This is a genomic window from Streptomyces sp. NPDC002795 (genome assembly GCF_042888725.1).
In the GTDB taxonomy this organism is placed as follows: Bacteria; Actinomycetota; Actinomycetes; order Streptomycetales; family Streptomycetaceae; genus Streptomyces.
Genome location: NZ_JBIAQB010000007.1, coordinates 342,719 through 456,518, shown reverse-complemented (window position 1 = coordinate 456,518; position 113,800 = coordinate 342,719). Strand labels below are relative to the sequence as shown.

Sequence of the window (113,800 nt, the reverse complement as noted above, 5' to 3'; positions counted from 1 at the left end):
CAGGAGATTCCGGTGCTGACGGACGACTTCCTCGCACGTGCTGCCGAGGCTCCGAAGCAGGCCGCGGCCGATATCGGCGTGGACACGGAGACTCTCGCCCGGCTGGTCTCCGGTGAGCAGGACACCGTGCTGGTGGGCTGCACGGCCCCGGAGGACAGCCCGCTCACGGGGTCCGGAAAGCCATGCGGCGCCTCATTCCTCGACGACTGCCTGCGGTGCGAGAACGCGCGTGCACTGCCCCGCCACCTGTCGGTCCAAGTCGAGGCGCACGGTCGCCTCAAGCATCTGCAGCGCGACCTTGATCCACGCCTGTGGGCCCACCTCCACGCCGAGACATTCGCCCGTCTGTCCAACCTGCTGGGGCACTACACCCCGGCCGAGCGCTCCGACGCCCGCGACCGCGTCACGGCCGCCGAGCGAGCGCTCGTGGACGACCTCATCAACGGAAGGATGAACCTGCGGTGACAACCGTGTCGTCACCCGGCCCCTCGGCCGGGGCAGCCCTTCTGCCGGGACCGGATACCGTGGTCCTGGCTCACCGCCCGCTCCGTGACTCGACGGACAAGGCCACACTGTCCCGGTTCGGGGACCCGGTCTGGCGTCTGGGTCCAGGGCTGCTTGACGATCAGCTGTGCCCGGTCAGTGAGAACTGGCCGCGTCTGGTGCCCGACTCTTTGCGGGAAGGCTTCACGACGTGCGCATGGGTCGCGCTCAACACCAACTGGCCCGCTCAACTGCGGCCGGGACTGATCGATGAGCAGCCCGAGGTCCTGACGATCCACAAATGGGTCATGTCCATGTCGCCTTTTGCCGCATGGCTGGATTCCCGCGGTTTCACGCGCTTGTGTGATGTCAGCAGTCGGGACCTGGGCCTGTACAAGAGCCACGTCCTTGCCCTGCCCAACTCCACGGAGGACAAGAGACGCCTGCTGCACGCGGTTCGGGTCGTCTGGGGTTACCGGGACGCGCTGCCCGACGAGCACCGTCTCCCGCCCCGCAGACCATGGGGTGCCGCCTCGACGGATGACCTGGTCGGCGTCAAGCGCGTGCAGAGCCGGTACAACAAGACGCCGCGCATCGATCCCCTCACCATGGATGCCTTGCTGGCATGGGCCCTTCGGATGGTCGAGGGCTTCGGGCCCGACATCCGCGACGCGGCCCGTGAAGCACGACTGCTCTTGGACGGGCGGCATCCGGCGACCCTGGCAGCACGTGACCGGTTCGGTTCCGGTTCCTTGAAGGGTCGTCTCGCGGTCTACCTGGCCGAACTTCACCGCGCGGGCCGCGGCCTGCCCGGCACGAAACGCCGCGAGCGCCACGGCGGCCAGCTCGGAGTGGATCACCAGCACATCGCCCGCATGGTGGCGTCCACCGGACCTCATGTGAAGCCGTACGACGGCCTGTTGCTGTCCATGGCTGAGGGCTACGGCCTTGAACTGGAATCCGACGCCTACTTTCTCGGCCCGATCGCGGGCAGCTTCCAGGGTGCTCCGTGGCGCGACCGCCCGATCGGTGTGCGCGAGGTCAACCAGCTGGTGCGCTACTTGACGGCCGCATGCTTCATCGTCATCTGCTACCTCTCCGGCATGCGCAGCGGCGAGGTTCTGCAGCTCCGCCGCGGATGCCTGCGCGAGGACGAGTACGGCGGACTGGTGCTCGTTGGGCGGCGCAGCAAAGGTTCCGACCATGATCCCGATCCCGACCCGGAGGGGACGGAGGAACGGGCGTGGGCCGTGGTCGGAGCGGTCGCTCCCGTCGTGCAGATGCTGGAGTCGCTCTCCGGTGCCGAGCTGCTGTTCCCGCCGAGCCGGCAACGCACCACCACGGTCCGCTCGCGCCGGAAGCAGTCGAAGCCGACGGGCACGATGAACGACGACATCCGGGAGTTCATGGGCTGGGTGAACGCCCAGTTCTCCGGCCGGGACGATCCGGCCATCCCGCCCGACCCGACGAAGGACATTCACGCGGCACGTTTCCGCCGCACGCTCGCCCACTTCGTGGTACGACGCCCGGGCGGACTCGCGGCGGCGCAAGGGCAGTACGGGCATATTCGAGCCAAGGTGACACTCGGCTACGCCGGAGACGCCGACACCAGCTGGATGGAGGACCTCGCCCTCGAGGAGCTGGAGATGGTCAGCGAGCAGGTGGACGAGGACCTGCGAGCGCTCGACGACGGCGAACACGTCAGCGGGCCGTCCGCACGGGAGTACCGGCACCGGGTCCGGAAGTCCGCGGCCGTGTTCACAGGGCGCGTCGTCATCCAGGCCGACAACGCCCGACGCCTACTGTCCAGCAAGCATCCCGACATTCACCACGGACAGGGCATGACCTGCGTGTGGCGATACGAGACCGCGGGCTGCCGGGAGGAACGAGAAGTGGCCGGAGTGGATGTGCACGGACCGGACGAGCCGCTCTGCCGCACCGAATGCGTCAACCTCGCCTACACCGACCGCAACATCGAGGACAAGAAGAGAGAACTCGCCCGGCACGAGGCCGCCGCAGTCGATCCGCTGTCGCCAAGGCCCCTGAGGGACCGGGAGGCGGCGAAAGCCACCCAGGCGCGCGCGGTGATCACCGCACATGAACTGGGGCGGCACGGAAACAGCCAGCAGAAACCAGTGGGTAAGGAGCGGCTTGATGGGACGCAGACCTCGTGACCGGGACAGAGATGCCACCGCGATCAAAGCGGCGGCCGAGCGGCTACTGGCCGGAACCCCCCTGCGCTCGGCCTCGGGCAGGCTGACCGCCACCGAACTTATTGTCGAGGCGGGACTGCGCCGCGACGTTGTATATCCCCACCACCAGGACCTGGTCGATGAGTTCCGGCTTTGCGCCCAGGCGCAGGACCGCGTGCCGACTGCGGCCCAGGAACTCGCCGAGCGGTACGCGGCCGTGACCGAGGAGCTGAAGGAGACCACGCAACAGCTCGCAAAGGAAAGGAAGTTGACCGCCTACCTGCGCCGAACCACCGTGGAGCTGGCCATCGAGGCGGAGAACCTGCGCCGCGACCAGGAGGACGCTGCCGACGCCACGGTGGTGTCGATGCAGCGACGGCGCGGGCCGGGCCGCAGGTTCCCGCCGTCGGGGCCGGGGAGCTGAAGAGTCACGGCCCCTGATCTGCGCGAACGGTTCTTCCAGAGGGCGGCCATTGACCGCATCCGGCGTGGAATAATTTGAGGTGCTATTCTGAGGAGTGAACTGAGGCCGGAGGAGGTGGAGGAATGGTCGGCACGCAAGCCCACCCCGGGATGCTTGTCCTGCTGCGTGAGTCTCGCGGGCTCACGCAGGCGGAGGTCTGTGCGGCCATGTCCAAGGCATCTCCCATGGGTGCGACGGCGGTGTCGCAGGGATACGTGAGCCGAGCGGAGTCAGGGCGACTCGCCGTCTGTGACGACCGGCTGGAGTGGTACGCGGCCGCGCTCGGCTACCCGCAGGACCTGCTCTGTCTGGATCCGCAGGTGGGAGGGGTGGGCGTCGGGCTGATCCATCACCGCAAGAAGGCCGCCCTGTCCGCCTCCGCGCTACGCCAGGTGCACGCCCAACTGACCCTCACCCGAATGCAGTTGCAAGGAATCACGTCGGCGGCACGGACTCCTGGCGAGGCTTCCGGGTTTGCGCGCGTGCCGTTGTCTACGCTCACGACCCCGAAGGACGCCGCCCGACAAGTACGCAAGGCGTGGGGGCTGTCCCCGGGGCCGGTTCCGGACGTGATCGAGGCGGTCGAGAACGCCGGAGGGCTGGTAGCCGTACGAGATCTCGGCAGCGATCTGCTGGACGCCGTCAGCCAGTGGGGCGAGGCCGGGCCCCCGCTGCTCCTGGTCAACGACCGGGCGCCCGGCGACCGTTGCCGGTTCAGCGTCGCTCATGAACTCGGCCACCTGATCATGCACGTGGAGCCCGGCGCCGGGTCCCAGCAGGAGAAGCAGGCCGACGCCTTCGCGGCGGAACTCCTCATGCCGGCCGCCGACATCCGGAACGCCTTCAAGGGCGGCGTCGATCTGCAACGGCTCATGGAACTCAAGCGAACCTGGCGGGTATCCATGAGCGCCCTGCTGCGCCGCGCCCTTGACTTGAACGCCCTGACCGAGTGGCAGCACCGTACCCTCGTCATCGAGATGTCCGCACTCGGCTACCGCACGGCCGAACCCGTGAAGATCCCCCGCGAGCAACCCCGGACCGTGCCTGCACTCGTACGAACATTGCTCAACGAGCGCGGGCTTACCCTCGAAGCGGCAGCTGCCTGCGCCCGGTTGCTGCCCGAGGACTTCCAGCACTTGTACGTCGAAGGTCACCGCACGTCACCGTTGCCGTCGCATTGAAGGACCGTCCATGACCGACGCTTCCGCTGTCCCGCCCCGTCCTCGCACCTCCGATTCTGTACCGGACGGCATGGCCCTCCTGCGCGGCCGCATGCTGATCCAGTCCCGCCCCACCCTCGTCAAGAAGGTGGCGGGGCAGATCGCCCCCAGTCTCAGCGGCCTGATCCTGTGCGGCGAGAGCGCTGCACGGACGGCGCAGCGGATGCGGCGGGACGAGGGGTACAGCGGGGTCCTGCTCGCTGATCCGGCCCGCTACGAATCGGAGCCCGCCACCGAGGAGGCCCCGTTCCCCGAGAACGAACCGGCCGGGTTCTTCATGAATGACCCGCTGGAGGTCTCCCTCTCCCGGCAGCGAGCGGCCGGCGTCACCGCGCCGATCACCCCGACCGGCTACATCCAGGCCGAGGACTCTGACGCTCTCCGGGCCGCGGTCCGCCGCATGGTCGAACTGGGCGACCCTTCGGTGATCTTCGCGGTGCCGGTCGACGTGGCATGGCTCCGGAACGAGGAGTCGACGCGACAGTTGATCGGTTTCTTGCAGATGGTCCGAGGACCCAAGGCGATCATGCTGGGCGGGCAGATGGATCCGCTCGCGCGGTACGCGAAGGCGGTCGCCCACCTGCGCATGCTGATCGCCGAGGTGCCGGACGCCGCACTGGTCCGTGCCGATCTCGCCGCATTCGGTGCCCTGTCGTCCGGCGCCCTCTTCACCGCCTTCGGCGGGAGCAGCGGCCTCCGGCACATTGTCGCTCCCGGAGAGAAGGCGCAGACCAGCAGGAAGGGCGGCGGTGGGCCCACGGCGCCGCATGTGCTTCACCCCGAGCTGATGGACTTCTACCTGGGGGACAACCTGGCGGACAAGTACGGTGGCGCTCCCGCACCCATCTGCGAGTGCTACGCCTGCGAAGGCCGGTCCTTGGACATCTTCACCAGCAACCACGCGCCCCTGCCTGCGCAGGCCGCCGCCCACAACATCGCCGTGCTCATGGGCTGGCTCCGCGACCTCTGCGCGATTCCCGCAGGGACCGAGCGGGAGCGGTGGTGGCACAACCGATGCCGTAGCGCCGTTGACCAGTACCCGTTGGTGAACGCCACCCTCCGGCAGCCCGGTGCTTTCAAGGTGCCCGAGCAGCTCAACCGGTGGGCGCTGGCCGCGCCGGATTCCGCCCGTGCCGCACTCGAAGCCCCGCGTGCTCAGCACACCCGCTGATACAGCTCCTCCACGAACCGCCATGCCGCCGCGGTATGCCGCTGCGGCCGGTAGGGCTCGGGTTCCAGAGCCATCTCGATCTCGTCCCCCATGTCGATGAGGACTCCGATGCCGTAGAAGTCCGCCTCCGCCAGCACCTCGTCCAGACGTGCGGGGCGGCGGCTGAGCAGCATGGCCCGACGGCAGAATGGGGCGAACCGGCCTGCTCTCTCAAGCCCCTGGCGCCACCCGGACGCCGGTACCACGGCGAGATCCACCTGCAAGGGGCGCACCGCACGCCGCGTCACCGTCCGGCGGTCCCGGTCCGCCGCTCCGGCCGGCAGGGAACGCAGCGCCCGCCTCTCGTGCTGGTCCAGTGAGGCCAGCGGAACCGGCATGCCGACCGGCAGCGACAGCAGCGTCTCCAGTGGGTGCCGCCGGTCCAGGCGTTCCGCGCCGACCTCTCGGCGGCGCTCGTCCTCGGCAGGGGCGAGGCGGTAGAAGAACAACGCCTTTTCGCCGATGACCTGGGTAAACGCGGTCTTCCCGCCCTGCCCCACAAGCTGGGCGGACACCGTCTTCACCGAGCCGTCAAGCACGGAACCCACCGAGGTCATCATGGTCTCCACCCTGCCTCACCCGGCCGTGACCGCAAACACCGGCCCCGTCGGCTATCCAACCTGTTCCGTTCCTGTCACCGCTGCCAAACGACGCAAGAGGCCCTCCAGGTACTGCCAGAGCTCGTTGTCGTCGCTACGTCGGTAGTGCTTGCGCCGCTCCCCGGGATCCTGCGGAAGCCGCACGGCGAGCTCAGCCCTCACCAGCGCCCGGATCGGCGCCTGATAGAGGCTGGCGGAGATCCCGTAGGAAGCTGCCAGGTCTCCCATGCAGACACCCCGGTCATCGGCCTGGGCGAGCGCGAGTAGTACTTCCGCCCGATAGCGGTTCCCGAAGAGGCTCACCGAGAGCTCCCGCATTCCCTCGGATGGGCTTTGAGGCATGATTCATGATTCATTTATCACGTCTCATATGTCAACCCACCGGTCCGAGCCCTTCGGTTCTGTTTTGCCGGAGCGCCGTTCTTCGTTCTGCGCTGATCCAGGCGTTCACCGCAGGCCCGCGGTGCTGGCGGGCCGTACCGCGCCCGGTCCGAAGCGGGCGCGGGCGCGGTCGGCCGCGGCCTCGATGCGGCGGGTCTTGTCGTCGTCGGGGCCGAAGGTCAGCTGCCGGGACGCCGAGGCGGCGTCGCCGAGCTCGCCCGCGCGCAAGGTGAGGGAGCAGACACGGGCCCGCTGCAGGCCCAGAGACCAGTGCAACATGTGGGCGGACGTGCGGAGTTGGGGGCTGTGCGCGGTGGACTCGGACAGGGTGCGGCTGCGGGTGGTCGTGGAGCGGTCGGCGTACTGGACGGTCAGGGTCAGCGAGCGGCAAGCCTGCCGCTCTCCGCGGAGCCGGGCGCCGAGTTGTTCGGCGAGGTGGGTCAGCGCGGCGCGCTGTCGGGTGGCGTCGAGCTCGTCGCGCTCGAAGCGGTGCTCGGCGCTGAACGTACGGGGCGGGGCGCCCGCGACGACTCGCGCGGGGTCGATGCCGGCCGCGCGTTCGCGGAGCGTGCGCCCGGTCGCTGTGCCCAGGATGCGCTGGAGGGTGAGCAGCGGGGTGGCGGCGATCTGGTCGGCGGTGTGCAGTCCGTACGAGGTCAGGGTGCGGGCGGTGGCCGGGCCGACGCCGGGCAGCGCGGCGGCGGGGAGTCCATGAAGGAACCGGGTGATGGCCTCGGGGTCGTCGGGAACGGTACGGATGGCGCCGGGCTCCCCGCGGTGGGCGGCGAGCTGGGCGAGCAGCGGGTTGGGGCCGATGCCGACCGTCACGTCGAGGCCGTGGAGCGCGGCCGCGCGCATCCGGATCAGGGCGGCGAGCCCGGCGGCGTCGCGGTCGAAGTAGCGGGTGCTCCCGGACACGTCGGCGAGGGCCGCGTCCGGCGGCAGGGCCTGGGCAACGGGGGTGAACTCGCCGACCATGTCGAGAAGTCGCCGGTAGACGGGGTCCGGCTGCGGGTCGCCGAAGTGGAGGTAGAGGATCATCCCCGGTCACCCCGCGCTTCCGGGGCTCGCATGGTGGAAGGACCGTCCGTCGAGCGCGTCGAGGGCGGGCAGGCCGGCGGAGGCGGGAGTGCCGGGCGGCTGGAGGTCGGCCCAGGGGTGCAGGGTGTAACCGGTCGGCTGGGTGATGGTGCGGCGCGGACCTGCCCGGCGTGCGGCAGTCTCGGGCCGGGTGAGGCGGTTGGCGACGGCGGCGGGGCCGCCCTCGCGGTACAGGTCGATCAGCTCGGCCAGGTTCCAGGCGGCCGTGCCGGTGATGCTGAAGGCGCGCGGCGGGCGACGGGCCAGGGTGCCGCGGACGAGAAGCAGACTGCTGTGGAAGACGGTGTGGGCGCAGCGTGCGTGGCTGTCCTCGAAGAACGCCAGGTCGGACAGGCCGGTGGGGTCGTCCAGGGTGGCGAAGATGACGCGCTTGCCGGAGCGGATCGGCGGGGTCTGGGTGGCGACCTTGACGCCGGCGACGAGCACGGTGGCGCCGTGCCGAAGGCCCGGCAGATCGGCGGCGGGGGTCGCGCCGATCTCGGCGAGCAGGGACCTGTGCTCGTCGAGGAGGTGGTGGGAGATGTCTATGCCGAGCACGTCCAGCTCGGCGGCGAGCTGCTCGGAGCTGCTCATGGCCGGCAGGCCCGTGGTGGTGACGGCGGCGTTCGGCTCCGTGTCGGCGCCCTCCGTGTTCTCTGTGTTCTCCATGGGGAGTTGACCCGCGGTTGAGCCGCGCTTGCTGCGGCCCGAGCGGTGCAGCTCGGTGACCTTCAACAGCAGCTCACGGCGGGGACCGAACGCGTCCAACGCACCGACCTGCGCCAGCCGTTCGGCCAGCGGGCGGCTGGGCCGGGCGCGCTGCCAGAAGTCCTCGAGCGAGGTGTACGGCTGCCCGGCGGTGATGCGCCCACTCTCGGCCTCCGTGATGCCGCGTACCTGCGACAGACCGATCCGCACCCCCCACTTGCCAGACACCAGTTCGATTATGTGTGCGGCCTGGGAGTGGTTGATGTCGGGCAGCAGCAGCGGTACCCCGTGACGCCGGGCGTCCGCGGCCAGCACACGCTTGTGGTACATCCCCGGATCGTGCGTGAGCAGCCCCGCGAGCAGGGCCGCCATCCGGTGGGCCTTGAGCCAGCTCGACTGGTAGGCGGGCTGCGCGAAGGCCGCGGCGTGCGCCTTGGCGAAGCCGAAGCTGCCGAAGCCCTCCAGGATCTTCCACACGTCGCGTACGGCTTGGACCGGATAGCCGCGTCCCCGCGCCTGGTCGGCGAACCAGGCCCGGACCCGGCCCTGCCGCTCGGGGTTCGACAGGGCACGGCGGGCCTCGTCCGCCATGCCCCGGTCGCAGCCGGTCATCGTCACCATGATCGCGATGACCTGCTCGTGAAAGACGACCTGTCCTTCGGTCTCCTTGAGGATCGGCTTCAGGTCCGGATGCGCGTAGCGGGGCCGGTTCTGGCCGTCGCGGGCCTTGATCAGTGGCTCCACCATGTTCGCCGCGACCGGTCCTGGCCGGAACAGGCTGATGTCGAGTGCCAGGTCGTCGAACGACCGAGGCTGCAGATTTTGCACCAGCTCTCTCTGCCCCGGACTCTCCAATTGGAAGGTCCCCAGGGTGTCCCCGGAGCTGATCAGGTCGTACGTGGCCGGGTCGTCCGGCGGCATCTGTGCGGGGTCGTCCAGGTCGAGCCGTTCGCCGGTGACGCGTTCGATCTCGGCGGCCGCGTGCGCGAGCGCCGACTGCATGCGTACGCCGATGACGTCGATCTTCGGGTGACCGGTGTCCTCGATGTCCTCCTTGTCGAACTGGGACATGGCGATGTTCTCCACCGTGGTCGGCGCCACCGGGGTGCGCTGCAGCAGCCCGGCGTTGGAGACGAGGAGGCCGCACGGGTGCATCGCTGCCTCGTGCGGCAGCCCATCGAGCGCCTCCACCAGTTCCCAGAGCCGGCCGTGGTCCTCGGCGGCGACCTCGCGCAGCTCCGGCAGCTCGACGAGCGCGGCCCGCACGTCCTTCGCCCGGATATGGGGGAACGCCTTGCCGAGCCGGGCCGCCTCGTCCGGGTCCATACCGCGGGCGCGGGCCACGTCCTCGATCGCCCCGCGCGCCCGATACGTCTTGTAGACCGCGAGCGTCGCCACCCGGTCGGCCCCGAACCGCTCCCGTACCGCCTGATACACCTCCAGGCGGCGTGCCGACTCCACATCCAGATCGATGTCGGGCAGCGCGGACCGCCGCGCGGACAGAAACCGCTCCATGAGCAGGCCGTGCGCCACCGGGTCGACCGGGCTGATCCCGAGCAGGTGCGTGACAAGCGAGCCCACGCCCGAGCCGCGGGCTGCAACGCGGATGTCAAGGCGCTGGGCCTGCGCCGCCACCTCGGCCACGGTCAGGAAGTACCCGGCGAAACCGTGCCCGGCGACGATCCGCAGCTCGTCCTCGAGCCGGTCCCAGCGCCCCGCCTCCCGGTGGTAGCCGCGGTTCATCATGCCCGCCGCGCACTTCTCGGCCAGCACGCGGTCGGCGGTGTCCGCCCGCGCGCCCACCAGCTCGGCCTCGGGAAGATTCAGCCGGCCCAGACCGAAGGCCTCGCCCGGGTCGACCACGCAGGCTGCCGCCGTCTCCTCGGTCGCCGCGAGCAGCCGCCGAGCTTCCAAGCCTCGGCCGCCCACCGCCTCGGCGATCCGCCCGGCGATCCGCTCCATCTCCCCGGTGTCCTTCAGCCACCGCTGCCCGCTGTCGAGCCGGGACGTGTCCCGGCCGTCGATCGGCACCAGCGAGCGTGCGGAATCCAGAATGTCGGCGACCTCGCCCTGATGCGGGTCGGCGTAGCGCACCGAATTGCTCAGCACGGTCTCCACCTGCTGCTCGGCGGCAAAGCCCGCCATCCGTGCGGCAAGGCGCAACGACCCAGGACCCGTACCGGTCCGCCCGTGCCACGACACCTCCATACGCAACGACTGGCCGAACCGCTCACGCCACGGATCCACCAGGGCCGCGGCCCGGTCCGGGCGTCCCGATGCCAGCGCTTGCCCCACCTCGGAATCGGCCCCGAGCAGCACGAACACCTCATCGTTCGCACAGGCCAGGTCCTCCCAGGTGACGCCCTGACCGGATGCCGCCGATACGAGACGGCACAGCTCGGCCCAGCCGTGCGCGGTCCGAGCCAGGAACACCGCGCGCAGCGGCGCCTCCGTCACGAACGCGCCGCCCCTGGCGGGGGTCCGCTGCCGTGTCGTCGGCGACGGACCGGATGTCGGCACGCCGGGCACGGACAGGTCGGCGCCGAACAACGGGCGGATCCCGGCCCGCGCGCACGCCTTGGCGAAGCGCACCGCGCCCGCGAGGGAGTCCCGGTCGGTCAGCGCCAGGGCGTCTAGCCCCCGTTCTGCGGCCCGCTCCGCCAGTGCCTGCGGGTGGCTGGCCCCGTAACGCAGCGAATAGCCGCTCGCTGCACGGAGGTGCGTAAACGACATACACACCTCCTGTTGCTCATAACCCCCCCTTTGGTTCATCTGCGTCATCTCGACCGTGGAAGCACTCTAACTCAATGTTCGCACATTCGTTCGATAGTCGAAGGGCTGGAAGCCTCAAGGCGTGGCTCACCGGGTGGCTACTCGACGGGGGCAGGGTGGTCGTTGATCCAGGACAGGCCGCCGAGGTCGAGGCGTCGACGTGTGCAGGTGGCGGCAACGTAGGCGAGCTGGGCTTCGCTGTCGTTGATCGGTGGGGTGCGACGGGCTGTGTGCCATTGGGTTCACAGGAGAACGGTGGTTCGAAGTTCGCGGCGAATTTCCCTGACGCCCATTCCCGGCCCCTGGCCCGGTGGGCGGTGGACACGGTCACCTCGGCAGCGTCCTCGGGTGCCAGGGGGCGACGGCGGCCAGGATGGCGTTGGGGCCGTGGGTGTCGACGAGGTCGACGAAAGGCTGCAGGTCGCGACCGCTGGGTCGCACGGGGCGTACTCCTGGAGGTCGCCACAGGTGGTGAAGAGCAGGAGTTCGGGGGGGTCGCGCCGCGCCGCTGGTAGATCGCCTGGGCGGAATCTCCGACCATGACGAACTGGGCGCGTTCGCTTGGGCGAGGAAGACCTGCTCGACTGTGGGGTTGGTGTCCTGGGTCTTATCCAGGAGGAGGTGGGAAGCAGGGTGGCAAGCCAGCGAGTAAGGGGATTACCGGATGAAAAGGAAGGTTCCGTCATACGCTTGGGTGGCCAGATAGTCTTCGACAGTGGGGAACTCGCCGGTGACGGGTAGAAGCGGAGCGTACGCATGCCGATAGCCGTTCCCGCTTCTCGAGGCCGGGTTCCGGCAGCGGCAGCGGAGCAGTTCGCGGCAGCCCGGGGTGGGCAGGTGTCGGCGTTCGTGACTCGGACCAGCCGGGGAGTCGGCCAGCGATGCCCCTGGGAGCTGGTGTCTATGGGTGGGCATTCGGACTCCGAGCGCGGGGCGGTGGCATGGATCATCGCGGAGGCCTTGATGCGACAGCGGTGCGGCAAGGTGACACACGCATTCGACTCTTGGAGGGCGGCCGCGCTAGGCGGCACTCCGCTGACTGGGCAACGGCGGCAGTTGGTCACGGCGTTTGCGGAACCGGTATTTAAGCCGCAGAACGATCCGGCGGCCAAACCGCATCACGGAGTGCCGGGCCATGTAGGCGAATGGCTCTGGTACTTGCTGGCGTTGGAAAGCCCGGATACGCCCGCACGAGCACGGGAGTACCTGACCCCACCCAAGGACAACGTCAACGACTCCGGTGGAGACGGTCTGGTGATCTATCGCTCACGTTCAGGCACCGGACCAGAACTTCTCTTCCGTCTATGGGAGATGAAGAAATACACCGGTAAGGATGATTCGGTCACCGACACGGTTCGCGGTGCCTGGGATCAGCTATCGGAACATGGCATCAACTACGTGATCTCCCAGATAGCCTGGGCCGACCGGGAAGTCTCTGGCGACGTCGGCACGTTTGTCAGCGAACTGGCCGATCTGTGGCTGGAAGGGCATCCCAGCAGCGGTGCCGGGGTGAGCGTGGCCACCAACACGTCTGCGGCTCCGAAACAGCGAGCCTTCACCACGTCTCACGAGCGCATTCCGCACCTACGGCACGATGGTCAACTTGAAGGCGTGATCGTGGCCATCGATGACTTCCCCGATTTCGCCCGGCACGTTCAGGAACTGGTGTGGACCGCACTGTAAACCCCGAAATCCTCGCGATCGCGCTCGGCGTCCACGAGGCTGGCCTGCTGCCGTCCCCAGATGAACTCGCTGCATTGATCGCCGAGGTTGAAGTCGGCGCTATCAGGTCCGAGGCTGGCGTTTCGGACCAACTGCTAGGGACAGCCTGGTACCTGCACGGCATCGCTGCGGCTCTTGAAGGCACCGAACTGTATGATCCGGTTCGGCGCCGACACGCCTTCGCCGTCAGCGCCCACATTCTTGAACTGGCTCTGGACGACCGCCGCAATCGTCTCGACACCGCCAATGGGCCCGAGGACGACAGGACCGGCGAAGACGACGACCTGGCGGAGACCGCAGACGCGGAGGATCCCGATGAGGTTCGAGCCCGCCGTCTGGCACTGGCGTTCGGCGCCCAGGTTGGCTACCGGCGATGTGAGCAAGACCCGAACGCTGCCGCAGTTTTCCGTCAGGTCGACCCACTCCTGGTCACCGAGGAGTCGCTGGCCTCTCACCTGGATACCCTCGCGGTTGAGGCCGGGGTGGCTTTTTTGGGCTTGCAGCGACGCAGGCTGACCCGGGTAGTACGCGTATGGCGAAGGCAGTTGGGCGATCTGCAGCGACTGGCCGGCGTCACCGATCTACGAGAGAGCATGTATGGCCCGGCGCAGGCCGTCATTGAGGCGGTTCACAACCTGACGCTGTTTCTCACTCGTGCCGACCCCGCAGCATTGGAGACCGCCCGGGCCCACCTGCAAGGCGTGGTCACCGGCAGCGCTGGCCTGGCGGACCGCTCCGCTCGATGGGTCGCTGCCCATCTGCTGGAACTCCTGGATGACCTGGCAGACGGCAGTCTCCAGCGGCTACTGCCTCCCGATACCCCGCCAGCACTCGCCCAGGCCTTTGCCCTGTCCGACCCCCCAGTGATGACGCTGTGGCCGCCGCAGCGCGAGCTGCTGCAGCAGTCTCGCCCGCTGGACCCGGCCACCTCCCGGCTGCTGATCAGCGTGCCGACCAGTGCTGGCAAGACACTCATGGCACAGCTAGTCATCTGCGCCCATCTGGCTGCTGACGCCGGTCGGGTGCTGTATGTCTCGCCACTGCGCAGCCTGGGCCGGGAGATGCGCCAGGCCCTTCGCTCCCGGCTACGGGTGCTGGGCCGCAAACTCGGCGACGACCAGCCCGACTTCCCCGCGCCCGGCGCCCAGGCCACAGTCGGCGACGCAGACGTGGAGGTCCTCACTCCCGAGCGGCTGATGCACGCCCTGCGGCAGGACGCGAATGCGGCCCTGGAGGGGGTGGGCCTGATCGTGGTCGATGAAGCTCATCACATGCAGCACACCGAGCGCGGCTTCCTCCTCGAAGGACTGCTGGCGTTCTGCCAGGCCCATCCAAGCCCACCGCGGCTGGTCCTGCTGTCTGCCGCGGTCGGCAACCACGCTGAGCTCGCAGCCTGGCTCGATCCCAGCCAGCCCGCCAAGGACGTCGTGTTCACCTCACAGTGGCGCGGGCCCCGTCGGTTGCACGGCCTGCTGAGCCCGATAAAGTTCACTGACCAGCTCACTCGCACCAAGCTCCCGCCGCGCGCGAACCGGACCCGCAACACCGAGGCAGTCCTGCCGATGGGCCTGCGCATCAGCGTCCGCCCGACCTCGACCGGCAAGACTTTTCACATGGCCACTCAGCGTGACCAGCCGCTCGGCCAGCGGATCTACCGTGAGAAGTTCCCCGGCGACACCACCGGTAAGCAGACCTCATCAGTAACGAACTACGCCCTGTTCGCATTCGGGGCTGCACATCTATCGCGCGCCGGCAGTGTCTTGGTGGTCTGTACCTCCCGCGTCGCCACGCGCAACACCGCCCGGGCTATCGCCGCCCTCCTGCCCGAATTTCCGCCCGCGGCCCCACTGGCCGGTTTCCTCGCCGACACTCTCGGCGCCGACCACCCGATCGTGGACTGCGCCCGACACGGGGTCGCCTACCACCACGCCCAACTGCCCGCCGAGGTCCTGCACGCGGTCGAGGACGCCCTACGCAGTGACCAACTCAAAGCACTGTGCTGTACCAGCACCCTCACCGACGGGGTCAACCTGCCGGTGCGCTCCGTCATCATCAACAGTGAGATCGACGACGGTCTGCCACGCACATGGTCCGGCCAGCCGCAAATGGGACCAGCGCAACTGCTCAACGCCGTTGGCCGTGCCGGCCGGGCCGGACGCGAAAGCGAAGGCTGGATCCTGCTCACCCGCCACCGCGACCCGCGCTCCCCGGACTTTGCCTTGCTCGAACCTAGTGCGGAGCGCCTGCAAGTGTTGTCCGCGCTCGGCACCGATGACGCCCTGACCGACCTCGCCGCCGCCGAACAGCTGATTGCCGACACCGCCGATGCCATCTTCAAGCTCGCCGAGAACCACGCTGCCAACTTCGCCTCCTACGTGTGGTTCACCCTAGACGCGCTCTCCCGCGTTCCCACCCTCACAACCATCGAGCCGATGGCTGCCGTCGGGCGGCTGCTGGCCATGCGACAGCTGCCGCCCGATCTCAAGGACCGCTGGCTGCATCTGGCCGCAAAGGTCGCCGAACAGTACGAGGCCACCGAACCGGCCGCCCGGCGGCGCTGGACCACCCCGGGCACCAGCATCGGCACCGCCCGCACTCTGGACTCGATCGCCGAAGCCCTCACCCAGGCCCTCCTGCGAGACCCCGCCGCCACCGCGCCGGCCTACGAGGGCATCTGGGCGGAGGTCCTGGCTGGCGTGTTCCCCGACGAATGGCCACTCCAGCGCACCCTGGACTTCTTCACCCAATACGGCGTGTACGGCGTTCTGCTAACTTTCCCGGAAGCCAAGGAAGCGTGGACTTTCACCGAGAAGCGGACCGGCACCAGGGCTCGCCTCCACGTAGACATCGCTGCGGCGATCACCGGATGGACCGGTGGCACGACCATCCCCGACCTCGCCGACGCCTGGCTGCCGGGCCTGCCTCGCGAATGGGCTTTGGAACAGACCGTCAGCAACATCAGCGTCACCTTCGAGCACTATCTTGCCTGGACCCTCGGCGCGCTGACCAACCTCATCAATACCCGTCTGGAACAAGCACGGGCCGAGATCAGGCTGCCCGCGACCGTCGGCTGGCACCTGCGTCATGGCGTCGACACTGCTCAGGCCCTCGCCCTGCTAAACGCTGGAGTCACCTCCCGCCGCCTCGCCCACCAGATCGGCCGGTCGGCCAACGACCGGAACATCGGCGCCGATGAACTGCGCGCCTGGCTGACCGACCTCCACATTGACGGATGGCGCCGCGAATTTTCCGCCACCTCCTATGAGATCAACGACCTGCTGGAATACGTCCGCACCCGCCGCCCCAGCATGATCGGCAGCCTGCTCGACGCCAGACGTACCTCCTTGCATGTCACCACCACCGGAGTGACAGTCGATGACGGCCTCCCCGTTCAGTTGAGGTTCGCTCCCGGTCCTCAGCCATCGCCCCTGACCGCCGAAGCAAACCAAGGCACTGTGGCTATCATCCCGGCCGACGCGTATCTCGACGTCCTCACGATCATCGACAGCGGAATCGATTTCGACGCGACCCTCACTGACGACCGGCTCACTTTGAGCCTGCGGGCCGCCTGGTGACATCCACACCATTCAGCAACCCGGACTTTAGGATGAGGCGTTGGGTAGGGGCGCCCGTTGCACCATTGCTAATGGTGTGGTCTATTCGGGACGGCTCCGCCTAAGGTCGACTTGCAGCCGGGCCCTGTGCTGGTCGCCGTAGATGGCACTACATTTCTGGAACCCGGCACGTTCCGGGCGCGCTGAGCCTCTGGGAACCTTCGCTAAGCAGTGCGCGTCCTCGCTCGTATAGTGCTGGGATCACGAGCGGATGGAGGCGGGGCGTGACGGCAGGGAGTAACCCAGAGGCAGCCAGGCCTCTGCAGGTCCGGCAGGTCCGGCAGGCCCTCGCGCGCGAGTTCGACGGGCTGATTGACGTGAGGGACGGCGGCTTCTCCCGACACCGCGAGATCTTGTTCTTCTCCCGTGCCCTCGCGGCGAAGGCAGTGCGGATCGCGACAGACTGCACCTCGCAGGAGGCGGCCGCGGCTGTCACCGACGGAGCGGATGACTTTGGCATCGATGCCGTGGCCGTGTCCTCGGCCACTGGTGAGTTGTGGTTGATCCAGGCCAAGTGGAGTGACCAGGGCACGGCCCAGTTCACGTCCGCCGACGCCTCCAAGCTCCTCAATGCCTTTCGGATGCTGGACAACCTGGACTTCGACCGCTTCAACGCCCGGTTCCAGGGCTTCGCGGACCGGATCCACAGTGTGCTTGCCCAGCCCATGTCCCAGGTCCACCTCGTCGCCGCCGTCATGGGGCCGGCGGCACCAGCGACGAGTGCCCTGCAACTAATCCACCGGGAGTCCCCCGACCTAGGCGCCCGCACCGACCTGAGGGTGCTCGCAAGCAGCGACCTGCATGCGGCGATCCGTCAGGACCTGGCGCCACAATCAGTGACCGTGACGGCCACCTTCGCCGACGGCTGGTACGGGCAGGACCTGCCGTATCCCGCCCACGTCGGCACAGTCACCGCGGACGAGATCGCCCTCTGGTACGAGCGGCACGGCGGAGAACTACTCAACATCAACGTACGCCGCTCGCTGGGGCACACACCGGTCAACGCCACGCTAGACGACAGCCTGGCCAAGAACCCCGAGAACTTCTGGTACTTCAACAACGGGATCACCGTGCTGTGCGAGTCAGCCACCGCCGAATACTTCGGCCGCCGCGCCCAGGGCGCGCCGGTGCGCCTCACACTGGCTGACGCGCAGATCGTCAATGGCGCACAGACCGTGGCATCGCTGTACCGCGCCTTCGCGGACGATCCGCAGGCGCTCGCCGATGTGAAGGTCATGGTGCGGATCATCACCGTCGGACAAACCCCGCCCGGGTTCGCCAGCTCGGTCACGGTGGCCACCAACACCCAAAACCATGTGGAGCAGCGTGACTTCATTGCGCTGGACCCGGTGCAGGCCTACATCCGCGACGACTTCCGGCTCACTCTAGAGAAGGACTACATCGTCAAGCGCGGTGAGCTTGAGCCCGCGCCCGACGCGGGCTGCACCGTGCTGGAAGCGGCCACCGCGCTGGCCTGCGCCCACCCCGACGCACGGATGGTCGCAGGAACGCGTGCCTCCACCGACTTCCTGTGGCAGTCCGCCCCGGAGGGCGGCTATACGCAACTGTTTGCCGAGCCGCCCACCGCCGTGCAGATCTGGCGCTCGGTGCAATTGCTGCGCATCGTGCAGCAGACCGTCCACGGCCTGGCCGCGACCTTGCCAGGCCGGGCTGCCGCGATCGCGGAGAGCGGCGCCCTCCTGGTGGCTCATCTGGTGTTCCAGCGCACGAACATTGAGGCGATCGACGACCTTGACGCGGACTGGCAGCCCACGTTGGACGCTGCTGTAAAACTCACCGCGCAGGCACTGGCGCACCTCATCGCCGAAGTCGACCGGCTTTACGGGCCGCATAGCTTCGTCTCGCGCACCTTCTCACAGGCGACCGCGTGCCGGGACCTGGCTGCAGCAGTTCTGGCCTCGTTCGAACGACAGGGGCACCACCCCGAGCTCGCCGTCTATCAGCGTCCCCCTGAGACGCGCCGCGGGCGGCGTCCCAACCCTGTGCGGCTCTTGGTTGATCAGCACCGGCTGCCGGAGGGCACCCAGCTCATGTACCACCCCGGGACCCGTGAGGACGAGGCGATCGGAGAGTGGTTGAACGCCGACCCGAACCGGTTCATTGCGACATGGACCAACGACACGGCCAAGCCCCTGCTGTGGGCGGCGGACGGAGGCCGCTACTCCCTCGCCGGTCTGATTCTGCACATGTGGCGACAGGCAGGTTGGGACGACGCCCCGATCGCGGTGCAGGGCAGTAGGCGCTGGGCTCTGCCCGGTGGCCCCGCATTGAGCGACCTTGCGCAGGAGCTGTGGCACGAGACCCACACCACCGAGCCGTACCCGGGCGAGAGTGGCGGGGACGTGAGGCGGGAGGACGGCACGAACGGTGCCTGAGCCACGGATCATCGCCAAGCGCTACGCGCTGCGCGAATCGCTCGACGAAGGCGGCATGGGGCAGGTCTGGCGCGCCTACGATCTGCTCTTGGGCCGCGATGTCGCCGTCAAACTCATCCTGGACGACCTCGCCGCCCACCATGACGCCGCCGCCTTCGTGGAACGCTTCCAACGAGAGGTGCGTGTGACCGCGCAGCTGCACCACTCGGGCATCCCCCAGGTGTACGACGCCTTCCTCGACGGCACCGCAGACCGCATGTTTATGGTCATGGAACTAGTACAGGGCGTTTCCCTGAAGCGCGTGATCGACGTTTCCGGGAGCGTGCCTTCGGTGTGGGCCGTGTGTCTGGCCCTGCACGTATGCGCCGCCCTGCACCACGCTCACGAAGTCCACGTGATCCACCGCGACATCAAGCCAGCCAACATCATGATCACGGTCGACGGCGCCGTGAAGGTTCTGGACTTTGGCATCGCCATGGCCCTGGGAGCGGATGCGCCCACCCGCCTGACGAAACCCCAACAGATCATCGGCAGCCCGCACTACATGGCCCCCGAACAGTTCGACGCGGGGCACATCACGCCGCAGACCGACCTCTACGCCTTGGGCGTGGTCCTGCACGAGCTCCTGGCAGGTGAGCGGCTGTTCGACGGGGGCAACATCGTCAACCTGATGTGCGCGCACGTGCTCCAGCCGCCCGCACCAGTGCGCAGAACCCGCGGGGATGTTGACCCGCGACTGGAACGGCTCATCCTCGATCTGCTGGCCAAGCGAGCCTACGAACGCCCCAACAGCGCCCGCCACGTGATCGACGAGCTCCTGGGACACCTGCCACACCAGCATCCCGGCTACCTGTCCTTCCCTGACCTGCCGACTTTGACAGTGCCCCCGGTGCCGATACCCGGTGGCCCACTGCGCTTGCCAGCCGTCACGTCGACGGCCGATCCCCAGCAGCGCCACATGCCGGTCGGCGCGGTGGGACGCGCCGACCGCCTGGCGGTCGCCCAGGCCCTGTTCGAAGCGGGCAAACTGAGCTCGGCACTGTCGGCCTATGAGGCCCTGGTCGCCGAACTCGGCCTCCCCGGCACACAGGCGGCGGACGACGCCCAAACCTGCCGTATCCAGGCCGCCCGCTGCCGTATCGGACTCGGCCAGCACCAACGTGCGCTGGACGATCTCCAGCGTGAACTGGCCCTGTTGAGCAGGCACCGGGCACCCACGGACACCGTGGTCCTGGAGGTACGTCTGTACGTTGGCCTGTTGCTCCGCGACGTGCACCGCTTCGCGGAGGCAGCCCGGGAGTTGGGCAGCCTGTACAAGGACCTGGTGGGTAGGAACGGTCCGGATCCTGCCCTGGTGGGCCAAGTGCGCGAGGCTCTCATCGGTATTCGTCGGAGGCCGCCGGGCGGCCACTCCCTTTGACGAGGCATGGGACGGTTCCTGGGAAGACCCCGGGGCCACGCGGGGAAGCCGACACATAGAAACCCGACACATGACTTGACTAATGAACGGGGCAGCGTGATCTGCTCGCGCGGCTGCTGCCCGAGACCTTCCACGACCTGGTCGTGGACATCTCGCTGTTCCGCCCCGGACCGGTCGCGGCCAACATGGTCGACCCGTTCATCAAGGCACGGCACGGCAAGCAGGCGCCCGCGTACCCGCATCCGGATCTGAAGGAGGCGCTGGAGGAGACGTGCGGCGTGGTCGTCTTCCACGAGCAGATCATCCGGATCCTGAACGTGATGACCGGGTGCAGCCTCGCCTTCGGCGACTACACGCGGCGGGCGCTCTCGAAGGCGGACCAGCTCGGGCGGGTGCGCGCCTGGTTCGAGCAGCGGGCCCGCGAGCGCGGCTACGAGGAGGAGGTCGTGGCGCGGACCTGGGAGATCATCGAGGCGTTCGGCGCGTACGGGTTCTGCAAGGCGCACGCCGTCGCGTTCGCCGTGCCCTCGTACCAGTCGGCGTGGCTGAAGGCGCACCATCCGGCCGCGTTCTACGCCGGGTTGCTCACGCACGACCCCGGCATGTACCCGAAGCGGCTGCTGCTCGCGGACGCGCGGCGGTGGGGGGTGCCGGTGCTGCCGCTCGATGTGAACGCGTCGGATCCGGCCTATCGAATCGAACTGGTGTCTGATGATGGGGGTGGTTCCGGCCGTTTCGGCGGTTTCGTCCATGGGATCCGGCTCGCGCTCGGCGATGTCCGCGGCATGAGCGAGGCCGAGGCGGAGCGGGTCGTCGAGGGACGCCCCTACGTCTCGCTCCAGGACTTCCTCTCCCGCGCCCGCCCGTCCCGCCCGGTCGCCGAACGCCTCGCGCAGGTCGGCGCGTTGGACGCCTTCGGGCGCAACCGGCGGGACCTGATGCTGCACATCGCCGAGTCGCAGCGCAGCGGACGGGGCGGCGCGCAGGGCCAGTTGGCTCTCGGCGAGACGGGGGAGGCCCCCGCCGAGGTCGCCCCCGCCCAGCTGCCCGACCTCGACGACGCCGAACGGCTCGGCGCCGAACTCGGCGTGCTCGGCATGGACACCTCGCGCCATCTCCTGGGCGACCACCGGGAGTTGCTCGACGAACTGGGAGTGGCCTCCGCGCACCGCCTGAAGGACCTGCCGCACGGACAGGTGGTCCTGGTCGCCGGCGCGAAGGGCGCCGTACAGACACCGCCGGTCCGCTCCGGCAAACGCGTCATCTTCACGACGCTCGACGACACCTCGGGCCTCGTCGACTGCGCGTTCTTCGAGGACAGCCACGACGCGGCCGCGCACACCGTCTTCCACTCCTGGCTGCTCCTCGTACGCGGCGTGGTGCAGCGCAGGGGCGGCGGCAGCGGCAAGGCCCTCTCGGTCACCGGATCCGCCGCCTGGGACCTGGCCGAACTCGCCGAACTGCGCCGCACGGGCGGCCTGTCCGCGGTCACGGACCGGCTCACCGCGGAGCGTCCCGCGACGGCCGAAGCGACGGACGGCCGCGGCATCCACCTGGAGACCGGCTACACCCTGCACCCCTGGGCGGACCTGCAACCACCCGGCGAATCCGTCAAGCAGAGCCGCAAGCTGTGGCACCAGAGCCCGGGGAGCGCGGGATGACGCAGACCACGCAGGTCCTGTACGTCCACTTCCACGACCTGGCGGACGAGCGGCTCTACCTCCGACTGCTCGCCCTCCTCGCCGAGTTCACACCCCTCGTACAGGCACTGCCGCCGGACGCCGCGCTCGCCGACGTCACGGGCGGCCTGCGCTACTTCGGCACGGACGCGGTGGCTCTGGCCGAGCGGATCCGGGCCCGGACCGGAGGTCTTTACGGGCTGCGTTCGACCATCGGCGTCGCCGCGAATCCGATGCTGGCCCGGATGGTCGCCGTCGACGGGCCGCCGTCGGCGGTGCGGGAGCTGCCTGACGACCTGGACGCGGTCGCCGCCTTTCTCGCCCACAAGTCCGCCGCCGCGCTGCACGGCGTGGGGCCCGCGACCGCCCGCACCCTGTCCTCGTACGGACTCGACAGCGTCGGCCGGATCGCCGCCGCGCCGCTCGGCACCCTGCAACGGATCCTCGGCGCCGCCGCGGGACGCCGGCTGTACGACGCGGCCCGCGGCCTCGACCCGACACCGGTGGTCCCGGCGGCCCCCGCCCGCTCGATCCGCGTCGAACACGACTTCCCGCAGGACGAGTTGGACCGCGACCGGCAGCGGTCCGCGCTGCTCGCGCTCACCGACCGGCTCGGCCTGCGGCTGCGCGCCGAGGAACAGGCGGCCCGCGCCCTCACGCTCAGCGTGCGCTACGTGGACCGCAGCACGACCACGCGTACCCGCACCCTGCGGGAGGCGTCCGCCCATACCCCGACGCTGACCTCGCTCGCGTACGAGCTCCACGACCGGCTCGGGTTGCAGCGGGCCCGTGTGCGGTCCTTCGCGTTGCGGGCCGACAACTTGGTCCCGGCGGAACGGGCTTCGCGCCAGCTTCTGTTCGACCCGGCGGACGAGCGGGCCCGGTGTATCGAGGCGGTCGTCGACCGCGCCCGGACCAAATTCGGCCCGGACGCGGTCCGCCCTGCGGCGGCCTGACCCCCGGGGCTCCGCCCCGGACCCCGCTGCTCAATCGCCGCAGGGGCTTAAGAGGCTCAATCGCCGCAAGGGAATTGGGCTAGCGGCCGTGCCGGCCACCCGCGGCGCGACGCCGCATCGAGGTGAACAGGCCTCCCGCGCCGATCGCCAGCGCGGCCGCGCCACCCATCGCGATGTACGGCGTGGTGGAGTCGCCACCCGTCTCCGCGAGGTTCTCCGAACCACCCTGTGCCGCGGGCGCGTTGGCGTCGTCGCCCATGTCCATGCCGCTGTGGTCGACCGTCGACTTGTCGGCGTCCGCGGCGATCTGCTGCTCCGAGGGCTCGGCCGCGGCGGCGGCCGTGGACGCACCGCCGTACGTCACGTCCGAGCAGGAGTAGAACGCCTCAGGGCTGTCCGAACGCTGCCAGATGCCGTAGATCAGCTGGCGGCCCGTGCGGTCCGGGAGCTTCCCGGAGAACGTGTAGTAGCCGCCCGAGGCCACCGGGTCCGTCTTCGTCGCGACCGGGTTCGACAGGTCCAGGTCGGACCACTTCAGCGGCTTCGACGCGTCGTAGCCCTGCTTCGTCATGTAGAGGTTGAAGGTGCCCTTGTGCTGGGCGGTCACCTTGTACTTGAAGGTGTACGAGCCCGCCGCGACCTTCGTCGCGGGCCAGTCGTCCCGGGCCAGGTCCATGCCCTTGAACTCGTCCGAGTTCGCCGAACACAGCTTGCCGTCCGGGATGTTCTCCTGGTGCTTGCCGCCCGCCGCACCGTCCCGGATGCCGTTCCAGTCGTACAGGGCCTGCGGGCCACCCTCGGCGACCGCCGCCTTGCACGCCGCCGACGTGGGGCTCTCGGCGCCCTCCGCGTAACAGGCGGCGACCCGGCTGGCCGGATCGCCGAGCGTGCCGTGCGCTGCCGCGGGCGCCGCGGACAGGGCGGTGAGGGCGAGGGGGATCGCCCCGACCGTGGTGAACGCGGCGAGCTTGCGACGGCTTACGGACATGGAGGTACTCCTTGATCGGGTGCATCGGGTGCATCGGGTGCATCGGGTGCATCGAGTGCATCGAGTGCATCGAGTGCATTGGGGGGTGCGGCAAGGAAGTTAGCCCGAAAAAGCGCCCCGTTCGGCCCCTGGGAGCGCTCCGAGTGGATCTTTATGGCCCCCTTAAGGCGCCCCTCAGACTCCGCTCAGGACACCCACCGATACCGCCGCTCAGGACGCCCCGTCCCGCCGTACCGGAGCGACACCCGCGCCCGCCCCGTCCCCACGAAGAACTCCAGATACCGGCGCGCGCTCACCCGCGACAGCGTGCCCGCCTCCTGGGCGCACTCCGTCGCCGAGAGCCCCGCCGGATGGGCGCGCAGCGTCCGCTCCACCAGATCCGCGGTGTGCGCGGCCAGCCCCTTCGGCAGCTCCCTCGAACCCGGCGGGCGGGCGCCGAAGATCTGGTCGACGTCCTCCTGACGGGCCTCGTCCAGATCGTCGAGGCGGGTCCGCAGCGCCGCCACATGCCTCAACTGCTCCTGCAACGCGGCCTGGTTGAACGGCTTGATCAGATAGTGCAGCGCCCCCGCCCGCAGCGCCGCCCGCACCACCTCCGCGTCCCGCGCCGCCGTGATGAACAGCGCGTCCACCGCGGTACGGGCCGGATCCCGCTCCTCCGCACCGCGCAACGTCCGCAGCACCTCGATGCCGTCCATGTCCGGCAAATACACGTCCAGAAGCACCAGATCGGGCCGCAACGACTCCGCGGCGCGCAACGCGTCCGCGCCGCTGTGCGCCACCCCGGCCACCACGAACCCGTCCATCGCGGACACATACCGGCTGTGCAGCTTCGCGACCATGAAGTCGTCGTCCACGATCAAGACCTTGATCAAGACCTTTGTCACTGGCGCAGAGTAGGTGCGCGACCACAAGGACCACAACGTCCGTTGCTTGCGGAAGGGAGACAGTCCGTTAACGCGTGGGCAACATGTGGGCCACCTCACAACCCAGAACTAGGTGGTGGCACACGTGCGCCTGCGCACACCTCTCGCCCTGCTCGGGGCCGCGGCTCTCGTCCTGGTGGCGCCACCGCTGCTCACCACGGGCAGTGGCGCCGACACCGGCACCCAGATCCCCGGCCTGCGCCTCATGGTCCCCAACACTCCCGGCGGCGGCTACGACATCACGGCACGCACCGCCGCCAAGAACGCCGAGGACGCCGGACTGACCCACAACATCGAGGTGTTCAACCTGCCCGGCGCAGGCGGCACCGTCGGCCTCACCCGCCTCGTCGGCGAACACGGCAACGGAAAACTCGCGATGTCCATGGGCCTCGGCGTCGTCGGCGCCGCCCGCTCCAACCACTCCCCGAAGACCCTCGCCGACACCACACCCATCGCCCGGCTCACCGAGGAGCCCGATGTCGTCGTGGTCGCGAAGGACTCCCCGTACAAGAACATCAAGCAGCTCATCGACGCCTGGAAGAAGAACCCCGGCAAGCTGCCCGTCGGCGGCGGCTCCTCGCCCGGCGGCCCCGACCACCTGGCACCCATGCTGATGGCGCGCGCCGCCGGCATCCAGCCGAAGCAGGTCAACTACGTCCCGTTCGACGGCGGCGGCGAGCTCCTCGCCTCCATCCTCGGCAACAAGGTCGCCTTCGGCGTCTCCGGCGTCGGCGAGTACCTCGACCAGATCAAGAGCGGCGAACTGCGCCTCCTCGCCGTCACAGGCCCCGAACGCGCCGCGGGCCTCGACGGACCCACCCTCAAGGAGTCCGGCTACGACGTGGACTTCACCAACTGGCGCGGCATCGTCGCCCCGCCCGGCCTCTCCGGCACCCAACGCGACAAACTCACCAACCTCGTACGGAAGTTGCACGCCTCCAAGGAATGGAAGAAGTCGCTGAAGACCAACGGCTGGGACGACGCGTTCCTCGTCGGCGACGACTTCGGGACGTTCCTCGACGCCGAGGACAAGCGCGTCGTGTCCGTACTGAAGGAGCTGGGGCTGTGACCCTCACCGAGACCAAGGAAGCACCGCGGACCCCCAGGACCTGGCTGCGCGAACACTCCGAACTCGGCGTCTGCGTCCTGCTGCTGGCGCTCGGCGTCCTCGTCCTCACCGACGCGCTCACCATGAACGTCGACATCGCCCAGCGCGGACCCGTCGGCCCGAAGACCGTGCCGATCGCCGTCGGCATCGGACTCCTCGCCGTCGCCGTCCTCCTCGCCGTCGACGTACTGCGCGGCGGCAGGGGAGAGGCCGAGGCCGGCGAGGACATCGACCTGTCCGAACCCGCCGACTGGCGCACCGTACTGCTGCTCGCCGGCGTCTTCCTCGCCACCGCCGTACTCATCGAACCGCTCGGCTTCCCCCTCGCGGGCGCACTGCTGTTCTGGGGCGCCGCGTACGCGCTCGGCAGCCGCCACACGACCCGCGACCCCCTGATCGCCGCGGGCCTCTCCCTGATCACCTTCGTCCTCTTCAACAACCTGCTCGGCGTCCCCCTGCCGGGCGGCCCCCTGATGGAAGTGCTGTGAGATGAACGCCCTCAACTCCCTCCTCGACGGCTTCGGCACGGCCCTCACCCCCATCAACCTCCTCTGGGCCGCCATCGGCGTCCTGCTCGGCACGGCCATCGGCGTCCTGCCCGGCATCGGCCCCGCCATGGCCGTCGCCCTGCTCCTCCCGGTGACGTACGGACTCGAACCCACCGGCGCGTTCATCATGTTCGCGGGCATCTACTACGGCGCCATGTTCGGCGGCTCGACCACCTCGATCCTCCTCAACACCCCAGGCGAGAGCGCCGCCGTCGTCGCCGCCATGGAGGGCAACCCCATGGCGAAGGCCGGACGCGGCGCGCAGGCCCTCGCGGCCGCCGCCATCGGCCACTTCGCCGGCGGCATGATCGGCACGATCCTGCTGGTCGCCCTCGCCCCGAAGGTCGCCTCGCTCGCCGTCGACATCGGCGCGCCCGACTACTTCGCCATCATGGTCCTCGCGTTCATCGCGGTGACCTCGGTGCTCGGCTCGTCGCGCGTACGAGGACTGGCGTCCTTGCTGATCGGCCTCACGATCGGGCTCGTCGGCCTCGACCAGATGACCGGCCAACAACGGCTCACCTTCGGCTCGTTGCAGCTCGCCGACGGCGTCGACGTCGTCATCGTCGCGGTCGGCCTCTTCGCCATCGGCGAGGCCCTCTGGGTCGCCGCCCACCTGCGCCGCACGAGCGGCGAGGCGATCCCGGTCGGCCGCCCCTGGCTCGGCGGCCAGGACGTGAAACGCACCTGGAAGTCCTGGCTGCGCGGCCCGCTCATCGGCTTCCCGTTCGGCGCGATCCCCGCGGGCGGCGCCGAGATTCCCACGTTCCTCTCCTACGTCACCGAGAAGCGCCTGTCCAAGCACAAGGACGAGTGGGGCAAGGGCGCGATCGAAGGCGTCGCGGGCCCCGAGTCGGCCGCCTCGGCATCAGCCGCGGGCACGCTGGTCTCGATGCTCACTCTCGGCCTGCCCACGACCGCGGTCGCCGCGGTCATGCTCGCGGCCTTCCAGCAGTACGGAATCCAGCCGGGCCCGCTGCTCTTCGAACGCGAACCGGACCTGGTCTGGGGCCTGATCGCATCCCTCTTCGTCGGCATGGTGCTGCTGCTGGCCCTGAACCTCCCCCTGGCCCCGGTCTGGGCGAAGCTGCTGCGCATCCCCCGCCCGTACCTCTACGCCGGCATCCTCTTCTTCGCCGCGGTCGGCGCGTACGCGGTCGGCGGCGAGGCCATCGACCTCGTCATCCTGCTGATCATCGGCCTCATCGGCTTCGGCATGCGCCGCTACGGACTGCCCGTGCTGCCCGCCGTCATCGGCGTCATCCTCGGCCCGAACGCCGAGCAACAACTGCGCCGCGCCCTCCAGATCAGCGACGGCAGCGTCAGCGGACTGGTCAACACCCCGTTCTCCGTGACGGTCTACGCCGTCGTCCTGCTCATCGTGGCGTGGCCGCTGCTGAAGAAGCTGGTGGTGCGCGGGAGGCGAAGTGACGTAGACAAGACCACATGACCAACGAGAACCGTGAACCCGGGATCCGCCGGGCGACCGCCGCCGACGTGCCCGCCGTCAAGGCGGTCACGGACGCGGCGTACCACCACTACATCGCCCGCATCGGCGTCGTGCCGGCACCCATGGAGGCGGACCACGCGGCGAACGTGGCGGCGGGCCTGGTGCACGTCACGGGGGACCCGGACGTCACCGGCCTGGTCGTGGTGGAGGCCCGCCCCGACCATCTCTTCCTCGACAGCATCGCGGTCCACCCAGACGCCCACGGGCAGGGGGTGGGCCGCCGCCTGCTCACCTTCGTGGAGGAGCATGCGCGAGCGCTCGGGTTGCCCGAAGTGAAGCTCTACACGAACGCACTCATGTGGGAGAACCAGGAGCTGTACCCGCGTTACGGATACGAGCTCGTGGAGCGCCGCACGGACGGCCCCTACGACCGCGTCCACTACCGCAAGCGGCTGGGTCTGGGCGACATCTGACCGGCCCCGCTCACTCGTCGGGCCACCAGGTCTTGCGGACGTCCTTGCGCACTTCCGGACGTTCGCGCTTGAGGTCGGCCGCGTCCTCGCGCAGCCGACGCCTGATGCTGCTCGATCCGGTCGGCTTGTGCATGGTCACTCGGCGCATGATGCCTCCTGTACCCACACGGGTTCCAACGTGGTGCCGTTGTAGACCTGTTCCCGGAGCGTCCCCCTTCGAAGCGCAATTGTCAGTGGTGCTTGTCACGATGGGGGCATGACGTCATGTGGGGGAACGGCCGAGGGACCGATCGACTGGGACGCGGCGGCGGACGGCTTCGACGAGGAGCCGGATCACGGGCTGCGGGACCCGGAAGTGCGTGCTGCCTGGGCGGGACGGCTTGCGGGATGGCTGCCGGAGGAGGCATGTGCCGTGCTCGACCTCGGGTGCGGGACGGGCAGTCTGTCACTCCTCGCGGCCGAGCGGGGGCATCGGGTGACCGGGGTCGACGGCGCGCAGAAGATGCTGGAGCGCGCCCGGCGCAAGCTCGCGGGGCGTGACGCGGAGTTCCTGCTCGGGGACGCTGCGGAGCCGCCGGTGGAGCAGGGAGCGTACGACGTGGTGCTCGCCCGGCACGTGCTGTGGGCGCTGCCCGACGCCGAGGCCGTGCTGAGGCGGTGGGTGTCGCTGCTGCGGCCCGGTGGACGGCTCGTCCTGGTGGAGGGGGTCTGGGGGGAGGTGAGCCCGGCCGGGATACCCGCGGCCCGCCTGTTGGACGCGCTCGCGCCGCTCGTCGCGGACGTCCGGCGGGAGCCTCTGTCGGGGGACGCGCGGCTGTGGGGGCGGGAGGTCGCCGACGAGCGGTACGCGGTGGTCGCTGTTACGTGAGGGGTGGGAATGCGCCCCGCTTCGCCAGGAGTTCCAGCTCGTCGAGGGCCCGCGTCGCCGCCTTCGCGGCCTCCGGGTCCCGGTCGGCGAGGCCGCTCTCGGCGAACTCGTCCTCGTCCAGGCGGATCACCTGGGAGCCGTCGGCCGACACCCACAGGTCGAGGTCGAGATCCTCGGAGAGGAGGGTGGCGCCGTCGCGGACCACGGGCCGTGTGATGTCGCAGTACCAGCCCTTCAGGGTGCCGTCGCCCGCCCGGACCTCCTTGACCGCGTACCACCGGTCGCGCCAGTAGTGCTCCGTGAAGACGTCGCCCGGCTCGAAGCGGACGAAGCCGAAGTCGCGCACGCCCTCGCCGGCCCAGTCGGCGCGCACGGTGACGTGCGTGCCGTCGTCGGACAGCAGCCGCGCCGGGTAACCGATCTTTGTGCGGCCCGCCTTGACGAGCGTGACCAGAAGTTCCTCGGATTCAGATGTCGAGTGTGCGGACATGGCGGACCTCCGTCGCGTCGGTCTCGTAGCCGAACCACTTGTTGATCGCGAGCATCGGCTCGTTGCCGGTGTCGTTTCCCGTGTACGCCACCGTGATGCCGGCGACGCGGGCCCGGTGCAGGGAGTCGTTCTTGGCGAGCTTGGCGAGGCCGCGGCCGCGGAAGGCACGGGCCGTGCCGGTCATGCCCGTCTGATAGCGGCCCTCGCCGTCCGTGCGGGCCCGTGTGAACGCGGCCGGGCGGCCGTCCACCACCGCTACCGTCGTCAGTTCATGGTTGAAGAGAGGGTGGCGCCAGTTGTGCGTCAACCAGTGCGCGTAGTCGGTGAGTTCGGCGCCGACGTCGCCCGGTTCGTCGGCCACCGTCTCCGCGTCCAGCGTGAACATCGGGCGTGGGTCCGCCGCGTAGTCCGCCGCCGTACGCAATTCGACGCCGGGCGGCGGAAGCTGGAGTGGCGGCAGGGCGTCGGCGGTCAGGTCCAGGCGCAGGAAGTGCGCGGAGCGGCTCCGGGTGTAGCCGTGGGCCGCCGCCCACGCCAGGTTTCGCGGGCCATCGAGGGACCAGCAGAACACCTGCACCGCGCCGTGCCGCGCGAGGTGCTCCTCGGCGGTGCGCAGGAGCAGGGCGCCCGCGCCGCGGCCCTCGTGCGCGGGATGCACATACACGTTGGCGTAGCCCTGGCCGGGCTCCGGGCTGTCGTGTGCGATGCCGACCTGTGCCGTGCCGACCAGCTCGCCGTCGTCGGCCACCGCGACCAACTGGCGGTAGTGCGCGTCGGGATGGGTGTGCGTGGCGTCGTGCGCCACGGAGTCGGCGGTGGCGAGCATGGCGGGCAGACAGACCCGGCGGATCCGGGCGAAGCCCTCGGTGTCGGCCGGGTCGTCGAGGCGCAGCGTGCGCACGATCACGGTCATGGCGGCGTACGCTACGCGCCGCGCGCGACCGGGTGCCTTCTATTTTTCGGTGCTGCGGGAGAATCGACCGCGTGACCTTGAAGATCCGCATTGACGACAGTGGCGCGCCGTACGAGCAGGTGCGGGCCCAGATCTCCGAGCTTGCCCGGTCGGGGGCGCTGCCCGTCGGGTACAAGCTGCCCACGGTGCGCGGCCTCGCCGAGGAGCTCGGCCTCGCCGCGAACACGGTGGCCAAGGCGTACCGGGCCCTGGAGACGGACGGGGTGATCGAGACGCGGGGCCGCAATGGGACGTTCGTCGCGGCGGCCGGGGACGCGGCGGAGCGGGAGGCCGTGACGGCGGCGCAGGCGTACGCGGAGCGGGTGCGGCGGCTCGGGTTGTCGGAGGACGCGGCGCTGTCCGCCGCGCGGGACGCGGTGCGCGCGACGTACGCGTAGGCACATCAGGCCCCGCCGGCGTTCGAGGCGCGGGGTCCGGGGCGGAGCCCCGTGGCGTAGGGGGACGGGGGCCTACAGGTACAGCCCCGCCTCCCGGTCTCCCCGCTGGTCCGGGACCGACGTCGGGGAGATGCCGCGCCGCAGCGCATACAACTCCGCCAAGGTCGCGCCCTCGCGGCTCACGCCCTCGTCCGTGCCGAGCCACTCCGTGGCCTCGCGGCGGGTCAAGGGTGAGACCTCGATGCGGGCCAGGCACCGGCCGGGGCGGACCACCGCGGGGTGGAGGCGTTCCAGGTCCTCGTTCGTCGTGACGCCCACCAGGACGTTGCGGCCCTGGCCCAGCAGGCCGTCCGTCAGGTTCAGCAGACGGGAGAGGGCCTGGCCCGCCGTGTGCTTCGCCTCGCCGCGGATCAGTTCGTCGCAGTCCTCCAGGAGGAGAAGGCGCCAGCGCCCGTTCGCCGAGCCGTCGTCCTCGCCGATCGCGATGTCCATCAGGTAGCCGACGTCGGAGAAGAGCCGCTCCGGGTCGAGGACGCAGTCGACCTGGCACCAGTCCCGCCACGAGCGCGCCAGCGTACGCAGGGCGGACGTCTTGCCCGTGCCCGGAGGGCCGTGCAGGAGGAGCAGGCGGCCCGCGATGTCCTCGGGGCGGATCTTCATCAGTTCGTCCATCGCCTCGGCGACCGGCGCCGTGTAGTTGGGGCGCACCTCCTCCCATGTACCGGCCGAGATCTGTCGCGTCGTACGGTGCGGGCCGCGGCGCGGGGACACGTACCAGAAGCCCATCGCCACGTGCTCCGGCTGCGGCTCCGGCTCGTCGGCCGCGCCGTCCGTGGCCTGCCCCAGGACCTTCTCCGCCAGCTCCGCCGTCGTCGCCGTCACCGTGACGTCCGCGCCCCTGCTCCACCGGGAGATGAGCAGCGTCCATCCGTCGCCCTCGGCGAGCGTCGCGCTGCGGTCGTCGTCGCGGGCCGAGCGCAGCACCCGCGCGTTCGGCGGCAGCAGGGTCGCCGCGGAGCGCACCCGGTCGATGTTCATCGCGTGCGAGTAGGGCTGCTCGCCCGTGGCGAAGCGGCCGAGGAACAGCGCGTCGACGACGTCGGAGGGCGAATCGCTGTCGTCGACGCCCAGCCGGACCGGCAGCGCGTCGAATGGGTTCGCAGACATGCCGCCATGATCCGGCACGAACGGGTCTCCCGCACGCAATTTCCGCAGCGTGCCCCTGCCTCGTACCGGCCTCGTACCGGCCGACACGCGGGCCCCGGCTATCGAACCTCGTTACGAGTCCGTGGCAACGGAGCTGGTCCTTCCGCCAACTCCCCTCGTTATTCTTGTCCATGATGGGACGTCATGGGTGGGAATCGGGGGCGCGGCGATGGCGGCTCATCGCTCTGCTCGGTGTGGGTATGGCCGTACTGGCCCTGGTGCTGACCGTGATCAGCACGCTTCCGGACGGGAAGAACAGCACCGCGGGCACCACCCCCGACGGTGACAGGGTGCACGGCACGCCCGGTGAGCCGCCCAAAGAGCTGGGGCCGCAGGTCGGTTGGGGGTTCACGCACACGCAGTTCTCCGCCGACGAAGGCGCGTCCGCCGCGACCGAGCGCGCGGAGAAGCTGCTCGGCGCGCGGCCGATGCCGCAGAACCAGCACATCATGGGCTGGGGTGCGAGCAACCCCGAGCCGGTGAAGGGGCGTTACCAGTTCGAGGAGATGGACCGGCGGATCGACTTCGTCCGTAAGTCCGGCGGCACGCCCGTGGTCACGCTGTGCTGCGCGCCCGACTGGATGAAGGGCGGCAAGGCGGGCGTCGGCAACACGGACTGGAGCCAGGCGTCCCTCGAAACCGCGCCGTCGCCCGAGCACTACAAGGACTACGCGAACCTCGCGGCGACGGTCGCCAAGCGGTACCCGTACGTACGGCACTTCATCGTCTGGAACGAGTTCAAGGGCTTCTGGAACGACGGCGAGGGCCGCTGGGACTACGAGGGGTACACGAAGCTCTACAACCTCGTTTACAAGGCGCTGAAGAACGTCCGCAAGGACATCATGGTCGGCGGGCCCTACCTCGTCATGGACAGCCTCCATCCGAAGCAGAGCGACGGCGGGTCCGATGTCGTCAAGGGTGCCTGGGGGCGGATGGACCAGCGGATCGTCGACGCCTTCGAGTACTGGAACAAGAACAAGGCGGGAGCCGATTTCGTCGTCGTCGACGGGTCCAGCTACACGAACGACGACGAGCTGTTGCCCGACGAGTTCGCCGCCACCGACAAGTTCACCGACGTCAGCGAGTGGATCGAGCGGCAGACGAACGGGCTGCCGCTGTGGTGGGCCGAGTACTACGTGGAACCCGCCGACAGCAGGGACGAGCGGCAGGGCTGGAGTGAGCCGCACCGCGTCGCCGTGCAGGCCTCCGGGATAATCGCTATGGCCATGGGCGGGGCGACGTCGGGGTTCTACTGGAACCCCGAGGACGAGAAGGGCGCGGGCTGCGCCGGCTGCCTGTGGCGGCCCACCGACCGGGCCTCCGGCGGGGGCGCGCTGCCGATGTACGGGCTGGTGTCGCGGTTCAACGAGGAGTTCGGGCCAGGCACGAGGTTCGAGAAGGTGTCGGTGGCCAAGGACGACGTGCCGAACGTGCGGGTGCTCGCCGACGACAAGGCGGTGCTCGTCGTGAACACGCTGAAGCGGTCGATCAGCGCGAAGATCGACGGGAAGCGGTTCCCCATGCGGGGGTACGAGGTGAAGTGGCTGCGGCGGTAGGGCCCCCGCGGTCGACGGCGTTGCGGTCGCGGGGCTCTGCCCCGGACCCCGCTGCTCAATCGCCGCAGGGGCTTGAGATGGTCGATCGGCGCCGGGGCTTGAATGGGTCGATGGGCGCCAGGGCTTGAGATGGGTCGGTCGGTGCTGGGCGCTGAAGTGATGGGGCGATGAATGCCGCTTGAGGGGGCTCAGTTGAGGCCCATCGTGATGAATCGTTGGATCAGTGAGGCCAGTACCACCGCGAGCAGGGGCAGTGAGAACCAGAACGTGCTTTGCAGCCAGCGGAGTTGGCGCACGCTCGGTCGGATCGCCACTCGTACCACCTCGCGTGCCGTGAGCAGCACGATCAGGGCGAGGGCCGCGAGCGCGCCTACCAGTGACCACGGCGTCCAGGTGATCTGCGGCCCGATCGGCCCGGGTTCGGCCTTCGCGGTCTTGCCCGTCGGCTCCTTGCGGAGCTGGTACATGGTCACGTCCGCGTTGACGTAGACCTTCTTCAGCTCCTCGCGCCGGTCCAGGTTCTCGACGAGGCGCGTGGGCCAGGCCTTGGAGTAGCCGACGTCCATCTGGAGGTAGACGATCTGACTCTTGTTGAGCATGAGGTACGAGTTGGGTCCCGCGTCCTTGAGTGCCTTGACGAGGCCGCCGACCAGCACCGGGTCTGCGGGCGCGAGCGTGGGGACGTAGTTGACCTTCTCCATGTCGCGGGCGCCCCACGGCAGCGAGGGCGTGACGTTGTCGACCGTGTCGTTGCTCATCCACAGCAGTCGTACGGTCGGATCGTCGTGGGCGTAGACGTAGTCCATCGCGGCGACCTCGCCCGGGCGGATCCGCTCGAACGGCTCGTTGCCCCAGCGGGCCACCAGGAACCCGCCCATGAGCACCAGGCCCGCCATGAGCGCGGCCAGCGGGGCGAGGCTGATGCGGTCCTTGTCGCGCTCCTTCGCCGTGACGCCGGTGCGCGGGAAGAGCGCGAGCCCGGCGAGGAGCGCGACGCCGGGGAGGGCGAACATGAAGACCCTGAGCGCCATCTCACCGCCGTACGACTGCATGCCGAAGCCCAGGAACGGTACGAAGGCCAGGACGAGCAGCGAGCGCTCGCGGTACTTCCACTCGCGGCGCCGCCACCAGCCCCAGCAGGCGAACGCCAGGACGGATCCGGCGAGCAGCACGCGCGTGTAGAGGACGAGCTTGTGGCTCGAACTGCCGTCCTGGATACGGCCGGAGACCGAGGACGTCACGTTGCCGCCGACGCCGCCGAGCCCGCCGAACAGCTCGTTGAAGTGTCCCGACCAGTACGGCTCCGCGAGGAAGCCCAGCCAGACGACGACGATGACGCCGAACAGCAGCGGCAGGCCCCGCAGTTCCGACCTGCCGACCAGGACCAGGACCGCGAGGACGCCCAGCATCACGAACGGCGTCAGCTGGTGCGCCGGGACCGTCGCCGCGAACAGGGCGATCAGGACGACGAGCAGCACCGCGCGCTGCCGTCTGTCGGTCGGCGTGACCTCGGTCTCGCCGGGGCGCCGGTTCGCCCACAGCATGCGGGGCGCCCGGAAGTAGACCAGCAGGATCGCCACGAAGACCAGATAGAGGAGATACGTGAAGCCCTGCGGCGAGAAGTAGTCCTGGCCCACCCAGCCGCTCAGGACGAAGATCCAGACACCGGACCACTTGGCCCGCCAGCTCGCCCGTACCGAGCGCAGCAGCAGGAACATCGGTGCCAGATAGAGGAGTTGGATGGCCGTGGGCCACCAGCGGATGACCTCGGTGAGATCGCTGACGCCGCAGGCCTTCGCGAGGAACGCGGCCGCGGCGAAGAAGCCGGGCCAGCTCCAGCGGGCGTCCAGGTCGGGGACCGCGGAGCCGGTGCGGTCGATGTAGTCCATGAAGCCCAGGTGCTGCCAGGCCGTCGCGAACCGCGGCTCCGCCTCGATGACGGCGGGCAGCGCGTGCAGCGACACGACGGTGGCGAGCAGCGTGAGCAGCAGCAGGCGTTTGTGCGGGCGTTCGAGCCACAGGAGCGAGGCGAAGACGCCGATGAGCAGGGCCGCGCCGAGCAGTGTGACGGGGGACAGGACGGAGATCAGGCCGAGCCCGCCCATCCGGTCCAGATCGGCCTCGCCCATCCCGAGGACGGGCCCCCAGTAGAGGCCGACGGCCGCCACGAGCAGCAGCGCGAGGACGACGACGGTGGGGGTGAGCGGCCGCCTTTCCGCCGGCCGGGCGGAGCGTGCCGGGGCGGCCGCGTCCTGCTCCGCGGCCGGGCCGGGGCCAGGTCCGGGTTCGTTTTCGAGGTCCGATTCGTGGTCGGGGCCGAGCGCGGACTCGGGTTCGGGGTCGAAGGCCAGGTCGACGGCCTCCGGGTACGGGTCGGGACGGAGAGCCGAGTCGTCCTCCCCGGGAATGTCGCTCGACGCCTGGGAGGCGGAGCCGGAGCCGGAGGCGGGCGGGGGAGGCGACTTCGTCACCCACGTGGGCATGCGGGTGCCCGTCGGTGGTGTCACGGGCCCCGGACGGACGTCCGGGCGGCGCTCCTGGTGGTCCAGGTTCAGCTGCACCGCGAGCTTCAGCGTGTCCGAGTCCATCGCGTCGCGCAGCGCCCACTTGGGGCGCTCCTGCGTGGCGGTCCGCGTCTTCGGCGTGCCCAGATCGGCCAGGTCGCCGTCGGGCGGCGCGTCCTCGGTCGTCGGCTCGGCGGGCGCGGCGCGCACCACACGCCACAGCTTCGGCGCGGCGATCGCCACGATCACGGCGAGCGAGGAGATCTCGGCGACGCCCGCGCCGGTGAGCCCCATCCGGGGCAGGAGCAGCAGCGTGAGACCGAGCACCAGCACGCACAACAGGCCTTGCAGCCAAGCGAGTCCGGAGGTGCGGCTCTGCGCGCGCAGCACCGCGAAGTACGTCTCCATGACCACCCGCAGCGCCGCCCCGACCGCGAACCAGCGCAGCAGCGGGGTCGCCGCGTCCGAGTACTCCGCCCCGAACACATGCAGTACGTACGGGGCGAGAAGGAAGAGCAGGGCGCAGATCGGGAGCATGATGCGGGCCATGCGGCGCAGCGCGGCCCGGGTGTTGGCGGCGAGCTGCGCCGGGTCGTGCGAGCCCTCCACCGTCAGCGAGGCGCCCATGTTGATGGCCAGCAGGTTGACCGTGCCGCCGATCGTGGTCGCGATGTAGAAGTACGCGTTGTCCGCCGAGCTGACCTGCGAGGCGATGATCACCGGTATCAGGTAGACGACGGCGAGCGAGAACAGCGAGCCCGTGTAGTCGCCCGCGAGGAACCGGCCCATCTCGCGCAGCGACGGTGGCTCCGCCTTGCCGTCCGTCGCTGCGATGTGCCGCGGCACCAGCCGCCGGAACACGAGCAGGCCCAGCGGAATCACGGAGAACGCGATCGCGACGACCCACGACACGAACACCCCGGTCGCAGCGAACGACGCCGCGAACGCGACGAGCAGCCCCAGCTTCACCAGCGAGAACACCGTGTTGCCCACCGGCACCCACAGCGCGCTGCGCAGCCCCGTGAGCACCCCGTCCTGCAGCGTGAGCAGCGACCAGGCGACGACGGCGGCGATGAAGCCGAGCCCGTTCAGCGTCCCGTGCAGGAACCGGTACGAGGGCCCCCACACGTCGAGCGTGAGCAGGAAGATCAGCGCGGCGAACGCGACGGCCGCCGAACTCCCCGCGTACGTACGGAAGATGAACCGGCCGGTGGCACGCCCGGCGACCGGGATGAAGCGGGCGAGGGCCCCGGTCAGCGTCACGGCGGTGAGGCCCGCGAGGAACTTCATCGCCGCGATCGCCGCCGAGCCCTGACCGACCGAGTCCGCCGTGTAGTAGTGCGCGGCGGCCAGCCAGAAGCCGACGCCGAGCACGCCGGAGATGCCCGTGTTCAGCATCAGCGCATAGGCGTTCCGGAACAGCTGGCTCCCGCCCCCCGACCCGCCCATGCCGTCTTCTGTGCCCTTCTTGCCGCGCCGTATGCCGGGCAGCCTGAGCCGGCGGGCCGCGGGGGCCGGGGATCCGGCGTCGGTCGTGGTGGCCGGGCCGGTCTTGGCGCGGGTGGTCGTCGTGTCAGACACGGGTACGTGGGCCCTTCTGGCGGAGCGGGCCGGGTATCAGGGCGGCCGCCTTCCGGCGGCCCTGCCGGGCTCTGCGGACCACGGCGTAGCCCTTGGTGAGGGCGCGGTCCCGGGCGAAGGCGCGGCCGATGGCGTGGCCTTCGACGAGCCGCTCGAACTCGGTGACGTCGGTCGAGCGGCGCACGGTGACCCGCCGCAGGGCGTAGGGCCCCTGCGGGCGGCGGGCGAGCGCGTTGCCGACGGCGAGCGACTGGGCGAACCCGGCCGCGCGCACCGCCTGCCGCACCCGCCGGTCGGAGTGACCGTACGGATACGCGAAGGAGACCGGCGCCCGCCCCAGCTCGCCGGTGACGATCTCCCGGCAGCGCAGCAGCTCGAACTCCAGGTCGGTGTCGTCGAGTTGGTCGAGCTGCGGATGTGTGTGGCTGTGCCCGCCGATCTCCACGCCCTGCCCGGCCAGCGCCCGCACCTGGTTCCAGTCGAGCATCGTGTCGAGCCCGCCCCCGGTGTCGTACGCGCCGCGCAGCCACCCCGTCGAGACGAACAGGGTGGCCGCGAAGCCGTGCTTGGCGAGGCTGGGCAGGGCGTGCGTGTGGACGCCCTCGTAGCCGTCGTCGAAGGTGATCAGGACGGGCCGGTCGGGGAGCGCCCGGCCGCCGCCGCGCCAGATCCCGGCGAGCTCGCCGGTGGTCAGCGGGGTGCGGCCGTGGTCGGCGAGCAGCTCCATCTGCTCGGCGAACTGGGCAGGTGAGACCGACAGTTGACGGGTCTCGGGGTTCGGGTCGGGGGAGACGGCGTGGTACATGAGGATCGGTACGGACCCGCCGTCGGACCTCCGCTGCTGCACGCTCACGCCGCCGCCTCCGTTCTCCCGACTTCCTTGGCGGGCGCGTCGATCTCCGCCACGGTGAATGTCGCGCCGCCGCCGCGTGCCCGCCAGCTGCCGAGCGCGTAGCCCCCGGCCGCCGTCAGCACCCCGGCCACGATCGCCCCGGCGCGGCCCGCGCCCCCGGCCCGGCCGAGCGCGAAGTCCCGTACTCCGCGCGCCGCTCCCACCGGCAGTACCCGCGTCGAGTAGGCGCGTTCGGTCTCAAGTCCCTTGTCGGCGCCGACACTTCGGGCGACGAGCGCCTTGGAGAGGCCCTCGGCGTAGGTGCGTGTACGGAAATAGGCGAAGCGCTCGCGCCCGGCCGGCACCCGGTGGTGGATGACCGCCCGGTCGTCGATCAGGAGCACCGCGTCCGGTCTCGCCCGCGTGATCCGGATGCACAGCTCCGTCTCCTCGCAGCCCAGCGGGCGCTTGTCGCCGTCCCGGCCGATGCCGGTCGCGAAGCCGCCCGCGATGTCGAAGGCGCCGCGCCGGAACGAGGCGTTGCCGCCGAGCACATTGCGCACCTCGACCTTGCCGCGCGGCAGACCCTTGTACGAGCAGCCCACCACCCAGTCGAACTCAGCAGGGAACCAGAGGGGCCTGCGCCCCGAGGCCCAGATCGGTTCGGTGTGCCCGCCGACGGCGAGGACGCGCGGATCCGCGTATCCGTCGGCGAACCAGTGCAGCCACTCCCGCTCGGCGACGGCGTCGTCGTCGAGGAACGCGATGATGTCGCCGCGCGCGGCGGCGATCCCGGTGTTGCGCCCGGCGGAGAGCCCGCGCGGCCCCGCGTTCGCGAGCACCTTGATGTCGGGCTCGCCGTCGAACTTCTCGGCGAGACGCTCCAGCAGGGCCGGGTTGTGGTCGACGACGAGGAGCGTCTCCAGGGCGGCGTACGACTGTGCGCGCACGGAGTCGACGGCAGCGAGGATGTCGCTCCAGCGGTCTTCGGTGTACACGCAGATGACGACGGACGCCGTCATCCGCGTGCCGTTTCGCTCCGTCAAGACCCGTCCCCCCGCACGAGGTTGAGCTTCGCGGGGGTCTGCCTGCCGCGCAGAGCACGGCGGGTCGAGCGCTCCTTCACGATGACCTTGAGTACGCGCAGGCCGTCGCGGACGGCGCGCAGATTGCTGGCGCCGTGGATGCGCAGGTACTCGTGGCTCGGTATCTCCTGGACCTTCAGGCCGGCCTTGACGACCCGGATGTTCATCAGGGTCTCCACCTCGAACCCCGTGCAGTCGAGGTCGATCTCGTCGAGGCAGTGCCGCCAGAACGCGTTGTACCCGTAGCAGAGGTCGGTGTAGCGGGCTCCGAACTTGGCGTTGACGGCCGAGCACAGCGCCCAGTTGCCGAGCTTGCGGATGGGCGTCATGTCGTCCGTGCCGCCGCCGTTGGCGAACCGCGAGCCCTTCGCGAAGTCGGCGCCGGAGACCAGCGCGGAGACGTAGGAGACGATCTCCTGGCCGTCGGCGGAGCCGTCCGCGTCGACCATGACGATGATGTCGCCGGAGCAGGCCTTGAAGCCGGTGATCAGGGCATCCCCCTTGCCCTTTCCGCGCTGCGGTACGACCACGACTTCCGGCCACAATTCTCTGGCCACTTCCACGGTGTTGTCGGTGGAATTGCCGTCCACCAGAACGACTTCGTGGATCCAGTCGGGAAGGGTCTTGAAGACGTACGGAAGATTCTCCGCCTCGTTCATGGCCGGAATGACCACGCTGACCCGCGGCGCGATCGCAAGGTGTGTCGAGATGGCCCGGTAACGGGCGGGAATTCTGCCTTCCGGCGGTGTCCCCTCAGGTATCACCGGAGGCACAACGGAACTGCTCATGAGTCTGGTCCCTCTCGTCCGGTGGACCGCCCGCCCCCGGGCGGTCCGGCTTCGTGTCCGGTTCGAAAGGGGGGTTCTCACATACGGCCATGCCGGAAGAGCTCTCCGTAAAGGCCGGGTGAGCTGGCTGTACACACCGGTTTGTCGGACCGGTCGCGCGGCACGCGACCCGGCTGCCGTGGACGCCGAAGCGAACGGCTCACCGGAACGCGGCACCCCCCTGCCGCGCCCCGCCCCGGACCCTCGCGACCTCGGTCCCTCCCCTAGATCGCATTTCGTACAGGTCCGATGCGGGTGGATGTACGACGGTATTGATGATTGAGACTGTATGGCAAGACCTGGAACGAGGCCTCACGTTTTTATAGTTTTGGCCATTCCCTTAACTTGCGTCCCCTCTTAGTGGATTTTCCCGATCCGTTTACGAATCTCCTGGGCCGCGCCCCCACGCAGCCGCCGGACGATCCATTGCAGAAGAAAAGCGGAAGCGCTGAGTGTCGCCACGGTGAGCACCCCGCCGTTCACCGACCAGCGGTGCACGGCGAGCATCCCCTGGGCGACCAGCATGACGACCGCGACCGCGCCGGCCACCGAGGTGAGCGCCCGGGCCCACGGGTCCAGACCGCGCAACGCGGCCGAGAACGCGGCGCCGGGCGCGGCGAGCAGGAAGAAGAGCGCGAGTGGTCCGCGCAGCGGGGATCCGGCGTGCGAGAGCGCCAGGACGAGACCCGCGCCTCCCGCGACGATGCCCGCCCCCGCGAGCAGGTAAGGACCGTCCGATGAAGACGGCTTGATGCCGATGGTCTGCATTGGCGACTTTGCCCCCCGACGCGCCGGATGCCGGGCTTCAATGTGGCGCAGTCCCGGGCCGGCGTCAAGGACGCCACCGGTCCAACTCCGGAGCCCTGCGGTCCAGTTGAGTGGCCCTCTACGGGCGTAGCGCCGGTGAGCTGAGGGTATGTCATATCCCTGGCATGAACCTGCAACGCGAGCGGGCGACAGAGACCCTGTCGATCCTGCTAAAGGGAGGTTCCATGAGATCTTTCCGGATTGCGGCCCACGTCTCCTCTTTCGTCCTTGCCGCGGTGGCAGCCCTGACCGGGGCGACGGCCGCGCAAGCATCCGACTCCGCAGCGCCCACGGGCTATGTGGCCCTCGGCGACTCCTACTCCTCCGGCGTCGGCGCCGGCAGCTACGACGCCGGCAGCGGTGCCTGCAAGCGCTCCACGAAGGCGTACCCCGCCTTGTGGGCGGCTGCCCACTCACCCTCAAGCTTTAACTTCACCGCGTGCTCGGGCGCTCGTACGGGTGATGTCATGGCCAACCAGCTCGGCCCGCTCGGCGCGGGGACCGGCCTCGTGTCGATCTCCATCGGCGGCAATGACGCGGGCTTCGCCGACGTCATGACGACCTGCGTCCTGTACTCCGAGTCCACCTGCGTCAAGCGCGTCAACGAGGCCCGTGCGTACGTCACTTCGACCCTGCCGAGCAGGCTCTCCGACGTCTACTCGGCGATCAGCACCAAGGCGCCCGCCGCCCGCGTGGTGGTGCTCGGCTACCCCCGCTTCTACAAGCTCAGCGGCACCTGCGCGGCGGGCCTCTCCGAGAACGAGCGCTCGGCCATCAACGGCGCCGCGGACCTCCTCAACTCGACCATCAAGCAGAACGCCGCGACCCGCGGCTTCGCCTTCGGCGACGTGACCACCACGTTTGCCGGGCACGAGATCTGCTCCGGCGCCTCGTGGCTGCACAGCGTCAACTGGGCGGACATCGGCGAGTCGTACCACCCCACGGCCGCCGGACAGTCGGGCGGCTACCTGCCCGTGTTCGCCTCCGCCGCGTAGGCGGCTCAGTACGTGGGTGAACCGGTGGTGGCCCCGCTCGTCGGGGTCACCACCTCGCACGTGATCGCGTACGAGACGTAGTTGGACGTCGCCGCCACCGGACCGCGCACCTCGACACCGATCTGGTCGCGCAGCGTCCCGCCCTCCTCGTGGCGGGTCTGCGTCGTGGTGACCGTACGGGCCTTGTTCGCAGCGCCCTTGGGGACGTTCAGCGTCTTCCAGCCGGGGTCCGAGGCCTCGCCGCCCTTCACCACCCAGCGGTACTGCACGGAGGCCGGGGCGCGGCCCACCGTGATCGCCGCGGCGAACGCAGGGGCGGCGGCGGCCGGCGGCGGGCACGGGCCCGAGTAACTGCCGCGCACCGCCCGGACGTCGACCCGGACGGACTGGGCCGGGGTGGTGGTGTGTCCGCCGCTTCCGGAACCGCCGTCGCCGCCGTTCCCTCCGCCGGTGGAACCGCCGCCGTTACCGCCGTTGTTGTCCCCGCCGTTGCCGCCCCCGCTGCCTCCCTTGTCGCCACTTGTACTGCCCCCGCTGTTCCCGCCCCCGGACGTGCCGCCACCGTTGTTCGAGTTGGGGTTCGTATCGCGGTTGAGCAGGGCGTACGTGAGTCCTCCGATGGCGAGGAGGAGGACCACGATGCCCGCGATCATGGCCAGCGAGGCGCGGCGCGGGTACCGGGGGTCCGGCCCGGTGGTCACCGGAGTCGTGGCGGCCGTCCGGGCTGAGCCCATCGGTGCGGGAGCCGGGGGAGGGGTGGGCACGGGTGCCTGCCGCGACGTCACCGTCGGCTGCGCGGCGAGCGGGGAGGCCTGCACCGGGCCCGCGCGCAGAGTGCCGCCCGAACCGACGATGCGCAGGTCCCGCTCGGCCTCGGACACCGGGGTCCGCTCGGCCGGATCCTTGCGCAGCAGGCCCTCGATCACCGGCCCCAGCGGCCCCGCGCGGCGCGGCGGCGGCAACTCCTCGTCCACGATGGCCCGCAGCGTGCTGAGCGGGGTGTCCTGGCGGAACGGCGAGTGCCCCTCCACGGACGCGTACAACAGCACACCGAGCGACCACAGATCAGACTCGGGCCCCGGTGTACGCCCCAACGCCCGCTCCGGCGCCAGGAATTCGGGCGAGCCGATGACCTCGCCCGTCATGGTGAGTGCCTGCGTCCCCTCGACCATGGCGATGCCGAAGTCGGTGAGCACCACCCTGCCGTCGTTCGACAGCAGTACGTTGCCGGGCTTCACGTCGCGGTGCAGCACGCCCACGCCGTGGGCGGCGCGCAGCGCGGCGAGCACCTCGGCGCCGATGTGCGCGGCCCGCGCCGGGGCCATCGGCCCCTCCGCGTCCAGCTGCTCGGCGAGGGAGACGCCACGGATCAACTCCATGACGACCCAGGGCCGTTCCTCCTCGGTCGCCACGTCGTACACCGTCACGACGTTGCGGTGTGTGATCCGCGCCGACGCCCACGCCTCCCGCTCCAGGCGCGCGTACATCCGCTGCACCTCGGCGTCCGGGAGCCCGGCGGGCGCGCGCACCTCCTTCACGGCGACCTCGCGCCCGAGCACCTCGTCGCGGGCCCGCCACACGGTGCCCATGCCGCCCTCGCCGAGGGGGTCGAGCAGCCGGTACCTTCCGGCGACCACACGCTCAACCACGGGCGCCCCCATTCGTGGGAAGACAAGCAAGCGCGGCACGACAAGTCTGAACAAAAGTAGCTCAACCGAGCGCTGTTGCGGCCCCCCTGAACACCAATCCACAGCCGAGGGCCACCACGACGAAGGCCGAACCGAACGGCACCGCGCGGCTCAGCCCACGGCGCACGAATGTGGCGAGCGGACCGCGTCCGGGCCGCGGCAGATCGGTGAGGGACTGCGCGATCCTGCCGCCGATCCGCACCACCGTGAAGCCGACCGCGGTGAGCGTGAGCGCGAGCCCGGCACCGTAGCCGAACACGAGCAGCAGGCCGAACCACGCCTTGCCGAGCGCGGAGGCGCCGACGAGCACGACGACGGCCGAAGGGCTGGGGACGAGGCCTCCGGCGAAGCCGAGGAACAGGGTTCCACGGAGCGTGGGTTGAGGCGTCGGGTGCGGGTGCGGGTGCGGGTGCGGGTGTACGTGGTCGTGGTGGTGGTCGTGTGCTTGTGACGCCTTGCGGTATCGCCACGCCCTGCGGAGCAGGGCCACTCCCGCCGCCGTGACCAGCGCGCCGCTCGCGAGGCCCAGCCAAGCGATCACCGAGGGCGTGGCCGCGGAGCCGGCCGTGACGAGGATGCCCAGGGCGATCACACCGAGCGTGTGCGTGACCGTCACCGACGCGGCGAGCGGCAGCACGTCCCGCGGCCTGGCCCTGCTGCGCGCCGCCGCGGCCGCCGCCATCAGGGTCTTTCCGTGGCCGGGTGCGAGCGCGTGCAGTGCGCCGAGGAACAAGGCGATCCCGAGGGCCAACGCCGCGAAACCCGGACCGAGTTCGCGTCGTGACACCAGACCGGTGAGGGCCTCGGTCCAGCGGTCGGCGCCGCGGGGGAGCACCCCGGAGTCGGCGTGGGCCGCGCCGTCCGCCTTCGGGCCGCCGGGCACGGCCGTGACCGAGGCCGCGACACGGTCGGGCGGGGAGGACAGCAGGTCCTTCGGGTAGCGCGTCAGCCGGTCCGATGTCGACGTGGCGGGCACGTTCGACGACGTCAGCGTCATCCGGTCGCCGCGCGCCGTGATCTCACGCCAGCCCGGGCCCTTGGCGGCGCCGGTGCGCAGCTCGACGCGCACCTTCTCGCCGTGCTTCCCGCGTGGCAGCGGCGCGGTGAACGCGCACTCCACACGCAGCGTCTTGAGGCCCGCCTGGCCGGGGCGCAGCACGGCGTCGGCCGTACGCACATCAAGGGCGGCCCGACGCCCGTCGACGTCCGCCTCGGCGTGCCGAGCGGCGCTCGCGCAGCGCTCCTCCGCCCACGCCGCCCGCCCGCGTGCGTCGAGTTCGGGCCGCACCTGCTGCGTCGGGATCTCCGCCAGGTCCTCCACGTGGTCGACGCGGAGCGTGCCGGGCCGCACGAGCAGTCCGTCGTAGTGATTGACGGTGAAGTTCCCGAGCGGGTGGGCGGCGGCCTGTGGGGACGAGGCGAGGAGGAGTCCGACCGTGGCGGCGCCCAGCACCGTGGGCAGGGCGACGTACCGCTTCCAGCGCCTCATCGTCCCGCCCCCTTCCCCGTGGCCCCGGCCAGCGCCGCCCGTGCCGCCTTCGCGCCCAGCGGTGAGAAGCCGGGGTTGCGGTCCAATGCCTCGCGCAGCAGCTCGCGGCCCTCGGAGCGGTCGCCCGCGGCCAGTTCGATCACGCCCCGGTGGTAGAGGAACGCGGCCTCGCCGAAGCCGGTCGCCGTGGCCCGCCGCGCGTACGGCAGCGCCTCCTCGTCGCGCCCGCCCGCGTGCAGCGCCCAGGCGAGCGCGTCCGCCGTGTGGACGGTGTGCCGGCGCTGCCACTCGGCGCGCGCCGCCTTGAGGCCTGCGGCCCGGTCGCCGTGCTCCGTCGAGGCGAGCGCCGTGTCCAGATCGACATCGACGCCGCCCGCGCGAGCGAGCCGCAGCCAGGTGTCGACCAGGCCGTACTGGCGCTTCGCCGCCTGGCGTTCGCCGCGCGCCTCGTACAACTCGCCGAGCTCCACCAGCGCGGTCGGCAGCGGGGCGCGCGCGACGACGGCCTTCAGGTCACGGATCGCGCCCGTCGTGTCCCCGCTCGCGGCCCGCGCCTTGCCGCGCCCCTCCAGGGCGGCGACGGCGACCGGGTCCGCGCGCAGCGCCGTGGCGTAGTGGCGCAGCGCGTCCTTGTACTCGCCCTGACGCCAGGCGAGTTGGCCGAGGTTCGTGGCCACGTACGAGACGTCGCCGGGCGAGGCGGCGCCGGCGAGGGCCCGCTCCAGTACCTTGCGCGCCGTCGTGACGTCGCCGCGCAGCTCATGTACGTATGCGAAGCGGGTGAAGCTCGGGATGCCGGGGCGGCGGGAGTCCGCCTCGTTCGCGGCCTTCAACGCCCTTTTGTAGTAGCCGAGTTCGACGAGCGCGTCGACCCGTAGCGCCAGTGCGGCTTCGCTGTAGGGATTGATCTTCAGGGCCTCGCGTGCGAGGCGCAGTGCTCCGTCGAAGTCGTGCCGGGCCGCGGCGAGTGCGGCCTGCCCGGCGAGCGCCGGGTCGTTGCCGGGGCGCAGCTTCAGGGAGCGGGCCAGGGCGCGCTCGGCCTGCGGATAGCGGGACGGGTCGGCGCTCACCCGCGCCTGCTCGACGTACGCCGTGCCGAGCGACGCCCACGACGCGTGGTCCCTGGGCTGGGCCTTCAGGTGCTTCTGCAGCTCAAGGACGCCCCGGTCGAGGTCGCCGGAGGCGAGCCGGGCCGGTGCCGGGTTCGGGACGGCCCCCGTGGTCACGGCCCGTGGCGGGGAGCCGTCGTCGGCGACCAGGGCGCCCGCGGTGATGGCGAGGGCGAGCGCGGCGCCCAGGGCGAGCAGCCGCCCGAGCCCCGACGCCCCGATCCCCTTGCCGGACAAGGCCTGCATGCGAGCTCCTTGGGACGAGTTCCGAGAGACGAGTGGGAGGCGCGGCCCGCGGTGTGGAGGACCGGGCACGCGGGCCGCGCCGTTCTGGGGGGACGGCTCACCTGGAGAACGGCGGGTTGAACCCGGCACGCCGCCTGCTCCGGCCGCGCCACCACACGAGCCCGGTGCCGATCAGCAGGAAGCCGGCGCCGGCCGCGGCGAGGGAGGCCGTCACGAGCGTGTCGTCGTCGCCGGAGTCCGGGGACACCGAGCTGCCGGTGAGCTGGTCGCGGACCTCGGTGTCGCTCTGTGTCCCGCTCTTGGCGAGCGGCCCGCGCGAACCCTCCGTGGGCAGCGCCACGTACGGGAAGGACGACTCGAACTTCTTGTCGTTGGCGTCGACGGCGTCGCCCAGGTCGTTCTTCTTGCCGAGGAGTTCGCCCTCGACGACCTGGAGCTCGGCGTCCACGACGTCATCGGCGAGCCGGCGCCCGTTCGGGAAGCCCGCCTTGTCGCCCTCCAGGACTCCGAGACGCTTCGGTGAACTCGTCGGCGGGATCGACGTGTTGAGGCGCAGCATCTCCGAGGGGCGCACGCCCGGCGGCTGGTTGAGGCCCTTCACGCCCTTGAGGAAGACGTCCACCAGGTCGTTGCGCGGCGTCTTCGGGGCCTTGATCTTGTAGATCGACTCGATCAGCTTCGGCAGTTCGGGCTCGGTGACGAAGGGCAGGAACTGGCTGTCGTTCCACGGCGAGGACGCGTTGAAGCGGTCCTTGACCTTCTGCGGGTTGACCACCTCGTTGACCAGCGGGCTGCCGAGCCGGGACACCTGCGTCCAGTCGCCCTTCGCGTCCTTGCGGGAGGTCGTCGACCACACGCCGATGACCGGCTGGTCCTTCGACTCCGTCAGGAACGCGGTGGGCACCTGGAGGGCGACCGTGTTCACGTTGTAGCCCTTGAGGGTGTCCCGGCCGACCTCGGAGAGGTTCCCGCCGTACAGCAGGTCGAAGACGCGCAGGTCGAGGAAGAAGGGGTCGTCGGCCTGGCCCACGTACGAGGTGACGCCGCCGCCGACCTTCTTGACGGCCTGGTCGCGCAGCTTCTTGTAGTCGGGCATCGACGCCTTGCCGACGTTCGACGGTGCCACCGGGGCGTCGTCGGCGATCTTCGACTTCGAGACGATCTTCTGGTCCTTGAGGCGCAGCAGATCGATGTCGTAGGTCTGCGTGACGTTGAGGTCCGGGTCGTCGAGGCTGTTCACCGGGCCGGTGTTGTAGAGGAACGTGTTCCCGTTCTTGGTCTGTGTCTTGAACGTCCACCGGTAGAGCAGGTCGCCCTGGGCGTCGCCGTCACTGTCGATGTGCAGGTCGTAATGGGCGTCTTCGGGGAACGGGTAGAAGTTCGGGCCGCCCGCGGGCTCCTCGAAGGGGGTCCAGTTGGCCACCAGGGTCGTGGTGTCCGGCTTGTCGGGGCTCACGAACGCGTACACGTCGGTGTTGTCGTACTGGGGCTGCCCCGAGATCAGTGGGGCCTCGCGGTGGCTGGAGGCCTCGGCGCGCTGCGGGCCGACACCCGTCGCGCCGGCGGCCGCGAGGCCGCCCGCGGCGAGGCCGCCGCAGACCAGGAGCGCGAGCCCCCGGCGCCGTATCCGCACGCGGGGTGCGCCGCGTGCGGTGTCGGGGCTTTCCGAAGCCGAAGCCGAAGCCGAAGCCGATGTCGAAGTCGATGTCTTCGATGGCTTCGCTGACTGAGAGGTCATGGGTCCGTCCTCACGCGGTCCGTGCACGAAGTGCGGTTGACGCCAAGCCATTCGGCGCGCTTCGCCCGGTGGATTGGTCGACCGCCGATTGGGTGCCGGACCCCCGTCCGCGCGTACTCCCTTCACGAAACTTCGCGGCGCCCCCGATCCGGACCGGGCCCGGCCGCGAACCACGGAGTGGGGGCGGCGCGGCACCGGGCCGCGCCGCCGGGCGGGAGGGGTACCGATGCGGGCGGACAAGTTGCTGCCGATGGTCGGGCAGGGCGACGTACGGGCGTACGAGGAGCTGTACGAGCTGGTGTCGGGCGCGGTGTACGGGCTCGTGCTCCGGGTGCTGCGCGACCCCGCCCAGTCCGAGGAGGTCACCCAGGAGGTGTTCCTCGAACTGTGGCGGGACGCCGCCCGCTTCGACCCGCGCCGGGGCACCGCCATGGCCTGGGTGCTCACCCACGCCCACCGCAGAGCGGTGGACCGGGTGCGGCAGGCCCGTGCGGCCAGGGAGCGCGAGGAGCGGGCCGCGAGCCGCTGGCACCGCACCGCCTTCGACGAGGTGGCCGAGCAGGTCGAGACGAACCTGGACCGCGAGTGGGTGCGCCGCTGCCTCGAAGGGCTCACCGAACTCCAGCGCCGCTCGGTGACCCTCGCCTACTACGAGGGGTACACCTACCGGGAGGTCGCGCAGCACCTCTCCGTTCCCCTGGGCACCGTCAAGACGCGGATGCGCGACGGCCTCAGCCGGCTGCGCGCCTGCCTGGGGGACGCCGCATGAACGCCCGCGTCCACTCCCTCGCCGCGCCCTACGCCCTGGACGCCCTCGGACGCCGTGAACGGGCACGGTTCGAGCGGCACTTGACGCGCTGCGACGCCTGCGCCGACGAGGTGCGCGCGCTCACGGAGAGCTCCGTGCGGCTCGCCTGCTCGGCCGCCGTGGCCCCGCCCACCGAAATGCGGGAGCGGGTGCTGACCGCCGTACGACTCACCGAGCAGGTCGCGGCCGAACCGCGGCCCCGCGTCGCATCACGCGCGCGTGGGCTTCTGATCCCGCTCGGCGTGGCCACAGGGGCGGGCGCGCTCACCGTGGCCGCGCTCTTCGCCGTGCAGCTGGAGCGCACCTCGGACCGGCTCGACGCGCAGCGGGCATCCGCGCGGGAGGTGGCGCGGGTGCTCGCGGCGCCGGACGCCGGTGCCGTGCGCGCCAACGGGCTGAACGTGATCGCGTCGCCGGAGCGGGGCAGCGCAGTGATCACTGTCACAGGTCTCCGGGCGCCACCCGGCGGCCGGGTCCACCAGGTGTGGCTGATGGCCCCGTCGGCGCCGCCGCGCTCCCTCGGCGTGCTGCCCGAGGGCGGCTCCGACACGCCCATGGTGGCCACCGGCTTGACTCCGGAGGCCTCCTCACTCGCTGTCACAACGGAGCCGGACGGCGGTTCTGTGCGGCCCACAGGAGCCCCACTTGTCCAACTCGCCCTGAAATCACTCGGATTCGGAGAGTGATCGCTTTCGAACCGTCAACCCCCTTACGGGGTAGGTGAATACTGCGACCGGGATACACGGGTGTCCGGCAGGGGCGATAGGGTTAACCTGCCCGGGCCGGGTGCCCTCGTATGGGTGGGGAGTGACATGGAACAGATAACAGTGCGCAGCAGGCCGCGAGTGCCTGCGATCACCTGCGGGAACAGTGCGACCAGTTCGCGTCTTGACCGCCATCTCTCGGTGCTCGGCGGTCCTGCCGTCCCGCAGCGCGAGACGATGGAGGCGACGTCACTGATGCGCGAGTTGACCACGCGTGACACGGCGCACGAGCGCAGCGGCAGGCTCGCACGCGTGCGGAGGGTCTCCCTCTTCGCGCCGCTGCGTCGGCTCACCCGCTCGCTTTTCGGCGGCCACTAGACAGCGGCCGCCCCAGCAAGAGACAAGGCCCGTAACGCACCTCCGCGCCGTCCGGTGTATCGCCGCGCATCACAGCGACCGTCATCCCCACGGCACGCGGCGGACACTCCGGCAAGGAGGGCGATGCGGGCCTTTGTCGTACCCGCTCGCCCGTACATCGCGTAACGCCCTTGTCACGCACGGATGTTGACGGGGCAATCTCCAGGGTCCAATGTGGCGCGTGATCGTCGTTGGCAGTTACAGCTACACCCACCTCACCCCCGGGAGGTACGCGTGTGTGACCTGCACGACCACCACGAGCACGAGATACCCGAGTCCACGTCAGGGCCGCAGATCAGCAGACGCCGCATCATGCAGATGCTCGGCGCCGCCGGAGTGACCACCGCCGCGATGACCGCCCAGGCGGACCCGGCGATGGCCGCCGCGGCGGACGGCGCGGACGCGGCGGCCCCCCTCGAATACAAGGCGCCCGAAGGCCTCGCGGAGGACAGCCCCGCCAAGTCCGCGGCCCTCGGCTGGATCGGCGCCAACAGCTCCCGCATCACGGGCCTGAACGAGGAGATCTGGGAGCACGCCGAACTGTCGCTGCGCGAGTGGAACTCCTCGATCGCCGAGGCCGGCTTCCTCGAACAGGCCGGATTCGACGTGAAGTTCGGCACAGCCGGCTTCCCGACCGCGTTCACCGCGACCTACTCGTACGGCAGCGGCGGCCCGGTGCTCGGGTTCAGCGGCGAGTACGACGCGCTGCCCGGCCTCTCGCAGAACAAGGGCGTCGGACACCACGACCCGCGCGAGTACATCCACGACCCCTTCGCCCCGAGCTACGGCCCGGGGCACGGCTGCGGGCACAGCGCGCTCGGCACGGCGGCCGCAGCCGCGGCGGCGGCGGTCGCGCAGGCCGCCAAGCAGCACAAGCTCCCCGTCACCGTGAAGTTCTTCGGTTCCACCGCCGAGGAGACCCTGATCGGCAAGACGTACGCGGTCAGCAAGGGCGTGTACGAGGGCCTCGACGCCTTCCTCGACTGGCACCCCTCCACCGCCAACGCCACCGGCTGGGGCACCAGCAACGCCATGACCGCCGTGACCTTCACGTTCCTCGGCGTCGCGGGACACGGCGGCACCCCGCTCGGGAACAAGTCCGCGCTCGACGCCGCCGTGATGATGGCGACCATGTCGGAGTTCCTGCGCGAGGAGAACATGGCGCCCTCCGCGCGGCTGCACTGGGTGATCAACAACGGCGGCGACATCCCGAACGTGACTCCTGAGATCGCCGAGATCAGTTACTACGTGCGCGAGGGCAGCACCGCCCGCGTCCAGGTGCTGCTCGACAAGGTGATCGCGATCTCCGAGGCCGCCGCCAAGGCCTCGCAGACGAAGGTGCGGCACCGCATCACCTCCGCCTGCTGGAACCAGCTGCCCTCCAAGTCCTTCGCGGAGCTGCTGCACGACAACATGCGGCAGATCGGCCCGCCGAAATTCAGCGCGGAGGCCCACCGGCTGGCGAAGGACCTGCAGAAGTCCCTGGGGCTCCCCGAGGCCGGGATGCACGACAAGGTCGGGGAACTCAAGCCGCCGGACCCGGTGTTCCTCGGTGGCGGCTCGACCGACGTCGCGGACATCAGCTGGAACGTGCCGACCGTGTCGATGGGCTCCGCGCTCGCGCCGATCGGCACGAAGATGCACACCTGGTCCACGGCCGCCTGCGCCGCCGCAGCTCCCGGCAGGGCCGCGGTGCTCGCCGCCGCGAAGTATCTGGCGGCGACGGCGGTCGACCTGATCACCCAGCCCGAGCGGCTCAAGGCGATCAAGGACGAGTTCAAGGACCGTACGAAGGACGTCGAGTGGAAGACGGCGATTCCGGACGGCTATGAGCCGCCCATGTACGAGCCGCCGGAGTGGTTCCTGAAGAAGACCGGTCAGAAGTGGCCGCCGGACAACATCACCTGGCCGCCGAAGCGGGTCGTGTCCCAGGAGAAGTTCTCCTCGCTGGGGCCGGCGCTGGAGCCGCAGAAGTAGCTACGGGAGTTACGTTCACCGTCCGCCGCGCGCGTAGCGGCGGACGGCGAGCGGCACGCACACCGCGAGCAGCACCGCGCACCACGCCAGCGAGCCCGCCACCGGATGCGCCACGGGCCAGGCCGCGCCGTGCGGCACCGGCGCGTTGCCGAACAGTTCGCGCACGGCCGTGGCGACCGCGCTGATCGGGTTCCACTCGGCGAGGGTGCGCACCCACCCCGGCATCCCGTCGGTCGGGATGTACGCGTTCGACAGCAGCGGCAGCATGAACGTGGCGCCGCCCAACTGCCCCGCGGCCTCCTCGCTCCGCGAGGCGAGCCCGAGCAGGATCCCGACCCACGTCGCGGCGAACCGGAAGAGCAGGAGCAGCCCGAACGCGCCGATCGCGCCCGGCGGGCCGCCCTCGATCCGCCACCCCATCGCGAGCCCCACGAGCATCAGCGGGACGAGCCCGACCGCCGTCGTCAGCAGGTCGGCGGCGGCCTGCCCGAGCGGCACCGCGGCCCGGCTCATCGGCAGCGTACGGAAGCGGTCCATCACGCCCCGGTGCGAGTCCTGGGCGGCGCCGAACATCCCGGTCATGATCCCGTTGGCCGCGGTCGCCACGAGCATGCCCGGCACCAGGAACGCCCGGTAGTCCGATCCCGGCATGGCGAGCGCGGAGCCGAAGACGTACCCGAAGAACAGCAGGAACACGATCGGCATGGTCTGCGTCATGAGCAGGATCGCCGGGGCGTGCCGGACGCGCTGGAGGTGACGGCCGAGCATGGCCGTGCCGTCGTAAAGGATGGCGGTACTCATGCGGCGACCTCCTGGGCCTCGTGACCGGTCGTGGTGAGGCGCAGGAACACCTCGTCGAGCGTGGGCGGGCGCAGCGTCGCGTCGAGCAACGGGACGCCGGACGCGTCGAGTTCACGGACGACGCGGGGGAGGGTGACGGCCGGGTCGAGGACGACGGCGCCCACGGCGCGGCGCTCCGGGTCCAACCGGGGCCGGGAGCCGGTGAGTTGGTCGAGGACGACGGCGGCCGCGTGCAGCGCCTGCTCGCCCGCCTCCTCCGCGACGACGACCTCCGCGTAGTGGCCGATCTGCGCCTTGAGTTCGGCGGGCGTGCCCGAGTGGGCGGTGCGGCCGCCGTCGATCAGCACGATGTCGTCGGCGAGCTGGTCGGCCTCCTCCAGGTACTGGGTGGTGAGGACGACGGTCGTGCCCTCGCGGGACAGCTCGCGCACGGCCTGCCAGATGCCGTTCCTGCTGTGCGGGTCGAGGCCGGTGGTCGGCTCGTCGAGGAAGAGCACGGCGGGGCGGGTGATCAGGCTCGCCGCCAGGTCGAGGCGGCGGCGCATGCCTCCGGAGTACGTGCGGGCGGTGCGGTCGGCGGCGTCGGTCAGCTCGAAGCGTTCGATCAGCTCGTCGGCGCGGGACCGGGCGCCCGGCGCGCGCAGCAGGCGGGCGAACAGGCGCAGGTTCTCGCGTCCTGTGAGGTCGCCGTCGACCGAGGCGTACTGGCCGGTGACGCCGATGCGGCGGCGGACGGCCTGCGGCTCCCCGGTGATGTCGTGCCCGGCGACACGCGCGGTACCGGCGTCGGGGCGGAGCAGGGTCGTGAGTAGCCGGACCGCGGTCGTCTTGCCCGCCCCGTTCGGCCCGAGCAGACCGCACACCGTGCCCGCGCGGACCGCCAGATCCAGGCCGCGTACGGCGTGCACGGCCTTCGCTCCCTTGCCGAAGCGCTTCTCCAGACCTTCACTAAGTACGGCGTACGTAGAAGTCATGGCCCGACCATAGCGCACTACGTACGGTGTACGTAACTAGGATGGTGCGCGAGGTGATGATCAATGGCGGGCCGAGCGGCCGAACCCGAAGTGATCTGGGCGCGCCCCGAGCGAGCCGGGCGGGGGCCGAGGCCCGCGCACAGCAGGGCCGACATCGCGGCGACGGCGGTCCGCGTCGCCGACGCCGAGGGCATCGACGCGGTGTCCATGCGGAAGATCGCCGGTGAGCTGGGCATGGGCACGATGTCGCTGTACAACTACGTGCCGCGCAAGGAGGACCTGTACGAGCTGATGGTCGACGCCGTCAGCGCCGAGTACGTGTTCCCGGAGCCGAGCGGCGACTGGCGGGCGGACGTGCTCGGGCTCGCCCGGCAGTCGCGGGCGCTGATGCACCGGCACCCCTGGCTGCCGAGCCTGATGTCACCGGTCTACGGCTTCAGCCCGAACGCGCTCGCGTACCTGGAGTACTGCCTGACCTGCCTCGACCCGCTCGACCTGCCGTACGGCACGAAGATGGAGCTGGTCGCGGCGGTGACCAGCGTGGTCACGACGTATGTGGCCAACGAGATCGCCACGGCCGAACGGACCCGCTCCCTGCCGTGGAGCGCCGAGCGGGAACAGGCGGTGCGCATCGCGTACTTGGGCGGGCAGGTGGCCTCGGGACGGTATCCGCGGCTCGCGGCGTCGTTCGCCGAGGACGCGGGCCCGATCGACCTGGAGGCCGTGTTCGAGCGGGCGCTGCGGCGGACGCTGGAGGGCTTCGCGGCGGAGTGAGCATGCCCGCCGGGCGGTTCGGGGGGCGCGCGGACAGGTGGCCGCGCCCGATGCCCTCGGGTTTCAAAGGATCGCGAACTGGCCGCCCGGGCCCTCTTCCTGGTGGTCGAGGACCGAGGCGGGGCGGCGGGCCGCGTCCGGCACCGGGAGCACGCGTGCCCGTTCGAGGTCCTTCGACGTCATCGGGTCCGCGAGGGCGGCCTCCCGCAACTCGTCCTGCGGCGGGCCGAGTTCCGCGAGCAGCGTCAGGACCGTGATGAGTTCCAGGAGCTGTGACGTCCACGGCTGCGGCCAGGTGGCCGGGCGCAGGGCCGCGAGGGTGCCGGGCTCGGCCGGTTCGGTGCGGCGCGCGAACCACTGCTCCAGGACCCGGACCCCGCTGACCTGGAAGTCCCAGGCAGCCGCGGGGACCGGGGAGACCCGTCCTTCGCCGACGAGCAGGGCCTCCTCCTCGCGGTCGTAGAGGACCTCCGCCGGCCGGGCCGGCAGCGGGGCACGCACGTACGGGCGGCTTCCGCCCGGCAGCCTGGGGCGCTCGGCGTCCGTGCCGCGCCGCTCCAACCACAGGACACGGCGGCCGAGTTCCACGCCGCGGGCCCATACGTCGGCGTCGTCCGGCAGCGGCACGCGGATGTCGCGGGAGCCGTCGCGGGCGCCCGCCGCCAGGATCCACGCGAACAGCTCGGTCGCCGTCACCTCCTGCCCGTACGTGCCGGAGAGGTGGGTGAGCAGGCCGGGCGCCACGTTCGGCTCCGCGCCGCCGGGTCGGCGGTACAGCGGTCGGATGCGGCCGGGCCGGCCGGCGGGGGAGCGGCCCTCCGGGAGGACCGCGGACGCGAGCAGCGCGGGGCCTCCGGCGTCGGGCACGTACCCCTGCTCGACGAGGAACAGCTGCGGCTCGTCCGCGACCCGCCACAGCTCGGGGCGCGCGGCGTCGATCAGGCGCTGGTCCGGGATGAGCCACTGCTCGTCGAACGGGGCGTGCAGCAGCGGCACGGGGGCCGGGCAGGGGCCCTCCGCGTGCGCGAGCGGCTCGGTGCCGGTGCGCCGGCCGGGGAGCTGGGCGGTGGCGGTGTGCAGGGTGCGGGCGCGGGAGGGCTGGAGGAGCGCCGCGCGTTCGTCGGGCCCGGCCGCCACGAAGGCGTTCCAACGGGCCTTCAGGGAGGCGGCGTCCGGGGCGACGGGCCAGCCGCGGCCCATGCGCATCGGCGCGACGGACCAGGGCATGAGCTCCGCGAGGAGCGGGTCGTTCGTCACGACCGGCATGGTACGTCTCCCTTCCACGGCACCGTGGTTGCGCTCTCGGGGCTCTGCCCCGGACCCCGCTGCTCAATCGCCGCAGGGGCTTGGTTAGTCCGCGTCCAGCGTCACCGTGAACGAGAAGCGGTCCCCCCGGTAGTGGATGACCGCCACGTCCAGCACCCTGCCCTCCTCGTCGTACGTGACACCCGTGTAGTGCAGGATCGGACTGAGCAGGGGTACTTCGAGCAGCCGGGCCGTCTCGGGGTCCGCGAGGCGCGCCTGCACCGAGTCCGTGATCCGGCTGATGCGCACGCCGACCACGTCCCGCAGCACCTTCGTCATCGGCCACCGCTCCAGGTCCGCGAGGTCGACGCGGGCGCCGAGGTCCGGACGGAGGTAGTTGCGGGCGTGGTTCGTCGGCTCGCCGGTCTTCTCGTCGCTGCGCAGCCGGTGGTACGTGGGGACGGCCCCGGCCCCCGGGAAGTGCTCCGCGAAGGCCACGGGGACCGGCACCGTGTCGTGGTCGAGCAGCCGCGTCGTCATGCCGGACTGCTGCGCGACGATCGCGTCGACGGAGCCCAACAGGCGCACCGGCGCGCCCTGCTGGGCATCCGGCTCGATGAACGTGCCGCGGCGCCGGTGGCGCGTGATGAGCCCCTCGTCCTCCAGCTCCTTGAGCGCCTGCCGCATGGTGAGCACGGAGACCCCGTAGTGCCCCGCGAGTTGCTCCTCGGTGGGCAGGCGCAGCGGGTCCTGCGGCGATCTTCCGAGTATCGAGGCGCGCAGGGACTGCGACACCTGATACCAGAGCGGCAATTTGCGGTTCAGGACGATCGAGTCCGGGGCGAATGACGTCACGGGTTATCCGTACCGGTCGTGGGGGGAGTGGTGCAATGCGGCGACCACGGGGTCTATCCGCGGAAGTGGCGCTCCAAGCCCTGCCACACGTCGTCGTATCCGCGCTGCAGATGCCCGGCGTTCGAGGCCTGCGGGGCGAGGGTGAGGGGCCAGCGCGTCTCGAACATGAAGGCCAGCCCGTCGTCGACCTTCTGCGGCTTGAGCTCGGCGGCGCTCGCCTTGTCGAACGTGTCCCGGTCAGGACCGTGCGCCGACATCATGTTGTGCAACGAGCCACCGCCCGGCACGAAGCCCTCTGCCTTCGCGTCGTAAGCGCCCTCGATGAGCCCCATGTACTCGCTCATCACGTTCCGGTGGAAGTACGGCGGCCGGAACGTGTCCTCGCCCACCAGCCAGCGCGGCGCGAAGACGACGAAGTCGACGCCCGCGAGGCCCGGGGTGTCGGAGGGCGAGGTGAGCACCGTGAAGATCGACGGGTCGGGGTGGTCGTACGAGATGGTCCCGATGACGTTGAAACGGCGCAGGTCGTACACGTACGGGACGTGGTTGCCGTGCCAGGCGACGACGTCCAGCGGGGAGTGGTCGTAGGTCGCGGCCCAGAGATTTCCGCAGAACTTGTTGACGACCTCGACGGGGCGGTCGGCATCGTCCTCGTACGCGGCGACCGGCGCCCTGAAGTCCCGTGCGTTCGCGAGGCCGTTGGCGCCGATCGGGCCGAGGTCGGGCAGCTGGAACGGGGCGCCGTAGTTCTCGCACACGTAGCCGCGCGCGGACTCTTCGAGCAGCTCGACGCGGAAGCGGACGCCGCGCGGGATCAGCGCGACCTCACCCGGCCCGACGGCGAGCGCCCCGAACTCCGTGCGCAGCAGCAGCCCGCCGCGCTCCGGGACGATCAGCAGCTCGCCGTCCGCGTCGCTGAACACCCGGTCAGTCATGGGGGAGTTGGCGTGGTAGAGGTGCACGGCCATGCCGGTGCGCTGCGTCGCGTCGCCGTTGCCGCCAAGGGTCCACAGGCCTGCCAGCCAGTCCGTGCCGGGCGCGGGCTCGGGCAGCGGGTTCCAGCGGCGGCGGTTGGGATCGGGAACGGTCTCGGTGAACGGGGCCGTGCGCACCGCCCCGTTGTCGACACGGCTGAACTCCGGGTGCGCCGCCGACGGGCGGATCCGGTACAGCCACGAGCGGCGATTGCGCGCCCGCGGCTCGGTGAAGGCGGAGCCGCTGAGCTGCTCCGCGTACAGGCCGAGCGGCGCGCGCTGCGGCGAGTTGCGCCCCTCGGGCAGGGCCCCCGGCACGGCTTCGGAACCGTGCTCGTTCCCGAAGCCGGTGAGGTAGGTCAGCCCCTCGGCGGTCTTGCGTACGTCCCCGCTCATCATCGCTCCCTGATCAATGATTCCTATGCGACACCGTAGGATTCGCGCGTGGGTGGCGCAAGACATCACCGTCCGCCGTATGGCTGACGCGCAGCGGTACCAGCGGCCGAGCGGCGGCCCGCGAGCGTCCTCCCCGCGAGGGATCCGCCGATGTCAACGGTCCTCTACCGTCCCGAACATGCCCACCTTTCCGTCCCTCCGCGCGGCCGCCACGGCGCTGCTGACCTGCGCCCTGCTGGCGGGCGTCGCGGGCTGCGGGGGTGACGGCGGGGAAGCCGGCGGACCGCGGAACGCCGGGGAGGTCCTCTCCCGCACCGACTCCGCCGGCCACCACTACCGCCGGATCCCCACGGAGGGCGCACCCGGGATCGGCTTGATCGTGAAGCCGCAGACGGGCCCCGCCGGCGGCTGGGAGGTCCGCATCTGGGTACGCCGCTTCCGCCTCAGCCCGCACGGCACCCCGGCCCGAGCGGTCGAGGGCCGCGGGTACGCGCGGCTCTACCTCGACGGCCGCCGCCTCGCCCGGCTGCGCGCCGTCGACTACCGCCTCCCCGGTACCCGCCTGCACCGCGGCACCCACCGCCTCACCGCCCGCCTCTACGCCGACGACCACACGGTGTGGGCCGTGGCGGACAAGCCCGTCGAGGCCACCGCGGACGTGACGGCGTCGCCGTAGTCTGGACCGCATGCCCCATCCAACGCCCCTGCGCCGCATGCCCGTTCAGCGGCGCAGCGCCGAGCGCCTGGCCCGGATTCTCGACGCGTGCGCCGAACTCCTCGACGAGACGGGCTACGACGAGCTGAGCACCCGCGCCGTCGCGCACCGCGCCGAGGTCCCCATCGGCTCGGTCTACCGCTTCTTCGGCAACAAGCGGGCCCTGGTCGACGCGCTGGCCGAACGCAACCTCGACCGCTACGTGCGGCGGGTCACCGCGCGCCTCAGGGACGTCCCCGCCGGTGACTGGCGGGCCGCGATGGACGCGGTGCTCGACGAGTACCTCGCGATGAAGCGCACGGCGCCGGGCTTCTCCCTGGTCGACTTCGGCACCCAGCTCCCGGTGGGCGCCCCGGACGCCGGCCCCAACCACCGCGTCGCCGACACCCTCACCGACCTCCTCGCCCCACGCCTCGACCGCACCCCGGACGCCGCCCTGCGCCGCGCGTTCCTGGTCGCCGTCGAATCCGCCGACGCCCTGGTCCGCCTCGCGTTCCGTATCGACCCGGAGCGCGGCGACGCGGCGGTCATCGCGGAGGTGCGGGAGCTGCTGCGGGCGTATCTGGCGCGGGTGCTCGACTGACGCAGCCGGGTGAACCGCTCGTGACCTGGAGTTTTGCGCTTATTGCTCGCGTGTCAACGTCTTGTTAACGCTTGTTCGGCCCACCTAGCGTCGCGCTGGCTGCCTCCCCCACGGCGGCTGTTCGAAGGCGAACGTAGACGTGAGAGGGCCCTTCCCCATGCTGACCATCCTCGGATTCGGCATGATCGCCACCTTCCTGGTGCTGATCATGATGAAGAAGGTGTCGCCGATCGCGGCGCTCGTGCTCATCCCGGCGCTGTTCTGCGTCCTGGTGGGCAAGGGGGCGCACCTCGGTGACTACGTGATCGCCGGCATCGGTGACCTGGCGCCCACCGCGGCCATGCTGATGTTCGCGATCGTCTACTTCGGCGTGATGATCGACGTCGGCCTCTTCGACCCGATCGTGCGCGGCATCCTGAAGTTCGCGAAGGCCGACCCCGTCCGCATCGTCGTCGGCACCGCGCTGCTCGCCGCGATCGTCTCGCTCGACGGCGACGGCTCCACCACCTTCATGATCACCGTCTCGGCGATGTACCCGCTGTACAAGCGCCTGAAGATGAGCCTCATCGTGATGACCGGTGTCGCGGCGACCGCCAACGGCGTGATGAACACGCTGCCCTGGGGAGGCCCGACGGCCCGCGCCGCCACCGCGCTGAAGGTGGACGCCAGCGACATCTTCGTGCCGATGATCCCGGCGCTCGCCGTCGGCCTGCTCTTCGTGTTCGCCCTCTCGTACGTGCTCGGCCACCGGGAGCGCAAGCGGCTCGGCTATCTCTCCCTCGACGAGGACGTCACGGTCACGGAGACCGTCGAGGAGAAGGTGCTCGTCGGCGCTGGGAGCGGCACCAAGGGAACTGGTGGCGGTGGCGGTTCCGTTTCCGGGTCCACCCCCTCGTACGAGAACGACGAGGGCGAGACGTTCTCCGGGCTCGACCCGAACCGGGCCACCCTGCGCCCCAGGCTCTACTGGTTCAACGCCCTGCTCACGGTGGTGCTCCTGACCTCCATGATCATGGAAGTGCTGCCGATCCCGGTCCTGTTCATGCTCGGCGCCGCGCTCGCCCTCTCGGTCAACTACCCGAACATGACCGAGCAGAAGGCCCGGATCGGCGCGCACGCCGAGAACGTGCTCAACGTCGCGGGCATGGTCTTCGCCGCCGCCGTCTTCACGGGCGTACTGCAGGGCACCGGCATGGTCGACCACATGGCGAAGTGGGTCGTGGGCGGCATCCCCGACTGGATGGGCCCGCACATGGCGCTCGTGACGGGCGTGCTGTCCATCCCCTTCACGTACTTCATGTCCAACGACGGCTTCTACTTCGGCATCCTGCCGGTGCTCGCCGAGGCCGGCAACGCGCACGGTGTCTCCACCCTGGAGATCGCCCGCGCCTCGCTCGCCGGACAGCCGCTGCACATGTCGAGCCCGCTGGTCCCGGCGGTCTACGTGCTCGTGGGCATGGCTAAGGTCGAGTTCGGCGACCACACCAAGTTCACCGTGAAATGGGCGGCGTTGACCGCGCTCGTCGTCCTCGGCGCCGGTCTGCTGTTCGGAATCGTGTGACCCGATGAACCCCGAAACCCGATGAATCCCGTGACCTCATGAGCCGTGCCTGGCTGCTCCGCCTCGTCATCGCCTTCAGCTTCGCGCAGGGGGCGGTGTCGATGGCGCGGCCCGCGGTCTCCTACCGGGCCCTCGCGCTCGGCGCCGACGAACGTGCCGTCGGTGTCATCGCGGGGGTCTACGCGCTGCTCCCGCTGTTCGCCGCCGTGCCGCTCGGCCGGCGCACGGACCACGGCCGGTGCGCGCCGCTGCTCCCGGTCGGCGTCGTCCTCATCGCGGGTGGGTGCGCGATGAGCGGACTCGCCGACACCCTCGTGGCGATGGCCGCCTGGAGCGGTGTCATGGGGCTCGGGCACCTGTGCTTCGTGATCGGCGCCCAGTCGATCGTGGCCCGGCAGTCCGCGCCCGAGGACCAGGACCGCAACTTCGGCCACTTCACCATCGGCGCCTCCCTCGGCCAGCTCGTCGGGCCGATCGCCGCGGGCGCGCTGATCGACGGCCAGGACATGGCGGGCACGAGCGCGCTCGCGCTCCTCGTGTCGGCGGGCGTCTGCGCGCTGGCCGTGACGTCCCTGTGGCGCATCGAGTCCCGTCGTACGCGGACGGGTTCGCGTACGAAGGAGGCCTCCAGGGTCCCCGTGCACCGCATCCTGCGCACCCGCGGCGTGCCCGGCGGCATCTTCATCAGCCTCGCCGTCCTGTCGGCCACCGACATCCTCACGGCGTATCTGCCGGTGGTGGGCGAGCACCGGGGGATCGCACCCGCCGTGGTCGGCGTGCTGCTCAGCCTGCGCGCGGCCGCGACGGTCGCCTGCCGCCTGGTCATGACCCCGCTCATCAACTGGCTCGGCAGGACCGCCCTGATCACCACCACGTGTCTGCTCGCGGCGCTGCTGTGCGCGGGCATCGCGCTGCCCGTGCCGGTGTGGGGGCTGGGCGTGATGCTGGTCGTCCTCGGCTTCTGCCTCGGCGTGGGCCAGCCGCTCTCCATGACCACGGTCGTCCAGGCCGCCCCCGCCGGGGCCCGCTCCACCGCCCTGGCGCTCCGGCTGACCGGCAACCGCCTCGGTCAGGTCGCGGCCCCGGCGTCCGCGGGCCTGATCGCGGGCGTGGCGGGGACGGCGGCACCGTTCGTGATGCTGGGCGGGCTGCTGTTCGTGGCGGCGGGTCTCGGGGTCAGGGACGGCGCCAAGCGCGGTTCCGAAGACGCTTCCGAAGGCGGTGCCGGGCAAGGGAGATCATGGGCGCCCCGGCTCCGTCGACGCGAGAAGGATCACCAGCGGCACTGACCCGACACCCGGCACCCCCTGGACCCTGGAAACTAGCGACGCTAGTTTGGCTGGGCACGTACGTGACACCCGCACTCGCTCAGGGAGTTGTGCTCATCATGGTCCGCGCCGCTGTACTGCCCGCCGTCGGTTCCCCGCTGGAGATCGCCGACATCGACCTGCCCGAACCGGGGCCGGGACAGGTCCGGGTGCGGCTCGCCGCCGCCGGGGTCTGCCACTCCGACCTCTCCCTGACCAACGGCACGATGCGGGTCCCGGTCCCCGCGGTCCTCGGTCACGAGGGCGCGGGCACCGTCGTCTCCGTCGGCGACGGCGTCACGCACGTGGCCCCCGGCGACGGTGTCGTCCTCAACTGGGCGCCTTCCTGCGGCAGTTGCCACGCCTGCACGCTCGGCGAGGTCTGGCTGTGCGCCAACGCCCTCGCGGGATCGGCGGGCATCCACGCGAAGCGTGCGTCCGACGGCAGCGACCTCCATCCCGGCCTGAACGTCGCCGCGTTCGCCGAGGAGACGGTCGTCGCCGCGAACTGCGTCCTGCCGGTGCCGGACGGCATCCCGCTCACCGACGCGGCGCTGCTCGGCTGCGCCGTGCTCACCGGGTACGGCGCCGTGCACCACTCCGCGCGCGTACGGGAGGGGGAGACCGTCGCGGTGTACGGGGTCGGCGGCGTCGGTCTCGCCACGCTCCAGGCCGCGCGCATCGCGGGCGCCTCGAAGATCATCGCGGTCGACGTCTCCCCGGAGAAGGAGGCGCTGGCGCGCGCGGCGGGCGCCACGGACTACGTGGTCGCGTCGGAGAACGCGGCCCGCGAGATCCGCGGCCTGACCGACAAGCAGGGTGTCGACGTGGCGGTGGAGTGCGTGGGCCGCGCGGTCACCATCCGTACGGCCTGGGAGTCCACCCGGCGCGGCGGCCGCACCACCGTCGTCGGCATCGGCGGCAAGGACCAGCAGGTCACCTTCAACGCCCTGGAGATCTTCCACTGGGGCCGCACGCTGTCCGGCTGCGTCTACGGCAACTGCGACCCGGCACAGGACCTCCCCGTGCTCGCGGAGCACATCCGCGCGGGCCGCCTCGACCTGAGCGCGCTCGTGACCGAGCGGATCGCTCTGGACGGGATCCCGGCGGCGTTCGACAACATGGTGGCGGGCAAGGGCGGCCGGGCGCTGGTGGTGTTTTAGACAGGCCCCGCCCCTGCCGATGAGTTCCCGGCCTGCGGCCGGTCTGTATGAGGAGAAGCCTGATACAGGCCGACGCGACCGGCGCCGGCACGGGAACCAGGAGGCACACCATGCCCGCCAGCACCCAGAAGATCCGCCCTTGCCTGTGGTTCGACGGCAAGTCGGAGGAGGCCGTCGACTTCTACATCTCGCTCTTCCCCGGCTCCGACTCCAAGGTCCTGGACGTCCAGCGCTTCGGCGACGAGGGGTCCCAGGAGCCCGGCTCGGGCGTCGTCGTGGAGTTCCGCCTCGCGGGCAACGAGTACCAGGCGCTGGACGGCGGCCCCGAGTTCAAGTTCAACGAGGCGGTCTCGCTCTCCGTCGACTGCGCGGACCAGGCCGAGGTCGACCGGCTGTGGGACGGCCTCACGGCGAACGGCGGGGAGCCGGGGCCGTGCGGCTGGTGCAAGGACAAGTACGGCCTGTCCTGGCAGATCGTCCCGCGCCGCCTGCCCGAACTCCTCGCCGACCCCGACAAGGACCGGGCCGGTCGGGTTCTGGCCGCGATGATGAAGATGGGCAAACTGGACGTCGCCGCTCTCGAATCCGCCTGACCCGTTCAAGCCCCTGCGGCGATTGAGCAGCGGGGTCCGGGGCGGAGCCCCGCGGCGTCAGCCACGGCGCCGCGGGGCTCCGCCCCGCTCAATCGCCGCAGGGGCCGGAGGGGCTTGAGATGCTCGGGAACGACCTCGCCGCCACCAAAAACACCAACGTGGTCAACGCGAACGGCCAAGTGAACATGTGGCCACCGACCGGCGCCGCCAACGCCCCGAACGCCGGCGCGCACACCGTCGCGGCAACCGCCCCCGCCACCGCATACGGCACCGTACGACGCGTGGCCTCAAGGAACACCCCGCCGAGCGCGAGCGCGACAAGCACCGCGTTGTACGCGGACGTGCCGTCGGCAAGCTGCGCGGCAGGCTCGCCGAGGGCCCACGCGGTCGCCATGCCCGCGACGTTCCCGAGGCAGGCCACCCCCGCGACCCGCGGCCCGGCCACCAGCAGCCCGGCGAGCACCAGCGCCCCCGCGTACCACTGCGGCATCAGGAAGATCTGGCCGAATCCGGCGAAGAACCCCCGCACGGCGTCGTCGAGTTGCAGCCCGGTCCTGGCCCCGGACACCGCCTGGGGGAACGCGGCGATGCCGCCCCCGCCGGCCCACACCCGCGCGAACCCGGGCGCGGCCAGCGTGATGACACTCGCCACGAGGCAGAACGGCAGCGTCAGAGCGGGCAGCCCCCACGCCCCGAGTGCCCGCCCCGCGGCGGCGGTCGCCACGGTCGCGGCGGCGCAGCCGAGCAGGGCCACGAGTACCGAGGACAGCCGGTCGGGGTTGAGGAAGACGGCGCAACTCACGCCCACGAGGCAGGCGTTGAAGCCCTCCATGCCCAGCGTGAGCCGCTCCTTCTCCACGCCGAGCAGCGCCGCGACCAGCGTGCCGACGGCCGCGCCCCCGACCCCGTAGAGCCCGTACTCCCACCCGGAGGCGAACAGGGCGGCGGCGAACAGCGTGCCCGTGAGCGCGCGCGGCAGGAACGTCACCTGGCCGATCCCGCGCAGTACGCGCAGCGCGAACTGTCTACAGCCGGTCGCCCAACTCTGCCCGATTTCCTGGTGAATCGCGGCATCTGCCGTCTGCGTCATGCGCCGCTCCCGTGTGACGAAGATGTTTCCCGGCCCGGCGAATGTACGTTACAGCTACTTCTGGGGAAGGCCCGGGCCGGGGGCGGAAACGCGCCTGGGCTCCCGCTCACCACACCTCCGCCACCCCCAGCTCGGCCCGCAGTGCCCGCTCCCCGGCCCCGGTCACCCGTACCGCCCGCTCGGAGCCGATCCGCTCGACCCAGCCGGCCCCGAAGGCGTGGGCGCACAGCGCGGCGCCCGCGCGTCCGGCGAGGTGGAGGCGGCGCTCGGTCCAGTCGAGGCAGCCGCGCGTCAGCGGCCGCCGCGGGCCGGGTTCGAGCGGCGATCCGAGCGCGCGGAACCAGCCGTGCCCCGCGTCGGTGAGCGCGAGGGCCGAGGGGGCCGACGGGTCGGAATCGGCGCTCAGCAGCCCCCGCTCCACCATCGCGTCGGTGACCGTGATCCCGAGCCGGCCAGCGAGGTGGTCGTAGCAGGTCCGCCCGCGGGCCATCGCGGTCCGCGCGGAGGCGGCCCGCAACGTGGGAGGCCGCTCTCCGCCGTCCGGCACCGCGTACCCGGCGAGGCCCTCCAGGAGCTGCGCGACCTGCGCGTCGGCGAGCCGCAGATACCGGTGACGGCCCTGCCGTTCCTCGGCGAGCAGCCCGCCCGCGACGAGCTTGCCGAGGTGCTCGCTCGCGGTCGACGCCGCGACGCCCGCGTGCCGTGCCAGTTCGCCCGCCGTCCACGCCCGGCCGTCGAGCAGCGCGAGCAGGCAGGCGGCGCGTGTCTCGTCGGCGATCAGTGAGGCGAGGGCGGCGAGGCGCGGAGCGCCGGGTTCCTTGGGGGCGGCCATGCGTCAAGGATGACCCGGGCACGCTTCGGTGGCCGCCGAAACGTCAGCCCGAAACGTCAGTGCGTCTCCGCCGACACCTGCTCGTACTGCACGGAAAGCCCGTCGAGCAGCGCCGTGAGCCCCGTCTCGAAGGCCCGGTCGTCGACGATCTCCTGCCGCTCGGCGAGCAGATGCGCCTGGCCGAGGTGCGGATAGTCGGCGGGGTCGTACGCCGCCTCGTCGTCCGGGAAGCCGCCCGCGAACGAGCCGAGCGCCGAGCCCGTCACGAAGTACCGCATGAGCGCGCCGATGGACGTGGCCTGCGGCGGCGGCCACCCGGCGTCGACCATCGCGCCGAACACCGCGTCGGCGAGCCGCAGTCCGGCCGGACGGTGGCCAGGGCCCCGCGCGAGCACCGGGACGATGTTCGGGTGGGCGCGCAGCGCCGCCCGGTAGGAGACGGCCCAGTCGTGCAGCGCGGCGCGCCAGTCCCGGTCGGCTCCGTCCTCGGGGGCCTCGAACATCGACAGGTCGACCTGCGCGCTCACCGAGTCGGCGACCGCCTCCAGGATCTCGTCCTTCGTACGGAAGTGGTTGTACAGGGAGGGCCCGCTCACCCCGAGCTCGGCGGCGAGCCGCCGCGTCGAGACGGCGGCGAGGCCCTCGGTGTCGACGAGGGCGCGGGCCGCGTCGACGATGCGATCTCTGCTCAGGAGGGGCTTGCGCGGTCGGGCCATGCGGCACATAGTAGGGCTGCAAGCCAAAAACTAGCAGTGCTAATTAACTGCTTTACGATTCGATGCGCGCGGGAGTGGCCATGAACCTGGAGCTGAGCGAGGAGCAGACGGCGGTGCGCCGGCTCGCCAAGGACTTCGTGGACCGGGAGATCGCGCCGAACGTGGTGGCGTGGGACCGGGCCGAGGAGGTCGACCGGGGCATCGTCAAGAAGCTCGGCGAGGTCGGCTTCCTGGGCCTGACCATCGACGAGGAGTACGGCGGCTCGGGCGGCGACCACTTCTCGTACACGCTGGTCACGGAGGAGCTGGGGCGCGGGGACTCGTCCGTGCGCGGCATCGTCTCCGTCTCCCTCGGCCTGGTCACCAAGCCGATCCAGCAGTGGGCGAACGAGGAGCAGAAGCGGCACTGGATCCCGAGGCTGACGGCCGGCGAGGCGCTCGGCTGCTTCGGCCTCACCGAGCCGGGCCACGGCTCGAACCCGGCCGACCTCCAGACCCGCGCGGTCCGCGACGGCGACGAGTACGTGATCAACGGCACGAAGATCTTCATCACCAACGGCACCTGGGCCGATGTCGTCCTCCTCTTCGCCCGCACCAACGACACCCCCGGCCACAAGGGCATCTCCGCCTTCCTGGTCCCCACGGACACCCCCGGCCTGACCCGCAACACCATTCACGGCAAGCTCGGCCTGCGCGGCCAGACCACCGCCGAGCTGGTCCTTGAGGACGTCCGCGTGCCGGCCTCCGCGATGATGGGCCCGGAGGGCAAGGGCTTCTCGATCGCCATGTCCGCGCTCGCCAAGGGCCGGATGTCGGTGGCGGCGGGATGCGTGGGCATAGCCCAGGCCGCCCTCGACGCGGCCGTCGGATACGCGGGCGAGCGCGAGCAGTTCGGCAAGTCCATCGCCTCGTACCAGCTGGTGCAGGAGCTGATCTCGGACATCGCCGTCGACGTGGACGCGGCCCGCCTGCTGACCTGGCGCGTCGCCGACCTCGTCGACCGCGGCGAGGACTTCGCGACCGCGGCGTCCAAGGCGAAGCTGTTCGCGTCCGAGGCTGCGGTCCGCGCGGCGAACAACGCGCTCCAGGTCTTCGGTGGCTACGGCTACATCGACGAGTACCCCGTCGGCAAGCTGCTGCGCGACGCCCGCGTCATGACCCTCTACGAGGGCACGAGCCAGATCCAGAAGCTGATCATCGGCCGCGCGCTGACGGGTGTTTCGGCGTTCTGAGTACGCAATTGAGTACGTGAGCGGATGGGGCCTTTGCCCCATCCGCTCGAAGCTGTACGGCATGAGCAGTGACACACCGGTCAAGCAGCAGAACACCGTGGCCTTCTACGGACAGGCCGTCGCCTCCTTCGTCGTCGCTCTCACCGCGACGGCCATCGGCATCTACAGCCTCGACGTCAGCGGCTGGATCCGCGCGTTCCTGGCGATCGCCGTCCTCTACCTCACGACCTCGGCCTTCACGCTGGCCAAGGTGATCAGGGACCGCCAGGAGGCGGGCCAGATCGTGAGCAGGGTCGACCAGGCCCGCCTGGAGAAGATCCTGGCGGACCACGACCCGTTCAAGCCAGTGGTCTGAACAGCAGCTTCGGGACGTCCAGCGCGCCGCCCGCCTCCGTGAACTCCCGTTCCACCGCTGCCCGCAGGTCGCCGTCCGACAGATGGTCCGCGGCCGTGCGGGCGAGGGCGGCCGCGCCGTCGAGGACCGCCCGGTCGGCCTCCGCGCCCTGCGCGCAGGCCGCGAACTCGGCGGTGTGCAGGGCCGTCCCGGCCGGGGCTATGGACAGCATGGGATGGAGGGCCGGGATGCGGACGCTGACGTTGCCCAGGTCCGTGGAGCCGACGGCGGAGTCCGGCGCGGCGCTGCCGGGCAGCATGGTGCGGCCACGGCCCGTGAGGTGCTGGGCGAAACGTGCCGCGAGGACGCCGTTGTGCCGGACGGGGACGCAGGGCGGGCAGTCGTCCCAGCGGGTGGTGACGGTCGTGCCGGTCATCGCGGCGGCGCCCTCGAAGATCCGCTGGACCCGGTCGGAGAGCTCCGCCAGCGACTCCACGGTGGCGGCCCGCAGGTAGAAGTGGGCCGCCGCACGCTCGGGCACGACGTTGGGGCGCGAGCCGCCCTCGGTGATCACGCCGTGCACCCGGTCGTCCGGGAGGATGTGCTGCCGCAGCGCGGCGACCCCCTGGTAGGCGGCGACCACCGCGTCCAGGGCGTTGCGGCCCATGAACGGTGCGGCGGAGGCGTGGGCGGCGCGGCCCGTGTACTCGACGACCACTTCGCGCAGCCCCAGAAAGGGCGCGTCGGAGAGATCGGGCCCCGACGAAGGATGGATCATCACGGCGGCGTCGACCCCGTCGAACGCCCCCGCGCGGGCCAGGAGTTCCTTGCCTGTGCCGTTCTCCTCGGCCGGGGTGCCGAGCAGCACCGCCGTGCCACCGGTCCGCTCCAGTACGGGCACCAGCGCGAGGAAGGCGCCGACGGCCGCGGCGCAGATGATGTGGTGACCGCAGCCGTGACCGATGCCGGGCAGTGCGTCGTACTCGGCCAGCACCGCCACGGTCGGCCCTTCGCCCGAACCGGCCGTCGCCCGCAGCGCCGTGGGCAGTCCGTGCGCCCCGGTATGTGCCGTGACGCCGTGGGCCCGCAGCAGGTCGGCGACGCGGGCGACGGCGCGGTGCTCCTCGAAGCCCGGCTCGGGGTCCGCGTGCAGGGCGCGGCCGAGGCCGAGCAGATCCGCCTCGAGGGCTTCGACCGCCGCGTCGATTTGGGCGTGCACCTCCGGGCCCGCCCCCTCGTACGGGGAGGACCATACGGGCGCCGAGGCAGCGGCGTCGGCCGCTCGCCGGGCAAGCCGCTCCAGATGGACGCGCCCGGCGTCACTCGCGGCCGGTGAGGCGGTGGTGTCGGTCATCGTGTCTCCTCCGGCACGGTGTCGGCGATGGACGGGGTGGACTGGGTGGACGGCGTGGACTGGGTGGACGGGGCGGAATCCGGTGCGGTCAAACGCCGGTGGAGGGCCACGCAGCCCATGCTGATCAGCGCCATCACGATGAACAGGACCGCCACGGGCGTCCAGGAGGCGCCCGAGGAACCGGCCAGCCACTGCGCCAGGGGCGGGATGACGCCGCCGCCGATCAGGCCGGCGATCTGGTAGCCGAGCGAGAGCCCCGTGTAGCGCACGCGCGGCGGGAACCACTCGGTGATCATCGTGCCGACGGTGGCGTACGCGATGGTGCTGGCGAGCATGCCGAGCCCCATGCCCGCCCACAGGCCCACGACGCTGTGCGATCCGACGAGCCAGAACATCGGGAACGCCACGACCAGATGAGCCGCCATCCCGACGAGCGTGACGCGCCGGACGCCGAACCGGTCCCCCAGCAGCGCGGTGAGCGGGGTGAAGACGATCACCACCACCGAGGCGAACATGCCCGCGGCCGATGTCTGCGCCTCCGTGAAGCCCAGATGGGACACGGCGTAGGCCGATACGAACGTGACGATCACGTAGAAGCCGCCGACGGTGACGAGGAAGGCTCCCGTGGCGAGCAGCCAGGTGCGCCATGAACCGCGCGCGACGGCGAGGACAGGAAGCTTGGCGGCGGCCCCGCCCGCCTCCCGCTCCTCGCGCAGCGCCTCCTTGATCTCCGGCGCCTCCTCCAGGCGGCTGCGGATGATCAGGCCGGTGACCACGAGCACGCTCGACAGCAGGAAGGGGATGCGCCAGGTCCAGGCGAGCAGCGCGTCGTGGCCCGGCAACGCGGCGAGGGTGAAGACCCCGGTGGCGAGGAAGAAGCCGATGCCGTCGCCGACTTGGGGGAAGGACCCGTACAGCGCCTTGCGGTGCGGGGGCGCGTTCTCCACCGCGTAGAGGACCGCCCCTCCCCACTCCCCGCCGACCGCGAGCGACTGGAGGACGCGGATGATCAGCAGCAGTACGGGGGCGAGCGCGCCGGCCACCGCGTAGCCGGGCAGCAGTCCGATCAGGAACGTGGACACGCCCATCAGGAGCAGGGAGCCGATGAGGGCGTGCTTGCGTCCGTAGCGGTCGCCTATGTGCCCGAAGAGGATCGCGCCGAGCGGTCGGCCGAGGGAGCCCACGGCGAGGGTGGCGAAGGAGCTGAGCACGCCGAGCGCGGGGCTCATCTCGGGGAAGAACAGCTTGGGGAAGACCAGGGCGGCGGCGGTGCCGTAGATGGCGAAGTCGTACCACTCGACACTGGTGCCGATCAGTGTGGCGGTGGCGATGCGCAGCGGGCTGCGCCCGCCTGGGGGAGACGTCATGGACCGGGGCTCCTTCTGAGGGCAGGACGGCGGGCCCGCGGAGGGAGCGCGGGGGAACGCGGGGCGGGGACGGCCGACCGGGGAACGAGGGCCAAGGACTATGGATTCGAATGGACCCATAAAGTGGTACCGGGACGCTACGAGCGGGGGAGAAGCCCTGTCAATAGGGTCTGCACCGAATCCAATAAGGCTTCTGGGTGGGCGAGTTCGCGTCCGGAGGTCATCCGATGGCGACGAGACGACCGGGAGGACGCGTGGTGAAGGCGAGAGCCGCGAGCGGGGCCGACGGCACGGGCGCGGCGGCGCGCCACCCCGATCCGCTGGAGCGGCCGGGGCAGCGCAGGCCCTCGCGCGACATGGTCACCGAGATCCTGCGCAAGCGCATCGCCCTGGGCGGCTTCGCGCCGGGCAGCAGGCTGCCGGCCGAGCGCGAACTCGCCGCGTCCCTGGGCGTCGGGCGCAACACCGTCCGCGAGGCGGTGCGCAAGCTCGCCGATGAGGGCCTCGTGGTCACCACGCTCGGCCGCTCCGGCGGGACACGGGTGCGCCCCGCCCCGGCGGTGGCGGGTGAACGGGCCGCCGTGGCCGCCGACTTCAGGGCCACCATCCGCGACTACATGGAGTACCGGACGGCGGTCGAACCGTTCGCGGCCGGGCTCGCGGCGCGGCGTGGCTCCACCGCCGACCGGCGGGCCCTGGTGCGGATGCTCGACGAGGAGGTCGCCGACCTCGCCGCCTATCACCGGGTCGATTCGCGCTTCCACCTGGCGGTCGCCGCCGCGGCCGGCAACGAGGTCCTCGGTGAGGCGGTGGAACGGGCCCGCGCCGAGATGTTCGTCCGCGGCAACGCGCTCTGGCTGGACTGCGACTGGACCCTCGTCTACCCGCCGGACCGGGACCTCTCGCGGGTGTTCTGCGAGGAGCACCGGGCCATCGCGCTCGCCGTCCTGGCCGGTGACGCGGAGACCGCCGAGGCCCGGATGCGCGAGCACCTGGAGGACTCCGGCCGGCAGTTCCTCGCGCTGCTCGACCACTTCGAGGCGGGCGGCGGAGGCTGACGGGGTTCTCGGGGTGAACTCGTTGACCAGTGACCCGGGTTGTGGTTAGCCTCCGAAATGGGTCCGGACGAATCCAAATAGCGCACCGTGCCCACCGGGAACCCCCGGCACCCCCGTCCCTGGAGGTACGGCACCTTGCACAGCCATGACGAAGCCCTCGCCCGCACGGTCCTCGACCACGTCGAGAACCGGCTGCGCCTCGACCCGGCGCCGCTCGGCAGGCTCGGTGACGCCGCCGAGCTCGACGCCGCCCTCAAGGGCGCCCTGGACTGCGGCCCGTCCGCCCCGGACGACGTGCTGCGGCTGTTCACGGAGCACATAGAACCGACCGTCGTCTCCTGCGACAGCCCGAGCTTCCTCTCGTTCATCCCCGGCGCCCCGACCAAGGCCGCCGCCCTCTTCGACATGGTGCTGTCCGCCTCCTCGCTGCACGGCGTCTCCTGGCTGGAGGCGTCCGGCGCCGTCGCCGCGGAGAACCAGGTGCTGCGGCTGCTCGCCGATCTCGCGGGCCTGCCGGGCGGGGCGGGGGGCTGCTTCGTCAGTGGCGGGTCCGCGGGCAACCTGTCCGGACTCCTGGTGGCCAGGGACACCGCCCGTACCTCTGACGGCCGCCCCGTGGACCGGCCCCGGGTCGCGGTCAGCGACCAGGCTCATTCGTCGATCGGCAGCACGTTGCGGATCATGGGCGTGGAGGCGCTCGTGGTGCCCGCCGACGACCACCGGCTGACCGGGGACGCGGTGCGCGCCGCGCTGGCCGCCGACGGTGACCCCGAGAGCGTGGTCGCGGTCGTCGCCACCGCGGGCACCACCAACGCCGGAATCGTCGACGACCTCGCGGGCATCGCCGACGCCGCCCGCGCCCACGGACTGTGGTTCCACGTCGACGCGGCCTACGGCGGCGGCGCCCTGTTCTCGCCGCGGCTGCGCGAGCGGTTCGCCGGCATCGAGCACGCCGACTCCCTCGTCATCGACCCGCACAAGTGGCTGTTCACGCCGTTCGACTGCGGCGCCCTCCTGTACCGGAACCCCGCCCTGGCCCGGGCCGTCCACACCCAGGACGCCTCCTACCTGGACTGCATCCACACCGACGCTCCGCAGGAGTGGAACCCGAGCGACTACGCGTACCACCTCACGCGCCGCCCCCGGGGTCTTCCGCTCTGGTTCTCGCTCGCGGTGCACGGGACGGAGGCCTACCGGGAGGCCGTCGAGGCCGGGCGGCGGCTCGCCGAGGAGTGCGCCGCGCTGATCCGCGCCACCGACGGCCTGGAACTGCTGCGCGAGCCCGAACTCTCGGTCGTGCTGCTGCGCCGCACGGGCTGGGGGCCCGAGGACTACGACGCATGGTCGCGGCGGCTCCTTGAGCGGCAGATCGCCTTCGTGGTGCCGACGGTGTGGGAGGGCGAGACGGTGGCCCGCTTCGCCTTCCTCCACCCGGACCTCGGCCTGGACACGGTGCGCACGATCCTGGCCGACATGGTGGCGGACGCCGGATGAAGCGCGTCCTGTTCCCGGAAACCGGGTTCTAAGCGCCCGCTCACCCCGGAGGGTAGGGTGTGCCCTCAGCCCCACGGGAGGATGTGAGCGCAGCGATGACGCAGGACGAGCGCGTCGATGGCGAGGTCGGCGAGGCCGGCGACGCCACGGACGAGATGCCGTGGGCCGATGTCACGCCCGACGCGGCCCGGCGGCTGCTCGTCGCGGCGGTGCAGGCGTTCGCCGAGCGCGGCTACCACGCGACCACGACCCGCGACATCGCGAGCCGCGCCGGTATGAGCCCGGCCGCGCTCTACATCCACTACAAGACCAAGGAAGAGCTGCTCCTCAAGATCAGCCGGATCGGTCACGACAAGGCGCTGGCGATCCTGCGCCGGGCGGTCGAGAGCGACGGCACGGCCGCCGAGCGGCTCGCGGAGGCCGTCCGGTCCTTCGTCCGCTGGCACGCGGGGCACCACATGACCGCGCGCGTCGTCCAGTACGAGCTGGACTCGCTGGGCGAGGAGAACCGGCCCGAGATCGTCGCGCTGCGCCGGCGGAGCGACGCCTCGGTGCGGGAGATCATCAACGATGGTGTGAAGGCCGGGGAGTTCGACGTCCCCGACGTGCCCGGCACCACGGTCGCCGTGCTCTCGCTCTGCATCGACGTGGCCCGCTGGTTCAACGCCGAGGGCAAGCGGACGCCCGACGAGGTCGGCGCGCTCTACGCCGACCTCGTGCTGCGCATGGTGACCGCTCCGCGGCGGTAGCGCGTCCTACAGGTAGTACCGCGACACCGACTCCGCGACGCACACCGGCTTGTCGCCGCCCTCGCGCTCCACGCTGAACGCCACGGTCACCTGTACGCCGCCGGCCACGTCCGCCACGTCCGTGACCTTCGCGGTGGCGCGAAGGCGCGAGCCCACGGGGACCGGAGCGGGGAAACGGACCTTGTTCGTTCCGTAGTTGACGCCCATCTTCATGCCCTCGACCGTCATCAGCTGCGGGCCGAAGAGGGGCAGCAGCGACAGGGTGAGGTAGCCGTGCGCGATGGTCGTCTTGAACGGGCCCTCCTTCGCGCGCTCCGGGTCGACGTGGATCCACTGGTGGTCGCCCGTGGCCTCGGCGAACCGGTCGATGCGGCTCTGCTCGATCTCGACCCAGTCGCTGTACCCGAGCTGCTCGCCGACGGCGCCCTTCAGGTCGTCGACGTCCTTGAAAACGCGCGGCTCCGCCATGATCCGTGACCTCCCACGTAGCTTGTCTAAGCGCTTGCTCAGACCGCTTGGCATGCTAACAACGAAGCCGCGCCCGCACTAGGTTCGTCTAGTCTCGACCGGGTGCCACAGATTCCGGAGAAGATCCACGAGCTCACCGTCGGCCAGGTGTCGGCGCGCAGCGGCGCCGCCGTCTCCGCGCTGCACTTCTACGAGTCCAAGGGCCTGATCACCAGCCGTCGCACCTCCGGCAACCAGCGCCGGTACTCCCGCGACACCCTGCGCCGCGTCGCCTTCGTCCGGGCCGCGCAGCGCGTCGGCATCCCGCTCGCCACGATCCGCGACGCCCTCGCCGAACTCCCCGAGGAGCGCACCCCGAACCGGGACGACTGGGCGCGCCTCTCGGAGGTCTGGCGGTCCGAACTGGACGAGCGGATCAAGCAGTTGGGCCGGCTGCGGGATCATCTGACCGACTGCATCGGGTGCGGCTGTCTGTCCCTGGAGACCTGTGTGCTGTCCAATCCGGACGACGTCTTCGGCGAGCGCCTCACGGGCTCCCGTCTGATGGGGGAGCGCCGGGAGCGTCCGGCTCAGGCGTGAGCCTCGGACCGAGGGCCCGGAACACCGCGCTGAGCACGACCGCCGCGATCGCCCCGGCCGCGACCCCGCTGCCGAACAGGGTGCGGGCCCACGTCGGCAGCCCGGCGTACATCTCCGGCGACACGATCGGCAGCATGCCGAGCACGAGGGCGAGCGCGATGACGATGCTGTCGGTGCCGTGCGAGAGGTCCGTACGGGAGAGCATGCCGAAGCCCATGACCGCGATCACCGCGTAGATGACGAGGCCCGCGGCGCCGACCACCGGCTCCGGGATCGCCGCGAGGACGCGGGTCAGTGGCGTGATCAGGCCGCACACGATCAGCAGCACACCGGCCGCCGCCGTCACGAACCGGCTGCGTACGCGCGTGAGTTGGACGATGCCGATGTTCTCGGCGCTGGTCACCATCAGCGACGTACCGAAGACGCCGGAGAACAGCGAGACGAGCGCGTCGGCGCGGGCGATGCGCGGCACGTCGCGGCCCGCGTCGGGGGTGCGGCCCACGGCCTCGCTGTTGAGGACCGTCTGGCCGGTGGCCTCGGCGAGCGAGGCGAGGGCGAAGACCAGGAGCGGGATGGCGGCCAGCAGGTCGAAGTGCGGGGCGCCGTACGGGAAGGGGTCGGGCAGCGCGAAGGTGCCGCCGTGCGCCACCTGGAGGTCCGTGCCCATGAGCGCGGCGATCACGGTGCCGCAGACCAGGCCGAGCAGCACCGCCATCTGCCGCCACACGCCCCGCAGGACGAGGAAGAACACCGCGATCACGCCGAGCGTCGCGAAGCCGAGGCCCGGACCCGAGGCGACCATGGGCGCGGTCACCTTGATCATGTTGATGCCGATGAGGACGACCGTCGTGCCCATCACCAGGGGCGGGAACAGCCGGACCAGGCGTCCGTAGAAGGGGAGTACGCAGAGCAGGAAGGCGGCCGCCACCAGGACGGAACCGGAGGCCGTCGCCGGGCCGTACTCCTGCGCGATCTGGAGGAAGATCGCCACCGCGGCGCCGCCCGGCAGCATCAGGAACGGCAGCCGGGCGCCCACCCGCAGCGCCGCCACCCCGAGCGACTGGAGCAGCGCGCCCACGCCGCACAGCACGAGCGTCGCGCTGAGCAGCGAGGCCGTCTGCGTCGTCGACAGCTTCAGCGTCGTCGCGATGAGGATGACGGAGGAGACGGGCGCGGCCACGCCCGCCAGCACGTGCTGGCAGGCGAGGGGGAGCAGGCGCTTGACGGGTAGCCGCTCGTCGACCGGCGCCGTGCTCGTGTCGGGGTGTGCGGCCTTCGCGGTCACCGGTTCAGCCACGGCAGCTCGGACGCGGCGTAGCGGTAGGCACGGAACACGGCGTTGGGCTCGGACGGGAAGAGCTTGCGGACCTCTTCCTCGGAGTAGCCGCCGAAGAACGGGACGATGTACTCCCAGCAGAGATAGCCGTCCTCGGTCACCTCGAAGAGGCGGCCCGCGGGGGAGTCGGTGATCAGGGTGTTGCCGTTCGGGAGGCGCTGGGCGCTGCCCATGAACGGCGCGAAGAAGGACTCGCGCGCCGGGTCGTGGTACTCCCACGCGATCTTGCCGCTGGAGCGCTCGATCTCGATGACGCGGCTGAACGGCACGTCCCAGTGCGGCCGGAAGACGCCGTTGTCGAAGACGAGGAAGTTGCCGTTGGCCAGCTCGGTCGGGCAGTGCTGCTGCGAGACGACGCCGGGCTCGGAGCGCCAGATGATGTCCCCGGTGGCCCGCTCGATGACGACGACGGCCGACACGGAGCGGAAGCTCGCGAGGATGTTGCCGTCGGCGAGCGGCAGCACGCTGTTGATCAGCGGGTAGTGCTCGCGGGCGTAGTCCGGGTGGAGCGGGAAGTCCGCGCGGCCGAGGCGCTCGGAGACCTTCCACTCCCAGGTGGTGTTCCCCTCGGCGTCGACCTCGACGATCGTGTCCGCCCAGATCGTGTCGCCGTCGGGGCCGCTCGCCTCCGACCCCGGGACGCCGCCGCGCACGGCCGCCGCCGCGTCCCCGGTCAGCGCTTCGAGCGCCGTGTAGAGGATCCGGCCGTCGCCGTAGTGGTGGGCGTCGTGGTGCTGGAGCGGGTCGCGGTGCTCGCGCAGCACCGTGCCGTCCGGGGTGATCTCCTGCATGAGGCCGCCGCGGTACTTGTGCCACATGGGGAAGAGGGCGGGCTCGTCGGGCAGTACGCCGTTGTAGGCGAGGTTCCCGTTCGCGAGGATCCGGGCGTGCCGGCCGGGGCGGTTCGGGAGGTTCCACTGGTGGACGACCTCGCCGTGGAGGTCGATCAGGTACACCTCGCCGGCGCCGGTCAGCGGGGCGAACAGCGTGTAGCCGCTGTACGCCGCGTCCTCGTCGAGGGCGAGGAGTCCGGTGCCGCGGCGGCGGCGCTGGTTCTGGTCGACACGAGCCATGAGGCCCTCCATCCAGTGGTGAGTCAGTGATGAAGTCGGTGGTTAACTTTTTTAAGTACTGGTTAATGAGTTAACCACGACGGTAGGCTTCCGGGGAACAGGGGCCGAAGCGAAAGGGCGTTACGAGTTCATGAACGTGGGACCCGGCATCCGGCGCAGGCGCCGCGCCCTGGAGCTGACCCTCGCCGAGGTGGCGCGCAAGGCCGAGGTCTCGGTCCCGTTCCTCAGCCAGGTGGAGAACGACAGGTCCCGCCCGAGCATGAACTCGTTGCAGCGCATCGCGGACGCCCTCGACACCACCGCCGTCGAACTCCTCGCGGCAGCGGAGCCGCCCCGCCCGGTCGACGTGGTGCGCGCCGCGGAGAAGCCCGCGATGGCCGACGGCGCGCGCCCGCTCGTCCGGGGCGAACAGCGGCTGCACGCCCTGGAGTTCACCGGCGACCACGACTGGGATCGCGTCTTCCGGCACGCGGGGGACGAGATCATGTACGTCGCTGACGGGTCGATCGAGGCCGAGGTGGACGACACCCACTACGTCCTGGAGCGCGGCGACACGCTGTACTGCGCCGCCGGACTCCCGCACCGCTGGCGGCCGTTGGAGTCGGGGACGCGGGTTCTCGTCATGGGCGTCGCCGCACAGTAGTCCGTCGCGCCCCTTGTCGACCGCCGCACTTGGCGCGACCATGCGTCGCACCAGTCACGACGGGGGAGGCCGAACGGCATGGCAGTGGCGATCACTTCACTCAAGTACGAGTCCGCCCGCACGGGCCCGCAATCACTGGTCTACGACGACGACGGCTACCACCTGGTGCGTTTCCCGTACGAGGACGCCGAGGAGTCGTACGACCCGTGGGCCATGCACGATCCGGCGGGCGGCGGCCCGGCGGCCCCCTCCGCGTATCCCGACGCCCGCTCGGGGCTGATCTGGCCCAGCCACGACGGCTGGGGCACGCTGTCCGCGCTGGTCTTCTGGGGCGCGGACGCCCGCGCGAGCGAGTACCGCGCCCGCTTCGTGCGCGACCCGCTGGGCCTCGGCACGGGCTACGACTCCACCGCCACCACCGACATATCGCCCACGGGTGGCGGGCAGTTCCGCTCGTACACCTGGCAGATGTTCGTGCACCCCGGCACCCCGGTCGGCTTCAAGGTCTCGGCCCGCTCCGGGGACACCCCGCTGCGGGTGCCGATCACGCTGGCCGAGTTCAAGCTGGCGATCCAGACGGATGTCCTCACTCCCTGACGAGGGGGCCACCACCCCGGTTCGGGTCCGTCTTCCGGATTGGTCCGCTCCGGGCGCCCCACGCCTCGTAGAGTCGCCACCGTGACTGAGAACGAGGCTCCGGATTCGCAACTGCCCATGCTCGCGACGCCGCAGGCCGAGCGGCTCCGGGCGCTCGTGGCCGCGTGCGTACGGGCGCGATACGGGGCGGAAGAAGGCCTCGTCCTCCACGGCGACGCGGTCGAGCGCGACGGTCACCTCTTCCCGCTGGCGAACCTGGCGCGACGGTGTGCGCAGGCGCCCGAGGAGGACTGGCCCGCGCTCGTCGACGCCCACTTCGCGGCCCTCGCGGACGCCTCACGGGGCGGCGAGGGCGCCGAGGAACTGCTGGCGGGGACGTGTCTGCGGCTCGTGCCCGCGGACGCCGTCGGCGGCGCGGTGGCGCCGGTGCACGCGCGCGAGGTCGCCGAAGGGCTGCGCCTCGTGCTCGCGCTCGAAGGGCCCGACTCCGTACGCCTGTTGACCGACGAGGACGTGGCGCGGGCCGGGGCGGACGAGCTGTGGGCCGCCGCGCGGCGTGCCCTGACCCGGTCGCCGATGCGGCACGAGGAGGTCCGGCTCGACGGGCACCCCGTTCTCTACTCCGTGTACGGCGAGGCGCACTCCGTGGCGACCAAGGCCGTCGTGCTCCCCGAGGTCGTCGCGGAGGTCACCGGGCGCCGGATGCCGGACGCGGGCGCCCTCGTCGCCGTGCCCACCCGGCACCTGCTCGCCTTCCACCCGATCGTCGACGGCAGTGCGGCCGACGCCCTCAACGACCTTGCCACGTACGCCGTCCGGGCCCACGACGAAGGCCCGGGTCCGCTCTCGCCCCGCGTCTACTGGTGGCACGACGGGCGGCTCACCTCGCTCGGGACCGGGGAGGGGGCGCCGCGTGAACTCCGCGACGTGATCCGGGCGTTGAGCGCGCTCGACCGTGCGGGCCGACTCGCCCCGGGCACGGCGGACGTGGGCCCGGAGGCCCCCTTCGCCGCCGCGCTCGCCGGCGCCCTCGCGCACGCGCGCAGCGACCCCGACGCCGCCCGTGCCGAGACGTGGGACGCCTGGCTCGCGGCGCAGCAGCGCGGCACCACGCTGTTCGCGCACGCCAAGGACGGTGAACCTGCCGAGGAGGACGCGGAGTTGGGGGCGGAGGGTGACGCCGCCCGCGCCTGGCTCGACGCCTTCTACCTCACGCTCGTCACCCGCGACCGCGAGCGCACCACACGCCTGTGCCAGGTGCCGCTCGACACACTGCGCGGCGGCGCCCCGGTGGACGACTACGTGCCGCACTGGATCGACGTCCTGCAGAGCCACTGGCTGCGCCGCCCCGTCGACGACGTCGTGGACCTGCTCGTCACCACCATCAAGGCCTCGCACCCCGATACCGCGACCCTCGCGCCGAAGGACTTCCTCAACCTCGTCGACTACCAGCCCGTCGCGCTGTTCCACCGGCTGCTCACGCACGACCACGAGGCCTTCGGCGAGGCGCTCGCGGAATCCCTTGTGCAGCACGCCGGTTACTGGGGCGATTCGCAGGCACCGCGCGCCCGCGTGGCACTCGGGCCGCTCGCACTCGCCTGCCTCGCGTACGACATGGACTTCCCGGTCCGCACCGATCTGCCGTACCTGCCGCGGTACTTGCTCAACCGGCAGCGCCTGGAGGTCGCGCCAGGATAGGGATCCGGACGCGGATCCGGGCGTTCGTATCAGGGGGTGCGCCGGACTCGGGGCCGCACCCCCGTCGCGCTGTACGTCGCCTGCTTGCGGTGGGCCGGCCTACGCGGAGACAAGCAGCCGCGCCAGCCTGGCCTCCGCCAGTGCCATGGGGGTCAGGACGGGCCGCGGCACGACGATGCCGCAGCGGGTGCACACGGGGCCCGAGGAGGGTTCGTGCGCGAGATCGTGCTGCCAGACCAGGCTGCTGCCCGTGCACACCGGGCAGCACGCGCCGGGGTCGCGCTCAAGTGCCGTGATGAGCCTGCGCAGCACTTCGGCCAGCGGCCCTGTGGGATGCACGGAGGGGTCGTCGCACCAGGCGACTCCGAAGCCGCCCCAGGTCAGCCGGTGCCAGTCGTCCACCGTGCCCGGGCGGCGCAGCCCGTCGTGCTTCTCCTTGCGCCTGCGCTCGGCGAAGGCGACTTCGTACGCGAGCCAGACGGCCCGCGCCTCCTCAAGTTCCTCCAGCGCCGCGACGAGGCGGGCCGGGTCGGGGGAGCGGTCCTCGGGGTCGAACCCCGCCCGGGAGCAGAGGTGGTCCCAGGTCGCTCGGTGCCCGTAAGGGGCAAATCTCTCAAGGCACTTGCGCAGTGAATAACGCCGCAGTGCCAGATCGCTCAGCGGATCGCGCACCTGTCTCGCCAGACTTCGGAATCCGGCCATCGCCCTGCACCTCCGTCATGTACGTCGGCGTCGCCGCAGCCATGAAGCAACGTCGCCGAGTAGACGTATCGACACGCGATTCGGATCCCTTCGAAGGCCACCGAGTCCCATCCGATTTCCGATGGGGCCCATCACCGTCACCTTCTGAGGCCGGGGAGTACCTGAGTGGTCCCTGTTGCTTTCCGAAAACGTGACGCATGTTCATCTTCTGTCTTGGGCTAACCGTCGGTAACCTCCGGCTCACCATCGTCGGGAGGACCAGGCATGCGACGTCGCATTCCACGCACCACCCTGTACAGAACCCTCACGAAGAGAGTTACGGCCGTGGCGGCGCTCGTGCTCACCGCCGGGCTGCTCTCTCCCGTTTCGACGGCGGGCGCCTCGACCGCCGCCGACGAACCGATTCCGGCCACCGACTACTGCAAGGGCCAGTGCGCGGACATCCTGCCGCCCGGAGCGAACGGCAGCGCCACCCTCGCCCAGATCCTCGGCAACAAATTGCTGGGTACCCAGCCTCCGCACGCCGACGATCAACTCGGTCCTTATGACGCGCTGTCGTCCGGGTATCCGTCTCTCACCGATGACACACTCACAAACTTCTTCAACGATTCCTCCTTCGGCGTCAAGGATGATCAGGTCGCTTCCGTCACCCGCCCCCGCGAGGATGTGACGATCACCCGTGACAAGAAGAACGGCGTACCCCACATCAAAGGTTCCTCGCGCTACGGAACAGAATTCGGGGCCGGCTTCGCCGCAGGTCAGGACCGCCTCTGGTTGATCGACCTGTTCCGCCACATAGGCCGTGGCGAATTGACGTCGTTCGCGGGCGGCGCCCTCGCGAACCAGGGCCTGGAGCAGGAGTTCTGGCCGCAGGCCCCGTACACCGAAAAAGATCTCGAACAGCAGGTCGACTCCATCAAGAACACCGGCGGCGCACGCGGCAAGCAGGCCATGGAGGACGCGCAGGCCTATATCGACGGCCTCAACGCCTATCGGGAGAAGTCGAAGAACGGCCGCTACTTCCCCGGCGAGTACGTGCTCACGGGCAAGGTCGACGCGATCACGAACGTGGGCGAGATCCAGCCGTTCAAGGTGACCGACATGATCGCGCTGGCCTCCGTGGTCGGCGGACTCTTCGGCAACGGCGGCGGCGGAGAGGTCGACGCCGCGCTCTCGCTGCTCAAGACGCAGGAGAAGTACGGCGTCCAGAAGGGCACCGACGTCTGGGAGTCCTTCCGCGGCCGCGAGGACCCGGAGGCCGTCACCACGATCCACGACGGCACCCGCTTCCCGTACGGCGAGAAGCCCGAGCACGCGCGCGGGGAGGCGCTCCCCGACAAGGGCTCGGTGGAGAAGGAGCCCCTCGTGTACGACAAGGAGGGCTCGGCCGCGACGGAGTCTTCGGAGGTGAAGAAGGACCCGGTCCGGGCACCCTCCAAGCTCAAGCCGCTCCAGGGCATGAACGACGACGGCGTGCTGCCCTCCGACCTGTTCACGCGGTCGGCGTCCAAGAAGGGCATGTCGAACGCCCTCCTCGTCTCCGGCAAGCACTCCGCATCCGGCAACCCGGTCGCCGTGTTCGGCCCGCAGACCGGCTACTTCGCGCCGCAGCTGCTGATGATGCAGGAGCTCCAGGGCCCCGGCATCAGCGCGCGCGGCGTCTCCTTCGCCGGCGTCGGCATGTACGTCCAGCTCGGCCGCGGCCAGGACTACGCGTGGTCCGCGACCTCGGCGACCCAGGACATCACCGACACGTACGCGGTCCCGCTGTGCGAGCCCGACGGCTCCGCGCCCACCAGGCGGTCGACCTCGTACATGTACCGCGGCACCTGCACGCCCATGGAGAAGCTGGAGAAGAAGAACGCCTGGAAGCCGACGATCGCCGACTCCACGGCCGCGGGCTCCTACCGGATGCAGATCTTCCGTACGAAGTACGGGATCGTCAGCCACCGCGCCGAAGTGAGCGGAAAACCCGTCGCCTACACGGCACTTCGCTCCACGTACCGCCACGAGGCCGACTCGATCCTCGGCTTCCAGATGCTGAACGACCCGACCTACGTCAAGGACGCCGCGACGTTCCAGAAAGCGGCGCAGCACATCAACTACGCGTTCAACTGGTTCTACGCCGACTCCCGCGACATCGCGTACTACAACAGCGGCACTAACCCGGTGCGCGCCAAGGACGTCGACATGTCGCTGCCGGTGCGGGGCGAACGGGCCTATGAGTGGAAGGACTTCGACCCGGCGAACAACACGTCCGCCGAGACGCCCCCTTCCCAGCACCCGAACTCGGTCGACCAGGACTACTACGTCTCCTGGAACAACAAGCAGGCCAAGGGCTTCTCGTCACCCAACTTCAGCATGGGCGCGGTCCACCGCGGCGATCTGCTGAACGACCGGGTGAAGAAGCTCACCGAGCGGGGCGGCGTCACCAGGGCCTCGCTCACCCGGGCCATGGAGGAGGCCGCCGTCACGGACCTGCGCGGCGAGCAGGTGCTCCCCGAGATGCTCAAGGTCATCCGCAGCAAACCGCTCGGCGACCTCGACAACCCGCGACTGACCAAGGCCGTCCAGCAGTTGGAGGCATGGGAGAAGGCGGGCTCCCAGCGCAACCAGACATCCGCCGGGTCCAAGACGTACACCCACCCCGACGCCGTACGGATCATGGACGCCTGGTGGCCGCTCATGGTCGAGGCCGAGTTCAAGCCCGGCCTCGGCGACGAGCTCTACACGTCACTGACCTCACAACTGGCCGTCGACGAAGCGCCGTCCGCCGGCCACGGACCCACCGGCGCGCACGCCGGATCCGCCTTCCAGTACGGCTGGTGGGGCTACGCCGACAAGGACCTCAGGTCCGTGCTCGGCGAGCCGGTGAAGGGGAAGCTCGGCGCCACGTACTGCGGCTCCGGCGACCTCTCGGCCTGCCGCGACGTCCTCCTCGCCACCCTGGCCGAGGCCGCCGCCAAGCCGGCCACCGAGGTGTACCCCGGCGACGACACCTGCAAGGCGGGCGACCAGTGGTGCGCCGACAGCATCGGCCACCGCGCCGTCGGCGGCATCACGCACCGCAACATCCAGTGGCAGAACCGGCCCACGTACCAGCAGGTCGTGGAGTTCCCCGCGCATCGTTAGAGCGCGAAGCGGGGCGGCCGCCTACTTGGTGACCCGCCCCGCACCGAGCACCACCCGCGCCAACTCCGCGTGGCAGATGTCGCTGTGGGCCCCCGAAGGCGGGGGCCCATGGCGCACCACCTGCGCCGCGTCCACGCTCACACAGCCCGCGCCCGGCACCCCGGCCCGCAGCACGTCCGCCAGCGTGAAGCGCACCGCGCCGTCGACGTCCTGGAAGCCGTCGTGCCCGAGCGCGCCCCAGCGCTCGCCGAGATCGACCAGCGTCCTGTCGTCGCCCGCGAGCCTCGACGCCAGCGGGTACATCACGCTCAGCGCCGTGTCGTGCCGAGAGAAACACGCCACCAGCGGCCCGTCCACCCTCGCCTGCCGCCCCTTCAGTGCACCCCTGCCAGCGAACGCGTAGTGGGAGAAAGCGCCCTGAAGGAGTGTCACGGACTTCACGTTGCGGGCGGGCTTCGGCATCCCGGCGAGCGCGAAGGAGACGAGCCGCGCGCCGAAACTGTGCCCCACCAGATGCACCCGCACCTTCGGCGCCTCCTCGGCGAGCCGCCCGATCGCCGGGCCGAGCCCGGCCTTGCCGACCTTTCCCGCCCGCCGCTTCATCGCGAAATACGTGGCCTGGCGCAGCAGTTCGTGCGCGCCCTTCCACGCCTTCGCGAGCCCTCCGGGCAGCCGGAAGGTCGCGGCAGCGGCAGGTCCCGCCGCCGTCTCCAGGGCCGCCGCGAACTCCAGGCACACGGCCCTGGTGTCCTCGTGGAGCATCGCGGGCGTGCTGTGCGGCCCGCCGTCCTCCGAGGTGTCGGCGCCGGACACCGAGGGCCCGACCCCGACCAACTGTCGTACGAGACCGCCGAACTCGTCGAACGCGGACGCCGATTCCGGCTGCTCCTCCAAGCGCCGCGCCAGCAGGTCCACGACGGGCTCACCGCGCGGGAACGCCTCGACGAGCCCCTGCCGGGTGCCCTTGTCGAGCGTGGTCCGAGGGACGGCGGCGGTCGTGGTGGCGGCGGCCGACGGGTCGAAGTCCGGGATCCGCTCGTCCGTGAAGCGCATCGACGGCCACAGCACGCCTACGTAGCCGAGCGACGCCGAGGGCGCCAGGGCGGGGAACGGGGCGAAGAAGCGGTCGTACAGGCGGGTCGCGATGGAGCGGTCGTTGTTCCAGCCGTGTGCGAAGACCACCAGATCGCGCACCTGGCGCGCTTCGCGCAGGAGCGTGGCGAGCTGCCGGGGATCCGGATCGCCGTCGGCGTCGAACCTCAGCTCCCAGTAGGGCTGTACGTGGACTTCAGGTGCGGACATGGCGAAACCCCCGTGGTTCGGCGACGCGTGCCGCGCATCGTCCCGCCGCACCAGGGAGTTGGCCAGATGTCCTGCCGTCAATTGACGGACGTATCAACCGAGTTGACGCTCCCGCGTCTCCGGAAGGGCCAGCACGCACAGCAGCGACACGACCGCCATGGCGCTCACGTACCAGCCCACCGACGAAGAGCCGAGCGCGCTCTGCAGTCGCGTCGCGATGAGCGGGGAGACGGCGCCGCCGAGCACGCCGCCCAGGTTGTACGCGAAGGAGGCGCCGGAGTAGCGCACCTTCGCCCCGAACAGCTCCGGCAGATACGCGCCCATCGGCCCGTACACCACGCCCATGCAGAACAGGGCGCCGCCGAGCGCGAGGGCGATGAGCACCGGCTTCTCGGTGTCCATCAGCGGGAACAGGACCAGGCCCCACACGATCGCGAGGACCGATCCGGCGAGCACCGTCTTGCGGCGGCCGCGCGCGTCGGAGCGGGTCGCCGCGAGCCAGGTGCCGGCCGCGAGGAACAGGCACGCCACCAGCGACACGGCGAGCATCGTGGAGCGCGGGACGCCGAGCGTCGTCGTGCCGTAGGCGAGGCAGTACGTCGTGGCCGTGTAGAAGAGCCCGTACGCGATGATCATGCCGCCGGCGCCGAGCACGATCTCCTTGGGGTGACGCTTGAAGACCTCCAACGCCGGTGCCTTGCTTGCCTCCTGTTCGTCCATCACCTTCTGGAAGACCGGCGTCTCGCTGATCTTCAGACGGACGAACAGGCCGACCGCCACGAGAAGGAACGACAGGAGGAACGGGATGCGCCAGCCCCAGGACTTGAAGGCGTCGTCCGAGAGGGACTCGGAGAGCAGCCAGAAGATGCCGGTGGCGGCGAAGAAGCCCACGGACGGGCCGAGTTGGGGGAACGCCGCGAACAACCCGCGTTTGCCGCGCGGCGCGTGCTCCACCGCGAGCAGCGCGGCCCCGCCCCATTCGCCGCCGAGGCCCACGCCCTGAAGGAAGCGCAGCAGGACGAGGAGGATCGGCGCCCACAGGCCAAGGGTGCTGTAGCCGGGCAGCAGGCCCACGAAGGCCGTCGACAGGCCCATCAGGAGCAGCGAGGCCACCAGCACCGACTTGCGGCCGATCCGGTCGCCGAAGTGGCCGAAGATCAGCGAGCCGATCGGGCGGGCCGCGAACGCGACGGCGTACGTCGAGAACGAGGCGAGAGTGGCGTTGATCGGGGTGAGGTTCGGGAAGAACGCGGCGTTGAGGACGAGCGCGGCGGCCGTTCCGTAGACGTAGAAGTCGTAGAACTCGATGGCCGTGCCGATGAAGCTGGCCACGGCCACGCGGCGCAGGCTCTCCGGTTCGGAGGCCTGCGCCGGTTCCGCCTCGTCGAGGTCTTCCCTGGTCGATTCGTCTTTGAGCACGAGCAGACTGTCGTTGTCCGTGTACGGTCCAGTCAATATCCTGGAATGCCCGTCCCGGATTCCGAGATGGCGGCTACTTGTACATGAGGTACTTGCGCCGTACGCCCCGGAACGCGGCCAGTTCCTCCTGCCACGCCCCGACGATCTCGTCCGTGGACGCGCCGGCGTCGACCATCGTGCGCACGCGCGTGGAGCCGGTGAGCCGGTCGATCGCGTTGTCGGGCCGCCAGCCGAAGCCCTTCCAGGCCTTCTTGGCCGTCACCAGCAGGCCGATGCCGGTGCGCACGGGCTCGAACGCCTCGCGGTCGTCGACATGGATCTGGACGCCGCCGATCGTCTTGCCCTGGAACTTGGAGAACGTCGGCGCGAAGTACGCCTCCCTGAAGTGCACGCCGGGCAGGGCGAGTTCATTGGCGGCCGCCGCCCAGCTCGCGTCGATGCCCTCCGCGCCGAGCAGTTCGAAGGGGCGGGTGGTACCGCGGCCCTCGGAGAGCAGCGTGCCCTCGAACATGCAGGTGCCGGAGTAGACGAGGGCCGTCTCGGGCGTCGGCATGTTGGGGCTCGGCGGCACCCAGGGCAGGCCGGAGGCGTCGTAGAAGTCGCGGCGCTTCCAGCCGCTCATCAGCACCGTCTCCAGCTCGACGGGGCGCTCCAGGTACTCGGCGTTGAAGAGGCGGGCCAGCTCGGTGACCGTCATGCCGTGCGCCTGCGCGATCTCGCGGCGGCCGACGAAGCTCGCGAACTTCCGGTCCAGGATGGGCCCGTAGGCGTTCCGCCCGGTCACCGGGTTCGGGCGGTCGAGCACCACGAACCGCTTGCCGGCGAGCTGGGCCGCCTCCATGCAGTCGTAGAGCGTCCAGATGTACGTGTAGAAGCGCGCGCCCACGTCCTGGATGTCGAAGACGATCGTGTCGACACCGGACTCCGTGAAGATGTCGGCGAGCGGCTGACCACTCTTCAAGTACGTGTCGTAGACGGGCAGTTTGGTCGCCGGGTCCTCGGTCTTCCCCTCGGAGCCGCCCGCCTGCGCCGTGCCGCGGAAGCCGTGCTCGGGCCCGAACACCGCCCTCAGGTCGACCTGCTCGTCGGCGTGCATCACGTCGACGATGTGCCGTACGTCGCGGGTGACACCGGTCGGATTGGTGACCATGCCGACCTTCTGGCCCGAGAGCAGCGCGTAGCCGCTGTCCACCAGGCGCTCGAAGCCGGTGCGCAGCCGGGGACCTCCGATGCCGGGTCCGCCGCCGGGTGCGGCGCTCGCCGCCCCGCCGCCGATGCCCAAGCCACCCGCGACACCCGCACTCGCCGCGAGCAGCCCTCGTCTCGACACGTTCATGGTGAACCTCCGTGATCTTCGGGACTGGCGTGGTCACGCACGCTAGTCGCGGAATCCGCCGCACGGAACGAACCGACACCACGAAGCTCTTTCCCAGCGACATACCGACTGGTTAGTCTGCCTGGCAGACCGGAGCTTTCGGGGAGCTTTCGAAGGAGATCGATGGTGCACGATTCGCAGGGACAGACCGGTTCGATCTACGAGGCCAGGCCCTGGCTGGGCGTCCTCAACGACGCGCAGAAGGCCCCGGTCAGCCCGGCCGCCACCGTCGTGCACGCCTTCGCCGACGCGGTGCGCCGCGCCCCGGACCGCGCGGCCCTCGCCTACTTCGACGGCCGTCTCTCGTACGCCGACGTGGACGCGCTCTCCGACTCCGTGGCCGGGCACCTCGCCGCCCGCGGACTGGAGCGCGGCGACCGCGTCGCGATCATGCTCCAGAACTCCCCGCACTTCGTGCTCGCGCTGCTCGGCGCGTTCAAGGCCGGCGCGGTCGTGGTCCCGGTGAACCCGATGTACAAGGCGGGCGAGGTACGGCACGTCCTGCACGACGCCGAGGTGACCGGGCTCGTCTGCTCGGACCGGGCCTGGGAGTCGTATCTGCGCGAGACCGCGGCCGACTCTTCCGTACGCGTCGCGCTGACCGCCTGCGAGCTTGACCTCCAGACGCGCAACGACAAGCGGGTGCTGAACTTCGAGCGGGTCGAACCGGGCGCGTCGGACGCCGACGACCTCGTCGCGGTCGCGCACGCGGGGCACAAGGCACCCGACGGTCGCGAACTCACCGGCGACGACATCGCGTTGATCAGCTATACGTCGGGTACGAGCGGCACCCCGAAGGGCGCCACCAACCTGCACCGCAACATCACCTTCAACGCGGAGCGCCAGCGCACGGGCCTCGGACTCCCGGAAGGGTCGACGTACTTCGCGCTCGCGCCGTTGTTCCACATCACCGGCATGGTCTGCGAACTCGTCGCCTCCTTTGCCAATGCGGGCACCCTCGCGCTCGCCTACCGCTTCGAGCCGGGTGTCGTCCTCGACGCGTTCACCGAGCACGGGCCCGCGTACACGGTCGGCCCTTCGACGGCCTTCATGGCGCTCGGCGCGCAGCCGCAGGCGACGCGTGAGCACTTCGCGTCGTTCCACTCGATCTCCTCGGGCGGGGCGCCCGTGCCGCCCGCCCTGGTGGAGAAGTTCCGCGCCGACTTCGGCCCGTACATCCACAACGGCTACGGCCTGACCGAGTGCACGGCGCCCTGCGCGTCCGTGCCGCCGGGCGTCGAGGCGCCGGTCGACCCGGCGTCGGGGACGCTCGCGGTGGGCGTGCCGGGGCCCGACACGGTGGTCCGCGTCGTCGACGACCACGGGGGCGACGTGCCCTTCGGGGAGCAGGGCGAGATCGCGGTGCGCGGCCCGCAGGTCGTGCCCGGCTACTGGCGCCGCCCGGAGGCGACCGAAGAGGGCTTCCCCGACGGGGAGTTGCGCACGGGCGACATCGGCTTCATGGACTCCGACGGCTGGCTGTACGTCGTCGACCGCAAGAAGGACATGATCAACGCGTCCGGGTTCAAGGTGTGGCCCCGCGAGGTCGAGGACGTCCTCTACGGCCACCCCGCCGTGCGCGAGGCGGCGGTCGTCGGCATCCCGGACGCGTACCGGGGCGAGAGCGTGAAGGCGTATGTGAGCCTGCGCCCGGGAGCGGAGGCGAGCCCCGAGGACCTGTCCGCGTACTGCAAGGAGCGCCTGGCGGCCTATAAGTATCCGCGCGAGGTGGAAGTCCTGGGGGAGCTGCCGAAGACCGCGAGTGGGAAGATCCTCCGGCGGGAACTGCGTTCCCCGTCAGTACAAGGCTGAGAACTACGGAAAGGCAGGTGGCGGCAGTGCCCAGGACGACCGACGGCGACGGCACCCCCGTCCCGCAACGACTCCTCGCGGCCGCCACCCGGCTGTTCGCCGACCGTGGCTACGACCGCACGTCCGTGCAGGAGATCGTGGAGGCGGCGGGCGTCACGAAGGGCGCCCTCTACCACTACTTCGGCTCGAAGGACGATCTGCTGCACGAGGTGTACGCGCGCGTGCTGCGCCTCCAGCAGGAGCGGCTCGACGCGTTCGCCGACCGGGACGAGCCGGTCGAGAAGCGGCTGCGGGACGCTGCCGCGGATGTGGTCGTCACGACGATCGACAACCTCGACGACGCGTCGATCTTCTTCCGTTCCATGCACCATCTGAGCCCGGAGAAGAACAAGCAGGTACGGGCCGAGCGGCGCCGCTACCACGAGCGCTTCCGCGCGCTGATCGAAGAGGGGCAGAAGACCGGCGTCTTCACGACCGAGACGCCGGCCGACCTGGTGGTCGACTACCACTTCGGCTCGATCCACCACCTGTCCACGTGGTACCGCCCCGACGGCCCCCTAGCCCCGCAACAACTGGCCGACCAACTGGCGGACCTGCTGCTGCGGGCGCTGCGGCCGTAGCCGGCGGGTGGCGTGCCCACGCCCACCCGTCTTGGGTGCGCTGACTCCGACTTGGCCGTTCGGCCGCTGATCGCCTGCCCGCCCCCCTTCCGGCCGGAGTCACCCCAGGCGGCGGCCCCTGCGAGGCGCCGCGACGCCGCGCAACAGGTTCACGCCCCCTTGAGCGTGCGCAGCCCGTGGTCGATGAAGACCGGGACCAGTTCGCCGATGCGGTCGAAGCCCGCGCCGACCGTCTGGCCGAGGGTGTAGCGGTAGTGGATGCCCTCCAGGATCACGGCCAGCTTGAACCAGGCGAACGCGGTGTACCAGGCGATCGCCGACACGTCGCGCCCCGACCGCTCGGCGTACCGCTCGATCAGCTCGGCGGGGGAGGGGTGGCCCGGCGCCGCAGCGGTCGTGGAGATGGGCGAGTCGGGCATGTCGAGCCGCGCGCTGTACATCGCCAGCAGGCCCACGTCCGTGAGCGGGTCGCCGAGCGTCGACATCTCCCAGTCGAGGATCGCCTTGATCCGGTCGACCCCGTCGGGATCCTGGCGTACGAGCACGTTGTCGAGCCGGTAGTCGCCGTGCACGATCGTCGGCGCGGGCGACGTCGGCAGCTCACGGCCGAGCGCCGCCTGCAGCTCGTCGATCCCGGGCAGCTCGCGGTTGCGGGACGCGTCCAGCTGCTTGCCCCAGCGGCGCAGCTGCCGGTCGAGGAAGCCCTCGGGCCGGCCGAAGTCGCCGAGCCCGACCGCCGCGGGGTCCACCGCGTGCAGATCGACCAGCGTGTCCACGAGCCCGAGCACCGCGGCGCGCGTGCGCTCGGGTCCGAGCGGGGCGAGCTCGTCGGAGGTCCGGTACGGCGTCCCTTCCACGAACTCCATGACGTAGAACGGCGCCCCGATCACGTCCTCGTCCTCGCACAGCAGCACCGCCTCCGGCACCGGCACGTTCGTGGAGTGCAGCCCCGCGATCACCCGGTGCTCGCGCTTCATGTCGTGCGCGGTCGCGAGCACGTGCCCCAGCGGCGGCCTGCGCACCACCCACGTCGTGGTGCCGTCGCTCACCTGGTACGTCAGGTTCGAGCGCCCGCCCTCGATGAGCCGCCCGGTCAGCGGCCCGGCGACCAGGCCAGGGCGCTCCCGGTCGAGATGGGCGCGCAGCTGGTCGAGGTCAAGGCCTGGGGGGTGACTCATCGCGGTCCTCCGAGAATCCGGGCGGTAACGGGCTGGTGCGGCCAACAGTGGCTGCCATCATGCCGACCAGTCGGTATGGCGTCCAGGGGCTCACACAAACGTGATCGTTCTTACGGCGAGCCGCTCCGTCCGCATACGAAAGGGCCCGGCGGAATCCGCCGGACCCTGCCTCCTGCGGGACGGGATCAGTGGTCGTCCCAGTGCCCCGCGTGCTCGGCGTGCCGGTGGCCGTCGTGCAGGTAGTCGACATGGTCGCCGTGCGTGACCGCGTCGTGGCCGCAGTCCGCGCCGTGCCGGTGCTCGTGCCCGTCGTGCGCGACGTGCCCCGCCGGCTCGCACTCGTCCCAGTGCCCGCCGTGCTGGGCGTGCAGATGCCCGTCGTGCGCGTAGTCGACGTGGTCCCCGTGCGGCACCTCCTGGTGGCCGCAGGACGGGCCGTGCGTGTGCTCGTGGGCGGGGTGTTCCTGGTGGAGGGTGGTCATGGCGCTCACCTTCGGTGACGGACGGCCTGGGCTGACCCTCCCAGGCTAGTCCGAAATGCTCCCTATCTTTGCCTATGGGAGCCTCCGGCCATGAAAGCGATCACTTACCGCTCGTACGGCGGCCCTGAAGTCCTCGAGTACGGCGAGGTCCGCGACCCCAAGGTGGGACCCGACTCGGTCCTGGTGAAGGTGCGGGCCGCCGCCGTGAACCCGGTGGACCGGCACTGCCGCGCCGGGCACCTGGACGCGCTGCTCGACCCCGTCTTCCCGGTGATCCCCGGCTGGGACGTGTCCGGCGTGGTGGTCCAACCCGGCGTCGCCGTCACCGAGTTCGCGCCGGGCGACGAGGTCATCGGGTACGTACGCGAGGACTTCCTGTCCCGCGGCACCTTCGCCGAGTACGTGGCCGCGCCCGTGCGCACCCTCGCCCACAAGCCCCGCAACCTCACGTTCGAGGAGGCGGCCGGCCTGCCGCTCGCCGGGCTCACCGCGCTCCAGGTGCTGACCGGCGGCCTACAGGTGCAGGAGGGCGACGTGGTCCTGGTGCACGCGGCCGCCGGCGGCGTCGGCTCGTTCGCCGTGCAGCTCGCCCGGCACTTCGGCGCCCGCGTCATCGGCACCGCGAGCGAGCGCAACCACGCGTACGTACGGGAACTCGGCGGGGAACCGGTCACTTATGGGGACGGCCTCGCCGAACGGGTCCGGGCGCTGGCCCCGGAGGGCGTCGACGCGGCGTTCGACACGGTGGGCGGCGAGACGCTGCGGGTCTCCGCCGAACTGCTGGCCCCCGGCGGCCGGCTCGCCTCCATCGCCGACGGCGACGTGACCGGACTCGGCGGACGGTACTGCTGGGTGCGCCCCGACGCCGCCGACCTCGCCCGCCTCACGGCGCTCGCCGAGGCCGACGTGGTGACGGTGCACGTAGACGAGGCGCTCCCGCTCCACGAGGCGGCGCGCGCCCACGAGTTGATCGAGACGGGCCGCACACGCGGGAAAGTGGTGGTCACGGTCGACTGGGCCGAGTGACCGCGCCCCGCCCCCGCGCCCTCACGTGATGAGCACCGCCGCGCACAGGGTGATCGCCACCGTGCACAGCGCGGCGGCCGCCGCCTGCCGCCGGGTCAGCACGGGCGGCGCGACCTCGTGCCGGGCGAGCCCGGTGATCCGCTGGTGGGCGACCGCCACGAAGCCCAGCCACAGCAGCAGGCAAAGTGCCGCGGCCACGAACCGCACAGGACCCGCGTCGCTGCTCAGCGTCGCCTTCAACGCGAGCACCGCGGCGACCGTGCCCGACAGCGTCGTACGCCGCCACGCGAGCCGCGTCCGGGCGGGCTGGAGCCCGGGGTCGCGCACGGGCGCGCCCGCCTCGCTCACCCCTCCCACCCCACGAACACGATGACGACCATGGCCACCGAGACGAGCGCCACCACCACACCGAGTACCGCGGGGAACCTCGACACCGGCAGGTCCTCGCCGCGCCGCATCGCCAACTCGCTGCGCACCCAGTGCCCCACGGCCCGCAGCGAGCACAGCGCGCCCGCCGCGAGCAGCGCGAGCGCGAGCCCGACACGCCAGCCCCAGCGCAGGTCCGGCAGGAACTGGTCCACGGCGAAACCGCCACCGATCAGCGCGAGCGCGGTGCGCACCCACGCCAGGAAGGTGCGTTCGTTGGCGAGCGAGAAGCGGTAGTCGGGCGTGTCACCCTCGTCTCTGATCCGCTCCGGCGCGAACCAGAGACGGATACTGCGTACAAATTCGATCACCCGCGGCACATTACCCGCGGGGCTCCCGCGGCCCGCGGGTCACCTGCGCGTCTTCCACCGCTCGTAGGCGGCGAGCCCGTCCGGCGTCCAGTCCCACTCGCCGATCCGCCGCTCCAGCTCGTCGGGGCTCAGGAACGCGTGCCAGTCGATCTCCTCTGCCTGCGGGCGCACCGGCAGGTCGAAGGTGACCTCGTAGACGTAGCTCCACCAGGACTGTCCGGCATCACCCTCGTACAGGAACGTGAACAGCGGGGTGGGCCGCGGGAGTCCGCTCACCCCCAACTCCTCCTCCGCCTCGCGCAGCGCCGCCTCGTCGTACGTCTCGCCGGCGCCGACCACTCCGCCGACGAACATGTCGTAGTGGGAGGGGAAGACGAGCTTGGTGGGGGTGCGGCGGTGCACGAAGATGTCGCCTGCCGGGTTCCTGGCGAGGATGAACGCGCACCGGTGACGCAGGTGCTTCGCGTAGGCCTCGCCGCGCGGTGCCTGGCCGATCACCCGGTCCTGCTCGTCGACGATGTCGAGGATCTCCTCGGCGGGATTCACTTCAGCGGGGTTCATGAACGGCAGGCTAGACGGGCCGCCAGAGGGGCGCCCCCGCCCGCCCTTGACGCGGACACCTCCATACCGGTTTGCTGTGCTTGATCATCGACCTGTAGTCCATCTCACCCATATCCGACTCACCCATATCTGAACAGTCGTAAGGATCCCGCCGCGGTGCCCCCTCCCCCGCCTCCGCTCGGGCGCGCCCGCAAGAAGCCGGCGCACCTCCCTCCCTTCGGTGACCCCGCACTCGACGACGCCGAACTCGTCGCGGCCCGCTCGGCCCTCGCCCGTGGCCGCTGGACCGAGGTCAGATCCCTGCTCCGCGCCACCGGCTCCGACTGGGACCTGCGCGGCCACCGCGTCCTCGGCCTCGCGGGCGAACCCACGGCCCGGGTCTGGGCCCGTGACTGGCTGCTCGCCGAACCCGACTCCACGGACGCGGTCGTCCTGCTCGCCTGCGCGGGCGTGCTGCGCGCCGTCGAGGGCCACGACCGCCCCGAGAAGGCGCGCGCCGCCTGCGCACAGGCCGCGGAACTCGTACCCGACGATCCGACGCCACTGCTCGGGCTGATGCTCCTGGAACGGGAGTTGGGCAGCGAGGAGGACGTCGTGCGGCTCTTCGACGAGGTACGCCTGAGGCACCCCGGGCACCACCACGCGCACCACCTGATGGTCGCGCGGCTCGCCGAGCGGCGCGCCGACGTCGGGCAGGACCCGCTGCACGAGGTGTACGACTTCGCGTCCTGGGCCTCCGAACAGGTCGCGCCGGACTCGCCGTTGGCGCTGCTTCCGGTCGTCGCGCACGCCGAGCGCTACCGGGTGCTCGCGCGCGCGGGTTCGCTCTCCGACGACCCGAAGGCGTCCGGGCACTGGTCGGGGCGGCGCGCCCGGCTCGTCCTGAAGGCCGCGTTCGACTGGTGGCTGGAGTGGGGCGCCGCGCGTGAGCGAACCGGTGCCTCGCACCCGCGCGGCCGCATCGACCTCAACTACCTCGCGCACGCGAAGTACTGCGAGGGCCGCCCCGCCGAGGCCGCCGCCCTGTTCCACCGGATCGGCCGGTACAGCACACCGCACCCCTGGTCGTATCCGGACCGGGACCCGTACGAAGCGTTCCGGGTCGCGCGCAGCGCCGCGCTCGGCTCGGTGTAGACCACCACTTCACCGCACGAAGGAAGGGACGTCCCCCCATGAGCGCGAGCGAGCGACCGCCCGAGGTCGCGCAGGATCCGGCCATTCACACGTATCTGGGCGAGACGAGCGCGCTGCGCGCCGGGCGGCTCGGTACGGCGGGGCTGCTGCTCTCCGTGCTCGCCGCGACCGGGCCGCTGATGGTCGTCGCGGGCGTCATGCCGACGACGTTCGCGGTGATGGGAGTGGTCGGCATGCCGCTGCTCTTCCTTCTCCTCGGCGTCGTGCTCGCCCTCTTCAGCGTCGGCTACGCGGAGTTGAGCCGGCACGTGCACAACGCCGGAGCGTTCTACGCGTACATCGCCCGCGGTCTCGGTCCGACCGCCGGCGCCGCGGCGGCCCTCGTCGCGCTCGTCGCCTACAGCTCGCTGCAGGTCGGCATCTTCGGACTGTTCGGCTACGAGGTCGCGGGCATCGCCGAGCAGTATCTGAACCTCGAACTCGCCTGGTGGATACCGGCGTTGGTGGCCGTCCTCGCCGTCGGCGCGCTCGGCCTGCTGAAGATCGACGTGAACGCGAAGGTCCTCGGTGTGCTGCTGCTCATCGAGGTCGCCGTCGTGGTCGTCTTCGACATCGCGGCCATCGGCGACCCCGGCCCCCAGGGCCTGTCCCTGCACGCCTTCAACCCGGAGACCCTCTCGGGCGTCGGGCTCGGCACGGCGCTGTGCTTCTGCATCGCCGCGTTCACCGGCTTCGAGCAGGCCCCGGTGTACGCGGAGGAGACCAGCAGGCCGCACGTCCTGGTGCCGCGCGTGATGTTCCTCGCGGTCGGCGGCGTCGCGCTCTTCTTCGCGTTCAGCTCGTGGGCGATGACGGTGGCGACGGGGCCCTCGGGCATCGTGGGCGCGGCCCGCGAGCAGTCGGCGGGTCTGCTGTTCGGGCTGACGGAGGACCGGCTCGGCGGCGCGTTCACCGACGTCGTCCATGTCCTGTTCGTGACGGGCATGTTCGCGGCGCTGCTCAGCTTCCACAACGTGGTGGCGCGGTACGCGTTCGCGATGGGGCGCGAGGGGCTGCTGCCCGCCGCGTTCGGGCGGACGAACACGGCGACCGGCGCGCCCGGCAAGGCCTCGGTGCTGCAGTCGGTGATCGCGCTGATCGCGGTCGTCGGCTTCGCGGTCGCCGACGACGGACCGTTCGGTGACCCGACGGCGCCGGTCCTGCACCTGTTCACGTGGGGCGGCAACGTGGGCGCGCTCGGCGTCATCGTCCTCATGGCCACGGCGTCCCTCGCCGTCATCGTGTTCTTCGCGCGGCGCGGGGCCGCGGCGGCGCAGGCCTGGCGGCTCGTGGCGTCGGGCGTGGCGGGCCTCGCCCTGCTCGTGATCGCCGGCTACACGGTCAAGGACTTCGACGTCCTGGTCGGCTCGGGCCCGAACTCCGCGCTCAACTGGATCCTCCCGGGCATCATCGTCCTGGCCGCATTGGCGGGCGCGGCGTACGGCCTGCTCCTCCGCCGCAAGAACCCCCAGGCCCACGCCCGCATCGGCCTCGGCAACGAGGCCTTCCAACTGGACCAGAAGTCCAGTCAGGGGAGCCCCGCCGGCGATTGAGGCGCGGGGTCCGGGGCAGAGCCCCGAGTCCGTCACACCGCCGCAGCCCACACACAACAAGGGCGCCCCACCACTCGGTGGGGCGCCCTTGTGCGTTGCGGCCAGGCCAACCGCTAGATCACCAAGGACAGCAACAGCACCAGCGCCCCCGCGACCACGGAGATGATCGTCTCCATGAGCGACCAGGTCTTCACGGTCTGGCCGACGGTGAGCCCGAAGTACTCCTTGACCAGCCAGAAACCGGCGTCGTTGACGTGGCTGAAGAACAGCGAACCCGCGCCGATCACCAGGACGAGCAGCGCCGTGTGCGTGTCGGTCATGTCGGCCGCGAGGGGCGCGACCAGACCGGCGGCGGAGACCGTGGCGACCGTCGCCGAACCCGTGGCGACGCGGATGACGACCGCGATGAGCCAGGCGAGCAGCAGCGTCGGGAGCCCCCAGTCCTTGGAGATCTCCATGATCATCTCGCCGACTCCGGAGTCGACCAGGGTGCCCTTGAAGCCACCGCCCGCGCCCACGATGAGCAGCACGCCCGCGATCGGGCCGAGCGACTTCTCGGTGGTGGACAGCACCTTGCCCTTGGTGAAGCCCGCCGGGCGGCCCAGGGTGAACATGGCGACGACGACGGCGGCGAGCAGCGCGATCATCGGGTTGCCGACCACGTCGAACACGCGCTGGACGGTGGCGTCCGGGTTGTCCACGATGACGTCGACCAGGGCCTTGGACAGCATCATCACGACCGGCAGCAGGATCGTCGCGACGGCGGCGCCGAAGCTCGGACGCTTCTCCAGGTCGTCGGAGGCGCGCGCCGGGATCATCTTCTCGGGCGCCGGGACGTCGACCCACTTGGCCGCGTACTTCGAGAAGACCGGGCCGGCGATGATCACCGTCGGGATGGCGACGAGGATGCCGAGCGCGAGCGTGAGGCCGAGGTTGGCGTCGACCGCCTGGATCGCGACGAGCGGGCCGGGGTGCGGCGGGATCAGACCGTGCATGACGGACAGACCCGCGAGGGCCGGGATGCCGATCCGCATCAGCGAGTAGTTGCCGCGCTTGGCGACCATCAGGACGACGGGGATCAGCAGGACGATGCCGACCTCGAAGAAGAGCGGCAGACCGATCACGGCCGCGATGAGCACCATGGCCCACGGCATGGCCTTGCCGCCGGACTTGCCGGCCTTGGCGAGGATCGTGTCGACGATCTGGTCGGCGCCGCCCGAGTCGGCGAGCAGCTTGCCGAGGATCGCGCCGAGCGCGATCAGCACGCCGACGCCGGCGACGGTGTCACCGAGTCCGGCGCTGAAGCTCTCGATCACCTTGTCCAGCGGCGCACCGGCGGACGCGCCGAGCGCGAGCGAGCCGATGGTCAGCGCCAGGAAGGCGTGCATCTTGAACTTGGTGATGAGCAGGACGATGACGGCGATTCCCGCGAGCACGGCGATCCCGAGCTGGGCATGGCCCGCGGACGTGATCGGCTCGACGGTGTCCGCTGCCAGCATCTCGACGCTGAGTCTGGTCACGGTTGTATCCCTTGAACGAGTGGGGGGACGGGGAGAGCTTGCCGGTGTGAGGGGTGGTTACGCGGTCGCGGCGGGGGAGTCGAGCTCGGCCAGGGCCGCGGTGGCCCGGTCCGCGATCTCCTCGGGTGATCCCGCGACATCGACGGCCACGCCCGCCTCGTCCGCCGCGAGCGGCTGGAGCGTGGCGAACTGCGAGTCGAGCAGCGAGGTGGGCATGAAGTGCCCCTCGCGATGCCCCATCCGGTCCTCGATCAGCTCGCGCGAGCCGGTGAGGTGGACGAAGACGGCGCCGGGGGCCTCGGCCCGCAGCCGGTCGCGGTAGCTGCGCTTGAGGGCGGAGCTGGAGACCACTCCGCCGAGCCCCGCACGGCTGTGCGCCCAGCGGCCGATGGCGTCGAGCCAGGGCCAGCGGTCCTCGTCCGTCAGGGGAGTGCCGGCCGACATCTTCTCGATGTTGGCCTCAGGGTGGAAGTCGTCGCCCTCGGCGTACGGAACGCCGAGCCGTTCGGCGAGCAGGGGACCGATCGTTGTCTTACCGGTTCCTGCGACGCCCATGACCACGACGACGTGGGGGGTGCTCATCGGGTACTGCCTCGCTTCGCTGTCTTCGTCGACATCGCTGTGACACCACACTGAAACCCAATAGGTCTGATTAATTCAAGGGGGTGTGACATATAAGTCAGACCATTGAGCTCCGGGCTAGGGTTCTCCCATGACCACAATGGGCCGCGGCCTGCATGCCCGCGTACTGGAAAGCCTCGGCCCCGCGATCACGGCGGGCGAGTACCCCGCCGGCAGTGTGCTGCGCACGGATGAACTCGCCAAGCGCTTCGAGGTGTCCCGCTCGGTCATGCGGGAGGCGGTGCGCGTCCTGGAGTCGATGCATCTCGTGGCCTCGCGGCGCCGCGTCGGCGTGACGGTGCGGCCCGCCGAGGAGTGGAACGTCTACGACCCGCAGGTCATCCGCTGGCGCCTCGCGGGCGCCGACCGCCCGCGCCAGCTGCGCTCGCTGACGGTGCTCCGCTCGGCGGTCGAGCCGGTCGCCGCGGGCCTGGCCGCGCGGAGCGCGAGCGCGGAGCAGTGCGCGGCGCTGACCGAGTGCGCGCTCGGCATGGTGGCGACGTCACGGGGCCAGCAGCTGGAGGCGTACCTCCGCCACGACGTCGAGTTCCACCGGATCGTCCTGAACGCGTCGGGCAACGAGATGTTCGCCCACCTGGGTGACCTGGTGGCCGAGGTCCTCGCGGGCCGCACCCACCACCAGGTCATGTTCGAGGACCCGGACCCGGCGGCGGTCAGCCTCCACGTCAAGGTCGCGGAGGCGGTACGCGAGCGGAACGCGGAGCGCGCGGAGGGGCTCACGCGCGAGATCGCGGTGGGCGCGCTGCACGAGCTGGACATCCTGGCGCCCTGAACTCCCTTGCCGTGCCCCGGAGTTACTCGATGAAGTCCCCGTCGACGTACACCCACGCCCCGTCCACCCGGGAGAACCGGCTGCGCTCGTGCAGCTCGCCGCCCTGGTAGCGGGCGCGGAAGGTGACGGTGCCGCGCTGGTGGAACGCGGACCCGTCGACCGCCTCCACGATCTCAAGCCCGGTCCACCGTGGAGCATCGTCGAAGTCGATCCCGGGCGGCCGGGTGTCCGGATGCCAGGTCCGCAGCAGGTACGGACCGTCCTGCCGAACGAACGCGGCGTACCGGGACCGCATCAGCGCTTCGGCGGAGGGAGCGGCCGAGGCGCCGGAGTGATAGCGCCCGCAGCAGTCTTCGTAGGCGGAGGGGAGCCCGCAGGGGCAGGTGGGGGAGGTGTGCGACATGGGCTCATTGTGCCAACAGGGTGGATCACACTTGTTCGGCCCGGAACCCGGCTGGTGACACCCCGACATGTTGCTGGAAGTACTTCGAGAAATTGGCCGAGTCCGCGAACCCGACCGCCACCCCGATCCGCCCCACCGGCAACTCCGTGTGCGCCAGCATCCGTTTGGCCTCCAGGATCACCCGCCGGTCGATGAACGCCTTCGGAGTGAGGCCCGTCGCAGCGCGCACCGCCCGGACCAGCGTGCGCCGCGAGTAGCCCAGTTCATCCGCGTACGCACTCACGCTGTGGTTGGACGTGAAGCCCTGCTCGACCGCCGTACGGAACCGGGTGAAGGTCGTGTCCTGTTGCGGCGTCCCGTCGTCCTCCGTCGCGGCCTGCGCCGACACATGTGCCACGCGCAGCATCAGGGCCGTCAGGGTGTGCCGCAGGACCGCGGTGTGCAGGCTCAGCGGAAGCGTGACCGTGTCCAGGTACTCGCGCCGCAACTGCTCCAACGAGGCGTCCAGCGCCGCGAGTTGATCCGGAGCGGGGCGCAGCAGCGGTGACCGGTCGTAGCGGTAGAGGCCGGTCGCCTCCACGATGGCCCGCGGCAGGAACCCCGGCTGCATGGTGAGGGCCGTGCCGACGTAGGTGTCCTCGGTCGAGAAGCCGTGCACCTGGCCCGGCCGGATCCACAGGATGTCCCCGGCCCCCGCCTCGTACTCGGTGAAGTCGATCATGTGGCGGACCGGGCCCTCGCGGAAGAACAGCAGCACGTGGAAGTCGATGCGGTGCACGCGCCGCGACAGGCCGACGCCGCCCGCCCACGGGCCCTCGGAACCCATCGGCCCGACCTGGATCCCGACGCCGGACACGCTGGCGCCCGGGTCGAACGGATAGGTGCGGATGTGCGCTCGATTTTCAGTGGGCGCCCGCAGATGTGCGCTCGTCTGTGAGGGGTCCTGCTCCGTCATCCACTTTCCTTGACTTCGACCGATGTGCGTGTCCCATTTTCACCGAACGCTGGCACGGGGGCACCTGTCGATCGAAAAGTATGACCTTTACATTCGTAGGTGGTTCGACCTGGGACTTTGGTCCCGGTCGGGCGGTGCCTTTCGGCACCTCGGCAGGACAACGGATGCGAAGGAAGCTGTACAGATGAGCACGCAGACACCGAACGGACTCGACCCCTTCGAGAAGCCCTTCGAGTGGACCGAGCGCGACCAGCGTGCCGTCGACACCGCGCGCCTCCTGGCCGCGGACGCGGTGCAGAAGGTCGGCAACGGTCACCCCGGCACCGCCATGAGCCTGGCCCCGGCCGCGTACACCATCTTCCAGAAGGCCATGCGGCACGACCCCGCCGACCCGGAGTGGACCGGCCGCGACCGCTTCGTCCTGTCGCCCGGACACACCAGCCTCACCCTCTACACCCAGCTCTTCCTGGCCGGCTACGAGCTGGAGCTCGACGACCTGAAGGCGTTCCGCACGCAGGGTTCGAAGACGCCGGGTCACCCCGAGTACGGCCACACCGCCGGTGTCGAGACCACGACGGGTCCGCTCGGCCAAGGTGTCGCCAACGCCGTGGGCATGGCGATGGCCGCCCGCTACGAGCGCGGCCTGTTCGACCCGGAGGCCCCCGAGGGCGCCTCCCCCTTCGACCACACCATCTGGGCGATCGTCTCCGACGGTGACCTGGAGGAGGGCGTCTCCGCCGAGGCCTCGTCCCTCGCGGGCCACCAGAAGCTCGGCAACCTCGTCTTCGTCTACGACGACAACCACATCTCCATCGAGGGCGACACCGCGACCGCCTTCTCCGAGGACGTCCTGAAGCGCTACGAGGCGTACGGCTGGCACGTCCAGCGCATCGCCCCGACGGCCGAGGGCGACGTCGACCCGAAGGCCCTGTACGAGGCGCTCGCCGCCGCCAAGGCCGTCACCGACAAGCCCTCGATCATCGCGATGCGCACGATCATCGCCTGGCCGGCCCCGACCGCGAAGAACACCGAGGCCTCCCACGGCTCCGCGCTCGGCGCCGAGGAGATCGCCGCCACCAAGCGCGTCCTCGGCTTCGACCCCGAGCAGTCCTTCATCGTCGAGGACGAGGTCATCGCCCACACCCGTGGCGCCCTCGACCGCGGCGCCGAGGCGCACGCCGCCTGGGACAAGCAGCTCGCCGAGTGGCGGAACGCCAACCCCGAGCGCTCCGCGACCCTCGACCGCGTGCTCGCCGGCCGTCTCCCCGAGGGCTGGGAGGACGCCCTGCCGTCCTTCGAGACCGGCACCAAGGTCGCCACGCGCGCCGCGTCCGGCAAGGTCCTCCAGGCGCTCGGCCCGGTCGTCCCCGAGCTGTGGGGCGGCTCCGCCGACCTCGCCGGTTCGAACAACACCACCATCGACAAGACGTCGTCCTTCCTCCCGAAGGGCAACCCGCTGGCCGAGGCCGACCCGTACGGCCGCACCGTGCACTTCGGCATCCGCGAGTTCTCGATGGCCGCCGAGATGAACGGCATCGCGCTGCACGGCAACACCCGCATCTACGGCGGCACCTTCCTCGTGTTCTCCGACTACATGCGCAACGCGGTGCGTATGTCGGCCCTCATGCAGCTCCCCGTCACCTACGTCTGGACCCACGACTCCGTCGGCCTCGGTGAGGACGGCCCGACCCACCAGCCCGTCGAGCACCTCGCCTCGCTGCGCGCCATCCCGGGCCTGAACATCGTCCGCCCGGCCGACGCCAACGAGACCGCCACCGCCTGGCGCGAGATCCTCAAGCGCGGCACCGACAAGCCGGCCCCGCACGGCCTGGCGCTCTCCCGTCAGGGCCTGCCGACGTACGAGGCCAACGCCGACGCCGCCAAGGGCGGTTACGTCCTCGCCGAGGCGTCGACCGGCACCCCGGACGTCGTCCTCATCGCCACCGGCTCCGAGGTCCAGCTCGCCGTCGCCGCCCGCGAGCAGCTGGAGGCCGAGGGCGTCGCCACCCGCGTCGTGTCGATGCCGTCCGTCGAGTGGTTCGAGGAGCAGGACGCCGACTACCGGGCGTCCGTCCTCCCGCCGTCGGTGAAGGCCCGCGTGGCGGTCGAGGCCGGCATCGGTCTGACCTGGTACCGCTACGTCGGTGACGCCGGACGCATCGTCTCCCTGGAGCACTTCGGCGCCTCCGCCGACGCGGGCACGCTCTTCGCCGAGTTCGGCTTCACCGCCGAGGACGTCGCCGCGAAGGCCCGCGAGTCTCTTGCCGCCGCCCGCGCCTGAACCTTCCCTTACGCACGTACGAAAGAAGATGAAGCAGAACATGAGCAACGCCGTCGCACCCCTCAAGTCGCTCTCCGACGAAGGCGTTTCCATCTGGCTGGACGACCTGTCCCGCACCCGCATCGAGTCCGGCAACCTCGCCGAGCTCATCGCGGACCAGCACGTCGTGGGAGTCACCACGAACCCCTCGATCTTCCAGGCCGCCATCGGCAAGGGCGAGGGCTACGAGGAGCAGCTCGCCGACCTGGCCGTCCGCAAGGTCACCGTCGACGAGGCCGTCCGCATGATGACGACGCAGGACGTCCGCGCCGCCGCCGACATCCTGCGCCCGGTGTACGACGCCACGCAGGGCCGTGACGGCCGCGTCTCCATCGAGGTCGACCCGCGCCTGGCCCACAACACCGAGGCCACCATCGCCGAGGCCAAGCAGCTCGCCTGGCTCGTCGACCGCCCCAACGTGATGATCAAGATCCCGGCCACCCTCGCGGGCCTCCCGGCGATCACCGAGGTCATCGGCCTCGGCATCTCGGTCAACGTCACGCTGATCTTCTCCCTCGACCGCTACAAGGCCGTCATGGACGCCTACCTGGCCGGTCTGGAGAAGGCCCACGAGCGCGGCATCGACCTCTCCACCATCCACTCGGTCGCCTCCTTCTTCGTCTCCCGCGTCGACGCCGAGATCGACAAGCGCCTCGACAAGATCGGCACGGACGAGGCCGCCTCGGCCAAGGGCAAGGCCGCCCTCGCCAACGCCCGTCTCGCCTACGAGGCGTTCGAGACGGCGTTCGCCGCCGAGCGCGCCACCAAGCTGGCGGCCGCCGGCGCCAACAAGCAGCGCCCGCTGTGGGCCTCCACCGGCGTCAAGGACCCCGCGTACAAGGACACCCTGTACGTCGACGAGCTGGTCGCACCCGGCACCGTCAACACGATGCCCGAGGGCACCCTGAAGGCGACCGCCGACCACGGCGAGATCACCGGCGACACCATCACCGGCCGCTACGAGCAGGCCCGCGCCGAGCTGGGCGCCGTCGACGCGCTCGGCATCTCCCTCGACGAGGTCACCCAGCAGCTCGAGGACGAGGCCGTCGCCAAGTTCGAGATCGCCTGGAACGACCTGCTCTCCACCGTCTCCTCCCGCCTGACGGAGGCTGAGTCCAAGTGAGCTCCACCGCTTGGCAGAACCCGCTGAGGGACCCGCGCGACCGGCGTCTGCCGCGCGTCGCGGGCCCCTCCGGGCTCGTCATCTTCGGCGTCACGGGCGACCTGTCCCGCAAGAAGCTGATGCCGGCCGTCTACGACCTCGCCAACCGCGGCCTGCTCCCGCCCGGCTTCTCGCTCCTCGGGTTCGCACGCCGCGAGTGGGAGGACCAGGACTTCGCCCAGGTCGTCCACGACTCGGTCAAGGAGCACGCCCGCACCCCCTTCCGCGAGGAGGTCTGGCAGCAGCTCGCCGACGGCATGCGCTTCATCCCCGGCGACTTCGACGACGACACGGCGTTCAAGCAGCTGCGCGAGTCCGTCGACGAGCTCGACGAGAAGCGCGGCACCAGCGGCAACTACGCGTTCTACCTCTCCGTACCGCCGAAGTTCTTCCCCAAGGTCGTGCAGCAGCTCAAGAAGCACGGCCTCGCGGACGCCCCCGAGGGGTCGTGGCGGCGCGCCGTCATCGAGAAGCCGTTCGGCCACGACAGCGAGTCGGCGCGCGACCTCAACGCGATCGTGCACGACGTGTTCTCGCCCGAGCAGGTCTTCCGCATCGACCACTACCTCGGCAAGGAGACCGTCCAGAACATCCTGGCGCTCCGCTTCGCCAACCAGATGTACGAGCCCATCTGGAACCGGTCCTACGTCGACCACGTGCAGATCACGATGGCCGAGGACATCGGCATCGGCGGCCGCGCCGGCTACTACGACGGCATCGGCGCCGCCCGCGACGTCATCCAGAACCACCTGCTCCAGCTCCTCGCCCTCACCGCGATGGAGGAGCCGGCCGCGTTCGACGCCGAGTCGCTGGTCAACGAGAAGCTCAAGGTCCTCAAGTCCGTACGGCTCCCCGCCGACCTGGAGAAGTCCACGGTCCGCGCGCAGTACGCACCGGGCTGGCAGGGCGGCGAGAAGGTCCGCGGCTACCTCCAGGAAGACGGCATCGACGCCAAGTCGAAGACCGACACCTACGCGGCCGTGAAGCTGGGCATCGACAACCGCCGCTGGGCGGGCGTCCCGTTCTACCTGCGCACCGGCAAGCGCCTCGGCCGCCGCGTCACCGAGATCGCCGTCGTCTTCCAGCGCGCCCCGCACTCCCCGTTCGACCACACCGCCACCGAGGAACTCGGCCAGAACGCGATCGTCGTCCGCGTTCAGCCGGACGAGGGCATGACGGTGCGCTTCGGATCCAAGGTGCCGGGTACGTCGATGGAGATCCGCGACGTGTCCATGGACTTCGCTTACGGCGAGTCGTTCACCGAGTCCAGCCCGGAAGCGTACGAGCGGCTGATCCTGGACGTGTTGCTGGGCGACGCCAACCTCTTCCCGCGCACGGAAGAGGTCGAGGAGTCCTGGCGCATCCTCGACCCCATCGAGGAGCACTGGGACAAGACGGGCAGGCCCGCCCAGTACCCCTCGGGCAGCTGGGGCCCGAAGGAAGCGGACGAGATGCTCGCACGAGACGGACGGAGCTGGCGCAGGCCATGAAGATCGACCTGACCGACACCACGGCAAGCAAGGTCAACAAGGCGCTCGTCGAAGGGCGCCGCGCCATCGGGACCCCTGCGGTGGGCATGGTCCTGACGATGGTCATCGTCACGGACGAGGAGAACGCGTACGACGCGACGAAGGCCGCCCAGGAGGCGTCCCGCGAGCACCCCTCGCGCACCCTCGTCGTCATCCGGCGCACCAAGCGCCTGCCCCGCGACCGCCACGGCAACCGGCTCGACGCCGAGGTCCGCCTCGGCTCCGAGGCCGGCACCGGCGAGACCGTGTTCCTGCGCCTGTACGGCGAGACCGGCAAGCACGCCGACTCCGTCGTCCTGCCGCTGCTGCTGCCCGACGCCCCCGTCGTCGTGTGGTGGCCGGTGGACGCGCCGGAAAACCCCGCCAAGGACCCGCTGGGCGCCCTCGCGCAGCGCCGCATCACCGACGCGTACGCCGTCGAGGACCCGGTCGCCGCGCTCGCCCAGCGCTCCGCGTCCTACGCCCCCGGCGACACCGACCTGGCCTGGACCCGGCTCACCCCGTGGCGCTCCATGCTGGCCGCCGCGCTCGACCAGGCCCGCACCGACGTCGTCTCCGCGGCCGTCGAGTCCGAGGCCGACAACCCCAGCGCCGAACTGCTCGCGCGCTGGCTCGGCGCCCGGCTCGGCGTCCAGGTCGAGCGGGTCACGACGGAGGGCCCGGTCGTCACCGCGGTCCGCCTCGGCACCCCGGCCGGCGAGATCCGTATCGACCGCCCCGAAGGGCCGCTCGCCAAGCTGACCCTCCCCGGCCAGCCCGAGCGCACCCTCGCCCTCAAGGTCCGCTCCACCGCCGAGCTGATCGCGGAGGAACTCCGCCGCCTCGACGCCGACGAGATGTACGCCGTGGCCCTGCAGGCAGCCGCCCACGGCAAAGTCACCAAGGAGTCCGTTCAACATGCCTGACACCGCCCCCTTCCTCACCCGCCGCCCGCAGTGGACGGCCCTTGAGGACCACCGCGCGAAGTTCAACGGCACGCACCTGCGCGCCCTGTTCGCGAAGGACGCGGACCGTGCCGAGCGCTACACGCTCGACGTCGGTGACCTGCACATCGACTACTCCAAGCACCTGATCACGGACGAGACCCTCGCCCTGCTCCAGGAACTGGCCACCGCCACCGACGTGTTCGGGCAGCGCGACGCCATGTTCCGCGGCGAGAAGATCAACACGACCGAGGACCGCGCCGTCCTCCACACGGCCCTGCGCGCCCCGGCCGACACCGTGATCGAGGTCGACGGCGAGAACATCGTGCCGAAGGTGCACGAGGTCCTCGACCAGATGGCCGTCTTCGCCGACAAGATCCGTACGGGCGAGTGGACGGGCCACACCGGCAAGCGGATCAAGAACATCGTCAACGTCGGCATCGGCGGCTCGGACCTCGGCCCGGCGATGGCGTACGAGGCGCTGCGCCCCTTCACCGCCCGCGACCTGACGCTCCGCTTCGTGTCGAACGTCGACGGCGCCGACCTGCACGAGGCCGTCCGCGACCTCGACCCGGCCGAGACCCTGTTCATCATCGCGTCCAAGACCTTCACCACGATCGAGACGATCACCAACGCGAAGGCGGCGCGCTCCTGGCTGCTCGCGGAACTGGGAGACGACGCGGCGGTCGCGAAGCACTTCGTCGCCCTGTCGACAAATGCCGAGAAGGTCTCCGAGTTCGGCATCGACACGGCCAACATGTTCGCGTTCTGGGACTGGGTCGGCGGCCGCTACTCCTTCGACTCGGCCATCGGCCTCTCGCTGATGATCGCGATCGGCCCGGACGCCTTCCGCGAGCTGCTCGACGGCTTCCGCCTGGTCGACGACCACTTCCGCACGGCCCCGGCAGAGGCCAACGCACCGCTGCTGCTCGGCCTGTTGGGCGTCTGGTACGGCAACTTCCACGGCGCGCAGTCGCACGCGGTGCTCCCGTACAGCCACTATCTGTCCAAGTTCACGGCGTACCTCCAGCAGCTCGACATGGAGTCCAACGGCAAGTCCGTGGACCGCCAGGGCCGCGGCGTCGAGTGGCAGACGGGACCGGTCGTCTGGGGCACCCCCGGCACCAACGGGCAGCACGCCTACTACCAGCTCATCCACCAGGGCACGAAGCTGATCCCGGCGGACCTCATCGGCTTCGCGAAGCCGGTCGGCGAGCTGTCCGACACCCTCGCGGGCCAGCACGACCTGCTGATGGCCAACCTGTTCGCGCAGGGCCAGGCCCTCGCCTTCGGCAAGACGCCGGACGAGGTGCGCGCCGAAGGCGTCGCCGAGGACCTGGTCCCGCACAAGACCTTCAAGGGCAACCACCCGACGACGACGATCCTCGCGCGCGAGCTGACCCCGTCGGTCCTCGGCCAGCTCATCGCCCTCTACGAGCAGAAGGTGTTCGTCCAGGGCGCCATCTGGAACATCGACTCCTTCGACCAGTGGGGCGTCGAGCTCGGCAAGGTCCTCGCCAAGCGCGTGGAGCCCGCCCTCACCGAAGGTGCCGAGGTCCCCGGCCTCGACGCCTCGACGCAGTCCCTGGTCGGCACGTACCGCGCACTGCGCGGCCGCATCTAACACACGGAAAGTAGTGAACGACATGCAGCTCGGTCTCATCGGTCTCGGCAAGATGGGCGGCAACATGCGCGAGCGCATCCGCCGCGCCGGCCACGAGGTCATCGGATACGACCGCAACCCCGAGGTCTCGGACGTCGCCTCCCTCGCCGAACTCGTCGAGAAGCTCAAGGGTCCGCGTGTGGTGTGGGTGATGGTCCCGGCGGGCGCCGCGACCCAGTCGACCGTCGACGAGCTCGGCGGCCTGCTCTCCGAGGGTGACATCGTCGTGGACGGTGGCAACTCGCGCTGGACGGACGACGAGAAGCACGCGCAGGAGCTGGCGGCCAAGGGCATCGGCTTCGTCGACGCCGGTGTCTCCGGTGGCGTGTGGGGCCTGGAGAACGGCTACGCGCTGATGGTCGGCGGCTCCGAGGAGAACGTCGCGAAGGTCAAGCCGGTCTTCGACGCGCTCAAGCCCGAGGGCGACTTCGGCTACGTGCACGCGGGCAAGGTCGGTGCGGGCCACTTCTCCAAGATGGTCCACAACGGCATCGAGTACGCCATGATGCAGGCCTACGCCGAGGGCTGGGAGCTCCTGGAGAAGGTCGACTCCGTGGACAACGTCCGTGAGGTGTTCCGTTCCTGGCAGGAGGGCACGGTCATCCGTTCCTGGCTGCTCGACCTCGCCGTCAACGCCCTCGACGAGGACACGCACCTCGACAAGCTGCGCGGCTTCGCCGCCGACTCCGGTGAGGGCCGCTGGACCGTCGAGGCCGCGATCGACAACTCGGTGCCGCTGCCGGCGATCACCGCGTCGCTCTTCGCGCGCTTCTCCTCCCGCCAGGAGGACTCGCCGCAGATGAAGATGATCGCGGCGCTGCGCAACCAGTTCGGCGGCCACGCCGTCGAGTCCAAGTAAGCGCTACACACGAAGCCCGCCGGACCTCACGGTCCGGCGGGCTTTTCGCTGCGTCTACTGGTCGGCCGTCCGCCAGACCTTCGCGTCCAGCGTCACGTTCTTGCCCTCCGTCTTGCCCCGGAGCGTCAGAAGCCCGACGTCCCCCGAGCCTCCGACCAGGCACAGCCGCTGGCCCACCGGCAGGTCGTAGACCCAGTAGGAATCCTTGGCCGCGTGCGCGTCGCGGCACGCGTCGAGGGTCGCGGGCCGCCCGGCGGGGAGCAGCGCGAGCGAACTCCCCGACGTGTTGCCGGGAGCCAGCACCGCGCCGTTGCTGTACACGGCGTAGGTCAGATCCTCGTTCGCCTGCCCGTCGTCCGGCTTGGCCCGCACCGGATCGTCCGCGAGATACAGATCCTGGCTGTCCGTCATCACGATGCCGGCGTACGTCGAAGGCAGCGGCGGCGCCGAGGTCGCCGGCCCGCTCGTGGTGGGCGTCGGGGGAGCGGACGTGGGATCCGCGGCCGAGCCCGAAGGGGCGGGCGCCGCACCCGACTTGGACGGCTTCGGCGACTTCGAGGCGCTCGGGGAGGCGGACTTCGACGCGGGCGCCGACTTCGAAGCGGAGCGCGTCGCCTCGGGGTGGCCCGAGGCCGCGGGCCCCGCCGCCGCGTCGCCGCCCGGGCCGCCGGGCACGAAGTACAGCGCGGCCGCCGCACCGCACGCGACCAGCACGACCCCGGCGGCCGCCAACAGCCAGGCACGGGAGCGCCCCCGCCGGGGCTCCGTGCCCACGGCGGCGGTCTCCGGACCGCCCGGCGGATCCTGGGCGAACACGGCGGGCGGCCCGAACACACCCGCGGGGGCGGGGCTACCGGGAGTCGCGGGCGCGCTCGTGGCACCGCGCGGCGGCGTCGCGAGCCCCGTCGGCTCCGCCCCGGTCACCCGGGCCCCCTCGGCGCGCGCCGCGATCCCCTCGGCGAGCTCACCGGGCAGCCAGGCGTCCGTCGCGGGACCGGGACCGCCGGGCTGCGCCTCACGGATCGCCTGGACCGTCTCGATGACCTCCCGCACCGTCGGCCGGTCGTCGGCGGGCTTGCTGAGGCAGCGGGATATCAACTCCCGCAGGGCGTCCGGAACCTTGGACAGATCCGGCTCCTCGTGCACGACCCGGTACAGCACCGCGTGCGGCTCGCCCTCCCCGTACGCCGTGCTCCCGGTCGCGGCGAACACCGCGGTCTGGCCGAGCGCGAACACATCCGCCGACCCACTCGCGGAGCCACCGAGCACCTGCTCCGGAGCCATGTACGCGACCGTGCCCACGGCCGCCCCGCTGCGTGTCACGGACGTCGCGTCCGCCGCCCGCGCCACACCGAAGTCGATGACGCGGGGCCCGTCGGAGGCCAGCAGCACGTTCGACGGCTTCAGGTCGCGGTGCACGATCCCCGCGTCGTGCACCGCCTGGAGCGCCTCCGCGATCCCGGCCGTCATCCGCAGCACCGTGTCCACCGGAAGCGGCCCGTGCTCGCGCACCGCCTCCGCGAGCGAGGGCCCGGGCACGTACGCGGTCGCGCACCACGGCACCGGACTCTCGGTGTCGCTGTCGACGACCGGCGCCGTGTAGAGCCCGTGCACCTTGCCCGCCGCGGCGACCTCGGTACGGAATCTGCGGCGGAACTCGGGGTCCTCGGCCAGCTCGGGTCTGATCACCTTGACCGCGACGGCCCGGCCGCCCGGCGTGTGCGACAGATAGACGCGCCCCATGCCACCGGAGCCGAGCCCCGCGACCAGGCGGTACCCGCCCACCGTCCGCGGATCCTTGTCGTCCAGCGGACGGAAACCGCCATTGCCGGGCTCCCTGTTCGCCCACACGTCGCGCTGCACCCCCAGGTTGCGTCGAGGCTCCATTGCATCACGTGACGTACCGCACCCCACCGTCGGTGCCGGGGCAACGCAAAAGACCCCAGAAGGATCTGGGGTCTTTCTCTGTGTCCGAGGGGGGACTTGAACCCCCACGCCCGATAAAGGGCACTAGCACCTCAAGCTAGCGCGTCTGCCATTCCGCCACCCGGACAAGGTGTCTGCCGCCTCTGTGCGGGGCGTTCCCCGCGGCGACAGAGAGAACATTACCAGGGTTTCGGAGTGCCTCGATCAGCCCCCCGGCCCGGTCGCCCCGCCTGTGAACGGCACGTGTCGAGAGGCGCCCGGCCTTGGGTCCTGGAGGTCGGGGGAGAGAGGATGAGAGGCATCCACGGCAAGAGAGGAAGCAGCGTGAGCGAGCCGAGCACGGGCAGGGCGGTCTCCGGGCAGGACGAGGTCGTCGACCTCTGCCGCGAACTGATCCAGATCGACACCAGCAACTACGGCGACCACTCAGGACCCGGCGAGCGCAAGGCCGCCGAGTGGACGGCGGAGAAGCTCGCCGAGGTCGGCCTCGAGCCGAAGATCTTCGAGTCCCACCCCGGCCGTGCCTCCACGGTCGCCCGCATCGAGGGCGAGGACCCCTCGCGGCCCGCCCTCCTCATCCACGGCCACACCGACGTCGTCCCGGCGAACGCGGCGGACTGGACCCACCACCCGTTCTCCGGCGAGATCGCCGACGGCTGTGTCTGGGGCCGCGGCGCCGTCGACATGAAGGACATGGACGCGATGACCCTCGCGGTCGTCCGCGACCGGCTGCGCAGCGGGCGCAAGCCCCCGCGCGACATCGTCCTCGCCTTCCTCGCCGACGAGGAGGCCGGCGGCGTCTTCGGCGCCCGCCACCTGGTGCGCAAC

The 113,800-nt window shown here is 70.8% G+C and carries 98 protein-coding genes, 1 tRNA gene and 2 pseudogenes (2 of these 101 cut by a window edge); 53 read left to right on the top strand and 48 right to left on the bottom strand.

The window, feature by feature from the left end; genetic code table 11:
* The 5 genes from ACFYWS_RS23480 to ACFYWS_RS23460 form a co-directional block, all read left to right on the top strand.
* Nucleotides 1-465, top strand: the end of a protein-coding gene (locus ACFYWS_RS23480) for a hypothetical protein (protein ID WP_389279686.1). It extends 1,500 nt beyond the left edge of the window; only the last 465 of its 1,965 coding nucleotides appear in the window; the start codon falls outside the window, past its left edge; its stop codon occupies nt 463-465.
* Nucleotides 462-2,657, top strand: a complete 2,196-nt coding sequence (locus ACFYWS_RS23475) for a hypothetical protein (protein WP_389279684.1) — start codon at nt 462-464, stop codon at nt 2,655-2,657. The genes ACFYWS_RS23480 and ACFYWS_RS23475 overlap by 4 nt, the downstream gene beginning before the upstream one ends.
* On the top strand, nt 2,638-3,099 hold the full coding sequence (locus ACFYWS_RS23470; RefSeq protein ID WP_389279682.1) for a hypothetical protein: 462 nt from the start codon (nt 2,638-2,640) through the stop codon (nt 3,097-3,099). Before ACFYWS_RS23475 ends, ACFYWS_RS23470 begins: the two co-directional genes overlap by 20 nt.
* A 122-nt stretch (nt 3,100-3,221) precedes the next feature.
* Nucleotides 3,222-4,319 (top strand): ImmA/IrrE family metallo-endopeptidase, encoded by a 1,098-nt coding sequence (locus tag ACFYWS_RS23465; protein WP_389279680.1) that lies wholly within the window; start codon nt 3,222-3,224, stop codon nt 4,317-4,319.
* 10 nt (nt 4,320-4,329) lie between these two features.
* Nucleotides 4,330-5,529: a hypothetical protein gene (locus ACFYWS_RS23460; protein ID WP_389279678.1), complete on the top strand. Its 1,200-nt coding sequence runs from the start codon at nt 4,330-4,332 to the stop codon at nt 5,527-5,529.
* Here ACFYWS_RS23460 and ACFYWS_RS23455 read toward each other — a convergent pair.
* The 5 genes and pseudogenes from ACFYWS_RS23455 to ACFYWS_RS23435 all read right to left on the bottom strand — a co-directional run.
* Nucleotides 5,514-6,128, bottom strand: coding sequence for a hypothetical protein (locus ACFYWS_RS23455; protein WP_266513749.1), 615 nt, complete (start codon nt 6,126-6,128; stop codon nt 5,514-5,516). The genes ACFYWS_RS23460 and ACFYWS_RS23455 overlap by 16 nt on opposite strands.
* Nucleotides 6,129-6,179: 51 nt before the next feature.
* Nucleotides 6,180-6,470, bottom strand: a complete 291-nt coding sequence (locus ACFYWS_RS23450; RefSeq protein ID WP_266513747.1) for a hypothetical protein — start codon at nt 6,468-6,470, stop codon at nt 6,180-6,182.
* Nucleotides 6,471-6,614: 144 nt separating this feature from the next.
* Complete coding sequence (locus tag ACFYWS_RS23445) at nt 6,615-7,589, bottom strand: hypothetical protein (RefSeq protein WP_389279676.1); 975 nt, start codon at nt 7,587-7,589, stop codon at nt 6,615-6,617.
* A gap of 6 nt (nt 7,590-7,595) precedes the next feature.
* Nucleotides 7,596-11,069, bottom strand: a complete 3,474-nt coding sequence (locus ACFYWS_RS23440; protein WP_389279674.1) for a DNA polymerase III subunit alpha — start codon at nt 11,067-11,069, stop codon at nt 7,596-7,598.
* A 152-nt stretch (nt 11,070-11,221) separates the two neighbouring features.
* A pseudogene (locus ACFYWS_RS23435) lies at nt 11,222-11,626 on the bottom strand (DNA helicase); the annotation flags it as partial.
* Between the two features lie 418 nt (nt 11,627-12,044).
* Between ACFYWS_RS23435 and ACFYWS_RS23430 the strand changes: the two are divergent.
* From ACFYWS_RS23430 to ACFYWS_RS23405, 6 genes and pseudogenes are all read left to right on the top strand, one after another.
* On the top strand, nt 12,045-12,791 hold the full coding sequence (locus tag ACFYWS_RS23430; protein ID WP_384509637.1) for a hypothetical protein: 747 nt from the start codon (nt 12,045-12,047) through the stop codon (nt 12,789-12,791).
* Nucleotides 12,776-16,405, top strand: coding sequence for a DEAD/DEAH box helicase (locus tag ACFYWS_RS23425; RefSeq protein ID WP_389279672.1), 3,630 nt, complete (start codon nt 12,776-12,778; stop codon nt 16,403-16,405). The genes ACFYWS_RS23430 and ACFYWS_RS23425 overlap by 16 nt, the downstream gene beginning before the upstream one ends.
* A 263-nt stretch (nt 16,406-16,668) precedes the next feature.
* Nucleotides 16,669-18,840 (top strand): AIPR family protein, encoded by a 2,172-nt coding sequence (locus ACFYWS_RS23420; RefSeq protein ID WP_389279670.1) that lies wholly within the window; start codon nt 16,669-16,671, stop codon nt 18,838-18,840.
* Complete coding sequence (locus ACFYWS_RS23415) at nt 18,833-20,260, top strand: protein kinase (protein ID WP_389279668.1); 1,428 nt, start codon at nt 18,833-18,835, stop codon at nt 20,258-20,260. The genes ACFYWS_RS23420 and ACFYWS_RS23415 overlap by 8 nt, the downstream gene beginning before the upstream one ends.
* Before the next feature lie 89 nt (nt 20,261-20,349).
* Nucleotides 20,350-21,921, top strand: a pseudogene (locus ACFYWS_RS23410) (OB-fold nucleic acid binding domain-containing protein); the annotation flags it as partial.
* Nucleotides 21,918-22,895: a hypothetical protein gene (locus ACFYWS_RS23405; protein WP_389279667.1), complete on the top strand. Its 978-nt coding sequence runs from the start codon at nt 21,918-21,920 to the stop codon at nt 22,893-22,895. The pseudogene ACFYWS_RS23410 and the gene ACFYWS_RS23405, both read left to right, overlap by 4 nt.
* A gap of 79 nt (nt 22,896-22,974) precedes the next feature.
* Here the strand turns inward: ACFYWS_RS23405 and ACFYWS_RS23400 are convergent, their stop codons facing one another.
* Entirely contained in the window at nt 22,975-23,883 is a 909-nt protein-coding gene (locus tag ACFYWS_RS23400; RefSeq protein WP_389279666.1) for a lytic polysaccharide monooxygenase, read from the bottom strand.
* A 185-nt stretch (nt 23,884-24,068) separates the two neighbouring features.
* Nucleotides 24,069-24,758: a response regulator gene (locus ACFYWS_RS23395; protein ID WP_389279827.1), complete on the bottom strand. Its 690-nt coding sequence runs from the start codon at nt 24,756-24,758 to the stop codon at nt 24,069-24,071.
* A gap of 136 nt (nt 24,759-24,894) precedes the next feature.
* Between ACFYWS_RS23395 and ACFYWS_RS23390 the strand changes: the two genes are divergently transcribed.
* From ACFYWS_RS23390 to ACFYWS_RS23375, 4 genes are read left to right on the top strand one after another with little or no spacing between them, the layout of a single operon-like run.
* Nucleotides 24,895-25,878 (top strand): Bug family tripartite tricarboxylate transporter substrate binding protein, encoded by a 984-nt coding sequence (locus ACFYWS_RS23390; RefSeq protein WP_389279825.1) that lies wholly within the window; start codon nt 24,895-24,897, stop codon nt 25,876-25,878.
* Entirely contained in the window at nt 25,875-26,405 is a 531-nt protein-coding gene (locus ACFYWS_RS23385; protein ID WP_389279664.1) for a tripartite tricarboxylate transporter TctB family protein, read from the top strand. Before ACFYWS_RS23390 ends, ACFYWS_RS23385 begins: the two co-directional genes overlap by 4 nt.
* A gap of 1 nt (nt 26,406) precedes the next feature.
* Nucleotides 26,407-27,915, top strand: a complete 1,509-nt coding sequence (locus tag ACFYWS_RS23380; protein ID WP_389279662.1) for a tripartite tricarboxylate transporter permease — start codon at nt 26,407-26,409, stop codon at nt 27,913-27,915.
* A complete protein-coding gene (locus ACFYWS_RS23375; protein ID WP_389279660.1) occupies nt 27,912-28,388 on the top strand; it encodes a GNAT family N-acetyltransferase in 477 nt (158 codons plus the stop codon). Before ACFYWS_RS23380 ends, ACFYWS_RS23375 begins: the two co-directional genes overlap by 4 nt.
* Before the next feature lie 10 nt (nt 28,389-28,398).
* Here the strand turns inward: ACFYWS_RS23375 and ACFYWS_RS23370 are convergent, their stop codons facing one another.
* Complete coding sequence (locus tag ACFYWS_RS23370; RefSeq protein ID WP_389279658.1) at nt 28,399-28,536, bottom strand: hypothetical protein; 138 nt, start codon at nt 28,534-28,536, stop codon at nt 28,399-28,401.
* Between the two features lie 108 nt (nt 28,537-28,644).
* Here ACFYWS_RS23370 and ACFYWS_RS23365 point away from each other — a divergent pair, with 108 nt between their 5' ends.
* Nucleotides 28,645-29,256, top strand: a complete 612-nt coding sequence (locus ACFYWS_RS23365; protein ID WP_389279656.1) for a class I SAM-dependent methyltransferase — start codon at nt 28,645-28,647, stop codon at nt 29,254-29,256.
* Here the strand turns inward: ACFYWS_RS23365 and ACFYWS_RS23360 are convergent.
* Nucleotides 29,249-29,746 (bottom strand): DUF402 domain-containing protein, encoded by a 498-nt coding sequence (locus ACFYWS_RS23360; RefSeq protein WP_389279654.1) that lies wholly within the window; start codon nt 29,744-29,746, stop codon nt 29,249-29,251. The genes ACFYWS_RS23365 and ACFYWS_RS23360 overlap by 8 nt on opposite strands.
* Nucleotides 29,724-30,659: a GNAT family N-acetyltransferase gene (locus ACFYWS_RS23355; RefSeq protein WP_389279652.1), complete on the bottom strand. Its 936-nt coding sequence runs from the start codon at nt 30,657-30,659 to the stop codon at nt 29,724-29,726. Before ACFYWS_RS23355 ends, ACFYWS_RS23360 begins: the two co-directional genes overlap by 23 nt.
* A gap of 71 nt (nt 30,660-30,730) precedes the next feature.
* Between ACFYWS_RS23355 and ACFYWS_RS23350 the strand changes: the two genes are divergently transcribed.
* Nucleotides 30,731-31,096 carry a GntR family transcriptional regulator gene (locus ACFYWS_RS23350; RefSeq protein ID WP_389279650.1) on the top strand — a complete coding sequence of 122 codons (366 nt, stop codon included), beginning with the start codon at nt 30,731-30,733 and terminating at the stop codon, nt 31,094-31,096.
* A 72-nt stretch (nt 31,097-31,168) separates the two neighbouring features.
* Here ACFYWS_RS23350 and ACFYWS_RS23345 read toward each other — a convergent pair whose 3' ends face one another.
* On the bottom strand, nt 31,169-32,263 hold the full coding sequence (locus ACFYWS_RS23345) for a DUF5925 domain-containing protein (protein WP_389279648.1): 1,095 nt from the start codon (nt 32,261-32,263) through the stop codon (nt 31,169-31,171).
* Nucleotides 32,264-32,436: 173 nt separating this feature from the next.
* Between ACFYWS_RS23345 and ACFYWS_RS23340 the strand changes: the two genes are divergently transcribed.
* The gene (locus tag ACFYWS_RS23340) at nt 32,437-33,858 is read left to right on the top strand and encodes a xylan 1,4-beta-xylosidase (protein ID WP_389279647.1); all 1,422 of its coding nucleotides are present in this window, start codon (nt 32,437-32,439) and stop codon (nt 33,856-33,858) included.
* 188 nt (nt 33,859-34,046) lie between these two features.
* On the opposite strand, the gene ACFYWS_RS23335 is transcribed toward ACFYWS_RS23340, so the two are convergent.
* From ACFYWS_RS23335 to ACFYWS_RS23315, 5 genes are all read right to left on the bottom strand, one after another.
* Nucleotides 34,047-37,943: a lipopolysaccharide biosynthesis protein gene (locus ACFYWS_RS23335; RefSeq protein ID WP_389279645.1), complete on the bottom strand. Its 3,897-nt coding sequence runs from the start codon at nt 37,941-37,943 to the stop codon at nt 34,047-34,049.
* Nucleotides 37,936-38,748, bottom strand: a complete 813-nt coding sequence (locus tag ACFYWS_RS23330; protein ID WP_389279823.1) for a polysaccharide deacetylase family protein — start codon at nt 38,746-38,748, stop codon at nt 37,936-37,938. The genes ACFYWS_RS23335 and ACFYWS_RS23330 overlap by 8 nt, the downstream gene beginning before the upstream one ends.
* 44 nt (nt 38,749-38,792) lie before the next feature.
* Nucleotides 38,793-39,797: a glycosyltransferase family 2 protein gene (locus tag ACFYWS_RS23325; protein WP_389279821.1), complete on the bottom strand. Its 1,005-nt coding sequence runs from the start codon at nt 39,795-39,797 to the stop codon at nt 38,793-38,795.
* Between the two features lie 20 nt (nt 39,798-39,817).
* On the bottom strand, nt 39,818-40,648 hold the full coding sequence (locus ACFYWS_RS23320) for a glycosyltransferase family 2 protein (protein ID WP_389279643.1): 831 nt from the start codon (nt 40,646-40,648) through the stop codon (nt 39,818-39,820).
* A 396-nt stretch (nt 40,649-41,044) separates the two neighbouring features.
* Nucleotides 41,045-41,455, bottom strand: a complete 411-nt coding sequence (locus ACFYWS_RS23315; protein ID WP_389279641.1) for a hypothetical protein — start codon at nt 41,453-41,455, stop codon at nt 41,045-41,047.
* 224 nt (nt 41,456-41,679) lie between these two features.
* On the opposite strand from ACFYWS_RS23315, the gene ACFYWS_RS23310 reads away from it, so the two are divergent.
* The gene (locus tag ACFYWS_RS23310) at nt 41,680-42,489 is read left to right on the top strand and encodes an SGNH/GDSL hydrolase family protein (protein ID WP_389279639.1); all 810 of its coding nucleotides are present in this window, start codon (nt 41,680-41,682) and stop codon (nt 42,487-42,489) included.
* A 5-nt stretch (nt 42,490-42,494) separates the two neighbouring features.
* On the opposite strand, the gene ACFYWS_RS23305 is transcribed toward ACFYWS_RS23310, so the two are convergent.
* The 4 genes from ACFYWS_RS23305 to ACFYWS_RS23290 form a co-directional block, all read right to left on the bottom strand.
* On the bottom strand, nt 42,495-44,150 hold the full coding sequence (locus tag ACFYWS_RS23305) for a serine/threonine-protein kinase (protein ID WP_389279637.1): 1,656 nt from the start codon (nt 44,148-44,150) through the stop codon (nt 42,495-42,497).
* A gap of 49 nt (nt 44,151-44,199) precedes the next feature.
* Entirely contained in the window at nt 44,200-45,666 is a 1,467-nt protein-coding gene (locus tag ACFYWS_RS23300) for a nickel transporter (protein ID WP_389279635.1), read from the bottom strand.
* Nucleotides 45,663-47,021, bottom strand: a complete 1,359-nt coding sequence (locus ACFYWS_RS23295) for a tetratricopeptide repeat protein (RefSeq protein WP_389279633.1) — start codon at nt 47,019-47,021, stop codon at nt 45,663-45,665. Before ACFYWS_RS23295 ends, ACFYWS_RS23300 begins: the two co-directional genes overlap by 4 nt.
* A gap of 97 nt (nt 47,022-47,118) precedes the next feature.
* Nucleotides 47,119-48,654: a DUF4331 domain-containing protein gene (locus tag ACFYWS_RS23290; protein WP_389279631.1), complete on the bottom strand. Its 1,536-nt coding sequence runs from the start codon at nt 48,652-48,654 to the stop codon at nt 47,119-47,121.
* Between the two features lie 331 nt (nt 48,655-48,985).
* On the opposite strand from ACFYWS_RS23290, the gene sigK reads away from it, so the two are divergent.
* The 4 genes from sigK to ACFYWS_RS23270 all read left to right on the top strand — a co-directional run bounded on the left by sigK (nt 48,986) and on the right by ACFYWS_RS23270 (nt 52,665).
* On the top strand, nt 48,986-49,528 hold the full coding sequence (sigK, locus tag ACFYWS_RS23285; RefSeq protein ID WP_389279629.1) for an ECF RNA polymerase sigma factor SigK: 543 nt from the start codon (nt 48,986-48,988) through the stop codon (nt 49,526-49,528).
* Nucleotides 49,525-50,253: an anti-sigma factor domain-containing protein gene (locus ACFYWS_RS23280; RefSeq protein ID WP_389279627.1), complete on the top strand. Its 729-nt coding sequence runs from the start codon at nt 49,525-49,527 to the stop codon at nt 50,251-50,253. The genes sigK and ACFYWS_RS23280 overlap by 4 nt, the downstream gene beginning before the upstream one ends.
* Nucleotides 50,254-50,379: 126 nt before the next feature.
* Complete coding sequence (locus ACFYWS_RS23275; RefSeq protein ID WP_389279625.1) at nt 50,380-50,649, top strand: hypothetical protein; 270 nt, start codon at nt 50,380-50,382, stop codon at nt 50,647-50,649.
* A 273-nt stretch (nt 50,650-50,922) separates the two neighbouring features.
* The gene (locus ACFYWS_RS23270) at nt 50,923-52,665 is read left to right on the top strand and encodes an amidohydrolase (RefSeq protein WP_389279623.1); all 1,743 of its coding nucleotides are present in this window, start codon (nt 50,923-50,925) and stop codon (nt 52,663-52,665) included.
* A gap of 15 nt (nt 52,666-52,680) precedes the next feature.
* Here ACFYWS_RS23270 and ACFYWS_RS23265 read toward each other — a convergent pair whose 3' ends face one another.
* Nucleotides 52,681-53,466, bottom strand: a complete 786-nt coding sequence (locus ACFYWS_RS23265) for an ABC transporter permease (protein ID WP_389279621.1) — start codon at nt 53,464-53,466, stop codon at nt 52,681-52,683.
* Nucleotides 53,463-54,440 carry an ATP-binding cassette domain-containing protein gene (locus ACFYWS_RS23260; protein ID WP_389279619.1) on the bottom strand — a complete coding sequence of 326 codons (978 nt, stop codon included), beginning with the start codon at nt 54,438-54,440 and terminating at the stop codon, nt 53,463-53,465. The genes ACFYWS_RS23265 and ACFYWS_RS23260 overlap by 4 nt, the downstream gene beginning before the upstream one ends.
* A 63-nt stretch (nt 54,441-54,503) precedes the next feature.
* On the opposite strand from ACFYWS_RS23260, the gene ACFYWS_RS23255 reads away from it, so the two are divergent.
* Entirely contained in the window at nt 54,504-55,214 is a 711-nt protein-coding gene (locus ACFYWS_RS23255; RefSeq protein WP_389279617.1) for a TetR/AcrR family transcriptional regulator, read from the top strand.
* A 63-nt stretch (nt 55,215-55,277) separates the two neighbouring features.
* On the opposite strand, the gene ACFYWS_RS23250 is transcribed toward ACFYWS_RS23255, so the two are convergent.
* From ACFYWS_RS23250 to hmgA, 3 genes are all read right to left on the bottom strand, one after another.
* A complete protein-coding gene (locus ACFYWS_RS23250) occupies nt 55,278-56,480 on the bottom strand; it encodes a type ISP restriction/modification enzyme (protein ID WP_389279615.1) in 1,203 nt (400 codons plus the stop codon).
* Nucleotides 56,481-56,564: 84 nt separating this feature from the next.
* Complete coding sequence (locus ACFYWS_RS23245) at nt 56,565-57,314, bottom strand: GntR family transcriptional regulator (protein WP_389279613.1); 750 nt, start codon at nt 57,312-57,314, stop codon at nt 56,565-56,567.
* 53 nt (nt 57,315-57,367) lie between these two features.
* Nucleotides 57,368-58,684 (bottom strand): homogentisate 1,2-dioxygenase, encoded by a 1,317-nt coding sequence (gene hmgA, locus ACFYWS_RS23240; RefSeq protein ID WP_389279611.1) that lies wholly within the window; start codon nt 58,682-58,684, stop codon nt 57,368-57,370.
* Nucleotides 58,685-58,862: 178 nt separating this feature from the next.
* Here hmgA and ACFYWS_RS23235 point away from each other — a divergent pair, with 178 nt between their 5' ends.
* The 6 genes from ACFYWS_RS23235 (at nt 58,863) to ACFYWS_RS23210 (ending at nt 64,606) form a co-directional block, all read left to right on the top strand.
* Nucleotides 58,863-59,360 carry a hypothetical protein gene (locus tag ACFYWS_RS23235; RefSeq protein ID WP_389279609.1) on the top strand — a complete coding sequence of 166 codons (498 nt, stop codon included), beginning with the start codon at nt 58,863-58,865 and terminating at the stop codon, nt 59,358-59,360.
* A 10-nt stretch (nt 59,361-59,370) separates the two neighbouring features.
* Nucleotides 59,371-59,982 carry a TetR family transcriptional regulator gene (locus ACFYWS_RS23230; protein ID WP_389279607.1) on the top strand — a complete coding sequence of 204 codons (612 nt, stop codon included), beginning with the start codon at nt 59,371-59,373 and terminating at the stop codon, nt 59,980-59,982.
* A gap of 157 nt (nt 59,983-60,139) precedes the next feature.
* Nucleotides 60,140-61,543 (top strand): CitMHS family transporter, encoded by a 1,404-nt coding sequence (locus ACFYWS_RS23225; RefSeq protein ID WP_389279605.1) that lies wholly within the window; start codon nt 60,140-60,142, stop codon nt 61,541-61,543.
* A 38-nt stretch (nt 61,544-61,581) separates the two neighbouring features.
* A complete protein-coding gene (locus tag ACFYWS_RS23220) occupies nt 61,582-62,832 on the top strand; it encodes an MFS transporter (protein WP_389279603.1) in 1,251 nt (416 codons plus the stop codon).
* Nucleotides 62,833-62,930: 98 nt separating this feature from the next.
* Entirely contained in the window at nt 62,931-64,013 is a 1,083-nt protein-coding gene (locus tag ACFYWS_RS23215) for a Zn-dependent alcohol dehydrogenase (RefSeq protein WP_389279601.1), read from the top strand.
* 110 nt (nt 64,014-64,123) lie between these two features.
* Nucleotides 64,124-64,606, top strand: a complete 483-nt coding sequence (locus ACFYWS_RS23210) for a VOC family protein (protein WP_389279599.1) — start codon at nt 64,124-64,126, stop codon at nt 64,604-64,606.
* Nucleotides 64,607-64,694: 88 nt separating this feature from the next.
* Here the strand turns inward: ACFYWS_RS23210 and ACFYWS_RS23205 are convergent, their stop codons facing one another.
* The 3 genes from ACFYWS_RS23205 to ACFYWS_RS23195 all read right to left on the bottom strand — a co-directional run bounded on the left by ACFYWS_RS23205 (nt 64,695) and on the right by ACFYWS_RS23195 (nt 67,244).
* Entirely contained in the window at nt 64,695-65,696 is a 1,002-nt protein-coding gene (locus tag ACFYWS_RS23205) for an urea transporter (RefSeq protein ID WP_389279598.1), read from the bottom strand.
* 106 nt (nt 65,697-65,802) lie between these two features.
* On the bottom strand, nt 65,803-66,528 hold the full coding sequence (locus tag ACFYWS_RS23200; RefSeq protein ID WP_389279596.1) for an ArsR/SmtB family transcription factor: 726 nt from the start codon (nt 66,526-66,528) through the stop codon (nt 65,803-65,805).
* A gap of 56 nt (nt 66,529-66,584) precedes the next feature.
* Nucleotides 66,585-67,244 carry a TetR/AcrR family transcriptional regulator gene (locus tag ACFYWS_RS23195; RefSeq protein ID WP_389279594.1) on the bottom strand — a complete coding sequence of 220 codons (660 nt, stop codon included), beginning with the start codon at nt 67,242-67,244 and terminating at the stop codon, nt 66,585-66,587.
* Between the two features lie 80 nt (nt 67,245-67,324).
* On the opposite strand from ACFYWS_RS23195, the gene ACFYWS_RS23190 reads away from it, so the two are divergent.
* Nucleotides 67,325-68,476, top strand: coding sequence for an acyl-CoA dehydrogenase family protein (locus ACFYWS_RS23190; protein ID WP_389279592.1), 1,152 nt, complete (start codon nt 67,325-67,327; stop codon nt 68,474-68,476).
* Nucleotides 68,477-68,537: 61 nt separating this feature from the next.
* Complete coding sequence (locus ACFYWS_RS23185; RefSeq protein ID WP_326018398.1) at nt 68,538-68,831, top strand: YiaA/YiaB family inner membrane protein; 294 nt, start codon at nt 68,538-68,540, stop codon at nt 68,829-68,831.
* Here ACFYWS_RS23185 and ACFYWS_RS23180 read toward each other — a convergent pair.
* Nucleotides 68,815-70,164 (bottom strand): M20 family metallopeptidase, encoded by a 1,350-nt coding sequence (locus ACFYWS_RS23180; RefSeq protein WP_389279589.1) that lies wholly within the window; start codon nt 70,162-70,164, stop codon nt 68,815-68,817. The two genes, ACFYWS_RS23185 and ACFYWS_RS23180, sit on opposite strands and share 17 nt — an antisense overlap.
* On the bottom strand, nt 70,161-71,531 hold the full coding sequence (locus ACFYWS_RS23175) for an MFS transporter (RefSeq protein ID WP_389279587.1): 1,371 nt from the start codon (nt 71,529-71,531) through the stop codon (nt 70,161-70,163). Before ACFYWS_RS23175 ends, ACFYWS_RS23180 begins: the two co-directional genes overlap by 4 nt.
* Nucleotides 71,532-71,785: 254 nt before the next feature.
* Here ACFYWS_RS23175 and ACFYWS_RS23170 point away from each other — a divergent pair, with 254 nt between their 5' ends.
* From ACFYWS_RS23170 to ACFYWS_RS23160, 3 genes are all read left to right on the top strand, one after another.
* Nucleotides 71,786-72,589: a FadR/GntR family transcriptional regulator gene (locus tag ACFYWS_RS23170; RefSeq protein ID WP_389279585.1), complete on the top strand. Its 804-nt coding sequence runs from the start codon at nt 71,786-71,788 to the stop codon at nt 72,587-72,589.
* 135 nt (nt 72,590-72,724) lie between these two features.
* Nucleotides 72,725-74,083: a pyridoxal phosphate-dependent decarboxylase family protein gene (locus ACFYWS_RS23165; RefSeq protein ID WP_389279583.1), complete on the top strand. Its 1,359-nt coding sequence runs from the start codon at nt 72,725-72,727 to the stop codon at nt 74,081-74,083.
* A 95-nt stretch (nt 74,084-74,178) separates the two neighbouring features.
* Nucleotides 74,179-74,832: a TetR/AcrR family transcriptional regulator gene (locus ACFYWS_RS23160; RefSeq protein ID WP_389279581.1), complete on the top strand. Its 654-nt coding sequence runs from the start codon at nt 74,179-74,181 to the stop codon at nt 74,830-74,832.
* A 6-nt stretch (nt 74,833-74,838) separates the two neighbouring features.
* Here the strand turns inward: ACFYWS_RS23160 and ACFYWS_RS23155 are convergent, their stop codons facing one another.
* Entirely contained in the window at nt 74,839-75,300 is a 462-nt protein-coding gene (locus ACFYWS_RS23155) for a MaoC family dehydratase (protein ID WP_266721353.1), read from the bottom strand.
* 102 nt (nt 75,301-75,402) lie between these two features.
* Between ACFYWS_RS23155 and soxR the strand changes: the two genes are divergently transcribed.
* Complete coding sequence (soxR, locus tag ACFYWS_RS23150) at nt 75,403-75,879, top strand: redox-sensitive transcriptional activator SoxR (protein ID WP_389279578.1); 477 nt, start codon at nt 75,403-75,405, stop codon at nt 75,877-75,879.
* On the opposite strand, the gene ACFYWS_RS23145 is transcribed toward soxR, so the two are convergent.
* Both ACFYWS_RS23145 and ACFYWS_RS23140 read right to left on the bottom strand, forming a co-directional pair.
* On the bottom strand, nt 75,827-77,176 hold the full coding sequence (locus tag ACFYWS_RS23145; protein WP_389279576.1) for a uracil-xanthine permease family protein: 1,350 nt from the start codon (nt 77,174-77,176) through the stop codon (nt 75,827-75,829). The two genes, soxR and ACFYWS_RS23145, sit on opposite strands and share 53 nt — an antisense overlap.
* Entirely contained in the window at nt 77,161-78,288 is a 1,128-nt protein-coding gene (locus tag ACFYWS_RS23140) for an aryl-sulfate sulfotransferase (RefSeq protein WP_389279574.1), read from the bottom strand. Before ACFYWS_RS23140 ends, ACFYWS_RS23145 begins: the two co-directional genes overlap by 16 nt.
* Nucleotides 78,289-78,418: 130 nt before the next feature.
* On the opposite strand from ACFYWS_RS23140, the gene ACFYWS_RS23135 reads away from it, so the two are divergent.
* The 3 genes from ACFYWS_RS23135 (at nt 78,419) to ACFYWS_RS23125 (ending at nt 81,226) form a co-directional block, all read left to right on the top strand.
* Nucleotides 78,419-78,931, top strand: coding sequence for a helix-turn-helix domain-containing protein (locus ACFYWS_RS23135; RefSeq protein WP_389279572.1), 513 nt, complete (start codon nt 78,419-78,421; stop codon nt 78,929-78,931).
* Nucleotides 78,932-79,009: 78 nt separating this feature from the next.
* Complete coding sequence (locus ACFYWS_RS23130) at nt 79,010-79,528, top strand: hypothetical protein (RefSeq protein ID WP_389279570.1); 519 nt, start codon at nt 79,010-79,012, stop codon at nt 79,526-79,528.
* Between the two features lie 81 nt (nt 79,529-79,609).
* Nucleotides 79,610-81,226 (top strand): immunity 49 family protein, encoded by a 1,617-nt coding sequence (locus ACFYWS_RS23125; protein ID WP_389279568.1) that lies wholly within the window; start codon nt 79,610-79,612, stop codon nt 81,224-81,226.
* Nucleotides 81,227-81,325: 99 nt separating this feature from the next.
* Here ACFYWS_RS23125 and ACFYWS_RS23120 read toward each other — a convergent pair whose 3' ends face one another.
* The gene (locus ACFYWS_RS23120) at nt 81,326-81,928 is read right to left on the bottom strand and encodes a hypothetical protein (RefSeq protein WP_389279566.1); all 603 of its coding nucleotides are present in this window, start codon (nt 81,926-81,928) and stop codon (nt 81,326-81,328) included.
* Between the two features lie 264 nt (nt 81,929-82,192).
* On the opposite strand from ACFYWS_RS23120, the gene ACFYWS_RS23115 reads away from it, so the two are divergent.
* Complete coding sequence (locus ACFYWS_RS23115; protein ID WP_389279564.1) at nt 82,193-85,060, top strand: penicillin acylase family protein; 2,868 nt, start codon at nt 82,193-82,195, stop codon at nt 85,058-85,060.
* Nucleotides 85,061-85,081: 21 nt separating this feature from the next.
* Here the strand turns inward: ACFYWS_RS23115 and ACFYWS_RS23110 are convergent, their stop codons facing one another.
* The 3 genes from ACFYWS_RS23110 to ACFYWS_RS23100 all read right to left on the bottom strand — a co-directional run bounded on the left by ACFYWS_RS23110 (nt 85,082) and on the right by ACFYWS_RS23100 (nt 89,117).
* Nucleotides 85,082-86,362, bottom strand: a complete 1,281-nt coding sequence (locus ACFYWS_RS23110) for a serine-threonine protein kinase (protein WP_389279562.1) — start codon at nt 86,360-86,362, stop codon at nt 85,082-85,084.
* Between the two features lie 93 nt (nt 86,363-86,455).
* Nucleotides 86,456-87,709: an MFS transporter gene (locus tag ACFYWS_RS23105; RefSeq protein WP_389279819.1), complete on the bottom strand. Its 1,254-nt coding sequence runs from the start codon at nt 87,707-87,709 to the stop codon at nt 86,456-86,458.
* 145 nt (nt 87,710-87,854) lie between these two features.
* The gene (locus tag ACFYWS_RS23100) at nt 87,855-89,117 is read right to left on the bottom strand and encodes an exo-beta-N-acetylmuramidase NamZ domain-containing protein (RefSeq protein WP_389279560.1); all 1,263 of its coding nucleotides are present in this window, start codon (nt 89,115-89,117) and stop codon (nt 87,855-87,857) included.
* 162 nt (nt 89,118-89,279) lie between these two features.
* Here ACFYWS_RS23100 and ACFYWS_RS23095 point away from each other — a divergent pair, with 162 nt between their 5' ends.
* Nucleotides 89,280-90,968, top strand: coding sequence for a class I adenylate-forming enzyme family protein (locus ACFYWS_RS23095; protein ID WP_389279558.1), 1,689 nt, complete (start codon nt 89,280-89,282; stop codon nt 90,966-90,968).
* 26 nt (nt 90,969-90,994) lie between these two features.
* Nucleotides 90,995-91,588 (top strand): TetR/AcrR family transcriptional regulator, encoded by a 594-nt coding sequence (locus tag ACFYWS_RS23090; protein WP_389279556.1) that lies wholly within the window; start codon nt 90,995-90,997, stop codon nt 91,586-91,588.
* A gap of 149 nt (nt 91,589-91,737) precedes the next feature.
* Here ACFYWS_RS23090 and ACFYWS_RS23085 read toward each other — a convergent pair whose 3' ends face one another.
* Together ACFYWS_RS23085 and ACFYWS_RS23080 are read right to left on the bottom strand one after the other, a co-directional pair.
* Nucleotides 91,738-92,766, bottom strand: a complete 1,029-nt coding sequence (locus ACFYWS_RS23085) for a phosphotransferase family protein (protein ID WP_389279554.1) — start codon at nt 92,764-92,766, stop codon at nt 91,738-91,740.
* A 185-nt stretch (nt 92,767-92,951) separates the two neighbouring features.
* Nucleotides 92,952-93,248 (bottom strand): hypothetical protein, encoded by a 297-nt coding sequence (locus tag ACFYWS_RS23080; protein ID WP_389279552.1) that lies wholly within the window; start codon nt 93,246-93,248, stop codon nt 92,952-92,954.
* 90 nt (nt 93,249-93,338) lie between these two features.
* On the opposite strand from ACFYWS_RS23080, the gene ACFYWS_RS23075 reads away from it, so the two are divergent.
* A complete protein-coding gene (locus ACFYWS_RS23075; RefSeq protein ID WP_389279550.1) occupies nt 93,339-94,274 on the top strand; it encodes an NADP-dependent oxidoreductase in 936 nt (311 codons plus the stop codon).
* Between the two features lie 21 nt (nt 94,275-94,295).
* Here ACFYWS_RS23075 and ACFYWS_RS23070 read toward each other — a convergent pair whose 3' ends face one another.
* Genes ACFYWS_RS23070 through ACFYWS_RS23060 form a run of 3 tightly spaced genes read right to left on the bottom strand, consistent with a single transcriptional unit; the run spans nt 94,296 to nt 95,572 of the window.
* The gene (locus ACFYWS_RS23070) at nt 94,296-94,622 is read right to left on the bottom strand and encodes a DUF202 domain-containing protein (RefSeq protein WP_389279548.1); all 327 of its coding nucleotides are present in this window, start codon (nt 94,620-94,622) and stop codon (nt 94,296-94,298) included.
* The gene (locus ACFYWS_RS23065) at nt 94,619-95,011 is read right to left on the bottom strand and encodes a YidH family protein (RefSeq protein WP_389279546.1); all 393 of its coding nucleotides are present in this window, start codon (nt 95,009-95,011) and stop codon (nt 94,619-94,621) included. Before ACFYWS_RS23065 ends, ACFYWS_RS23070 begins: the two co-directional genes overlap by 4 nt.
* 39 nt (nt 95,012-95,050) lie before the next feature.
* A complete protein-coding gene (locus ACFYWS_RS23060; RefSeq protein WP_389279544.1) occupies nt 95,051-95,572 on the bottom strand; it encodes an NUDIX hydrolase in 522 nt (173 codons plus the stop codon).
* Between the two features lie 156 nt (nt 95,573-95,728).
* On the opposite strand from ACFYWS_RS23060, the gene ACFYWS_RS23055 reads away from it, so the two are divergent.
* A complete protein-coding gene (locus ACFYWS_RS23055; RefSeq protein WP_389279542.1) occupies nt 95,729-96,706 on the top strand; it encodes a hypothetical protein in 978 nt (325 codons plus the stop codon).
* 38 nt (nt 96,707-96,744) lie between these two features.
* Nucleotides 96,745-98,298, top strand: coding sequence for an APC family permease (locus ACFYWS_RS23050; protein ID WP_389279540.1), 1,554 nt, complete (start codon nt 96,745-96,747; stop codon nt 98,296-98,298).
* 113 nt (nt 98,299-98,411) lie between these two features.
* On the opposite strand, the gene ACFYWS_RS23045 is transcribed toward ACFYWS_RS23050, so the two are convergent.
* Together ACFYWS_RS23045 and ACFYWS_RS23040 are read right to left on the bottom strand one after the other, a co-directional pair.
* Nucleotides 98,412-99,818, bottom strand: coding sequence for a gluconate:H+ symporter (locus ACFYWS_RS23045; RefSeq protein ID WP_389279538.1), 1,407 nt, complete (start codon nt 99,816-99,818; stop codon nt 98,412-98,414).
* A 57-nt stretch (nt 99,819-99,875) separates the two neighbouring features.
* On the bottom strand, nt 99,876-100,400 hold the full coding sequence (locus tag ACFYWS_RS23040) for a gluconokinase (protein WP_389279536.1): 525 nt from the start codon (nt 100,398-100,400) through the stop codon (nt 99,876-99,878).
* Between the two features lie 130 nt (nt 100,401-100,530).
* On the opposite strand from ACFYWS_RS23040, the gene ACFYWS_RS23035 reads away from it, so the two are divergent.
* A complete protein-coding gene (locus ACFYWS_RS23035) occupies nt 100,531-101,232 on the top strand; it encodes a FadR/GntR family transcriptional regulator (RefSeq protein WP_389279534.1) in 702 nt (233 codons plus the stop codon).
* A 22-nt stretch (nt 101,233-101,254) separates the two neighbouring features.
* On the opposite strand, the gene ACFYWS_RS23030 is transcribed toward ACFYWS_RS23035, so the two are convergent.
* Together ACFYWS_RS23030 and ACFYWS_RS23025 are read right to left on the bottom strand one after the other, a co-directional pair.
* Nucleotides 101,255-101,635 carry a YchJ family protein gene (locus ACFYWS_RS23030; RefSeq protein ID WP_389279532.1) on the bottom strand — a complete coding sequence of 127 codons (381 nt, stop codon included), beginning with the start codon at nt 101,633-101,635 and terminating at the stop codon, nt 101,255-101,257.
* 25 nt (nt 101,636-101,660) lie between these two features.
* Nucleotides 101,661-102,590: a helix-turn-helix domain-containing protein gene (locus tag ACFYWS_RS23025; RefSeq protein WP_389279530.1), complete on the bottom strand. Its 930-nt coding sequence runs from the start codon at nt 102,588-102,590 to the stop codon at nt 101,661-101,663.
* A gap of 184 nt (nt 102,591-102,774) precedes the next feature.
* Here ACFYWS_RS23025 and tkt point away from each other — a divergent pair, with 184 nt between their 5' ends.
* The 6 genes from tkt to gnd are packed head-to-tail and all read left to right on the top strand — an operon-like array spanning nt 102,775 to nt 111,046.
* Nucleotides 102,775-104,871, top strand: a complete 2,097-nt coding sequence (gene tkt / locus ACFYWS_RS23020) for a transketolase (protein WP_389279528.1) — start codon at nt 102,775-102,777, stop codon at nt 104,869-104,871.
* A 40-nt stretch (nt 104,872-104,911) separates the two neighbouring features.
* On the top strand, nt 104,912-106,033 hold the full coding sequence (tal, locus tag ACFYWS_RS23015) for a transaldolase (protein WP_389279526.1): 1,122 nt from the start codon (nt 104,912-104,914) through the stop codon (nt 106,031-106,033).
* A complete protein-coding gene (gene zwf, locus ACFYWS_RS23010; protein ID WP_389279524.1) occupies nt 106,030-107,562 on the top strand; it encodes a glucose-6-phosphate dehydrogenase in 1,533 nt (510 codons plus the stop codon). Before tal ends, zwf begins: the two co-directional genes overlap by 4 nt.
* Nucleotides 107,559-108,506: a glucose-6-phosphate dehydrogenase assembly protein OpcA gene (opcA, locus tag ACFYWS_RS23005; protein WP_389279522.1), complete on the top strand. Its 948-nt coding sequence runs from the start codon at nt 107,559-107,561 to the stop codon at nt 108,504-108,506. The genes zwf and opcA overlap by 4 nt, the downstream gene beginning before the upstream one ends.
* Nucleotides 108,499-110,148 (top strand): glucose-6-phosphate isomerase, encoded by a 1,650-nt coding sequence (pgi, locus tag ACFYWS_RS23000; protein ID WP_389279520.1) that lies wholly within the window; start codon nt 108,499-108,501, stop codon nt 110,146-110,148. Before opcA ends, pgi begins: the two co-directional genes overlap by 8 nt.
* 13 nt (nt 110,149-110,161) lie before the next feature.
* Nucleotides 110,162-111,046 (top strand): phosphogluconate dehydrogenase (NAD(+)-dependent, decarboxylating), encoded by an 885-nt coding sequence (gene gnd / locus ACFYWS_RS22995; RefSeq protein ID WP_389279518.1) that lies wholly within the window; start codon nt 110,162-110,164, stop codon nt 111,044-111,046.
* Nucleotides 111,047-111,100: 54 nt separating this feature from the next.
* On the opposite strand, the gene ACFYWS_RS22990 is transcribed toward gnd, so the two are convergent.
* Both ACFYWS_RS22990 and ACFYWS_RS22985 read right to left on the bottom strand, forming a co-directional pair.
* Complete coding sequence (locus tag ACFYWS_RS22990; RefSeq protein WP_389279517.1) at nt 111,101-112,933, bottom strand: serine/threonine protein kinase; 1,833 nt, start codon at nt 112,931-112,933, stop codon at nt 111,101-111,103.
* 81 nt (nt 112,934-113,014) lie between these two features.
* Nucleotides 113,015-113,099, bottom strand: a tRNA-Leu gene (locus tag ACFYWS_RS22985).
* 197 nt (nt 113,100-113,296) lie between these two features.
* On the opposite strand from ACFYWS_RS22985, the gene ACFYWS_RS22980 reads away from it, so the two are divergent.
* Nucleotides 113,297-113,800, top strand: partial view of a M20/M25/M40 family metallo-hydrolase gene (locus ACFYWS_RS22980; RefSeq protein ID WP_389279515.1) — the 5' portion only. The gene runs 822 nt beyond the window's last position; the window shows 504 of its 1,326 coding nt (coding positions 1-504); its start codon is at nt 113,297-113,299; its stop codon lies beyond the right edge, outside the window.

What these genes read in the sequence shown, in the direction of transcription:
- ACFYWS_RS23455 (WP_266513749.1), bottom strand. Translation starts at nt 6,128, where the DNA reads ATGATGACCTCGGTGGGTTCCGTGCTTGACGGCTCGGTGAAGACGGTG.
- ACFYWS_RS23305 (WP_389279637.1), bottom strand. Translation starts at nt 44,150, where the DNA reads ATGGGGGCGCCCGTGGTTGAGCGTGTGGTCGCCGGAAGGTACCGGCTG.
- ACFYWS_RS23355 (WP_389279652.1), bottom strand. Translation starts at nt 30,659, where the DNA reads ATGACCGTGATCGTGCGCACGCTGCGCCTCGACGACCCGGCCGACACC.
- ACFYWS_RS23380 (WP_389279662.1), top strand. Translation starts at nt 26,407, where the DNA reads ATGAACGCCCTCAACTCCCTCCTCGACGGCTTCGGCACGGCCCTCACC.
- ACFYWS_RS23280 (WP_389279627.1), top strand. Translation starts at nt 49,525, where the DNA reads ATGAACGCCCGCGTCCACTCCCTCGCCGCGCCCTACGCCCTGGACGCC.
- ACFYWS_RS23325 (WP_389279821.1), bottom strand. Translation starts at nt 39,797, where the DNA reads ATGACGGCGTCCGTCGTCATCTGCGTGTACACCGAAGACCGCTGGAGC.
- ACFYWS_RS23085 (WP_389279554.1), bottom strand. Translation starts at nt 92,766, where the DNA reads ATGAGTCACCCCCCAGGCCTTGACCTCGACCAGCTGCGCGCCCATCTC.
- ACFYWS_RS23215 (WP_389279601.1), top strand. Translation starts at nt 62,931, where the DNA reads ATGGTCCGCGCCGCTGTACTGCCCGCCGTCGGTTCCCCGCTGGAGATC.
- ACFYWS_RS23225 (WP_389279605.1), top strand. Translation starts at nt 60,140, where the DNA reads ATGCTGACCATCCTCGGATTCGGCATGATCGCCACCTTCCTGGTGCTG.
- ACFYWS_RS23405 (WP_389279667.1), top strand. Translation starts at nt 21,918, where the DNA reads ATGACGCAGACCACGCAGGTCCTGTACGTCCACTTCCACGACCTGGCG.
- ACFYWS_RS23110 (WP_389279562.1), bottom strand. Translation starts at nt 86,362, where the DNA reads ATGTCCGCACCTGAAGTCCACGTACAGCCCTACTGGGAGCTGAGGTTC.
- ACFYWS_RS23060 (WP_389279544.1), bottom strand. Translation starts at nt 95,572, where the DNA reads ATGAACCCCGCTGAAGTGAATCCCGCCGAGGAGATCCTCGACATCGTC.
- ACFYWS_RS23025 (WP_389279530.1), bottom strand. Translation starts at nt 102,590, where the DNA reads ATGACGGAGCAGGACCCCTCACAGACGAGCGCACATCTGCGGGCGCCC.
- ACFYWS_RS23250 (WP_389279615.1), bottom strand. Translation starts at nt 56,480, where the DNA reads ATGCCGGTCGTGACGAACGACCCGCTCCTCGCGGAGCTCATGCCCTGG.
- ACFYWS_RS23255 (WP_389279617.1), top strand. Translation starts at nt 54,504, where the DNA reads ATGGCGGGCCGAGCGGCCGAACCCGAAGTGATCTGGGCGCGCCCCGAG.
- tal (WP_389279526.1), top strand. Translation starts at nt 104,912, where the DNA reads ATGAGCAACGCCGTCGCACCCCTCAAGTCGCTCTCCGACGAAGGCGTT.
- ACFYWS_RS23180 (WP_389279589.1), bottom strand. Translation starts at nt 70,164, where the DNA reads ATGACCGACACCACCGCCTCACCGGCCGCGAGTGACGCCGGGCGCGTC.
- ACFYWS_RS23330 (WP_389279823.1), bottom strand. Translation starts at nt 38,748, where the DNA reads ATGTACCACGCCGTCTCCCCCGACCCGAACCCCGAGACCCGTCAACTG.
- ACFYWS_RS23140 (WP_389279574.1), bottom strand. Translation starts at nt 78,288, where the DNA reads ATGGCTCGTGTCGACCAGAACCAGCGCCGCCGCCGCGGCACCGGACTC.
- ACFYWS_RS23210 (WP_389279599.1), top strand. Translation starts at nt 64,124, where the DNA reads ATGCCCGCCAGCACCCAGAAGATCCGCCCTTGCCTGTGGTTCGACGGC.
- ACFYWS_RS23465 (WP_389279680.1), top strand. Translation starts at nt 3,222, where the DNA reads ATGGTCGGCACGCAAGCCCACCCCGGGATGCTTGTCCTGCTGCGTGAG.
- ACFYWS_RS23120 (WP_389279566.1), bottom strand. Translation starts at nt 81,928, where the DNA reads ATGGCCGGATTCCGAAGTCTGGCGAGACAGGTGCGCGATCCGCTGAGC.
- ACFYWS_RS23315 (WP_389279641.1), bottom strand. Translation starts at nt 41,455, where the DNA reads ATGCAGACCATCGGCATCAAGCCGTCTTCATCGGACGGTCCTTACCTG.
- ACFYWS_RS23135 (WP_389279572.1), top strand. Translation starts at nt 78,419, where the DNA reads ATGAACGTGGGACCCGGCATCCGGCGCAGGCGCCGCGCCCTGGAGCTG.
- ACFYWS_RS23375 (WP_389279660.1), top strand. Translation starts at nt 27,912, where the DNA reads ATGACCAACGAGAACCGTGAACCCGGGATCCGCCGGGCGACCGCCGCC.
- hmgA (WP_389279611.1), bottom strand. Translation starts at nt 58,684, where the DNA reads ATGAGCGGGGACGTACGCAAGACCGCCGAGGGGCTGACCTACCTCACC.
- ACFYWS_RS23345 (WP_389279648.1), bottom strand. Translation starts at nt 32,263, where the DNA reads ATGTCTGCGAACCCATTCGACGCGCTGCCGGTCCGGCTGGGCGTCGAC.
- ACFYWS_RS23130 (WP_389279570.1), top strand. Translation starts at nt 79,010, where the DNA reads ATGGCAGTGGCGATCACTTCACTCAAGTACGAGTCCGCCCGCACGGGC.
- ACFYWS_RS23095 (WP_389279558.1), top strand. Translation starts at nt 89,280, where the DNA reads ATGGTGCACGATTCGCAGGGACAGACCGGTTCGATCTACGAGGCCAGG.
- ACFYWS_RS23080 (WP_389279552.1), bottom strand. Translation starts at nt 93,248, where the DNA reads ATGACCACCCTCCACCAGGAACACCCCGCCCACGAGCACACGCACGGC.
- ACFYWS_RS23310 (WP_389279639.1), top strand. Translation starts at nt 41,680, where the DNA reads ATGAGATCTTTCCGGATTGCGGCCCACGTCTCCTCTTTCGTCCTTGCC.
- ACFYWS_RS23230 (WP_389279607.1), top strand. Translation starts at nt 59,371, where the DNA reads ATGCCCCATCCAACGCCCCTGCGCCGCATGCCCGTTCAGCGGCGCAGC.
- ACFYWS_RS23400 (WP_389279666.1), bottom strand. Translation starts at nt 23,883, where the DNA reads ATGTCCGTAAGCCGTCGCAAGCTCGCCGCGTTCACCACGGTCGGGGCG.
- ACFYWS_RS23175 (WP_389279587.1), bottom strand. Translation starts at nt 71,531, where the DNA reads ATGACGTCTCCCCCAGGCGGGCGCAGCCCGCTGCGCATCGCCACCGCC.
- ACFYWS_RS23260 (WP_389279619.1), bottom strand. Translation starts at nt 54,440, where the DNA reads ATGACTTCTACGTACGCCGTACTTAGTGAAGGTCTGGAGAAGCGCTTC.
- ACFYWS_RS23470 (WP_389279682.1), top strand. Translation starts at nt 2,638, where the DNA reads ATGGGACGCAGACCTCGTGACCGGGACAGAGATGCCACCGCGATCAAA.
- ACFYWS_RS23220 (WP_389279603.1), top strand. Translation starts at nt 61,582, where the DNA reads ATGAGCCGTGCCTGGCTGCTCCGCCTCGTCATCGCCTTCAGCTTCGCG.
- ACFYWS_RS23100 (WP_389279560.1), bottom strand. Translation starts at nt 89,117, where the DNA reads ATGAACGTGTCGAGACGAGGGCTGCTCGCGGCGAGTGCGGGTGTCGCG.
- pgi (WP_389279520.1), top strand. Translation starts at nt 108,499, where the DNA reads ATGCCTGACACCGCCCCCTTCCTCACCCGCCGCCCGCAGTGGACGGCC.
- ACFYWS_RS23300 (WP_389279635.1), bottom strand. Translation starts at nt 45,666, where the DNA reads ATGAGGCGCTGGAAGCGGTACGTCGCCCTGCCCACGGTGCTGGGCGCC.
- ACFYWS_RS23160 (WP_389279581.1), top strand. Translation starts at nt 74,179, where the DNA reads ATGACGCAGGACGAGCGCGTCGATGGCGAGGTCGGCGAGGCCGGCGAC.
- ACFYWS_RS23115 (WP_389279564.1), top strand. Translation starts at nt 82,193, where the DNA reads ATGCGACGTCGCATTCCACGCACCACCCTGTACAGAACCCTCACGAAG.
- ACFYWS_RS23185 (WP_326018398.1), top strand. Translation starts at nt 68,538, where the DNA reads ATGAGCAGTGACACACCGGTCAAGCAGCAGAACACCGTGGCCTTCTAC.
- ACFYWS_RS23360 (WP_389279654.1), bottom strand. Translation starts at nt 29,746, where the DNA reads ATGTCCGCACACTCGACATCTGAATCCGAGGAACTTCTGGTCACGCTC.
- ACFYWS_RS23275 (WP_389279625.1), top strand. Translation starts at nt 50,380, where the DNA reads ATGGAACAGATAACAGTGCGCAGCAGGCCGCGAGTGCCTGCGATCACC.
- ACFYWS_RS23460 (WP_389279678.1), top strand. Translation starts at nt 4,330, where the DNA reads ATGACCGACGCTTCCGCTGTCCCGCCCCGTCCTCGCACCTCCGATTCT.
- ACFYWS_RS23200 (WP_389279596.1), bottom strand. Translation starts at nt 66,528, where the DNA reads ATGGCCGCCCCCAAGGAACCCGGCGCTCCGCGCCTCGCCGCCCTCGCC.
- ACFYWS_RS23265 (WP_389279621.1), bottom strand. Translation starts at nt 53,466, where the DNA reads ATGAGTACCGCCATCCTTTACGACGGCACGGCCATGCTCGGCCGTCAC.
- ACFYWS_RS23440 (WP_389279674.1), bottom strand. Translation starts at nt 11,069, where the DNA reads ATGTCGTTTACGCACCTCCGTGCAGCGAGCGGCTATTCGCTGCGTTAC.
- ACFYWS_RS23320 (WP_389279643.1), bottom strand. Translation starts at nt 40,648, where the DNA reads ATGAGCAGTTCCGTTGTGCCTCCGGTGATACCTGAGGGGACACCGCCG.
- opcA (WP_389279522.1), top strand. Translation starts at nt 107,559, where the DNA reads ATGAAGATCGACCTGACCGACACCACGGCAAGCAAGGTCAACAAGGCG.
- ACFYWS_RS23155 (WP_266721353.1), bottom strand. Translation starts at nt 75,300, where the DNA reads ATGGCGGAGCCGCGCGTTTTCAAGGACGTCGACGACCTGAAGGGCGCC.
- ACFYWS_RS23050 (WP_389279540.1), top strand. Translation starts at nt 96,745, where the DNA reads ATGAGCGCGAGCGAGCGACCGCCCGAGGTCGCGCAGGATCCGGCCATT.
- ACFYWS_RS23040 (WP_389279536.1), bottom strand. Translation starts at nt 100,400, where the DNA reads ATGAGCACCCCCCACGTCGTCGTGGTCATGGGCGTCGCAGGAACCGGT.
- ACFYWS_RS23445 (WP_389279676.1), bottom strand. Translation starts at nt 7,589, where the DNA reads ATGATCCTCTACCTCCACTTCGGCGACCCGCAGCCGGACCCCGTCTAC.
- ACFYWS_RS23295 (WP_389279633.1), bottom strand. Translation starts at nt 47,021, where the DNA reads ATGCAGGCCTTGTCCGGCAAGGGGATCGGGGCGTCGGGGCTCGGGCGG.
- ACFYWS_RS23370 (WP_389279658.1), bottom strand. Translation starts at nt 28,536, where the DNA reads ATGCGCCGAGTGACCATGCACAAGCCGACCGGATCGAGCAGCATCAGG.
- ACFYWS_RS23030 (WP_389279532.1), bottom strand. Translation starts at nt 101,635, where the DNA reads ATGTCGCACACCTCCCCCACCTGCCCCTGCGGGCTCCCCTCCGCCTAC.
- tkt (WP_389279528.1), top strand. Translation starts at nt 102,775, where the DNA reads ATGAGCACGCAGACACCGAACGGACTCGACCCCTTCGAGAAGCCCTTC.
- ACFYWS_RS23195 (WP_389279594.1), bottom strand. Translation starts at nt 67,244, where the DNA reads ATGGCCCGACCGCGCAAGCCCCTCCTGAGCAGAGATCGCATCGTCGAC.
- ACFYWS_RS23205 (WP_389279598.1), bottom strand. Translation starts at nt 65,696, where the DNA reads ATGACGCAGACGGCAGATGCCGCGATTCACCAGGAAATCGGGCAGAGT.
- ACFYWS_RS23075 (WP_389279550.1), top strand. Translation starts at nt 93,339, where the DNA reads ATGAAAGCGATCACTTACCGCTCGTACGGCGGCCCTGAAGTCCTCGAG.
- ACFYWS_RS23190 (WP_389279592.1), top strand. Translation starts at nt 67,325, where the DNA reads ATGAACCTGGAGCTGAGCGAGGAGCAGACGGCGGTGCGCCGGCTCGCC.
- ACFYWS_RS23235 (WP_389279609.1), top strand. Translation starts at nt 58,863, where the DNA reads ATGCCCACCTTTCCGTCCCTCCGCGCGGCCGCCACGGCGCTGCTGACC.
- ACFYWS_RS23340 (WP_389279647.1), top strand. Translation starts at nt 32,437, where the DNA reads ATGGGACGTCATGGGTGGGAATCGGGGGCGCGGCGATGGCGGCTCATC.
- sigK (WP_389279629.1), top strand. Translation starts at nt 48,986, where the DNA reads ATGCGGGCGGACAAGTTGCTGCCGATGGTCGGGCAGGGCGACGTACGG.
- ACFYWS_RS22990 (WP_389279517.1), bottom strand. Translation starts at nt 112,933, where the DNA reads ATGGAGCCTCGACGCAACCTGGGGGTGCAGCGCGACGTGTGGGCGAAC.
- ACFYWS_RS23365 (WP_389279656.1), top strand. Translation starts at nt 28,645, where the DNA reads ATGACGTCATGTGGGGGAACGGCCGAGGGACCGATCGACTGGGACGCG.
- ACFYWS_RS23035 (WP_389279534.1), top strand. Translation starts at nt 100,531, where the DNA reads ATGACCACAATGGGCCGCGGCCTGCATGCCCGCGTACTGGAAAGCCTC.